The 115,343-nt window shown below is 51.6% G+C and carries 103 protein-coding genes (2 of these 103 cut by a window edge); 42 read left to right on the top strand and 61 right to left on the bottom strand.

Going from position 1 to position 115,343, the window contains the following annotated elements; translation table 11 throughout:
- Together ACJJID_RS18045 and ACJJID_RS18040 are read left to right on the top strand one after the other, a co-directional pair.
- A protein-coding gene (locus ACJJID_RS18045) for a CHRD domain-containing protein (RefSeq protein WP_444920658.1) crosses the window boundary here: on the top strand, nucleotides 1-567 show its 3' portion. 108 nt of this gene lie to the left of the window's left edge; 567 of the gene's 675 nt are visible here — the last part of the coding sequence; its start codon lies off the left edge, out of view; the stop codon is at nucleotides 565-567.
- A gap of 53 nt (nucleotides 568-620) precedes the next feature.
- Complete coding sequence (locus ACJJID_RS18040) at nucleotides 621-1,064, top strand: SRPBCC family protein (protein ID WP_444920657.1); 444 nt, start codon at nucleotides 621-623, stop codon at nucleotides 1,062-1,064.
- 629 nt (nucleotides 1,065-1,693) lie between these two features.
- Here the strand turns inward: ACJJID_RS18040 and ACJJID_RS18035 are convergent.
- The 5 genes from ACJJID_RS18035 to ACJJID_RS18015 form a co-directional block, all read right to left on the bottom strand.
- On the bottom strand, nucleotides 1,694-4,771 hold the full coding sequence (locus ACJJID_RS18035) for a S8 family serine peptidase (RefSeq protein WP_444920656.1): 3,078 nt from the start codon (nucleotides 4,769-4,771) through the stop codon (nucleotides 1,694-1,696).
- Between the two features lie 239 nt (nucleotides 4,772-5,010).
- Complete coding sequence (locus ACJJID_RS18030) at nucleotides 5,011-5,232, bottom strand: RNA 3'-terminal phosphate cyclase (RefSeq protein ID WP_444920655.1); 222 nt, start codon at nucleotides 5,230-5,232, stop codon at nucleotides 5,011-5,013.
- Nucleotides 5,233-5,783: 551 nt separating this feature from the next.
- Nucleotides 5,784-5,957: an RNA 3'-terminal phosphate cyclase gene (locus ACJJID_RS18025; protein ID WP_444922651.1), complete on the bottom strand. Its 174-nt coding sequence runs from the start codon at nucleotides 5,955-5,957 to the stop codon at nucleotides 5,784-5,786.
- Between the two features lie 115 nt (nucleotides 5,958-6,072).
- The gene (locus tag ACJJID_RS18020) at nucleotides 6,073-7,233 is read right to left on the bottom strand and encodes a slipin family protein (RefSeq protein WP_444920654.1); all 1,161 of its coding nucleotides are present in this window, start codon (nucleotides 7,231-7,233) and stop codon (nucleotides 6,073-6,075) included.
- A 624-nt stretch (nucleotides 7,234-7,857) separates the two neighbouring features.
- Nucleotides 7,858-9,087 carry an RtcB family protein gene (locus tag ACJJID_RS18015; protein WP_444920653.1) on the bottom strand — a complete coding sequence of 410 codons (1,230 nt, stop codon included), beginning with the start codon at nucleotides 9,085-9,087 and terminating at the stop codon, nucleotides 7,858-7,860.
- Between the two features lie 247 nt (nucleotides 9,088-9,334).
- Here ACJJID_RS18015 and rtcR point away from each other — a divergent pair, with 247 nt between their 5' ends.
- From rtcR to ACJJID_RS18000, 3 genes are all read left to right on the top strand, one after another.
- A complete protein-coding gene (gene rtcR, locus ACJJID_RS18010) occupies nucleotides 9,335-10,942 on the top strand; it encodes an RNA repair transcriptional activator RtcR (protein WP_444920652.1) in 1,608 nt (535 codons plus the stop codon).
- A 65-nt stretch (nucleotides 10,943-11,007) separates the two neighbouring features.
- Complete coding sequence (locus tag ACJJID_RS18005; protein WP_444920651.1) at nucleotides 11,008-12,495, top strand: C13 family peptidase; 1,488 nt, start codon at nucleotides 11,008-11,010, stop codon at nucleotides 12,493-12,495.
- Between the two features lie 58 nt (nucleotides 12,496-12,553).
- Complete coding sequence (locus tag ACJJID_RS18000; protein ID WP_444920650.1) at nucleotides 12,554-13,333, top strand: TSUP family transporter; 780 nt, start codon at nucleotides 12,554-12,556, stop codon at nucleotides 13,331-13,333.
- A gap of 105 nt (nucleotides 13,334-13,438) precedes the next feature.
- Here ACJJID_RS18000 and ACJJID_RS17995 read toward each other — a convergent pair whose 3' ends face one another.
- On the bottom strand, nucleotides 13,439-15,223 hold the full coding sequence (locus ACJJID_RS17995; protein WP_444920649.1) for a DUF885 domain-containing protein: 1,785 nt from the start codon (nucleotides 15,221-15,223) through the stop codon (nucleotides 13,439-13,441).
- A 241-nt stretch (nucleotides 15,224-15,464) separates the two neighbouring features.
- Nucleotides 15,465-16,202, bottom strand: coding sequence for a YopT-type cysteine protease domain-containing protein (locus ACJJID_RS17990; protein WP_152450469.1), 738 nt, complete (start codon nucleotides 16,200-16,202; stop codon nucleotides 15,465-15,467).
- Nucleotides 16,203-16,933: 731 nt separating this feature from the next.
- On the opposite strand from ACJJID_RS17990, the gene ACJJID_RS17985 reads away from it, so the two are divergent.
- Nucleotides 16,934-17,791 carry a carbon-nitrogen hydrolase family protein gene (locus tag ACJJID_RS17985; protein ID WP_444920648.1) on the top strand — a complete coding sequence of 286 codons (858 nt, stop codon included), beginning with the start codon at nucleotides 16,934-16,936 and terminating at the stop codon, nucleotides 17,789-17,791.
- Between the two features lie 105 nt (nucleotides 17,792-17,896).
- On the opposite strand, the gene ACJJID_RS17980 is transcribed toward ACJJID_RS17985, so the two are convergent.
- The 4 genes from ACJJID_RS17980 to ACJJID_RS17965 all read right to left on the bottom strand — a co-directional run bounded on the left by ACJJID_RS17980 (nucleotide 17,897) and on the right by ACJJID_RS17965 (nucleotide 21,063).
- On the bottom strand, nucleotides 17,897-18,904 hold the full coding sequence (locus ACJJID_RS17980; protein ID WP_444920647.1) for a fumarylacetoacetate hydrolase family protein: 1,008 nt from the start codon (nucleotides 18,902-18,904) through the stop codon (nucleotides 17,897-17,899).
- Nucleotides 18,901-19,461 (bottom strand): VOC family protein, encoded by a 561-nt coding sequence (locus ACJJID_RS17975; RefSeq protein ID WP_152450463.1) that lies wholly within the window; start codon nucleotides 19,459-19,461, stop codon nucleotides 18,901-18,903. The genes ACJJID_RS17980 and ACJJID_RS17975 overlap by 4 nt, the downstream gene beginning before the upstream one ends.
- A gap of 15 nt (nucleotides 19,462-19,476) precedes the next feature.
- On the bottom strand, nucleotides 19,477-20,556 hold the full coding sequence (gene hppD / locus ACJJID_RS17970; RefSeq protein WP_444920646.1) for a 4-hydroxyphenylpyruvate dioxygenase: 1,080 nt from the start codon (nucleotides 20,554-20,556) through the stop codon (nucleotides 19,477-19,479).
- 258 nt (nucleotides 20,557-20,814) lie between these two features.
- Nucleotides 20,815-21,063, bottom strand: a complete 249-nt coding sequence (locus ACJJID_RS17965; protein WP_152450458.1) for a hypothetical protein — start codon at nucleotides 21,061-21,063, stop codon at nucleotides 20,815-20,817.
- 348 nt (nucleotides 21,064-21,411) lie between these two features.
- Between ACJJID_RS17965 and ACJJID_RS17960 the strand changes: the two genes are divergently transcribed.
- Together ACJJID_RS17960 and ACJJID_RS17955 are read left to right on the top strand one after the other, a co-directional pair.
- The gene (locus tag ACJJID_RS17960) at nucleotides 21,412-22,392 is read left to right on the top strand and encodes a calcium/sodium antiporter (protein ID WP_444920645.1); all 981 of its coding nucleotides are present in this window, start codon (nucleotides 21,412-21,414) and stop codon (nucleotides 22,390-22,392) included.
- Between the two features lie 140 nt (nucleotides 22,393-22,532).
- The gene (locus tag ACJJID_RS17955) at nucleotides 22,533-23,528 is read left to right on the top strand and encodes a glycerophosphodiester phosphodiesterase family protein (protein ID WP_444920644.1); all 996 of its coding nucleotides are present in this window, start codon (nucleotides 22,533-22,535) and stop codon (nucleotides 23,526-23,528) included.
- On the opposite strand, the gene ACJJID_RS17950 is transcribed toward ACJJID_RS17955, so the two are convergent.
- The 8 genes from ACJJID_RS17950 to ACJJID_RS17915 form a co-directional block, all read right to left on the bottom strand.
- Entirely contained in the window at nucleotides 23,525-23,848 is a 324-nt protein-coding gene (locus ACJJID_RS17950; RefSeq protein ID WP_444920643.1) for a chaperone modulator CbpM, read from the bottom strand. The genes ACJJID_RS17955 and ACJJID_RS17950 overlap by 4 nt on opposite strands.
- 2 nt (nucleotides 23,849-23,850) lie before the next feature.
- Complete coding sequence (locus ACJJID_RS17945; protein WP_444920642.1) at nucleotides 23,851-24,804, bottom strand: DnaJ C-terminal domain-containing protein; 954 nt, start codon at nucleotides 24,802-24,804, stop codon at nucleotides 23,851-23,853.
- Between the two features lie 149 nt (nucleotides 24,805-24,953).
- A complete protein-coding gene (locus tag ACJJID_RS17940) occupies nucleotides 24,954-25,322 on the bottom strand; it encodes a hypothetical protein (protein ID WP_444920641.1) in 369 nt (122 codons plus the stop codon).
- A 478-nt stretch (nucleotides 25,323-25,800) separates the two neighbouring features.
- Entirely contained in the window at nucleotides 25,801-26,364 is a 564-nt protein-coding gene (locus tag ACJJID_RS17935; RefSeq protein ID WP_444920640.1) for a TFIIB-type zinc ribbon-containing protein, read from the bottom strand.
- Nucleotides 26,365-26,496: 132 nt separating this feature from the next.
- Nucleotides 26,497-28,206, bottom strand: coding sequence for a flotillin family protein (locus ACJJID_RS17930; protein WP_444920639.1), 1,710 nt, complete (start codon nucleotides 28,204-28,206; stop codon nucleotides 26,497-26,499).
- On the bottom strand, nucleotides 28,207-28,860 hold the full coding sequence (locus ACJJID_RS17925) for a YqiJ family protein (protein WP_444920638.1): 654 nt from the start codon (nucleotides 28,858-28,860) through the stop codon (nucleotides 28,207-28,209).
- Nucleotides 28,860-29,522: a PspA/IM30 family protein gene (locus tag ACJJID_RS17920; protein ID WP_444920637.1), complete on the bottom strand. Its 663-nt coding sequence runs from the start codon at nucleotides 29,520-29,522 to the stop codon at nucleotides 28,860-28,862. Before ACJJID_RS17920 ends, ACJJID_RS17925 begins: the two co-directional genes overlap by 1 nt.
- A gap of 166 nt (nucleotides 29,523-29,688) precedes the next feature.
- Nucleotides 29,689-30,144 (bottom strand): hypothetical protein, encoded by a 456-nt coding sequence (locus tag ACJJID_RS17915; RefSeq protein WP_226643685.1) that lies wholly within the window; start codon nucleotides 30,142-30,144, stop codon nucleotides 29,689-29,691.
- Nucleotides 30,145-30,442: 298 nt separating this feature from the next.
- Here ACJJID_RS17915 and ACJJID_RS17910 point away from each other — a divergent pair, with 298 nt between their 5' ends.
- From ACJJID_RS17910 to ACJJID_RS17865, 10 genes are all read left to right on the top strand, one after another.
- On the top strand, nucleotides 30,443-31,825 hold the full coding sequence (locus ACJJID_RS17910; RefSeq protein WP_444920636.1) for a nicotinate phosphoribosyltransferase: 1,383 nt from the start codon (nucleotides 30,443-30,445) through the stop codon (nucleotides 31,823-31,825).
- 208 nt (nucleotides 31,826-32,033) lie between these two features.
- Nucleotides 32,034-33,665, top strand: a complete 1,632-nt coding sequence (locus tag ACJJID_RS17905) for a TldD/PmbA family protein (protein WP_444920635.1) — start codon at nucleotides 32,034-32,036, stop codon at nucleotides 33,663-33,665.
- Nucleotides 33,666-33,700: 35 nt separating this feature from the next.
- Entirely contained in the window at nucleotides 33,701-35,032 is a 1,332-nt protein-coding gene (locus ACJJID_RS17900; RefSeq protein WP_444920634.1) for a TldD/PmbA family protein, read from the top strand.
- Between the two features lie 27 nt (nucleotides 35,033-35,059).
- Nucleotides 35,060-36,691, top strand: coding sequence for a TldD/PmbA family protein (locus tag ACJJID_RS17895; protein ID WP_444920633.1), 1,632 nt, complete (start codon nucleotides 35,060-35,062; stop codon nucleotides 36,689-36,691).
- 214 nt (nucleotides 36,692-36,905) lie between these two features.
- Nucleotides 36,906-37,631: a DUF4159 domain-containing protein gene (locus ACJJID_RS17890; protein WP_444899365.1), complete on the top strand. Its 726-nt coding sequence runs from the start codon at nucleotides 36,906-36,908 to the stop codon at nucleotides 37,629-37,631.
- Between the two features lie 2 nt (nucleotides 37,632-37,633).
- The gene (locus ACJJID_RS17885; RefSeq protein ID WP_444915071.1) at nucleotides 37,634-38,632 is read left to right on the top strand and encodes an AAA family ATPase; all 999 of its coding nucleotides are present in this window, start codon (nucleotides 37,634-37,636) and stop codon (nucleotides 38,630-38,632) included.
- A gap of 5 nt (nucleotides 38,633-38,637) precedes the next feature.
- Nucleotides 38,638-39,540: a DUF58 domain-containing protein gene (locus ACJJID_RS17880; protein WP_444920632.1), complete on the top strand. Its 903-nt coding sequence runs from the start codon at nucleotides 38,638-38,640 to the stop codon at nucleotides 39,538-39,540.
- A gap of 1 nt (nucleotide 39,541) precedes the next feature.
- A complete protein-coding gene (locus ACJJID_RS17875; RefSeq protein ID WP_444920631.1) occupies nucleotides 39,542-40,747 on the top strand; it encodes a BatA domain-containing protein in 1,206 nt (401 codons plus the stop codon).
- Nucleotides 40,740-42,968 carry a hypothetical protein gene (locus ACJJID_RS17870; protein WP_444920630.1) on the top strand — a complete coding sequence of 743 codons (2,229 nt, stop codon included), beginning with the start codon at nucleotides 40,740-40,742 and terminating at the stop codon, nucleotides 42,966-42,968. The genes ACJJID_RS17875 and ACJJID_RS17870 overlap by 8 nt, the downstream gene beginning before the upstream one ends.
- Nucleotides 42,965-44,656, top strand: coding sequence for a hypothetical protein (locus tag ACJJID_RS17865; RefSeq protein ID WP_444920629.1), 1,692 nt, complete (start codon nucleotides 42,965-42,967; stop codon nucleotides 44,654-44,656). The genes ACJJID_RS17870 and ACJJID_RS17865 overlap by 4 nt, the downstream gene beginning before the upstream one ends.
- Here the strand turns inward: ACJJID_RS17865 and ACJJID_RS17860 are convergent.
- Together ACJJID_RS17860 and ACJJID_RS17855 are read right to left on the bottom strand one after the other, a co-directional pair.
- A complete protein-coding gene (locus ACJJID_RS17860) occupies nucleotides 44,645-45,208 on the bottom strand; it encodes a lipocalin family protein (RefSeq protein WP_152450422.1) in 564 nt (187 codons plus the stop codon). The genes ACJJID_RS17865 and ACJJID_RS17860 overlap by 12 nt on opposite strands.
- Before the next feature lie 139 nt (nucleotides 45,209-45,347).
- On the bottom strand, nucleotides 45,348-46,124 hold the full coding sequence (locus ACJJID_RS17855) for a ferredoxin--NADP reductase (RefSeq protein ID WP_152450420.1): 777 nt from the start codon (nucleotides 46,122-46,124) through the stop codon (nucleotides 45,348-45,350).
- A gap of 124 nt (nucleotides 46,125-46,248) precedes the next feature.
- Between ACJJID_RS17855 and ACJJID_RS17850 the strand changes: the two genes are divergently transcribed.
- Nucleotides 46,249-47,127, top strand: coding sequence for a LysR family transcriptional regulator (locus tag ACJJID_RS17850; protein WP_444920628.1), 879 nt, complete (start codon nucleotides 46,249-46,251; stop codon nucleotides 47,125-47,127).
- 44 nt (nucleotides 47,128-47,171) lie between these two features.
- Here the strand turns inward: ACJJID_RS17850 and ACJJID_RS17845 are convergent, their stop codons facing one another.
- The 10 genes from ACJJID_RS17845 to ACJJID_RS17800 all read right to left on the bottom strand — a co-directional run bounded on the left by ACJJID_RS17845 (nucleotide 47,172) and on the right by ACJJID_RS17800 (nucleotide 55,908).
- Entirely contained in the window at nucleotides 47,172-47,666 is a 495-nt protein-coding gene (locus tag ACJJID_RS17845; RefSeq protein ID WP_444920627.1) for a hypothetical protein, read from the bottom strand.
- A gap of 139 nt (nucleotides 47,667-47,805) precedes the next feature.
- Nucleotides 47,806-49,428 (bottom strand): M28 family metallopeptidase, encoded by a 1,623-nt coding sequence (locus ACJJID_RS17840; RefSeq protein WP_444920626.1) that lies wholly within the window; start codon nucleotides 49,426-49,428, stop codon nucleotides 47,806-47,808.
- A 149-nt stretch (nucleotides 49,429-49,577) separates the two neighbouring features.
- Nucleotides 49,578-50,321, bottom strand: a complete 744-nt coding sequence (locus tag ACJJID_RS17835; protein ID WP_444920625.1) for a hypothetical protein — start codon at nucleotides 50,319-50,321, stop codon at nucleotides 49,578-49,580.
- Nucleotides 50,322-50,330: 9 nt separating this feature from the next.
- A complete protein-coding gene (locus ACJJID_RS17830; RefSeq protein ID WP_444920624.1) occupies nucleotides 50,331-50,741 on the bottom strand; it encodes an ACT domain-containing protein in 411 nt (136 codons plus the stop codon).
- A gap of 184 nt (nucleotides 50,742-50,925) precedes the next feature.
- Nucleotides 50,926-51,660, bottom strand: a complete 735-nt coding sequence (locus ACJJID_RS17825; protein WP_444920623.1) for a hypothetical protein — start codon at nucleotides 51,658-51,660, stop codon at nucleotides 50,926-50,928.
- A 79-nt stretch (nucleotides 51,661-51,739) separates the two neighbouring features.
- Entirely contained in the window at nucleotides 51,740-52,225 is a 486-nt protein-coding gene (locus ACJJID_RS17820) for a hypothetical protein (RefSeq protein ID WP_444920622.1), read from the bottom strand.
- 276 nt (nucleotides 52,226-52,501) lie between these two features.
- Nucleotides 52,502-52,966 carry an ecotin family protein gene (locus ACJJID_RS17815; protein ID WP_444920621.1) on the bottom strand — a complete coding sequence of 155 codons (465 nt, stop codon included), beginning with the start codon at nucleotides 52,964-52,966 and terminating at the stop codon, nucleotides 52,502-52,504.
- A gap of 45 nt (nucleotides 52,967-53,011) precedes the next feature.
- On the bottom strand, nucleotides 53,012-54,136 hold the full coding sequence (locus ACJJID_RS17810) for a c-type cytochrome (protein ID WP_444920620.1): 1,125 nt from the start codon (nucleotides 54,134-54,136) through the stop codon (nucleotides 53,012-53,014).
- Nucleotides 54,137-54,317: 181 nt separating this feature from the next.
- On the bottom strand, nucleotides 54,318-55,004 hold the full coding sequence (locus tag ACJJID_RS17805; protein ID WP_152450399.1) for a thiol:disulfide interchange protein DsbA/DsbL: 687 nt from the start codon (nucleotides 55,002-55,004) through the stop codon (nucleotides 54,318-54,320).
- 229 nt (nucleotides 55,005-55,233) lie between these two features.
- The gene (locus ACJJID_RS17800; RefSeq protein WP_444920619.1) at nucleotides 55,234-55,908 is read right to left on the bottom strand and encodes a c-type cytochrome; all 675 of its coding nucleotides are present in this window, start codon (nucleotides 55,906-55,908) and stop codon (nucleotides 55,234-55,236) included.
- A gap of 124 nt (nucleotides 55,909-56,032) precedes the next feature.
- Here ACJJID_RS17800 and yihA point away from each other — a divergent pair, with 124 nt between their 5' ends.
- On the top strand, nucleotides 56,033-56,701 hold the full coding sequence (gene yihA / locus ACJJID_RS17795; RefSeq protein WP_444920618.1) for a ribosome biogenesis GTP-binding protein YihA/YsxC: 669 nt from the start codon (nucleotides 56,033-56,035) through the stop codon (nucleotides 56,699-56,701).
- Nucleotides 56,702-57,034: 333 nt separating this feature from the next.
- Here the strand turns inward: yihA and ACJJID_RS17790 are convergent, their stop codons facing one another.
- The 4 genes from ACJJID_RS17790 to polA form a co-directional block, all read right to left on the bottom strand.
- Nucleotides 57,035-57,493, bottom strand: coding sequence for a hypothetical protein (locus ACJJID_RS17790; protein ID WP_444920617.1), 459 nt, complete (start codon nucleotides 57,491-57,493; stop codon nucleotides 57,035-57,037).
- 694 nt (nucleotides 57,494-58,187) lie between these two features.
- Nucleotides 58,188-59,156 (bottom strand): ribose-phosphate diphosphokinase, encoded by a 969-nt coding sequence (locus ACJJID_RS17785; protein WP_444920616.1) that lies wholly within the window; start codon nucleotides 59,154-59,156, stop codon nucleotides 58,188-58,190.
- Complete coding sequence (locus tag ACJJID_RS17780; RefSeq protein ID WP_444920615.1) at nucleotides 59,153-59,797, bottom strand: dienelactone hydrolase family protein; 645 nt, start codon at nucleotides 59,795-59,797, stop codon at nucleotides 59,153-59,155. The genes ACJJID_RS17785 and ACJJID_RS17780 overlap by 4 nt, the downstream gene beginning before the upstream one ends.
- Nucleotides 59,798-60,259: 462 nt before the next feature.
- Complete coding sequence (gene polA / locus ACJJID_RS17775) at nucleotides 60,260-62,998, bottom strand: DNA polymerase I (RefSeq protein WP_444920614.1); 2,739 nt, start codon at nucleotides 62,996-62,998, stop codon at nucleotides 60,260-60,262.
- Between the two features lie 339 nt (nucleotides 62,999-63,337).
- Between polA and ACJJID_RS17770 the strand changes: the two genes are divergently transcribed.
- On the top strand, nucleotides 63,338-63,634 hold the full coding sequence (locus ACJJID_RS17770; RefSeq protein WP_444920613.1) for a hypothetical protein: 297 nt from the start codon (nucleotides 63,338-63,340) through the stop codon (nucleotides 63,632-63,634).
- Between the two features lie 106 nt (nucleotides 63,635-63,740).
- Here ACJJID_RS17770 and ACJJID_RS17765 read toward each other — a convergent pair whose 3' ends face one another.
- Nucleotides 63,741-64,739 (bottom strand): metal ABC transporter solute-binding protein, Zn/Mn family, encoded by a 999-nt coding sequence (locus ACJJID_RS17765; RefSeq protein WP_444920612.1) that lies wholly within the window; start codon nucleotides 64,737-64,739, stop codon nucleotides 63,741-63,743.
- 33 nt (nucleotides 64,740-64,772) lie between these two features.
- Here ACJJID_RS17765 and znuC point away from each other — a divergent pair, with 33 nt between their 5' ends.
- From znuC to ACJJID_RS17750, 3 genes are all read left to right on the top strand, one after another.
- Nucleotides 64,773-65,564 (top strand): zinc ABC transporter ATP-binding protein ZnuC, encoded by a 792-nt coding sequence (gene znuC, locus ACJJID_RS17760; RefSeq protein WP_444922650.1) that lies wholly within the window; start codon nucleotides 64,773-64,775, stop codon nucleotides 65,562-65,564.
- Complete coding sequence (gene znuB / locus ACJJID_RS17755) at nucleotides 65,565-66,374, top strand: zinc ABC transporter permease subunit ZnuB (protein WP_444920611.1); 810 nt, start codon at nucleotides 65,565-65,567, stop codon at nucleotides 66,372-66,374.
- 232 nt (nucleotides 66,375-66,606) lie between these two features.
- Nucleotides 66,607-69,240, top strand: coding sequence for a TonB-dependent receptor (locus ACJJID_RS17750; RefSeq protein ID WP_444920610.1), 2,634 nt, complete (start codon nucleotides 66,607-66,609; stop codon nucleotides 69,238-69,240).
- A 658-nt stretch (nucleotides 69,241-69,898) separates the two neighbouring features.
- Here the strand turns inward: ACJJID_RS17750 and ACJJID_RS17745 are convergent.
- From ACJJID_RS17745 to ACJJID_RS17715, 7 genes are all read right to left on the bottom strand, one after another.
- Nucleotides 69,899-71,095, bottom strand: a complete 1,197-nt coding sequence (locus ACJJID_RS17745; RefSeq protein WP_444920609.1) for a dipeptidase — start codon at nucleotides 71,093-71,095, stop codon at nucleotides 69,899-69,901.
- A gap of 147 nt (nucleotides 71,096-71,242) precedes the next feature.
- On the bottom strand, nucleotides 71,243-72,022 hold the full coding sequence (locus ACJJID_RS17740; RefSeq protein WP_444920608.1) for a lysostaphin resistance A-like protein: 780 nt from the start codon (nucleotides 72,020-72,022) through the stop codon (nucleotides 71,243-71,245).
- A gap of 63 nt (nucleotides 72,023-72,085) precedes the next feature.
- Nucleotides 72,086-72,772 carry an SCO family protein gene (locus tag ACJJID_RS17735; RefSeq protein WP_444920607.1) on the bottom strand — a complete coding sequence of 229 codons (687 nt, stop codon included), beginning with the start codon at nucleotides 72,770-72,772 and terminating at the stop codon, nucleotides 72,086-72,088.
- 4 nt (nucleotides 72,773-72,776) lie between these two features.
- Nucleotides 72,777-73,670, bottom strand: coding sequence for a heme o synthase (cyoE, locus tag ACJJID_RS17730; RefSeq protein WP_444920606.1), 894 nt, complete (start codon nucleotides 73,668-73,670; stop codon nucleotides 72,777-72,779).
- 44 nt (nucleotides 73,671-73,714) lie between these two features.
- Complete coding sequence (locus ACJJID_RS17725) at nucleotides 73,715-74,821, bottom strand: COX15/CtaA family protein (RefSeq protein ID WP_444920605.1); 1,107 nt, start codon at nucleotides 74,819-74,821, stop codon at nucleotides 73,715-73,717.
- 11 nt (nucleotides 74,822-74,832) lie between these two features.
- On the bottom strand, nucleotides 74,833-75,474 hold the full coding sequence (locus tag ACJJID_RS17720; protein ID WP_444920604.1) for a hypothetical protein: 642 nt from the start codon (nucleotides 75,472-75,474) through the stop codon (nucleotides 74,833-74,835).
- Between the two features lie 10 nt (nucleotides 75,475-75,484).
- Nucleotides 75,485-76,231: an SURF1 family protein gene (locus tag ACJJID_RS17715; RefSeq protein WP_444920603.1), complete on the bottom strand. Its 747-nt coding sequence runs from the start codon at nucleotides 76,229-76,231 to the stop codon at nucleotides 75,485-75,487.
- Nucleotides 76,232-76,249: 18 nt separating this feature from the next.
- Between ACJJID_RS17715 and ACJJID_RS17710 the strand changes: the two genes are divergently transcribed.
- Nucleotides 76,250-76,489 carry a DUF2909 domain-containing protein gene (locus tag ACJJID_RS17710; RefSeq protein ID WP_444920602.1) on the top strand — a complete coding sequence of 80 codons (240 nt, stop codon included), beginning with the start codon at nucleotides 76,250-76,252 and terminating at the stop codon, nucleotides 76,487-76,489.
- A gap of 54 nt (nucleotides 76,490-76,543) precedes the next feature.
- Here ACJJID_RS17710 and ACJJID_RS17705 read toward each other — a convergent pair whose 3' ends face one another.
- Genes ACJJID_RS17705 through coxB form a run of 4 tightly spaced genes read right to left on the bottom strand, consistent with a single transcriptional unit; the run spans nucleotide 76,544 to nucleotide 80,746 of the window.
- Nucleotides 76,544-77,434 (bottom strand): cytochrome c oxidase subunit 3, encoded by an 891-nt coding sequence (locus ACJJID_RS17705; RefSeq protein ID WP_444920601.1) that lies wholly within the window; start codon nucleotides 77,432-77,434, stop codon nucleotides 76,544-76,546.
- 6 nt (nucleotides 77,435-77,440) lie between these two features.
- On the bottom strand, nucleotides 77,441-78,013 hold the full coding sequence (locus ACJJID_RS17700; RefSeq protein WP_444920600.1) for a cytochrome c oxidase assembly protein: 573 nt from the start codon (nucleotides 78,011-78,013) through the stop codon (nucleotides 77,441-77,443).
- A gap of 18 nt (nucleotides 78,014-78,031) precedes the next feature.
- Nucleotides 78,032-79,582: a cytochrome c oxidase subunit I gene (ctaD, locus tag ACJJID_RS17695; protein WP_444920599.1), complete on the bottom strand. Its 1,551-nt coding sequence runs from the start codon at nucleotides 79,580-79,582 to the stop codon at nucleotides 78,032-78,034.
- 18 nt (nucleotides 79,583-79,600) lie between these two features.
- Nucleotides 79,601-80,746, bottom strand: coding sequence for a cytochrome c oxidase subunit II (coxB, locus tag ACJJID_RS17690; RefSeq protein WP_152450356.1), 1,146 nt, complete (start codon nucleotides 80,744-80,746; stop codon nucleotides 79,601-79,603).
- A 787-nt stretch (nucleotides 80,747-81,533) separates the two neighbouring features.
- On the opposite strand from coxB, the gene ACJJID_RS17685 reads away from it, so the two are divergent.
- The gene (locus ACJJID_RS17685; protein ID WP_444920598.1) at nucleotides 81,534-82,874 is read left to right on the top strand and encodes an MATE family efflux transporter; all 1,341 of its coding nucleotides are present in this window, start codon (nucleotides 81,534-81,536) and stop codon (nucleotides 82,872-82,874) included.
- 337 nt (nucleotides 82,875-83,211) lie between these two features.
- Here the strand turns inward: ACJJID_RS17685 and ACJJID_RS17680 are convergent, their stop codons facing one another.
- From ACJJID_RS17680 to ACJJID_RS17670, 3 genes are read right to left on the bottom strand one after another with little or no spacing between them, the layout of a single operon-like run.
- Nucleotides 83,212-84,042, bottom strand: a complete 831-nt coding sequence (locus ACJJID_RS17680; RefSeq protein ID WP_444920597.1) for a hypothetical protein — start codon at nucleotides 84,040-84,042, stop codon at nucleotides 83,212-83,214.
- Nucleotides 84,042-84,317 (bottom strand): YheV family putative zinc ribbon protein, encoded by a 276-nt coding sequence (locus tag ACJJID_RS17675; protein ID WP_152450352.1) that lies wholly within the window; start codon nucleotides 84,315-84,317, stop codon nucleotides 84,042-84,044. The genes ACJJID_RS17680 and ACJJID_RS17675 overlap by 1 nt, the downstream gene beginning before the upstream one ends.
- A gap of 35 nt (nucleotides 84,318-84,352) precedes the next feature.
- The gene (locus tag ACJJID_RS17670) at nucleotides 84,353-86,401 is read right to left on the bottom strand and encodes a M3 family metallopeptidase (RefSeq protein ID WP_444920596.1); all 2,049 of its coding nucleotides are present in this window, start codon (nucleotides 86,399-86,401) and stop codon (nucleotides 84,353-84,355) included.
- A 65-nt stretch (nucleotides 86,402-86,466) separates the two neighbouring features.
- On the opposite strand from ACJJID_RS17670, the gene ACJJID_RS17665 reads away from it, so the two are divergent.
- The 3 genes from ACJJID_RS17665 to ACJJID_RS17655 all read left to right on the top strand — a co-directional run bounded on the left by ACJJID_RS17665 (nucleotide 86,467) and on the right by ACJJID_RS17655 (nucleotide 88,566).
- A complete protein-coding gene (locus ACJJID_RS17665) occupies nucleotides 86,467-87,021 on the top strand; it encodes a gamma carbonic anhydrase family protein (RefSeq protein ID WP_444920595.1) in 555 nt (184 codons plus the stop codon).
- Nucleotides 87,014-87,961, top strand: a complete 948-nt coding sequence (locus ACJJID_RS17660; RefSeq protein WP_444920594.1) for a LysR family transcriptional regulator — start codon at nucleotides 87,014-87,016, stop codon at nucleotides 87,959-87,961. The genes ACJJID_RS17665 and ACJJID_RS17660 overlap by 8 nt, the downstream gene beginning before the upstream one ends.
- Before the next feature lie 86 nt (nucleotides 87,962-88,047).
- Nucleotides 88,048-88,566 carry a hypothetical protein gene (locus ACJJID_RS17655; protein WP_444920593.1) on the top strand — a complete coding sequence of 173 codons (519 nt, stop codon included), beginning with the start codon at nucleotides 88,048-88,050 and terminating at the stop codon, nucleotides 88,564-88,566.
- 53 nt (nucleotides 88,567-88,619) lie between these two features.
- Here ACJJID_RS17655 and ACJJID_RS17650 read toward each other — a convergent pair whose 3' ends face one another.
- From ACJJID_RS17650 to ACJJID_RS17610, 9 genes are all read right to left on the bottom strand, one after another.
- Nucleotides 88,620-89,021 carry a hypothetical protein gene (locus ACJJID_RS17650; protein WP_444920592.1) on the bottom strand — a complete coding sequence of 134 codons (402 nt, stop codon included), beginning with the start codon at nucleotides 89,019-89,021 and terminating at the stop codon, nucleotides 88,620-88,622.
- Nucleotides 89,022-89,068: 47 nt separating this feature from the next.
- Nucleotides 89,069-89,890 (bottom strand): shikimate dehydrogenase, encoded by an 822-nt coding sequence (gene aroE / locus ACJJID_RS17645; RefSeq protein WP_444920591.1) that lies wholly within the window; start codon nucleotides 89,888-89,890, stop codon nucleotides 89,069-89,071.
- Complete coding sequence (locus ACJJID_RS17640; protein WP_444920590.1) at nucleotides 89,887-90,339, bottom strand: hypothetical protein; 453 nt, start codon at nucleotides 90,337-90,339, stop codon at nucleotides 89,887-89,889. Before ACJJID_RS17640 ends, aroE begins: the two co-directional genes overlap by 4 nt.
- Nucleotides 90,340-90,367: 28 nt before the next feature.
- Nucleotides 90,368-91,273 (bottom strand): oxygen-dependent coproporphyrinogen oxidase, encoded by a 906-nt coding sequence (gene hemF, locus ACJJID_RS17635; RefSeq protein ID WP_444920589.1) that lies wholly within the window; start codon nucleotides 91,271-91,273, stop codon nucleotides 90,368-90,370.
- Nucleotides 91,274-91,300: 27 nt separating this feature from the next.
- Nucleotides 91,301-91,867: an L-threonylcarbamoyladenylate synthase gene (locus ACJJID_RS17630; protein ID WP_444920588.1), complete on the bottom strand. Its 567-nt coding sequence runs from the start codon at nucleotides 91,865-91,867 to the stop codon at nucleotides 91,301-91,303.
- Between the two features lie 13 nt (nucleotides 91,868-91,880).
- A complete protein-coding gene (locus ACJJID_RS17625) occupies nucleotides 91,881-91,994 on the bottom strand; it encodes an AIR carboxylase family protein (protein WP_253868767.1) in 114 nt (37 codons plus the stop codon).
- Nucleotides 91,995-92,147: 153 nt separating this feature from the next.
- Complete coding sequence (locus tag ACJJID_RS17620; RefSeq protein ID WP_444920587.1) at nucleotides 92,148-93,581, bottom strand: catalase; 1,434 nt, start codon at nucleotides 93,579-93,581, stop codon at nucleotides 92,148-92,150.
- A gap of 88 nt (nucleotides 93,582-93,669) precedes the next feature.
- Nucleotides 93,670-94,827 carry a DNA-processing protein DprA gene (gene dprA, locus ACJJID_RS17615; RefSeq protein ID WP_444920586.1) on the bottom strand — a complete coding sequence of 386 codons (1,158 nt, stop codon included), beginning with the start codon at nucleotides 94,825-94,827 and terminating at the stop codon, nucleotides 93,670-93,672.
- Nucleotides 94,828-94,920: 93 nt separating this feature from the next.
- Complete coding sequence (locus ACJJID_RS17610; RefSeq protein WP_444920585.1) at nucleotides 94,921-95,991, bottom strand: LysM peptidoglycan-binding domain-containing protein; 1,071 nt, start codon at nucleotides 95,989-95,991, stop codon at nucleotides 94,921-94,923.
- 182 nt (nucleotides 95,992-96,173) lie between these two features.
- Between ACJJID_RS17610 and def the strand changes: the two genes are divergently transcribed.
- From def to ACJJID_RS17565, 9 genes are all read left to right on the top strand, one after another.
- Nucleotides 96,174-96,680 carry a peptide deformylase gene (gene def, locus ACJJID_RS17605; RefSeq protein WP_444920584.1) on the top strand — a complete coding sequence of 169 codons (507 nt, stop codon included), beginning with the start codon at nucleotides 96,174-96,176 and terminating at the stop codon, nucleotides 96,678-96,680.
- A 64-nt stretch (nucleotides 96,681-96,744) separates the two neighbouring features.
- The gene (gene fmt / locus ACJJID_RS17600; protein ID WP_444920583.1) at nucleotides 96,745-97,698 is read left to right on the top strand and encodes a methionyl-tRNA formyltransferase; all 954 of its coding nucleotides are present in this window, start codon (nucleotides 96,745-96,747) and stop codon (nucleotides 97,696-97,698) included.
- Complete coding sequence (gene rsmB / locus ACJJID_RS17595) at nucleotides 97,695-99,002, top strand: 16S rRNA (cytosine(967)-C(5))-methyltransferase RsmB (RefSeq protein WP_444920582.1); 1,308 nt, start codon at nucleotides 97,695-97,697, stop codon at nucleotides 99,000-99,002. Before fmt ends, rsmB begins: the two co-directional genes overlap by 4 nt.
- A gap of 30 nt (nucleotides 99,003-99,032) precedes the next feature.
- A complete protein-coding gene (trkA, locus tag ACJJID_RS17590) occupies nucleotides 99,033-100,418 on the top strand; it encodes a Trk system potassium transporter TrkA (RefSeq protein WP_152450320.1) in 1,386 nt (461 codons plus the stop codon).
- Nucleotides 100,419-100,503: 85 nt separating this feature from the next.
- On the top strand, nucleotides 100,504-101,955 hold the full coding sequence (locus ACJJID_RS17585) for a TrkH family potassium uptake protein (protein ID WP_152450318.1): 1,452 nt from the start codon (nucleotides 100,504-100,506) through the stop codon (nucleotides 101,953-101,955).
- A gap of 96 nt (nucleotides 101,956-102,051) precedes the next feature.
- Nucleotides 102,052-103,089, top strand: a complete 1,038-nt coding sequence (locus tag ACJJID_RS17580; protein ID WP_444920581.1) for an efflux RND transporter periplasmic adaptor subunit — start codon at nucleotides 102,052-102,054, stop codon at nucleotides 103,087-103,089.
- A 48-nt stretch (nucleotides 103,090-103,137) separates the two neighbouring features.
- Complete coding sequence (locus ACJJID_RS17575; protein WP_152450314.1) at nucleotides 103,138-103,833, top strand: ABC transporter ATP-binding protein; 696 nt, start codon at nucleotides 103,138-103,140, stop codon at nucleotides 103,831-103,833.
- Nucleotides 103,830-104,990 carry an ABC transporter permease gene (locus ACJJID_RS17570; protein WP_444920580.1) on the top strand — a complete coding sequence of 387 codons (1,161 nt, stop codon included), beginning with the start codon at nucleotides 103,830-103,832 and terminating at the stop codon, nucleotides 104,988-104,990. The genes ACJJID_RS17575 and ACJJID_RS17570 overlap by 4 nt, the downstream gene beginning before the upstream one ends.
- 67 nt (nucleotides 104,991-105,057) lie before the next feature.
- Nucleotides 105,058-106,245: an ABC transporter permease gene (locus tag ACJJID_RS17565; protein ID WP_444920579.1), complete on the top strand. Its 1,188-nt coding sequence runs from the start codon at nucleotides 105,058-105,060 to the stop codon at nucleotides 106,243-106,245.
- Between the two features lie 55 nt (nucleotides 106,246-106,300).
- Here the strand turns inward: ACJJID_RS17565 and ACJJID_RS17560 are convergent, their stop codons facing one another.
- Entirely contained in the window at nucleotides 106,301-107,188 is an 888-nt protein-coding gene (locus ACJJID_RS17560; RefSeq protein ID WP_444920578.1) for a lysophospholipid acyltransferase family protein, read from the bottom strand.
- A gap of 157 nt (nucleotides 107,189-107,345) precedes the next feature.
- Between ACJJID_RS17560 and glyQ the strand changes: the two genes are divergently transcribed.
- The 4 genes from glyQ (at nucleotide 107,346) to ACJJID_RS17540 (ending at nucleotide 114,327) form a co-directional block, all read left to right on the top strand.
- Nucleotides 107,346-108,302: a glycine--tRNA ligase subunit alpha gene (gene glyQ, locus ACJJID_RS17555; RefSeq protein WP_152450306.1), complete on the top strand. Its 957-nt coding sequence runs from the start codon at nucleotides 107,346-107,348 to the stop codon at nucleotides 108,300-108,302.
- A complete protein-coding gene (gene glyS, locus ACJJID_RS17550; RefSeq protein ID WP_444920577.1) occupies nucleotides 108,302-110,383 on the top strand; it encodes a glycine--tRNA ligase subunit beta in 2,082 nt (693 codons plus the stop codon). The genes glyQ and glyS overlap by 1 nt, the downstream gene beginning before the upstream one ends.
- A 54-nt stretch (nucleotides 110,384-110,437) precedes the next feature.
- Nucleotides 110,438-110,989, top strand: a complete 552-nt coding sequence (gmhB, locus tag ACJJID_RS17545; RefSeq protein ID WP_444920576.1) for a D-glycero-beta-D-manno-heptose 1,7-bisphosphate 7-phosphatase — start codon at nucleotides 110,438-110,440, stop codon at nucleotides 110,987-110,989.
- Between the two features lie 356 nt (nucleotides 110,990-111,345).
- Complete coding sequence (locus ACJJID_RS17540; protein WP_444920575.1) at nucleotides 111,346-114,327, top strand: S8 family serine peptidase; 2,982 nt, start codon at nucleotides 111,346-111,348, stop codon at nucleotides 114,325-114,327.
- A 77-nt stretch (nucleotides 114,328-114,404) separates the two neighbouring features.
- Here ACJJID_RS17540 and ACJJID_RS17535 read toward each other — a convergent pair whose 3' ends face one another.
- Nucleotides 114,405-115,343: the 3' portion of a serine hydrolase domain-containing protein gene (locus ACJJID_RS17535; RefSeq protein ID WP_444920574.1), read on the bottom strand. It continues 336 nt past the right edge of the window; only the last 939 of its 1,275 coding nucleotides appear in the window; its start codon lies beyond the right edge, outside the window; it ends in the stop codon at nucleotides 114,405-114,407.

The following is a 115,343-nucleotide window of genomic DNA, read 5'->3' as shown; positions in this document are numbered from 1 at the left end:
TCACCCACTGCCAAACATGGCTCTGGCGAGAAAGCCTGGTCAGATGCGGGAGATGACAAGCGATTTACTATTTTCAAGGCCGACCTGACTACCGCTAACGAAAATATGCTCGGCAAAAAGGTGAACCCACAAACCCCTAAAGATGCGGGTGGCTACTTTATTGGCGCCTACAATAACCAGACACACATGCTGAGTTTTATGGTTGGTTACAGCCATCTATCACCCGGTGGAGTAGCCATGTCGCATTTCCATATGCAGTGTGCCGGTGATGGCAAAGAGCCCCCTATTTGTGAACCAGGTAAAGCAAGCGGTCCGATTATCCAAACTATCTGTGGTATGCCAACAAACCCCGGCATGGTTGCCGACTGGCCCAAGACTAAAACCGATAAGGATAAACACGGATTGGAAAAGAAATGCTCCGAGGGCACCAGTGGATTTATTATGGGTAAATGGATGGTGGAAGAACCCTATCGAAAAGGACTAATGGATGGAAAGGTCTTCATCAACCTGCACAGTAAACTAGACCCCAAAGGCGAAATCTCTGGATTACTGATGAAAGGTAAATAGTATTCTTTGCATATCCTCCGGACCCAGTTCTGACAACCCTAGGGGAAGCGGTGATGTCCAACTACACTACATCATTTTTTAGTCCAAGTTCCCGGGAAGATGCTTACAAGGCGGTAGCCGAAAAAATGTCCCAGTGGTGGACACCGGTAAGCGCACCCTTCCTAAAGGTGGGTGACATCGCCAAAACCGGTTTTAAGGGGCAGTCTTACTGGGTCTTTCAAGCCAAAATATTGAAACCCGAGAAATTGATTGAGCTTGAATGTACTGAATCCAATATGGTTTCTGATAACGTAGATGATCCCGAGGAGTGGAAGGGCAGCACTCTGCGATTCGAATTTTCTGAAGAGAATAAGGGAACTCTAATTACATTTACTCATATTGGCCTATCCCCAGAAATGAAATGTTGGGACATGTGTAAAAGTGGCTGGGATTATTACCTTTTTGGTAGTCTTAAGGACTTTTTAAGTGGGAACGGAGGTCGCCCAAATACTTATTAGAGATAAACAACCTATATAACTTTTACTGCAAGAAATTACAGATAATTAATTACAGCCGTCAAAATAATTTTTGCTATTGAAACAACAATTTTACTTGCTTTTAATCTTACAAGAAACTGCTAAAGTGCAGGAAGTTTTCTGTTATCACATGAAATCTAAAAATTTATCCTTTTCAACTATAACTTTACAATAAAACAAACTCTTCAGCATTATGTTGAAGTCGGCTTAGGCATATTCTTATAATTACAATACCGTTAAAACAGCTTATTGATTATCCAGCACTCTACCTTTCAAAATAGCAAAAATTTTAAATTTGGTTGGAGTATTACTATGGACAAGAAAATAACTTTATACTATCACCAACCGCTTATGGTGAACTGCTGGTTATACTAAAAATTTCTCTATAGAAAATACTGTACATCTTAGTAGTCACAGCTGGTTAAGACAATATGCTTTTAGAGTCTACGCTAGGCTATCAGGCGGGTGGATTTTTGCTAAGAAAAAATATCTCAAAGGATTAGTGACAAAATAAAACTGAACTAATAGCAATTATTAACTTTAATTCAGACTGCATGACTACCCCCACCCAAAAGTTTGGGAGTAGTCAAAGCTTAATTTAGAGGCTTATATTACAGATTATCCAAGGGACTATCTAACGCCCTCAACTCCAAATTCATAACCTCCACATCCTCATGGAAATAACCGCTAATTATCGGTATCCAACCATCACCAGATTCTAAGCGGTGGCATAGTTCGTCGACTTCGCAGATAATCCCATCATTATCAACATCTGTACCAGCCATAACACCAAATCCATATTCCGAAGTTGCATCCAGCGGTGATGATTTGTAATGGTAAACACCCAGCTCCGGATCAAAAGTTGCTGTTACACGATCAATAGCTTCACCAGTCTCAAGATTTATAAATTCGACATAAATAGCACCAGCATAGTCACTGGAATCCACCTCTTTATCGATGATTTGTACGGATACTCGTAAATCAAACCTAGTTTCTGTGGAGGCAGTGAAGCTGAGGATACCTGAATAACGACCAACTGATAGGTTACTTGCGTCCACCGCGATTCGATAGCTTCCGAGCCCATTCGATTCCTCGCCCAAATAAGTAACACTCATCCAGGGCTCAGATGAAATAATCTCAGCCACTGAAACACCAGGCTGGTCTGCCAGCAGTTCTACCTCCAATTCTTTTTTGGTCCACAACTCACGTTGATGACCATTCTCTACAAACAGGCGTCCAGCTTGCAAAGTACCAGTCGCACGTGCTTTTGCCGAGGCCACAGCGAGCTCCGCATCAATCTGACCATAGCCATACAAATTGCTTGGCGTAACACCGTAGGAAACCCTAAAATCTGAGACTAACTCATCGAAATCATCAGGAGTCATGGATTTCCATGCCTCCTTCATCAGGGCAACAACACCGGCTACATGGGGAGTGGCCATGGATGTTCCTTGCATCCCCCCGTAGATGAATTCAATTTCTCCACTCCCAGTCTCATTCCCAATAGTGCTGATTACACCACCATCAGCAAAGGTCTCACCGCCAGGCGCGGTCAAGTCAACATTGAGACCATAATTAGTGTAGCCTGCCGGGTCACCGCCCTGCCGTGTGGCAGCCACCGTAATAACACCATCAAGGCTGGCCGGTGAATAATTGCTAGCGTCATCACTAGAGTTACCAGCTGCTACAACCACAATGACACCCGCTGCACGAGCCGCGCTCACCGCATCCTGCATGGCCTGGGAATGACCCGATCCTCCCAGGCTCATATTGATTACATCTGCTTTTCGCTCAGGAACTGTACCCGAGTCATTGGCAAGACCAGCTGCGAAATAGATTCCTTGCGCAATGTCGTAATCACTACCTCCCCCATAACCAAGCACTCGCACTGGCATAATCTTGGCATCATAGGCTACGCCAGCAATACCAATAGCATTGTTAGTAGCAGCAGCGATAGTGCCGGCCACATGTGTTCCATGCCAAGAGTCATGAGTGCCATCTGGTGCATCCCCAGGGTCTTCAGGATTGGGATCAATACCGTCACCATCCAACGCCATCCCAGTATCACTGATCATATCGTAACCAGCTACTAACTGATCCTGCATATCGGGATGTGCCGATAAAATCCCTGTATCTAATACCGCGACTATTGAGCCCGCACCAGTGGATGTACGCCATGCACCCGATAAGGAAATTTGCGGATAGTGCCACATATTCGGGTAGAGAGGATCATTGACCGATTGACGCTGACGAATGCGATTTAACTCTACATACTCAAACTTGCCACTTGCATGCAGTCGCTTTAAGGCATGAATAGTCTCCAATTTTCGTTGCTTATCAGCAGAAACCTGGACCCCGGCGCTTTTCAGATGTAAAACTGCTGCATCCGGTTTCGCCCCACCAAATCCGATTGCAGCCTGATTTGCATCTAGTAACAATGGCCGGTCAGCCCCAATGCTACGCTTGATTGCCCCTAGAGAAGCCAACATCTGCATATCAGAGGTTTTAGCTTCGGGCTTTAAACGAGCCAGAAGTTGGCCTGCTACAAAATTGTCGCTGGTCCTGATTGAATCACTGGATCTATTTATAGTAGGGGAAGAGAACACTCTCAATCGATATGCCGATGCTCCCGCATATGCATAGGCCGCCAAGTAGTACATGCCATCTTCAGGTACCCTCAGGGTCTCAGTATCTGAAGTGCCACTTGAATCTGCTATTAAATAACCTGATTCATTGATCAGATAAAGATCAATATCCGCACTGCCATTTTCCCACTCTTGCATATGAAGAAGAATTTCTTGGTCTTTCTTCAACGTGGCAACATAGAAGTCATATCTATCCAACTCAACACCCGAAGAATTCCTTTTCGGGGAAGATACAAGACCTGAAATCTCACTGATTTCAGAAATTACTTGCGCCTCCTTCATAGAATTATTGGGCACATCCTCAGTATTTGGATCACTAGTATCACTATCCGCAAAAACACCTTGAGCTAGGGATAACTGCCCAAAGGCACTAAACAGCCCATCACTAACTAATAGATTACTGGCATGCTTACTAGTATTTCCGGTCTGATCATCCACAACTAGGCTGACGGAGTAATTACCGTATTCTTGGTATTCATGTTCTGGCTGGATACCTTCACCTGTTGTACCATCACCGAAATCCCACTTATACAACAGGTCAGTACTTTCCGAATCAGTACTTTCCGATGCATCGAATAAGACCAACCTGGATTTAGGATCTGGCTGGTTGTATGTAAACTTTGCAACAGGCGGCAAATTTTTAAGTGCAGTAAACGTCATTTCAGAAGTGGCCGTAGCGCCATCATCATCCGTAACTGTCAGCTGAATCGTATACTCTTTATCAACCCCATCGTATGCATAAAAGGTATATTCAACGTCCTTTCCACTAGCATCACTACCTTCACCATCATCAAAATTCCACTCGTACTTAGTGATACTGCCATCCGTATCACTTGAAGCAGATGCATCAAATTTAACAACTGCAGGCGAAAGCCCAGAATGTGAAGATAAGGTAAAGCTTGCTACTGGTGCTTGGTTGGCTATTGAAACAGTCGTCCCATCACCTGCAGCCCCACTATCTCCATCACCCCCGCCACCGCCGCTGCATGCCGCAGCCATAAGGGCAGCTACGGAAACGGTTAATTTTAAAAGCTTAGACATCATTCAGATAAGTTCCTTTTACTTACATTCTCAACCAAGAGTAAGGCCTACTCTCGTATAGAAAGCTTTAAGTTATTACATCCCATGCGCTAGATGATTGGTTTCACCTCTTCCATCAGGCGGCAATATACTAAACTATTTTTTATTTATGCAAAGACACATAAATCAACCATAGCTAACGAACAACTCGTCCTTTACCTGAATTTTTCCTTCATTCTTGCTGTATCAATTGCTTTTACTTCCTAATTAGTTATAACAAGAACTTTCAAATGATCTTCACCAAGATTTTCCAGCCGAACATTCGTCCCAGTTAGTTTTTGAATCACTTGAATATTGGTTGGCAAGTGCAAACTAGGTTTTAATGCACTAAAACAGCCACCACTACCAAGTGCCATGGGTAGTATTAATTGGTCGGCCAAGTGCTCATCTACCGGCACACCGGATTTTAAGTACCGATGTATCATCCCAATCACTCCTAGGCAACGCGTTCAGTATTTGCGCCTTGCTTCCCCATGGAGTCAAAATTTTAGCTATCTGTTCAAACTGCAAACGTAACGACAGGAGATTACCTGGCCCTTGGGAGGACACTTGTATTCGCTATAAATGCTCATCCAGCCAACTACAAAGCTTACTAATTTGAGCCAATTCACGCTGGCCAACATGTGCCGGAATATTTACAAAACTCGCTAAGGCTTTACAGCGCAGTGATTCGCACCTCTCAGTCAGGTCCAGTTTCAACAGGGAGATAAGAGGCTGGATACGTGCGCGCCAAGAACCACCACCAGCAGGATGAAAGATAGAATAATGTAGCCCCAATTCCACTCCCGCACCCATTCGAGTTAACAGTGGTAAAAGACCAGTTTAATAAAGTCGAAACTAGGCGCCTTTTTATTATGGATACCCCCTCCAAACACAGTTCACTAATGCCATCTGCAAATAAAAGTGGCAAAAGAACTGCTTGCAATACCAAACTGGTGCCGCCGGTTGATCCAATCGGAAAATGATATTCACCAGATTACACCTTTCCCGGAATGAACATCACTTCTGCAGCACCCAGCTTCTCGCCTGTGACTTTGGCATTGCTAATCGTTTTTGCTGCTCGCATACAAGTTAAATGCTGGCGTAAAAGCCCAGGTTTTTTGCGGCCTGCGCGGATGTTTTTAATGCGAATCGGTATTCTCAGGCACAAGGACAAAGTAAGGGAATTCCGTAATATCTGTCCGCCACCCTCCCCCTGGGCGACGTCTATCTAAATCGCTAATCAATCCCTTCATTACCATTAAATAATTCTGTTATTTTTTTCATTAAGCAGTTGAAAGCAGTTTCACCAAGCTCTTTTGCACGCCATCAAGTCCACCATACACCGATATTTTATCGATGCGTGCACTGACTTTTTCTAAGGATTCCAATTCTTTTAGACGCAGTAATGTAGGATTGTTATCCATCATCTTGGCAGTGTTATGCAGGGAGCGCATAGCCTGGGTCTCTTCACGTCGCTTTATTAAATTCGCTTCAGACTCCTTCTGCGCTTCCACTACCTGATTGAGAATCATCTTCATATCGCCAGGCAAGATAATATCTTTCACTCCGACACTGACAATCTCAATACCGTAATGCACTAGTTTTTTATGGATAGCCGTTGCAATAACAATATTCAGCCGATCTTTATCTGCCAATAAACTATCCAGAGTCTGGGTACCCACCGCTTCACGCAGACTTAATTGTAATTCACGATAAATATGGTTTTTATAATCACTGAGTTTTAATGCCACCCGTTGTGGATCTGTAATCTTGAAGCTGCCACTTAGGTTAATGCGCAGGCTAACTCTATCTTTGGTTAGAATTTCCTGGCCACTTACTTCTACAGTTTGCAGGCGCATATCTATCAATTTCACTGCGATAGAGCGATTGTATTTCCAAAATCCATAGCGACCCGGCTGCAGCGCTTTCTCCAATTTACCATTGACAATTAAAAGGCCCACATGCTCATCGGGGACTTCGTTATAGCTTACCGCTTGAGCAGCAATGCGTATTTGGCTTGCGCAAGCACCACGACCGAGGAGCCCCAGTACATTGTCATCGATGGTATATTCCCTGGAAATATCCATAATACCTACACGAACCGCTTCCCCCCCTTTCCATACGGCACGGTAACTACCAGGGGGAAGGATATCCACCAGGTGACCATCCCGATAGAAAAGTCCAACTTGTTGATCAGACAGCTCGTAGGACTGTAAATATTCACCTAACAAATCGCCATAAGTATTCAGTAGGAACTTTGCCTTGATCGCATCAAAAACCACATCGGTAATATCATAGGTTTCCACCCGTACATCACCGGAAAGCAGCCAGATACGGTGGCGCCCTGGTGGCAGCACCCTTTCAAATCGACTGCGGCGAAACAGCAGTGCTCGCTCGTTATCAGCCACATTGACAATCTTCCATATTTTAAAGAGAGACTTCATTTCTCCGATCTCTTATCTTTTTATTCCTTTGGGTGGGGCCCACTCGATCACAGGGTAGCCCAACGCTTGTACACAATGGGAGCAAATTACAGCGGTTTTGCAAAATTCTTCATTCACCCATCCCGGGTAATGCAACCAAAATCCCTGGCTAAAATAGAATCAATGCAAATCCTATAATCCACTCGCACAACGCAAACCCACGCAAGGCGACACTGTCACCGGAGTGCCTTTGTGTTTGACCATTGATGCAAAATCCAACAGTCCATACCATAGACACAGTGAGCCCCAGATAGATTTCAACAAAGAGGGCTTCTTTGTGGGGACTCGAACCCCAGGCTCTCGCCTTCCCTTAAAGTCGCTTTCCAGGCGACGTGACTTTGACAGGAATCGAACCTGTAACAAACCGATTTAACGGTTGCTCTACCAATTGAGCTACAAAGTTAGCGTTTGAAGATTGCCCCAGTGGGTACACCTACCGCCAACGTCGGGGGTGCCAGGCCGGCATACAGAACCGGCTCCGCTGACTGGAACAAAACATTCAAACTTGTTTGCGGAGAGCCTGCCCTTTGGGCATAACTTCCGACATTCCTCACTACTAAAGGCCTTATTCGCGGCCAGCGCTGACTATCCTTTGACGCAGACTACCTGCTTGAGGGTGTAAACGATTTCCACCAGGTCTTGTTGTGCTGCCATAACCTTCTCAATAGGTTTGTAGGCCGATGGGGTTTCGTCGATCACACCTTCATCTTTACGGCATTCCACGTCGACAGTAGCTGCGCGATGCTCTTCCAGCGATACCAGTTTTTTCGCCTTGGTACGGGACATCACCCGCCCGGCACCATGGCTACAGCTGCAGAAGCTTTCTTCGTTTCCTAACCCCCGCACAATAAAAGACTTGGCCCCCATACTTCCGGGAATAATGCCCATTTCATCAACACGCGCCCTTACAGCGCCCTTGCGTGTTACCAGTACATCCTTGCCGTAGTGGTGCTCGCGGGAAACGTAATTGTGGTGGCAGTTGACCGCTTCCATACGCGCCTCAAAATCCATGCCCAGTGCCTGCTTCACCGCGCCGATAGTACGCGCCATCATGACTTCCCGATTGATACGAGCAAATTCCTGCGCCCATTCCACCGCCTGCACATAGTCATCGAAATGCTCGGTACCCTCAGGGAAATAGGCCAAGTCGCTATCCGGCAAATGAATATGCCAACGCTCCATATCCCGCTTGGCCTTCTCAATAAAGTAAGTGCCAATGCGGTTACCCACACCACGAGAACCGCTATGCAGCATCAGCCACACACTGCCGTGCTCATCGAGGCACATCTCAATAAAATGATTACCGGTGCCAAGCGTCCCCAAGTGATTGATATTGTTGGTATTTTTTAATACTGGGTGCTTCTCCTTCAGCAACTCAAACGGTGCTGCCAAAGGCGTCCAACCGGCTAGTGCATCATCTGGCGGATTCTCCCAGGCACCCTTATCCCGACCCCTGCCCCGGTGCCGACCAGTGCGGCCGTGGGGTACGGCGCGCTCAATGGCACTGCGTACACCCGCCAGGTTATCTGGCAGCTGTGCCGCCGTGAGGCTGGTGCGCACCGCCATCATGCCGCAGCCAATATCCACACCCACGGCTGCGGGGATTACCGCTCCCAGGGTGGGTACCACACTGCCAATGGTGGCGCCTTTGCCCAGGTGTACATCGGGCATTGCCGCCACCCACTTGTGGATAAAAGGCAACTGCGAAATATTTCTGAGTTGAGCCCTGGCTTCTTCTTCAAAGGGCACACCTAAGGTCCAGGACTTAATCGGTACCCCACCTGCCCGCATCACTTCATACGGCAATGGTTTCATCTCTCGCTCCTTTTAAATCTCATGAAACCGCTGAAATCTCGTGAAACCGCGTTATCACTTCATGGGTTTCTCTTGCCATTGATATAGCGAATTAGGTGCCAACTTTTAAAAAAACTTCTGAAAATCATGTAAGCCATTGTTTTTACTGGAAAAATAATTTCATGTGTAGATTTCTGAGGGAACCTTAGCTAAGTTGAAAACAATAGATATCTATCTTTTTAGATAGCTATTTATTATTTTAGATAGTATGAAAACAGTAGCTATCAGTATTCTCGGTACCACTAAGGATCGGCGCGGCAAAGGCGACAAGCGTTGGGACAAGTGGCGGCCCAATATCTCCATGTGTCAGCACGATGACCTGCTGATCGATCGGCTGGAACTCCTTTTCGACAACCATTCGAAGAACTTGGCAGACCAGGTCACCGAGGACATTGCACGTGTTTCCCCTGAAACAGAGGTGGTCCATCACCGGGTCAACTTCAATGACCCCTGGGATTTCGAGAGTGTGTACAGCAACCTGCTGGATTTCGCTCGCGATTACGCTTTTAAGCCAGACCGGGAGCAATACCTGGTACATATCACGACTGGCACCCACGTGGCCCAGATCTGCCTATACCTGCTCACAGAGGCCGGTTATTTCCCTGGGCGCCTGCTGCAAACTTCTCCTGCACATAAAAACAGTAACTTGCCGGGTCAGTACCAGATTATCGATTTGGATCTATCCAAGTACGACCAGATTGCCTCACGCTTCCAGCGAGAACACCAGGAGGGCACCACCTACCTGAAAGGCGGCATTGAGACGAATAATCTCGCCTTTAATCAGATGATCGAGCAGTTGGAGCAGGTCTCTATCCGCTCCGACGCGCCCATTCTGATTACAGGACCGACGGGAGCAGGAAAATCGCAGCTGGCCCAGCGTGTCTATGAGTTACGCAAGCAACGGGGAAAATTGGAAGGGGGCCTGGTCGCGGTAAACTGCGCCACCCTGCGCGGCGAGAATGCCATGTCCGCCCTATTCGGCCACCGCAAAGGTGCCTTTACCGGCGCCACCACTCACCGCCCTGGGCTATTAATGGAGGCGGACAAAGGCCTGCTATTTCTGGATGAAATCGGTGAGTTGGGACTGGACGAGCAGGCGATGCTACTACGAGCCATAGAGCACAAGCGCTTTATGCCCTTCGGCTCAGACAAAGAAGTGAGCAGTCACTTCCAGTTGATCGCCGGTACCAACCGGGATCTTGTACAGCTCAGCCGCGAGGGCAAGTTTCGCGCAGACCTGCTGGCTCGTATCGACTTATGGACCTACTGCCTACCTTCCCTGCGTGAGCGCATTGAAGACCTGGAACCCAATATCGACTTTGAGCTGGAGGCTTTTTCCAGAAAGTCCGGCTATTTGGTGAGCTTCAATAAAGCGGCACGGGAGAGGTACCTCAACTTTGGCCGTTCAGCAGAGGCCAGCTGGTCTGCTAACTTCCGCGATCTTAATGCCAGTATCCTGCGTATGGGCACTCTTGCCGATGGTGGGCGCATCACCACTGAAGTGGTGGAGGAGGAAATCCAGCGGCTGCGCTTCAAGTGGCAAACCCCAAATAATAATGGAGCATCGCTACCCTTTGCGCGTATCGAAGAGTTATTGGGCCCCGGCAGTATTGAACAAATGGATTACTACGAGCAGATCAAACTAGCTGGGCTAATCCGGGTATGTGAGGAATCCAATTCCATGGCAGAAGCCGGTCGCAAACTATTCCAAGTGAGTCGCGCCACCAAAAAATCCAATAACGATTCTCACCGGGTACGCCAGCTGTTGGATAAATATGGGCTCAAGTTCGAGCAACTACATCTAACAACTACATAAAGCCTAGAGCCCTGTTGGCGCCATTTTGTTAATCTCACTCCAGAGCACCAATGATGGATCACGGAATGAGATACGCTTACCTAACCCCGCTTCTTTTCCTTCTTAGCGCCTGCGAGCCAACACAGTTTGCAGGCGGCACCGCCCTGCCAGATGGTTCCGTATACAAAGGCGACTTACAAAACAGCTTTTTCCATGGCCGAGGCCAGTTGCAGTGGCCCAATGGCAATCATTATCGCGGGGAATTTCACAATGGCCTCATTAGTGGTCAAGGACTACTTACTGAAGCGGATGGCTGTACTTATGAAGGTGAATTCCTCAATGGTGAGCCACACGGCAAAGGTCGCTATACCTGTAGCGAAAATGAATGGTCGGGGCATTTCATTGAGGGAGAGCTGCAAAACGGCACAGTAAAATGGAATGACGGTGAAGTGTATAGCGGTGAGTTTCTGGATTATTACCCGCACGGCGAAGGTAAGTTAACCACTGAAAATGGCAGCCATTATCAGGGTACCTTTGAAAACGGTTATTTAATTAAAGGAAGCTACTCAGATAGTGATGGCTATAGTTATACCGGCGGCTTCGAGTACGGCTCTTACTCCGGCGAAGGTAAACTAACCCAGCCCGACGGCACTATTATCCATGCCACATTCCGCTATGGGAAAGCTGAGGGTGAAGGAGTACAAATTAGTACGGATGCCGAAGGAAACACTATCGAACAATCTGGCTATTTCTCCGAAAATATATATTACCCCAGCGAAGATGCTTGGCGCACGCAGGCGAATATTCCCAGCGCCCAGGCGGAAACCCGCTTATATAGTGACAGTGATCGCTTACAAAACGCTATTGGCTCACTGGCACCACAGAGGCCTGGCGTGCGAGATGTGTATACATTACTAGTTGGTGGTGATGGCACCTCTCAGGTTTTTGCCAGGGAATTGGACTGGGTAGCAGAGCGCATAGATGAGGCCTTTGGTGTTGAGAAACGCGTGTTGCGTCTCAGCAATGGAGGCGGCTACAGCTTTCCTCTCGCCACGCGCACCAGTATTCAGGAAAGTCTCAATGCCCTTGATCAATTACTGGACCCACAAGAAGATCTATTGTTTGTACACCTTGTTAGCCACGGTGCTCGCAACGGCGATTTAAAAATCGCTGAGGGTAAAATGCCACTAATGGACTTGTCAGTGGCCGACGGAAAAAAATGGCTGGATAACCTCAATGCACAATACCAGTGGATAGTGATTTCTGCCTGCTATTCCGGCCAATGGGTTGAACCTTTAAGCACTCCAAATCGTATCGTATTCACCTCCGCCGCCGATAATAGAACCTCTTTTGGTTGCAGCGACGATTCCCAGCGTACCTGGTTTAGTGCTGCGCTCTATGGCAATGCTCTACAGCATGGAACAAAAGACCCCAAAGCTTGGTTCAATACAGCCAACCAAAAAGTCACTGAAATGGAAAAAGAACAGGGGATTGAAGAAGATTCTCACTCCCTACCCCAGCACTCCATTGGGGAAAATTTTCTGACATGGTGGAAGAAAAACCAAGATGGCTGAAATGACAAGAAGGTTATTGAAAGATAAATCTTAGTTACAGGCGAAAGGAGTTACTCATTTGGAGTTCGCAAGCTATTCCCTGGAACTGTTATCTGTTTTATTTTTGGTTGCCGTTATTGCCGGTCTACTCGATACATTAGCGGGCGGTGGCGGTTTGATAACAGTTCCCGCCCTGATTCTAAGTGGTGTACCGCCACTGTCTGCCTTAGGTACTAATAAATTACAAGGCAGTATCGGTACAGCAACAGCCACCTATATGATGATTAGGAGTAATAAAATAAGCTGGGACGGGATTAAAAAATTAATGCTATCTGCCTTTATTGGAGCAGCGTTTGGAACAATAATTGTTCAGCTTATCAACACTGAAATTTTGTCTTTTGTTATTCCTGTAGTGCTGTTATTTATTGCTATTTATTTTCTGATTTCTCCGTCTATGAATCAGAATAATGATGAGCCCAAGTTATCTAACAGAAAATATCAATATGGGATAATTCCATTCATTGGATACTATGATGGTATGTTCGGGCCTGGGACTGGGTCATTTTTTACTTTATCTGGTATTGCTTGCCGTGGACAAGATTTATTGACCTCCACCGCCATGGCAAAGCCTCTTAACTTCGCCACCAATTTAGCCTCTTTATTGGTATTTTTACTTGCAGGGCAAGTGGTGTGGATTATAGGCATCCTAATGATGACTGGGCAATTCATAGGTGCATGGATAGGGTCACACTGCCTTTTTAAAATTAGCACTGCCTATTTAAGAGGGGTAGTCGTTTTTATGTGTAGCGGGATGCTAATAAAGTACGCCCACGCTATGGGGTGGATAGATTTTACTTGAAAACAAGCTGACTTTTCGCGTGAATAAATAGTTTGTTAGGGATGCGTCAGCTTCTACTTACAATCCCGCTCTAACAATTTAGAGCGGGATTGTAAAAACGATACTTTAAGAGCCTTTCTGCTCTGTAATAAACCGCTGCATCTGCTCTTCCAACATGGAAAGCGGAAGGGCTCCATTTTTTAACAGTGCATCGTGGAAGGCGCGCAGATCAAATTTCTCTCCCAGCTCCTTTTCCGCCTGTGCGCGCAGCTGGCGAATCTTAATTTCCCCCATTTTGTAGGAGAGTGCTTGGCCCGGCCAGGAAATATAACGATCCACTTCTGCGCGTACATTCGCGGGAGATAGGGAGGTATTGCTGGAGAGGAAATCAAGCGCCTGCTGGCGAGTCCAGCCCTGGGAGTGGATTCCAGTATCAATTACCAACCGCGCAGCGCGCCACATTTCATAGCTTAGGCGGCCAAAGTGCTCATAGGGTGTCGTGTATATGCCCATCTCCTTACCCAAGCGCTCGGAGTAGAGTGCCCAACCTTCACCAAATGCACTCAAATACAGATCACGGCGGAAGTCCGGCACATTCTCCAGCTCCTGGGACAAGGCGCCTTGCAGGTGGTGGCCGGGCACCGCCTCATGCAGGGTTAAGGCAGGAAGCTCATACAGTGGGCGCTGATCCAGGCCGTGTGTATTCAGCCAATAGGCCCCACCACGAGTGCCACCGATGGCGGCAGGGTTATAGGAAGCGGTGGTGTAGTTGGGTGCGATTTCGCTGGGTACCGGAACCACTCCATAGGGCGTGCGTGGCAGCAGATTAAAAAACTCCGGTAATACATAGTCGATTCGCTTAGAGATATAGGCAGTCTCTTTTAGCAATTCTTCCGGGGTTTTTGCATAGAACTGGGGATCTGTACGAAGAAAATGGGTAAATTCTTCAAAGCTGCCTTTAAAACCAGACTCTTTGATAAGCGCTTCCATTTCCGCGCGAATACGCTTCACTTCGGCAAGGCCTGTGCGGTGGATTTCCGTTGGATCCATATCCAAGGTGACGTAATAGCCGATGTTGTGGCGGTAGTAATCCTCACCACCAGGTATTTGCTCGGCCCCGAGGGTTTCGCTGGCGGCTTTTAGGTAATCCCCCTCCAGAAAATTGGCTACACGGTCAAAAGCCGGAATGGCTACCTGTTCAATGGCTTTTTTGCCGGCATTGCGCAGGCGCTGCTGCTCTTCAGTAGTCATTGCATCAGGCATCTCGGTAAAGGGCTTATACAAGCTGCTTTTGGTTGGGTCTTTATAAACCTGGGCTCGCACCGTAGGGGCTATGCCTTGCACCACTATTTGGGGCAAAACAAAACCTGTGCGAATACCCTCGCGCATATTGGCAATATTCTCATCAAAGAAGCGGCCAAACTCGCGGATACGGGCGATATAATCCTCGTAATCCGCGACACTGGTCATCGCCAGGCCACTGTGCGCATCCAGGGCTGTGCCGAAAAAACTGGAGAAGGTATTCAGCGGTATACGCTTCAAGAATAACTGATTGGCCTCGATAGAATTTTCCAGTACCCAGGTGAGCAACTCCCGATTAACCTTGTCCGAATCCGTTAACTCGCTAGCGTCTATCGTTTGCAAGCGCTGTAGCAATTCCTGTTCAGACTTCAACCGACGTGCTCTATCCTCAGTAGTCACCCCCGGCAACTGGCGGTTATAGTCCGACACCCCCATACGTCCCGAAGTAATTGGATCCTCGCGCAGACGATACTGCCAGTGATCTTCGATCACACCCTGCAGTTGCTCGGTTGCCGTTGCGGCCCAGGATATGGGAGCCAGTACCCAAGTGACCAAGATAAAGCCAGATGCCCGCTTGAGGTGTTTTGCCAAGGCCTTGCCGGATTTCACGCTACTCTCCATTAATTCTGTTCGCGAGTGCTCAGTTTTTTGCACTCAAAAGTTTATTCGTAATGATCGGTCAACCTTAACATGAGTGACACTCGGCGAGATTGCTATCTGTGACCCTGGAACCAGGAAGGTTTTATGGCTTGAGGGAGAGCAAATGGGAAATTGGGTGATAGTAGAAGCGGGAAGTGAAATACATTGCGGGAGCCACCATACCTGCGGCTCCCTCAATATCTGTGGCTAGTTAGCCCCTGCGTGCATAAGACCGAATAGCATAGCTACCACTCAGGCCCGCAGAATACATGGACTGATACCAGAAGGACTGGGTGAACCAATTAAAGAATGAGGCGCGGGACTCAAACCAAAACTCACCGAAGTTTGGATCGAAGAATGCGATATCCTGCGCTACCCAAGCAGACATAGTGTGGCCAGAGAAGGTGCCATCCAGGCTGATTTTCTTATAGCAACCTGCACCGCCAGTCTGATCCAGAATGATTTCCCGAGCCAAGGCATTGGGGGAAAACACACCACTTTGCCCATTGGCTCTACGCGGATTATTGATACCGCGAATCGTATTGCCTCCACGCCCATTGGGGAAAGCACCCCCAAACACATTTTGGCTGACTGGATACAGGTTATGCACCCCTAGCCAGGCTTCGGTAACCCTATCCTGGTCATCGTGCATACCCGCCTGCTGTAGGGTCATCACGTGAAAAAGATGGCGCTCATCAAAGGTGTTATTGGGATATAACCAGTTCCACAGGCTACCGCCTTCGGAGTGATACTTCATCCAGAAAGCCGAGAGCGATTCGCAAACGCCGCCAGAGGTATCCTCGTGAACCGTAATCAACCCCTTTACCGGATCGAAGCACTGACTGAAATCCTTAACAACGTGTCCATTGTAGTTGGGCACCGCTTGCTGCACTGGCCGTACACGTGTGCCGGTCACGTTCAGAATTGTTTTATCGACCCAAATAGGCATTTTTATTCTCTCACTTCTGCTTGGCAAGAAAAGCGCTTTTAAAATCCCTTTTAAATTTTCGTGGAATTTTTCTACGCCACTTATCGAATTGGGCCGGCATTGAAGCAGAAAAGTTTCAGCGCCAACAGGAAATACGAAAGCTTTTTAAATCGACTCTGGCACTATTTTTCCAGGCCGCATAAAGACTTATTTAGGAGGGAGAGAATGAGAATTATTAACCAATTTTTATCGGCTAATACGATGCTTTTTTAAGCAAACTGCTGGGCAATTGAGAAAAAATCATTTTCAGGACAATACGCAAGATTTTAGTCACTCAGTGAACACAGAGGAATTACCATTTCCGCTAAGAGCATATACAAAACCATCCAGTTTTTTAATTGGTCAAAAAATGTGAGTGAAAAATCGAGGAGGGACGACTAGAAAATTTCTAGGCATTTCTAACCGGTTGGTCTTTGCTTAGAAGATTTTGACTGCTCTGAGAACGTATCACTAACCTACAGGCAATTCACATTCCCTATCCAACGCTCAAAGATCAATAGAGCTTACACCGTCGTTAATGCCATTAACTTTACATTGTCGGCTTACCCTAGCCGCAACAGGCTGGGCTATTCGTTTCATTGTATTTTCTAATCTGTGAATAGTTTGCACAGCTAAGCACACTTGAGATTTATACTGTCAGACACTAGCTTTTCCCTGCCCCTCGAGGCCAGTGGAAAATCAGGAGAGTCTTTGTGAAAACCCTTTGTGTCGCAGCAGTGCAGATGATCAGCGGTGAGAGTGTCGAGGACAATCTCACACAAGCCTACAAACTGCTGAAGGAAGCCGCCGGACGCGGTGCCCAACTAATACTGCTACCGGAAAATTTTGCACACTTTTCAGATAAGGGCAGTTTCTCCGCGGCCGAACCCTTCTGTGCGAACCATAAAGCCAATGCAGACAGACAACCCATTCAACACGCGCTACAGAGTTGGGCAGCGGAGCTGGGTATCTGGCTGGTAGCCGGCGCGGTACCCTTGCTGGAACGGCCCGATGGCACTGCGACCGAGGGCAGGCGCAGTCGCTCTGCTTGCCTGCTGTTCGATGATCGCGGTGTTTTGCAAGCCCGCTACGACAAAATGCACTTGTTTGATGTGGATGTTGAAGACTCAGCCGGAAGTTACCGTGAATCCGCCAGTATTGAACCCGGTGACGAGCCCTGTGTGGCGACATTACCCTGGGGTGTGCTGGGGCTCAGCATCTGTTTCGATCTGCGCTTTCCCGAACTCTACCGACAACTGGCAATGAACGGCGCTGAGATTTTTGTGGTACCAGCGGCTTTTACCCATACCACCGGGAAAGCGCACTGGATGACCCTGTTGCGAGCACGCGCGATAGAGAATGGCTGCTTTGTGATTGCGGCCAATCAGGGCGGCATCCACTCGGAGAAAAGACGCACCTGGGGTCATTCAGCGATTATCGATCCCTGGGGTGAGATCCTGGCCGAAGCCGGTGAGGGTGAAGCCATCATCACTGCCACACTAGATGCTGGGAGATTAGCTAAGGTGAGGCAACAAATGCCATTACTTTCCATGCGCCGACTAGGAATCTAAATAGTCTAAATAGAAAGTATCTAAATAATAATGAGTATCTAAAAAAAAAGGGGCACCGTCAGGTGCCCCTTTTTTTACAGCGTAAGCCGTGGCGAAAAGACGGTGTTACACCTTCTCCACCGTCTGGTCGATACGGCCAAAAATCGACTGGCCTTCGCCATCGAACATCTCGATAGCGATCGTGTTGCCGAAATCCATAAATGGTGTACTGGGCGAACCATTCTGGATGGTTTCGATCATGCGAATCTCAGCGATGCAGCTGTAGCCAACTCCACCCTCTGCCACCGGCTTACCCGGGCCGCCATCCATCTTATTGGACACGGTACCAGAACCGATAATAGTGCCGGCACAGAGTGGACGGGTCCTGGCCGCATGGGCAATCAACTGGCCAAAGTGGAAGGTCATATCCACCCCGGCATTGGGCTCACCGAACTTCTCGCCGTTCAGGTGGGAAACCAGAGGCAGGTGCAATTTGCCCTCACGCCAGTTGTCTCCTAGTTGCTCGGGAGTGACGCACACCGGTGAGAAAGCACTGGAGGGCTTGGACTGATAGAAACCAAAGCCCTTGGCCAGCTCCGCAGGAATCAAACCGCGCAGGGAAACGTCGTTTACCAGCATCACCAGTTTGATATGGGAGAGCGCATCCTCGGCGGAGACTCCCATGGGCACATCGTCGGTGATCACGGCAATTTCCGCTTCAAAGTCGATGCCGAAGCCCTCACTTTGCGGCATGGTCACCGGCTCGCGTGGGGCCAGGAAGGTATCGGAGCCCCCCTGGTACATCAGCGGATCGCTGTAAAAGCTCTCCGGCACCTCGGCACCGCGAGCCTTGCGCACCAACTCAACATGGTTCACATAGGCACTGCCATCGGCCCAGTGATAGGCGCGCGGTAGAGGCGATGCACACAGGCTCTGCTCGAATGGCTCTCCGGCAATCTCGCCGTTGTGCAAACGCTCGTGCAGCTTCTCCAGCTCGCCACTGACTGCTGCCCAGTTGTCCAATGCACTCTGCATGGTGGGAGCGATATCGCCGGCCGGCACCATACGGGTGAGATCGTCGCTAACGACAACCAGTTGGCCATCACGGCCGGATTTAAGGCTGGCTAACTTCACTGTGCCTCCCCTTCAACTTTTTCCACAAACTCTTCTTCCCCATGCATCCAGGCGGCGTGCCTTGGGGCTTTTTTAGTGCGCGACCACTCTTCCAGCATATCTTCCGCAACACGCTTCAGCTCTTTGTGCATACCGGGCTTAGCGGTGTTAGCAGCCAGCTCGATGCGGTGGCCGTTGGGATCAAAGAAGTAGATCGACTGGAAAATGGTGTGATCGGTAGGGCCGAGTACATCGACTCCCGCCGCTTCCAGCTTCTCTTTGGTCGCGAGCATTTCTTCCATGGACTCCACTTCGAAAGCGATATGCTGCACCCACTTGGGGGTATTTTCATCGCGCCCCATCTCCGGAGAGTTGGGGATTTCGAAGAAGGCAAGCACATTCCCCATACCCGCATCCATAAAGACATGCATGTAGGGGTCCGGCTCACCGGTTGAGGGTACCTCGTTTTCGGCAATGGCCAGCTGGAAGTCCATGCCGAGAAGATCGCGATAAAATTCCACGGTCTCCTTGGCGTCCCTGCAGCGATACGCCACGTGGTGAATGCGCTTAATGCCCATTGAAGCCTCCGATTGTTATTCCTTTTCTTTAATGACGCCGCGCTTGAGCTGGTCGCGCTCAATGGATTCAAACAGGGCTTTGAAGTTGCCCTCGCCGAATCCTTCGTCTTCCTTGCGCTGGATAAACTCAAAGAATACCGGGCCGAGCATATTGGCAGAGAAAATCTGCAGCAGCAGGCGTGGTTGACCGCCCTCGGTAGTGCCATCGAGCAGGATGCCGCGGCTCTGGAATTCGTCGGTGGGCTCACCGTGGCCCGGCAAGCGCTCTTCCAGCATTTCGTAGTAGGTGTCCGGCGGCGGGGTCATAAACTCCATGCCGCGCTCTTTCAGACGATCCCAGCAGGCCACCAGATCGTCACAGGCGAAGGCAATATGTTGGATACCCTCGCCGTTGTACTTCATCAGGAATTCTTCGATCTGGCCGCCGCCACCGGCCGCTTCTTCGTTCAGAGGGATGCGGATCTTGCCATCCGGCGCAGTCATCGCCTTGGACAGCAGACCGGTGTATTCGCCCTTGATATCGAAATAGCGAATCTCGCGGAAATTAAACAGATCCTCGTAGTACTTGGCCCAGTAATCCATGCGGCCGCGATAGACGTTGTGGGTAAGGTGATCGAGAGTGTGAAAGCCACAACCTTCGGGGCGACGGTCTACATCCTCTTCCCAGATAAAGTCGATATCGTAGATGGACTCGCCTTCTTTGTAGCGGTCGATCAGGTACAGGGTCGCACCACCAATGCCTTTGATGGCCGGCAGTTTCAGTTCCATCGGGCCAGTTTGTACGTTTACTGGCTGAGCGCCCTTGCGCAGAGCCTCCTCGTAGGCAAACTTGGCATCTTTCACACGGAAGGCCAGACCACAGGCGGAGGGACCATGCTCCTGGGCATAGTAATAGGCGTGGCTGCTAGGCTCGTAGTTGGTGACAAAGTTGATATCACCCTGGCGCCACAACTCCACCGCTTTAGAGCGGTGGCGGGCCACCTTAGTAAAGCCCATGGCGGTAAACACCGTTTCGAGAATGCCTTTTTCCGGCGCAGTGAATTCTACAAATTCGAAGCCATCCAAACCCATCGGGTTCTCAAATAAGTCGGCCATGCAGTCCTCCGTCTCTTATCTTCGCGGCGCCATTTATCGGGGCTGCGCGCTGGTTAATTTCAAGCGCAAACGAAGTTAGTTGCAGATGTAACTAATGTCAAGGGTGCCTGAAAGGCATACCAAAGGGCCGTCTTTGGTCACTTGAGATGGGTGGTTTTCGCAGATATGCGAGCAGTCAGAAGGGGGGCTTAGCAGAATTGAACAATGTGAGAAAAGTGGGTGCAGCACTGGCTTGTGCCGCACCCTCAGCAACTAGCGCTATTTGCGGGCGCACTTGCCGGTATCCGTTCGGCACATATGATCCTTATGAAACTTACCGCTCATCTGGTCACACTGAGACTTGGACACATCTCCAGCGCAGGCACTTTCCGCATGCTGGCAGCATCCGGTTTCAGCGGTGCCCATGCCGCTTTTGTCCATCGATTCTTCCTTTTTCCTCTGTTCACAGGCGGATAGGGTCAGCACCAGGGCAGCCGCCAGTATTCCGATTGAAGCTTTGAGTTGCATATAGGCCTCCTAACTAGCCGGCGAGTGGCCGGTGACATGGATATCGCGGAATCCGCCGCCCATGGCTCTGTGCGACCCGCGTAAACATACCCGACATCTCCACCAACTGAGCGGGCTTCGCACCGGGGCACAGAGCCTCTCAGCCATCCCGTAGATTTACCGGGCCATGCATTGACTGTAGCCCACACTGGCAGCAGAACCATCTGACTGACGGGACACTTTCGATTTTTTACAGATATCGCGCCTGTCTCTTGGCAAGCCACTGATTGTGACGCCGAGAGCCGGTACAATCGCTCCCCGTTTGTCGGGCTATGCCCCAATTTCGCCTGTAACTTTAAAGGACTGCCTATGCTTCTCGCCGCTCTCGCCATCATCGCCGGCTTTATTGTGCTGGTCTGGAGTGCTGACCGCTTCGTGGAGGGCGCCGCAGCCACGGCCAAGCACGCCGGCATGCCCACACTGTTGATCGGCATGGTGATTGTTGGCTTCGGTACCTCGGCACCGGAAATGGTGGTCTCCGCCATCGCCGCACTGGATGGCAGTCCCGGCCTGGCCCTGGGTAACGCCTACGGCTCCAATATCGCCAATACCGGCCTGATTCTGGGCCTTAGCGCCCTGATTATTCCCTTGAGCGTACATTCGAAAATCGTGCGCAAAGAGTTGCCACTGTTAATGGCGATCACCCTGCTGAGTGGCGCCTTCCTATGGAATGACAAGCTGGAGCGCTGGGAATCGGTAATTCTGTTAATGGGTTTCTTCGGTTTGATCGGCTGGAGCGTATTCTCTGCCCTGCGTGGCAAAGGCGATAAGCTGGAAGGCGAGGTGGCTGAGGAGCTGGAAGAACACGCTATGCCCCTGGGCCGAGCTCTATTCTGGGTAGTTGCCGGCTTATTACTTCTGATTGTCAGCTCAAGATTGCTGGTTTGGGGAGCGGTCACCATTGCCGAGTCGCTGGGTGTTAGTGATCTAATTATCGGCCTCACCATCGTCGCTCTCGGTACTTCTCTACCAGAACTGGCAGCCACCATAGTGGCCGCGCGAAAAGGCGAACACGATATCGCCATCGGCAACGTGGTGGGTTCGAATATGTTCAATCTGCTGGCCGTGGTGGGGATTGCCGGCACTATCGCCCCCATGTCCAGTGTGCCACCGGAAGTACTCACCAGAGACTGGCCCATGGTGATCGGCCTGACCCTCGCCCTATTTGTCTTCGCCTATGGCTTTCGCGGCCAGGGACGTATCAACCGCTGGGAAGGGGGCGCCCTGCTGACCGCCTACCTCGTTTATACCGGCTACCTGATCACCACGATTACCAAAGCCGCTCTTTAAACATACTTGGGGTGGCTTCACACCACCCCAAGTTTGCCACCTGAATTCGCCATAATTTGCCCCCAAAAAGCCCGTTCTTCTGTAGCAGTGCCAGCTAGTATTGGCAGCAGCTCAAGGGAAATAATGGCGGAGATGCTTTTATGAAGCCGGGCATTTTTGCCAAAGTTGGCATGTTGGGTTCTTTATTTGGTTTTGGAGCTATTTACCTATTAAATGCTTCCTGGCTGGCGCCAACGCCCCAGGGGGAGCCCATTCTTATCTCCCATCGTGGTGTCTACCAAACCTATAATCGCGATAATCTAGGGCGTGACGATTGCACGGCTATTCGCATATTCAATCCAGAACACCGCTATCTGGAAAACACCATTCCCTCCATGGAGGCAGCATTTGCGCATGGCGCGGATATTGTCGAACTCGATATCCATCCCACAACCGATGGTGAGTTTGCCGTCTTTCATGACTGGACTTTGGATTGCCGCACAAACGGAAGTGGCGTCACTCGGGAGCATGCCATCACCGACCTAAAGAAGCTCGATGTTGGCTATGGCTACACCTTCGATGGCGGTACAACCTTTCCCTTTCGAGGCCAGGGCATAGGATTGATACCCACATTGAAAGAAGTTTTTCAACACTTCCCCAATCGACAATTTCTGATCAATATAAAAAGTAATGATCCCAATGAAGCAGACCGACTGAATAACTATTTACGCCAACACCAGCTACTCTCTAATTCCCGCTTAATGGTCTACGGCGGCACCCGCCCCATCGCAAGAATACGGGAGTTAAGGCCCAAAGCTTTGGCCTTTAGTAAGAACAGCGCAAAAAGTTGTGTACTGGGGTATTTGCTGGTTGGGTGGAGTGGCTATATTCCCAAATCCTGTCATAACAGCATTGTGATCGCTCCCAATACTTGGCAGTGGGCCCTTTGGGGTTGGCCCAATCGCTTTGCTGTGCGAATGAGGCAGGCCGGCAGCCTGGTAATGGCAGTAGATCATCAAAAGGGCCAGAGTGGATTAGCCGGTGTGCACAGCCCCGAGGAGCTAAATCATCTACCCCAAGGTTACAGCGGCGCTATTTGGGTTGAAAAAATCGAGATCATTGGCCCTTTCTTACGTGCCGGCAGCCAAGAAAATTAAGGTTTACGCCGCTGCTCTAATCGCGCCAGCTGTGCCTGTAACCGCTCTATCTCTTCGAGTAACTCCAGCGCCAACGCCGCACCGGCTAGGTTGACCCCCAGATCCCGCTCCAGCGTATAGACACGGCGAACCCTGCGCACGCAAATACCACTAAAGCGCCAACGGGGTTTACGAGAGCGGGGTTCGATAATGCCCTCCTCCACCAGCGCTAAGATGTGTTCCGCCGGAAGCTCACAGGCGCGGCACAACTCGCTCAGACTCAGTTCACTCTCTTCATCCAGGAGCACACCGGTCACCTGCTCGGTCCTTCTGATCTTCATAATCAGCTCCCCATGGATTGGCGCGGGTTGAAATCAAATGCCTCACTGAACTGGCGATAGGCGTCGCGCTGGGCATCAGTAGTCGCAGTAGGTGTAACCGTCTGCAGCACAATATACATGTCTCCAGGCTGCTTGGCGGGTATCCCCCGACCCTTGAGGCGCAGTTTCTTACCGTTTTCACTATTGGCGGGGATAGTAACTTTTAGGGAGCCGCTCGGTGTGGGGACCTGTACCTTCGCACCCAGAGCTATCTCCCAGGGAGCCAGGGGTAGCTCCAGGTAAACCGTTGTGCCCTCGGTATGGTAAAGGCGGTGGGGATTGAATGTAATTTCCAGATAGAGATCGCCGGCCTTACCCCCACCAATGCCCGCTTCCCCCTGCCCGGCCAGGCGGATTTGTTGGCCTTCGGTAATCCCTTTGGGAATCTTGACGTTTAGAGTGCGTTCCTCCAGCTGGGGGCGCCCATCTGCACCCAACACGGTGTGCTTGAGGGTAATCTGCCGGCTACTGCCGCGATAACTATCTTCCAGGTCTATGGCGATTCGCGCGTAGGTGTTTTCCCCCTGAGCGCTGTACTGGCGCCGCTGCCTGCCGCCATAACTCTGACTAAATCCACCCCGCCCAAACAAGCTCTCAAAGAAATCGCTGAAAGCCTCACTATCGGCATCGGTATAACCACCGCCATGGAACTCAAAACCCTGATCCCAATTAGGTGGTGGGCGGAAGTCCTGACCAGACTGAAAGCCACTTCCCAACTGGTCATAAGCTGCGCGCTTCTCCGGGTCCTTGAGCACTTCGTAGGCCTCATTCACCTCTTTAAAGCGTTCCTCCGCATCCTTTTCATTACTCACATCGGGGTGGTATTTACGCGCCAACTTTCGATAGGCACGTTTTATCTCCGCCTGATCAGCGTTCCGCTCCAGACCGAGAATCTTGTAATAGTCCTTGTATTCCATGGCTTTAATAAAAGCCGATGATGAGAGGGTTCGCCACGTATTTAAAGTGAGAAAATCGACGCGAGTATTATCTGATCAAGCCGATGTCCACTGATAAATAGAAGCGCCGATAGAACAATCGGCGCCAAATTACTTATTTAATTACCACCTTAATGTCCAGTTTCGTAAAACATAGAGCCTTCCAAGTATTCGATACTTCCATCAACATAATGTATATAAACTTCAGCTTGGTTAGCTGAATATGCCCTTACTGTCACAGAACAGTATAATCCTGAGCTGCAACCTTTAACCCAGTTAATACGATCGATAGACTTGGTAATATTAGTAATTTCCCAGCTTCCCGAGGTTGAGTTTCCAAAACTGAAATCGAGGCCACCACAGCGGTTAGTACCATTACCAAATACACTTCCTCCAGCTTTCACATTAAGGTTACACACCAGATCTGCTGAAAATGCAGGGAGAGCAGTGAAAGAAGAAACAATTAACGAAATTACTAATAATAATTTTTTGATAGTCATATTCCTAACCCGATTGTTTTTATATCTCAATTAGTTATCGCCACCTACTAAATTAGCGAACACAATGAGATTATCATTAAGATCTCACCCTTCATAGGCACCTCATAAATCATATCGAGAAAAATTGAGAACAATCTGGCAATTTTATGCAATGAATTTTGGCTTCGTAAAAATTAGGAAGGAGAATTAAGACATGGATGATTTGTGTGACAGCTACACTTATCAAGATTTAGTTGAAAAATAACTTCTAACCCAAGAAGATTACCGACCACTATAAAGATAGTGTGAAATAAATATAGAGATAAAATCAGAAATTAATTCTGACATCCCTACATCGGGCAAAAGTACTTTAAAATAGTCTTCGAGGATACAGAAAAAAGTCAGCTTACGAGGCTCTTGAATAGCCATTGTTATGTCTCTGAGAGAAATAGAAATGTGTCATGATTCCTCTCAGAGCAAAAAATTTAAGAATTAGCAATTAGCGCTCAGCAGAATAAGGATCTTCTGCAACTAAATAGGCTGTAATATCAGCCTTGTTCTCTTGGTTTTGTAGCCACTCACGAAACTCCTTTACCTTTCCATAGGTCTCCTCTCCAAAGCGTTTCCGATAAACTTCAGAGAAAGTCTCTCTAGCATTACTGTCTCTTAGTTTCTTTTGCCATTCATTGGTAACCAAAAAGTTCAAGGAATCCGCAAGCCCTTCAGCCTTAAGCAGCTCCCATTCGCCCTTATCCAGCCAAATACCACCAACGGCTGGACTATAATCCAAACGGTGCTCATTGCCTGCAGTAATTTTGAATTTCTGCATAATTACGCCAGATACCGGGCATAAAATAGCTTTCTTGGTATCTCCAGCCACCTCTTCATTCAGGACATCTAGGTTATCTGAAAACTGGTAATCGGCATTTTTTCTTTTCCAAGTCAGATAGTCCTCAACCAGAATCCAGTTTCCCCCACAGTTGGAGCAGGTATGTGCACGAAATAACTCTTCCAAAAAACCTGCCTTAAGCACACCATTTTTACAACTTGTGCAGCGTTTCATAATTTGCCTTCCCTTTAAATAAATAACCCAGGCCTATTTTAAAGGCCTGGGTTGAGAGATTGATTTTTTTATCAGTTGAGAAACTAGGAAATAAAGCTCTAATAATGCTTCTTTACCTTGTCCGAAACCGCACTAAACTTCTGTCTCAACGGGTTTGCTCAAGTTACCAACCCCCGCCTCTTTTAGCAGGGAATCCACTAAGGGTGCCATAGCACGGTGCTTCAGAGCACTGCCGACTAAAGCTTCTGGTAGGCTTTGGCCTTTAGCTTCTGATTCTCCATCCAGAATTCCACTGGACGCACGACCATCTACGCCATTTAAACCTTCGACAGAGATAATCTTCATACCTTCGATACTCTCAAGAGGCTTAACACTCTCACGGATAATATTGGGCAGATTCTCGTGCAGACTCAGCACTTTCTTCAATGCAATCTGAGCTTCGTTGAGGCTATTATATGCCTCGTTCATCAAGCGTTGACCTTCGGCATCCACCGCGTATTTTTCGCGATCTGCTTCGACCTTGATGCGAATTGCTTCTGCTTCTGCAGAAGCCTGCAGGCGTAGCGCTTCGGCCTTATCTTCTGCAGCTGATTTCTCCGCTTCGGCCATTACCTTAATGCCGGTAGCCTGACGCTCAGCCACTTTCTGGGCTTCGATAATCTCGATGCGCTTGTCACGCTCAGCAATTTCCACGTCCTTCGCGGTACGCACCTGCTCTTCCGCTTTTACCGCTTCCGCCAAGGCAACATTAGCCTGTTGGTCTGCCTGAGACTGCTCTTTAGATTTTTCTGCGACGGCAATTGCACGTTCCTGCTCGGCAATCTCTACCGACTTTTCTTTGGAGATACGCTGCTCATCGAGCATTCGCTCACGTTCAATTTCCTGCTCTTTTAAGCGACGCTCCTTTTCAATCTCCAGCAGTTTAGTCGCCTGCTCTGCGGCAATTTGAGATTGGCTCACTTCACGCTGGGCTTCAATTTCCGCCTGACGCGCGGCTCGCTCTTGTGCAGCCAGTTCACGAGCAATATCAGCTTTTTGCGCGGCTTCGCGATTTTCCAACTCGCGTTGTTGCTCCAAATGTGCGTAGCGTTTTTCCTTATCGATTTCCAGCTTCTGGCGCTCGGCTTCAAGGTTTTTCTTCTCGATCTGTACCATGGTTTCCTGTTCGACGTCGTTCACTTCCTTACGACGCGCTTCGATGGAGCGAGTCATGCTGGCAAGGCCTTCGGCATCGAACACATTGTCCTGATTAAAGAACTCTTTATGGGTCTGATCCAGACCGGTCAGTGAGACTGACTCCAGTTCCAATCCGTTTTTAAGCAGATCCTCAGAGACTACCTGCTGCACTTTTTGTACAAACTGGCTGCGTTGCTCATGCAACTCTGCCATTTCCATTTCGGCAGCTACAGAGCGTAGCGCGTCGACAAATTTACCCTCAATCATTTCCTTTAAAGCTTCGGGGTCCAGGGTGCGCAAACCCAAAGTCTGTGCGGCATTGGCAATCGCTTCGGCATCGGGTTTCACGCGCAGATAGAACTCAGCGAGTACATCCACACGCATGCGATCCTTGGTAATTAGTGCCTGATGCTCTTTACGGGAAACCGCAAGGCGCAGGGTATTCATATTCACCGGGATAATTTCATGTAATACCGGTAACACCAGCGCGCCGCCATTCATAATGACTTTTTGCCCACCCATACCGGTACGCACAAAAGAACGCTCTTTAGAGGCACGGGTATAAAGCCGCGCAAAAATAGTACCTATTACAATCAGGCCGACCAGTACTGCACCGGCGATAAATACGACTACGGGTAGGTTTCCTATCACTGCTAGATTCTCCATTTAATTATTTTCCATCAGATGTTGGCTGGTGGGACGAGTCACGCGGAAATGCACACCCAACTCCTCTACCAGTAACACCTTCTCCCCCTGGTTAAAAATTTCACTCTCATCCGGCTCCACCATCACATAATGGGTAGTGCCATATTCATCTTTAAAACGCGCTTCTGCGGGCGATCCAGCCTCGGCTTTACCGATGGTAATTATCGCCACCCGGCCGATAAAGGAATTTCTTCCCACCGCTTGCGTTTCATCACCAACAGCAAAACGCCGCAGTAAATTTCCGACAAAGCGCACCTGTGGCAGCGCCAGGAAAAAAACTACCAGCGCCAATAAGCCGCCAGGTAATAACAGACCCAAAGTAGACTCAACAAACATCTGGATCAGCAAACCGGTAACGCCGAAGCCGACCAAGAATGCCACTAAAAGGATCAGTGCTGGCACCTCGCCGAAGCGCAGCCAGCCCAAAACTTTAGTCAATCCACCTGATGCACCACCATCCGGGCCATCGATATCAATATCTTGCAGCAAGTTATCGAGCAGATCCGAAATACCGACACCGATTAATGTCATCACGCCTTCGAGCACCGCGATCATTAACATCAATACCAGCGCACCGGTGAAGATCAGATTCTGGTCTTGTAAGAGAAAAGCCATCAGGCCTCCGACTTGAGTTTGGCCAGTCGCTCTTTAATACGATTGTTGCGCGCCAACTCCTCGAGTTCAGCCAGCTTGCTTGCGTCAACACTGGATTTTGAGGTGTGAACACCTGCTCGCTCCAATACCCGGTCAAAGGCGTCGCTTGCCTGCTCCACCTGTGTCTCTGTTTTACGGCTAGTGCCGCGGCCAGAGTCACTCACACCATTGGCGACATGCTCGCTAGCCTTGATAAACTCTTTGAGCTGCTCACGCATTTCCCGCTTTTTGCCCTGCAGTGCGCTGATATAAGCATTGAGTTCCTGCATTTCCGTATCGCTCTCGGCAATAGCCTTTTCCAGTACCGGCAACTGCGCTTCGATATCCATCTGTTTGGCAATGGCCGCTTCAGCCAGGTCATCCCGGCCTTCTTTTACCGCGATATCAATTTGCTCAGTGAGAGCACTGTGACGATTATTTTCCTCATTGAGCGCCTTGCTATTGAGGTATTTGGCCGCCTCCACCTTACCAAGCTGTTCGCGCACATCGGCAGTAGCATCGTCTATTTCGCGAATAGCCTGCTCCATGACCAGTTGTGGCGTTGCACTTTCTACCGAGTCCACCACCGCATTGGCAGATGCCGAAATCAGTCGTGAGATGCGCTTAATTAATCCTTCTCTCATAATTTTCTTTCCTTTTACTGTTTCAATTTCCACCAAAGCCAGACCAAATCCCTCACGATCCGACAAACCCAATTCATTTCTTTCACAACAATCCGCTGAATTGCCACTTTTATGCCAGCAGCAGTGGTTCCGCTTGTTTATCCCTAAAACTTAATTGCGCGAATGTTTATTCCGCAGTTTCACTTTCTAAGCGTTCACGAATTTTCACGGCTGAATCACGATGAATGCTACGTGGACTGCTCTGTTGAGACAGCAGCAACATTTTTTCCAGGAAAGCCTCGACGCTCGGCAACAAGTCTTTTTCCAATTCCGGCGCCATTGGCTCATTGCCAGCCCCATTTTGAATAATGGCGGCACTTTCTGTGAGCAACTCCATTACCGCTTCTATCAATAAGCTTCGCTGGTTTTCTTCTAAATAACGGGCCTTTAACGGCAACATGGCCTCTGCTGAGGAGAGATAGCTGCGAGAAAGGCTGTCCCCGCCAACTGACTCTCTCGCCATTGCAATAATTTCGCGTACTTTCTCACTTTGGGTGATCGCCCCATTGCGATCGATCGACATTAAATACGCATAATCTTCCGCCGATAGGCGCGCCGAAATGGATTGTGTTTTATTGAGCATAATGATCCCTTGCTTGCCATGTATACAAAAGTACACACGACTATGCGTGGGGTCAATAAAAACTCGCATGGCTTATTAGTACGGCAGAACCAGCCGGTGTAGAAAAATATTCTGCTAGTAACTGTGCTATCTATAATTCAGGGTATTTTTGTAAAAAACTGTTTTTAGTTCCGCCAGACGTTTTAAATTACACACGCTTACAGGGATAAATTTCCGCCAAAAATACTTTTATATACCGCCCACCAGAACAGGCTTTTGGTGACAAGCTCAACAATCCCATCGCCAATTGACGAACTTAATGTCGATAGAAAACCTGATTCTCAACGTCGATAGCTATAAAGCCAGCCACTACCAGCAATATCCACCAGGCGCGGAATTTATTAGCAGCTATATCGAGTGCCGCGGCGGGGAATTCTCTGAGACCGTATTTTTTGGTTTGCAGGCTTTTATAAAGCAGTACCTACAAAGCCCTATCACAACAGCCAATATCGAGGAGGCAGAAAAGCTACTCAAAGTCCACGGTTTACCCTTTTATCGCGCAGGCTGGGAGCATATTGTTCAACAACACCGAGGGTTCCTGCCTTTAGAGATTTCCGCTATCGAGGAAGGCTCGGTCATTCCTTTACACAATATCACGGCGCAAATCGTTAATACCTGCCCATCCTGTTTCTGGTTGACCAGTTATCTGGAGACTGCATTAGTGCGCGCTCTCTGGTACCCGTGTACTGTCGCTACACAGAGCCGAGAAATTAAAAAAATTATTGCGCATTTTTTACAGCAAACGGCCGACAGCCAAAATACCTTACCCTTTCAACTGCACGATTTTGGCGCTCGTGGAGCCAGTAGCTTGGAAAGTGCCATGTTGGGTGGCATGGCTCATCTGGTGAATTTTCAAGGAACCGATACGCTGTCCGGAATATTAGGTGCGAGAAATTTTTACCATGCCGATATGCCAGGATTTTCTATTCCGGCTGCGGAACACAGCACCATCACCGCCTGGGGCCGTGATGGGGAGGCATTGGCCTATCAAAATATTCTGCAGCGTTTCTCTGGGGAAAATAAAACCGTTGCAGTGGTCAGTGATAGCTATGATTTATGGCATGCGGTGGAGAACATTTGGGGCGGCCAATTAAAAAACACGATTCAAAACAGTGGCGGGACCTTGATTATCCGCCCAGACTCCGGCAATCCTGTGCAGATCGTTGTCGAATGTATAGAGCGATTAATGCGTATTTTTGGCGCCCACACCAATAGCAAAGGCTATCGTGTTTTGCCGGATTATATTCGTGTTATCCAGGGAGATAGTATTTCTCGTATCACTATTCCCCAAATACTGCAGGCAATGCAGAAGCATAAACAGAGCGCTGAGAATATCGCTTTCGGAATGGGAGGCGGACTGCTGCAAAAAGTGGATAGGGACCTCATGAGCTTTGCCATGAAGGCCAGTGCCATTCGCATCAATGGTCTCTGGCGGGATATCTACAAGGACCCACGCACGGGACCAGAGAAGAAATCCAAGCGCGGTCGTCTGGCCCTGATTCAAAGTGAGAGTGGTGACTTCAAGACCATTCGTCTGGAGGATCTAAATCAACACAAGAATTTACTGAGACCAGTGTTTCGTAACGGTGAGCTGCTTTTAGAAACGACTTTTTCTGAAGTACGCCAGCGCGCAACGATCTAACAACGCGGCGCTTCCCCTTCTTCTCCCCGCAACCATTTGCCCCCAACAAACCTCACTTCACCGAGCCAACACTTTACAAAGGCAATCATGGCCTGTTACCTGTATAGGTTTGCTGTCTGAACAAGGCGCCCGGCCGGGCCTCTTTATGTATCGGGCACAATAACAATAAGCACACCCCCAACCCCTATTGGGGGGATAAAGGTAGCCAATGGAAAGAAGAAAATTCCTCAAGATCGCCGGCGTCGGCTCCAGTGGTATTTTGTTACCGCTGCAGGGTATTCAGGTCAGCGCCGAGCAACTGCTCAATGAGGGCATGCACAGCTCGCACAAACGACACCTGGCCGATGTCGCCCTAAACACGGCGCGCAAAGCCGGAGCCAGTTACACCGATGTACGCATCGGTCGCTATCTCAACCAGTACGTAATGACCCGTGAAACCAACGTGGAGAATATCGTCAATACGGAATCCCTCGGCGCCGGTATCCGCGTGATCGCCAATGGCACCTGGGGTTTCGCCGCCACCAACGATCTGACCGCCGATGGCGTCGCCCGCGCCGCACGCCAGGCGGTTGCCGTTGCCAAGGCCAATGCTAAATACCAGACCGAGCCTGTGCGCTTGGCTGCCGTGAAAGGCGCAGGCGAAGTTTCCTGGCAGACACCGATCAAAAAGAATGCCCTGCAAGTGCCCATCAGTGAGAAAGTCGATTTCCTGATGGAAGTGAACAATGGCGCACTCAAAGCCGGAGCCAGCTATATCCAGTCTTCCCTGTATTTAGTGAATGAGCAGAAATACTTCGCGTCCAGCGATGGCTCCTATATCGACCAGGATGTCCACCGCCTGTGGGCGCCCATGCAGGTGACCGCGGTGGATAAGAAAAGCGGGGCTTTCAAAACGCGCAATGGCCTCAGCGACCCAGTGGGTAGAGGCTATGAATACCTGGCTGGCCACGACAAAGACAAGATTCGGGGACAGAACACGCTCTACAAAGCCTCCTACGATATGGCCGAGGATGCAGTACTGGCGGCCGAGCAGGCCAAGGCCAAGCTTTCCGCCAAATCCATCGATCCGGGCAAGTACGACTTGGTACTGGAACCCTCGCACCTATGCCTGACCATCCATGAATCTGTGGGCCACCCATTGGAGCTGGACCGCGTGCTGGGTTACGAGGCCAACTATGCGGGAACGTCCTTCGCCACCCTGGATAAGTGGCGCAGCGGCAAATTCCAGTACGGCAGCGACAAAGTCACCCTGTTTGCCGACAAGGTACAACCGGGCTCCCTCGGTGCCGTCGCCTATGACGACGAAGGGGTTAAAACCAAGCGTTGGGATCTGGTGAAAGATGGCATCCTGGTGAACTACCAGGCCACGCGCGATCAGGTACATATGATCGACCAAAAAGAATCCCACGGTTGTAGCTATGGCGATAGCTGGTCCAGCGTGCAGTTCCAGCGCATGCCCAATGTCTCCCTGGCTCCGGGCGAGAAGAAGTACTCTTCCAAAGACATGATCCGCGATGTGGAAAAAGGCATTTACATCGTCGGACGCGGCTCCTACTCCATTGATCAGCAGCGCTACAACTTCCAGTTCGGCGGACAGCTGTTCTACGAGATCAAAAACGGTGAGATCGTCGGCCAGGTTGAGGACGTCGCCTACCAGTCCAACACCCAGGAATTCTGGAATTCCTGCTCGGCGATATGCGACAGCAGTGATTATCGCCTGGGCGGCACCTTCTTCGATGGCAAGGGCCAGCCCAGCCAGGTGAGTGCCGTATCCCACGGCTGTTCCACCACCCGTTTCGACAAAATTAATGTAATCAATACCAAGCGCAAGATTTCCTGAAGAGCGCACAAGAATAAGTAATTGGAGAAAAGGCAATGGCAATTCTGAGTAGAAGTGAAGCGAAGCGTATTCTCGATAAGGTTTTAAAATACAGCCGCGCCGATGAAGCCAGCGCGCAGCTGGCCGGCAGCGAAACCGGCAACATTCGCTATGCGCGCAACAGTGTTTCCACCAGCGGCATCGTCAACGATATCGAGCTGGCGGTAGAGGCCCGTTTCGGCAAGAAATCTGGCGTAGCCACCATTAACGAATTCAGCGATGCCTCCCTGGAAAAAGTGATGCGTCGAGCTGAAGAGCTGGCCAAGCTATCCCCGGAAAATCCGGAAGCCATGCCGATGCTGGGCCCACAGAAATATGTCAGCGTAGACGGCTTTGCCAAGTCCACCGCAGATATCACCCCAGACCAGCGCGCCAAGGCCGCGGCAGATTCCATTATTGCGGCCAAGGAAAAGAAAGTGGTTGCCGCGGGTTACCTGGAAGACGAGCGCTCTTTTGCCGCAGTCGCCACCAGTAAAGGCCTGTTCGGCTACCACGCCTCCACTTCCGCCAACTTCACCGTAACCATGCGCACCGAGAATGGCCTGGGTTCCGGATGGGCTGAAAGTGATGTTACCGATTTCGGTGCAATGAATACCGGCAGCACTTCCTCTGTCGCCATCGACAAGGCGGTCCTGTCCCAGGAAGCCCGCGCCCTGGAGCCAGGCAAGTACACCGTGATTCTGGAGCCCAATGCGGTATCCGGCCTGGTGGGTTACATGATGAGCGGCTTTGATGCGCGCAGTGCCGACGAAGGCCGCAGCTTTATGAGCAAAAAGGGCGGCGGCAACCGCACTGGCGAGAAGATGTTCGACAAGCGCGTAACCTTCTACTCCGATCCCACCAGTCTCGATGTGCCGGCTCAACCCTGGACCGACGGTGATTTCATGCAGCTGGGGCGCACCGAATGGGTGAAAGACGGCGTAGTGAAAAACCTGGCCCGCAGCCGCTACTGGGCGGAGCAAAGTAAAGGCGAGGTGGTCCCTGAGCCCAACAACCTGATTATGATCGGCGGCGATAAATCCACCGAAGAACTGATCAAAAATACCCGCCGAGGCATTTTGGTATCCCGCACCTGGTATATCCGTATGGTCGATCCGCAGTCCATGCTGCTCACCGGCCTCACCCGTGACGGCACCTTCTATATCGAAAACGGCAAGATCAAATACCCGGTGAAGAACTTCCGCTTCAATGAGAGCCCGGTAATCATGCTCAACAATATCGAGGATATGGGTGTACCCCAGCGAGTGGGTATGTGGGGCATGTCCGCCATGATTCCCGCACTGAAAGTGCGCGACTTTACCTTCAGCAGCCTTTCTGACGCCGTTTAACCGCCAGCACCACTTGAGGATAACGAAATGGATAGAAGAAAATTTCTCCAGCTCAGCGGTGCCGGCCTGGGTGTTTCCATGTTGCCGCTGTCCGGCAATCTGGTGGCCGAGAGCAAACTGACGCAAAGCGGTATCGATCTCTCGGTAAAAAAAGAATTTGCCGATGTGGCCCTGAATACCGCCACCAAACTCGGCGCCACTTATGCCGATGTGCGCATTGGCCGTTACCTGAACCAATACGTGGTCACCCGCGAGATGAAAGTGCAAGACGTGGTGAACACGGAATCTATTGGTATGGGAATTCGTGTTATCGCCAATGGTACCTGGGGCTTTGCTGCCACCAATGACCTGACCGCCGATGGCGTCGCCCGCGCCACCCGCCAGGCAGTAGCTACCGCCAAAGCCAACTCCAAGTACCAGCAGGAGCCAGTACAACTGGCCCCGGTAAAAGGTCATGGCGAAGTCAGCTGGCAGACACCCATCCAGAAAAACGCTATGCAGATCCCACTGGCCGACAAGGTGGATCTGTTGATGGATGTGAACAAGTCCGCCCTGGATGCCGGCGCCAGCTATATCAACTCCATGCTGTACCTGGTGAACGAGCAAAAGTATTTTGCCTCTACCGACGGCTCCTATATCGACCAAGATGTTCACCGTTTGTGGGCGCCCTTCTCGGTCACCGCAGTGGACAAGAAAACCGGCGGCTTCCGCACCCGCCAGGGCCTCAGCCAGCCGGTAGGACGCGGCTTTGAATACCTCGATGGCCGCGCCGAAGACAAGATCCAAGCGCAGACGGTGCTCTATCGCGATTCCTACGATATGGCCGAAGATGCACGCCTGGCGGCACAACAAGCCAAGGAAAAGCTCACTGCTAAATCGGTCAAACCGGGCAAGTACGACCTGGTGCTGGACCCAAGCCACCTCTGGCTCACCATCCATGAATCCGTCGGCCACCCGCTGGAACTAGACCGCGTGCTCGGCTACGAAGCCAACTTTGCCGGCACCTCTTTCGCCACTATCGATAAATGGCGCAGCGGCAAATTCCAATACGGCAGCGACAAGGTCAACCTGTTTGCCGATAAGGTTCAGCCCGGCTCACTCGGTGCCGTCGGCTACGACGATGAAGGCGTGAAGACCCGCAACTGGGATCTGGTAAAAGACGGCGTACTGGTGAACTACCAGGCCACCCGCGACCAGGTACATATGCTGGGGCAAAAGAAATCCCACGGCTGCTGCTACGCCGACAGTTGGTCCAGCGTGCAATTCCAGCGTATGTCCAATGTTTCGCTGTTGCCTGGCAAGGAAGAGCTGAGCGTCGACGATATGATCAAGGATGTGGAGAAAGGCATTTATATTGTGGGTGCCGGTTCCTTCTCCATCGACCAGCAGCGCTACAACTTCCAGTTCGGTGGACAGCTGTTCTACGAGATTGAAGACGGCAAAATTACCGGCATGGTGGAAGACGTCGCCTACCAGTCCAACACTCAGGAATTCTGGAATGCCTGCTCGCAGGTTTGCGACAAGCGCGACTACCGCCTGGGGGGTTCCTTCTTTGACGGCAAGGGCCAGCCGATGCAAACCAGTGCCGTGTCCCACGGTAGTTCCACTGCACGCTTCGACGGTATCAATGTGATTAACACCAAGCGCAAGCTGGGCTAGCCATTGATCCAGGCGGGAGCTGGCTAGCACACCAGTCAGCTCCCAGCATTGAAAATAAATGGGTAGAAGGAAAGAAGGTGCTCCGTTCGAGACCGTATGAGGCATGGATGCCGATTACGATCGTACAGGGATGTATTTACAGCGTGTCTCGAACGGAGCACCTTCTTTCCTTTGCTCTCAACAATAAAAACCAACGCAGTAACAGAGTTATCCCGTGTCCCTCACCCGCAAGGCTTTTCTCCAGCGCCTGATCCTGGGTAGCTGCGCCGCAGCGCTGCCGCTGGGTACACGCGCACAAAATACCGCACCGGGTAGTGCGCAGGAGCACTACGATTTTTATTTCACCCGCTTGATGTACGAGTCCGGTGACTGGGATGTGGATCAGCGCATGCCCTCCAACCTGCTCAATTCACTGGTGGAGTACACCAATCTCAGGGTTGATCCTAAAGAGCACATAGTGCCGCTGGCCGATAAGAAAATGCTGCTGGCGCCTTTCTGCTACCTGGCCGGACACAAGCTGGTTCAGTTCACCACGGAAGAGGCAAAGAATTTTCGCGATTACGTCAATCGCGGCGGCTTTGTATTTGTCGACGACTGCAACCACGATATCGACGGTCTCTTTGCCAAATCTTTCGAAGCGCAAATGGCCGAGCTGTTTGGCGAAGACTGCCTGCAAAAACTCCCGGACGATCACGACCTCTACCGCTGTTTCTTTCAATTCGATGAATTGCCGGTAACCAGCTTTGAATTAAATGGCTGGGGTGATGATCTGGTGCACGACTACCTGAAAGCCATTGTTGTAAACGGCCGTATCGCCGTGCTCTACAGCAATAAGGATTTCGGCTGCGAATGGGACTACGACTACCGCAACAAACGCTGGCTCGCCATCGATAACACAAAATTTGCGGTGAACATTGTTATTTACGCACTGACGAGCTGATTATGCTGACCACCCTGGAAAATAGTATCGAAGAACAACTGCACAGCCTCGACAATCTGCAACAGGAGATTGCGCGGGTGATTGTCGGCCAGAAACCTGTGGTGGAGCAGATGCTGATCTGCCTGTTGGCCGGCGGCCACGCCCTGCTCGAAGGGGTGCCGGGGCTGGGTAAAACCCTGCTGGTAAAAACCCTCGCCGATGCCAGTGCGCTGGATTTTAAGCGGGTGCAGTTCACCCCGGATTTAATGCCCGGAGATATTCTTGGCAGTGAGATCCTCGAGGAGGATCACAGCACCGGCAAGCGCTTTTTTAAATTCCAGCAGGGCCCGGTTTTCACCAATATCCTGCTCGCCGATGAAATTAACCGCACACCGCCGAAAACCCAGGCAGCCCTATTGGAGTCCATGCAGGAAGGCTCAGTAACCGTGGGCGGTAAAACACTGAAATTGCCCGATCCCTATTTCGTACTGGCCACACAAAACCCCATCGAACAAGCCGGCACCTATCCGCTGCCGGAAGCTCAGCTGGACCGCTTCCTGTTAAATATTCATATCGACTATCCCGATGAGCGGGATGAAGTTGAAATCCTGCGCTCCACCACCGGTGCCAGCAGGGTCAAACCCAGCCCCAGCCTGGATGCGGAGCAATTGCGCGAAATGCAGCAACTGGTACGGGAAATTCATGTCAGCGACGATCTGTACCGCTACGTGGCGGCACTAGTGCGCGCTACCCGTATGGAAACCAGCGGCAGCGATACCCTGCAGCAGTGGATCAAGTGGGGCGCCGGCCCCCGCGCAGGGCAGGCTCTAATTCTCGCCGCCAAGGCGCGGGCCCTATTGCAGCGACGCCTCGCCGTCACCCGCGAGGATATCCGCAGCCTGTTACTGCCAGTGCTGCGCCACCGGGTGCTGCTCAGCTTCCAGGCCCAGGCCGATGGCGTGCAGATGCCACAGCTGATTGAAGAATTACTGGCAGCGGTGCCGGAACCGGGCCGGGACTGATCAGCGTGGAATACCTGTCCCCCAAAACCCTGGCCAGTTGTCGCGATCTGGTGTGGCTGTCGCGGCATGTCGCCGAGGGCGTGATGCTCGGTGTGCAACACAGCCAGCGCCGTGGCACCGGTCTGGAGTTTCACCAATACCGAGGCTATCAAGCGGGTGATTCCATTCGCCATATCGACTGGAAACTATTCGCCCGCAGCGATCGCTACTATGTGCGCGAGACCGAGCAGGAGAGCCGCATGCACGTGTGCTTTGTGCTCGATACCAGCGCTTCCCTGGGCCAGGCAAGCTTTGTCGAGTCCAGCCTGAATAAACTGCATTACGCCAAGTGTTGGATTGCCAGCCTGTGCTGGCTGCTCAACGCCCAGGGAGACAGCTACTCCCTATTGGCGTTTAACAGCAGTCGGACGGTTTATGTGCCCGAAGGCCAGGGTGAGAGCCACCAGCGCCAAATTGCCCTTCAGCTACAACAACTCGACGCCAGCGACCACTGGCCAGATCGCGCTCAACTGGCGCCGCTGTGGCAATACTTTGAACGCCCCTGTCAGGTGGTGTTGCTGAGTGATTTTTTTCAACAGGGCAATGAGATCGGCGATTTTGCCGCACGCTTGCATGCCGCCGGCCGCCCCTGCCTGCCACTGCAGTTGTTAGTTGAAGCCGAGCAGACTTTTCCTTTTGTCGGAGAGCTAAAGCTGCTCAATCCAGAAGTAAGCGCCAGTACTCCCGCAACTTTAGAAGTGGACGCCGAGCGGCAACGCCAGTCTTACCTGGATGCTTTTGCTCATGCACAGAGCGAGTTAAAAGCACGCTTTGCCACACAGGAGTGTTCACTGCAGACCGACCTTATCGAGCAGCCTGTGGAAAAGTCACTGCGGCAATTTATTCAACTGCACGGCAGGTTGTGCTGAGATGTTGTGGATAAATAACTTATTTCAATCCCCACAGTGGCTATGGCTATTCACAGCCCTGATTATCCCTATCACCATTCATTTGCTGCGCCAAAGTAATCCACAGCAGATCTCCTTTGCTGCGCTGCAATGGGTACAAAGATATTCACAGAGTCGCGCGCGCCGCCCTATTGTGGATAACAAGTGGTTGCTGCTATTGCGCCTGCTAATCGTCGCCCTACTGGCAAGTTTATTAGCACAGCCGCTGATTAAACGGGAAATTTATCCCCAAGAGGGCGTGATACTGGTAGACCCCAGAATTGGGACGGGCGAAGCGAATACATTTATCCACAATTCACTGCCGCAGATTGTGGGGGAAGGTTATGAAGTGCTGTGGTTATCCCCAGAAACATCTTCCGTAACCTCACCCCCACCACAAAATGTGGACCTGTGGAAAACTCTATCGGCACTATCACGCCGGGTGGATTTGCGCAGGGCTCATATCCTGTTGATAAACAACGAAGTTCCAACGTCCCACCAGGCACTAAAAGTCAGCCCCCACTGGCAGTGGCACGGCCTCGACAAACCATCCACAGCTCCGGGCCCGGTATTACCAAGTATCGCTTTAATGGGCAAAGCGCCCAGTTGGTGGGCGCCAGTGCTGGAAGACTGGCAAAGTAAAATGCCAGGACTATCGGTGCATATTCAGGAACAAGAAAAGGCGCCCAGCGTCGAGCAAATAGATTGGCTTATCTATACAGGCCCCGCTCCCTTGCCACAAACCGTGCTGGAGTTTGTTACAGGAGGCGGCCTGTTAATCACCGACAACAGCATCCCCCCTGCCGATAAGCTCAACTTCGTTGCTGTGGATAACAGCCAATCGGCTCAAGCGGCCTCAGTGGGACGGGGAAGTTGGCTGCGCTACGAAAGTGACTGGTATAGCGAGGCCTTTTATCGCCGCGCAGATTTACCTGAACGTTTATGGCAGCACTGGTCTGGGCAAGACTGGGCCCTACAACACCAAAATCGTGGCCACTGGCCTGGCCATAGAGAGTTGGCAGGCCTTCCTGTAGAAAACAGCGAGGTGGAAAACCGTCGTATTGAACAACTGCAACCCTGGTTAATAGCCGTCTTACTGTTACTTCTCGCTTTTGAACGCCTAATTGCCCTATCCCGACCTCGATCCATCATGGCAACTGATAGTAATCGGGAGGCCAATCATGGATAAGGGCCAGTTAACACTTAACGCTGTGCGCAGGCGCTGGCAACTGGCAGCCCTGCGGCCCTATCTCTGGCTTGCCACTGGCCTCAGCCTGCTGGCTGGCTTGGGTATTTTTGTATTCGGCTGGCCACAGTGGCTATTGCTCGCCTGGCTCGGAATTATTGTTGTCGCAATTCTATTGGATCGCAGCTGGCGCCTAAGCCCTGAAAGCCTATGTCGACAGTTGGATGGACAATATCCACAGCTGCAAGACAGCAGCCAGTTGCTTAGCCAACAGAAAACCAACCTAAGTCCATTGCAGCAATTACAGCGCACGCGTATCGAAACAGAGCTGCAACAACTGCTGGAAAGTGGCGACCGGTCGCCTTTCGGTCCAAAAAAACTCCGCAGTACCCTGACAAATGCCTTCGGTGCCTGCCTGGGACTATTGTTATTTGTACTGAGCGATTCTCACTTCACCGGGGATAAAACTGAGACCACGCAACAAAATACAGCTATTCCCGTTGCCGAAAAACTCGCCATAACCCGCGCAGCAACCCATATCCAGCCGCCCGCCTACACTGGGCTCGCAGCCGACAGCCAATCCCTACAAGTCGATGTGCCGGAGCAGTCCAAGGTCGAGTGGCAACTTGAATTCAATCAACCGGTGCAAGGGCTGGAAATGCTGGCCGAAACTGAGCGCTTCGCCTTTTCTCCACTAGGTGCTCTACCCAGTAAAAAATGGCAATTACAACGCACTATCCCTAAGGCAGACTTTTACCAGCTCTCAGTGCAACTCACGGAGAGCCAAATGCTGTTGCCGGAAATCCATAATATTCGGGTGCAAAAAGACAGTGCCCCGGAGTTTACCTTTGAGGCACCTAGCCTGCGCGTCGATACGATTCAAGGCAGCGCTAAAAGTATTCCCGTGAAAGTAATCATTAATGATGATTACCAGGTGAGTTCTGCGGATTTATTGGTCACCCTCGCCAGCGGCACCGGGGAAAATTTACGCTTTCGCGAAGAGCGTATTCCTCTCACCAGTTTGCAATCCACTGCTTTATCAACAAACCCCTCGGAAGATAAGAAAGCAGTTCGCTACGATTTCCTGCTGCCCATCCACCAGTTTTCCATGGAAGCGGGAGATGAACTCTACTGGTATCTGGAGGCCAGGGATAACCGCGAGCCCAGCGCCAACGTTGCCAAGAGCCAACACTTTATCTTGCGCTGGCCGCAAGAAGAGATTTTCGGGCTGAGTGACAGCGAGGGGATGGCGATTAAGATATTACCGGAGTACTTCCGCAGCCAACGCCAGCTGATTATTGATACCGAGGCCCTGCTAGCCGAGCGAGAGCAGCTACAACCGCAGGCCTTTCGCAAACGCTCCGAGGGTTTAGCCTATGAACAGAATTTGCTGCGCATGCGCTACGGCCGCTTTCTCGGCGAAGAGGATTCGGAAGCGGAGCATTCTGGCGCAGAGAGCGAGAAGCACGATGATAAAGAGGAGTCCGAACACGGCCATAGCCACGATCATACAGAACAAGGTGAGCACCAGTCACATGGCGAAGAAAATGCCACTCCCTTCGCCCAGTATGACTCCCGCTTCAAACAGGCGGCACGAATAGTTGCTTCTGCCGGGCATCAGCATGACAGCTCTGAACATGCCACCCTGTTTGACCCACAAACAAAGGAGCTACTGCGCAATGCGCTGAATGCCATGTGGAGTTCCTGGCGCGACCTGTCGGTTATAGAGCCTCAGGCCTCACTGCCCCACCAGCACCGGGCTCTGCGCTTTATCAAGGAAGTACAACAGGCTTCGCGTATTTACTTACAAAGAGTCGGGTTCGAGGCGCCCCCCATAGACGAAAGCCGCCGGCTTAGCGGTGAACGGGAAGACGTAGCGCCAGAAACTGTCGACAGTGCCTTTGAACAAAAACAAAGAGCACAGGTGCTCGCCCTAATGGCCCAGGTAGACTCTGGCGCCAAACTCGATACCGATCTGCTGGTGCAGATAAATGAGCTAGCCACAGAGCAATCATTAGATCTCGGCCTGGAACTGTCCAAACAGCTGCGTTTATACCAGCAGCGCCACCAACAACCGAATTGCATTGATTGCACAAACTCCCTAAATCAGCTGCTCTATCAGCTACTGCCAGCACCGGAATCTGCACCTTCACTGCCTTTGCAAACTGAGGCCGACGGCCATTTCAGCCATTGGCTACACCAGCAAGGGGAGAAATCATTGTGATTGATTTCTTGATACCCGGCCTGTGCCTGTTGGCCTGCTTAGCATTACTCGTACTATTGCGCCGCCGAGGTGCCAAGCCGTTCGACTATGGCCTGCAACTGGCGATTTGGTTGAGTGCCTGGATGCTCTGGCAGCCGCCGGCAATCATTCCCGCCGAGCGCAATATCTCTATCGACAGCAAACAACTGGCGAGCTCACATCCAATAAATCTCAATGGTGTGGAAAATATCTCTCTCAATGGGGAGCCACTCGGCCGCGACAAACTTCGGGACCTGGCACCGGTGCGTCTAGAGTTATCGAAGATCCTGGAATCTGATGTCCGCTGGGAATTGGACTGGCAGCGGCGAATTACCTTGGGTGATTCTTTAAAGTTAAAGGTTCACAACAGCCAGCCACTGACTGAAAACGTAAAAATTAGTCTGCTCAATCCCTACGGCCATATTGAAGACAGTCTTGAGCTAAAAGTGGGAGAAACAATTCAGGCACAACTCACTGCCACTCCAAAACTCGCTGGCCCCCAGCTATACCGAGTACGGACGGAAAGCGAAGCCGGCGAAACCCATACAGATCCCTTACCCATCCTGGTGCGAGAACCGCTTCAGCCCAAGTTATTACTGTGGCTCGCACGCCCCTCTTTTGAGACAGCCGCCCTGTCCCGCTGGCTGCATCAATCCGGCGTAGCAGCACAAGTGATGACTCAGCTGGCACCTGAAATTAGTAGAAAAGAAACTCTCAACGGCCTTCCCCTTACCGAGTCTGCGGATCTACTCACAAAGGAAAGTCCCTTCGATTTAGTCATTCTCGATAGTAGTTTGTGGCCACAGCTCTCCTCTCAACAAAAACGTCAGCTCAACGAGCTGGCCACTACAAAGTCACTGTTATGGTTAGTCAGTGACGATAGCTCTGAAGAGTTTCTCCAATACGCTGCTGGCCATTCCATGCCTCTGCAAAGGGGAGAAGCACCCCATTTACATTCCGGCTTTGGCTACCAAAAAGCGGACAATCTGGAGATTCCCCCACTGCGCAATCGAGGCCTTACAGCCGTGCAGCCCGGCCCCAACGACTTATTACTGGGTGAAAGAGAAACTCCGCTTTTCTGGGGACGGTCAACCCAGACGCAGCACCTGGGTTTTATCCTATTTAGCGACAGCCACCGCTGGCTAACCAGTGGCTTTGCTACAGAATTCGCCAGCCTGTGGAAATCCATTATCGATTACCAACTCAAGCATTTGGGACGTCAGCAGCCAGTAACGCTCTCCAATGAGTTACCGCGTACACAGGAACGCACCACCCTATGCAGCCCACTTTTTTCTAATCAGAGACCAGTATTATTAAGCTCCCAAGAAAACTCCCAACCCATCAGTGGAGTCGCCGTAAGTAGTAATTCCCAGGGCCAGTGCTACAGCTTCTGGCCACAGAGTTCTGGCTGGCATCAGCTTAAGACGGATTTAAAGGCCGAAGCGGCATTGGATTTCTATATCTTTGCCAAGGAGGACTGGCCCCAGTGGCAGCAGTCTGTAAATGCCAGGGAGACCCGACAAATGGCTAGTGCACGCCTGGGCCCAATAGGTAATAGCCAAGCAAGCAAAGTACCGCTTGAGCGTCAGTGGCCGGCCCTGATTTTGCTGTTACTGGTGTGCATAAGCTGGTGGCGGGAACGCAGGCTATTGGACAGGTCACTCTCTTGAAGACTGCGCCGAAGGTTTATTGCCCGGTTGCGCCTCCTGCTTGGGGAATATCAGCTGATCGACGGGATAACCCAGGGCTTTGGCTTTTTGTATAAACTGCTCCAGTACATCCTTGGGCATAGTCGGGGTGCGGGACAAAATCCACAGATAGGATTTATCGTAGCCGGATACCATCGCGTATTGATAATCGTCTGTCAGATCAATAACGATATAAGACGAATAAAAAGGGCCGAGAAAAGAAACCTTCAGGTGGGCTATATCACTCGGGCCGACAAATTCAGCCCGCCCCTCTGCCAGCTGCCAGGCATCGCGGGCCTTCGAGTAACCGGTATTGACCACTGCAACAGAGCCATCGGGGTTGAGGGTATAGTCGGCGGTTACCAAAGTCAGGCCCCGCTCGAAAGAGTGGTCCAAGCGAGCAATCTCATACCAGTGGCCCAAATAGCGCTGCAGCTGGAAATTCTGTACTGGCTCAACTCCCTCCGGCACCCGTGTACAGGCACTTAGCCATAGTAGGGAAAACAGTATGACACCCAGCGAAAACAGCTTCATCTAGCCACTCCCAGCAATCTCACTTTCGAATCAGGATAAAAGGCAAGTGTTTCACATGGTCAGGATAGTTTCCACGATGGGTATTTCACCCATAAAAAAACCACCGCGCGGGTGGTTTTTCATCGCTGGACTGGCCAACTTATTTTTCTACGAAAGCGCGCTCAATCACATATTCGTGCGGCACGCCTGCACGGGTCTCCTTGAATCCCCAGTCATCAAGGATATTGGTGAGGTCCTTCAACATTGCCGGGCTGCCGCACAACATAAAGCGGTCTTCCTCAACATTTGGCTTGGGCACATCCAGATCAGTAAATAACTTACCGGACAGCATCAAGTCAGTCAGACGACCGGTATTACGGTAGGGCTCACGGGTTACAGTGGGGTAGTAAAGCAGCTGCTCACGCACCATCTCACCAAAATACTCATGCTCAGGTAGCTCCTTCTCGATCTGCTCCTGATAGGCCAGTTCAGAGACATAGCGCACACCGTGGGTAAGAATCACCTGGTCGAAACGTTCGTAGACCGTGGGGTCTTTAATAATGCTCATGAAAGGTGCCAAACCAGTACCCGTAGAGAGCAACCACAAGCGCTTGCCAGGTAGCAGGTGATCCGCAACCAAAGTACCGGTGGGCTTCTGGCTCACGTAGATCTCGTCGCCCGGCACAATCTTCTGCAGGCGGGAAGTCAACGGGCCATCGGGTACCTTGATACTGAAGAACTCCAGCTCATCTTCGTAATTGGCACTGGCAATGGAGTAGGCACGCAGCAGTGGACGACCGTTGTCCTGTTGCAGACCGATCATCGTGAAATGTCCGTTCTCAAAGCGAAAACCCGAATCTCGGGTGGTCTTAAAGCTAAACAGCGTGTCGTTCCAATGATGGACTTCCAACACCTTCTCTATATTCAATTTGGACATAAACTTAAAACCGGTTATTCCACGAGTCTCTTGATAGTTGAATTTTAGCCCTGGAAGATCTATTGGCAAAGTGGGATATTTCGATATTCCTTATCTATTTTAACGATCAAGTGGAGATTTCTCTTTGCGCTATACCTTGCGCCAACTGGAAGTGTTCCTGGCCTGTGCCCACCACGAGAATGTGAGCCGTGCAGCGGAGAGCCTGAGCATGTCACAGTCCGCCGCCTCCACCGCCCTGAAAGAGTTCGAACAGCAGTTTGAGCTGCGCCTGTTTGAGCGCACCGGCAAGCGCCTGCGCCTGAATGAGCTGGGTAGACAACTATGGCCCAAAGCGGAAGAGCTGCTGGAACGGGCACAGGAACTGGAACAAAGCCTGGCCAGTCATCGAGATCTGGGACGCCTAAAAATAGGGGCAACCCTAACCATCGGCAATTACCTGGCAGCGAACGTAATGGCGCGCTACATGGAGGAGCAACCCGGCACACGCGTGGAGCTGGAGGTCGCCAATACCTCGGCAATTACAGAGCGGGTGCTCAACTTTGAGCTCGACCTTGGGCTTATCGAGGGCGAATTTAATCACCCGGATCTGGAAATGATTCCCTGGCGCAGTGATGAATTAGTCGTCTTTTGCGCCCCCTCTCACCCCCTCGCCAAGCGCAAGCGCCTAACAGACAAAGATCTACTCAAAGCCACCTGGATTACCCGGGAGCCCGGTTCCGGCACACGTCAGACTTTTGAACGAGCAATGGTCGGATTACTTCCAAACCTTCATATATTGTTGGAGCTGCAGCATACAGAGGCAATTAAGCGAGCCGTGGAAGCTGGACTCGGTATCAGTTGCCTATCTAGGGTCTCTTTAGCAGACGCCCTGAAGCGGGGCTCATTGGTCGAATTGCCGGTATCACAGAGAAATTTTCACAGAGAATTTTATTTCGCTCTGCATCGGCAAAAATATAGGAGTTCGGGGATTGAGAGATGGTTAGAATTGTGTCGAAGCGTATAAGTAAAGAACCACCCAATAGGGTGGTTCTTTTTCCAAGCAAGTGCTTATTTTACACGCACCAGCTGAGATTTCATTTCTTCAGGAACTTCATCAATAGAAGCTATTGACAGGCCGCCCATAGGAGCAGCTGCAGTGTTTGGCTGCAGAGTAACATGTGCGGATTCTGGAAGTTTCCACATTGCACCAGTTGCAGGGTCAACAATCAACCAGCCGATTAGACCACCAACAAGGATATTACCAACGTACCAACCGTCCATACCCGCTTTAATCAAAAAACTCTGCTCGTTGTAACCAGCCATCTGGTATTTAACCGTATAGCTCGCAGAAGAGAAGAATCCATCAGATGCTGGCAGGGTAACAGTATCAGGGGTTACACCACTGTGAACGTCGAAACCCGCTTCATTGATAATGGTAAAATTTGCACCGCCTGGAGTGCTATTGATTGATACCGGATAGGAACTATCACTTACGATACTTGCACAACCCGTTGCCATTACTAATCCAGTAATCGCAGCCCCCAAAGCTAATTTTTTAAACATTTTTTATGTCCTAATACGGATAATATATTTTATTCATCGGTAACTAGCCGATAGGCTGCGCAATTTACCACAAACCAATAATTATCTTGTAAGAATTTATTCACAAACTATTTACAATCGGAGTAATAGTCTGTGTAACCTAATTAGTACCAAACAAGTCCCCAAAGAAATCCCCTTCATACCATGAAGGCTTATCCTCGGCATCTGCCACTTCACGGGCAATCAGATAGTTAACTTCGGTAAATTGCCTGGCCGCTGCGTAGTTCACCCCAGCATCGGGCGCATCTCCGGGTTTGTGATAGCTCTCTTTCAGGAAGGACACTTGCATAGCAGTGCCATCGATATTCGGGTCCTGTGCTTCGCGCCCAGTAATGAGGTAAATAGAAGGCACACCGCGGCGTACAAAATTGTAGTGATCGCTGCGTACGAAGATCACTTCTTCCGGCATGGGATCAGGGCTCAGTTTTAGGCCGCTACGGATTGCGGCGTTTTCGGCAACCTGGCCCAGGGAAGAGTGCTCGGCACCGAAGGCAATAATGTCGCGGAATGGGTAGAGCAGCATAGGCATATCCAGATTGATATTGGCCACGATGGACTGCAGGGGTACGGTAGGATATTCGGCAAAATAGTCCGAGCCGAGCAGCCCTTTCTCTTCTCCAGTCACTGCTACAAATAAGAGAGAGCGTCGCGGAGCCTGGCCGGATTCCGCAAACAGCCGTGCGGTTTCCAGCATGACGGCGATTCCTGCGGCATTATCCTGTGCGCCATAATAAATCTGGCCATCCTCTTTTTTGCCGATATGGTCCAGGTGGGCAGAGAAGACTACATATTCATTTCTAAGTACCGGATCACTGCCCGGTAATACGGCCACAACATTGGGGCTGAAAATTTCTTGGTGTTTAGAACTTGTGCTCAGCGCCGCGCGGTAAGGAAGCGCAAAACCCTTGGGGTTCTGACCTTTTTCCATATCGCTGAAGATAGCTTCCAGGCTCTGCTGGGTACCGCTGAAGAGTTTGCTCGCTGCATCAATGTTGAGCATCACACCGGGGTATAAGCCGGGGGTGGCACTGCCCGGCTCGCCCTTGCGGTTTACCCAGTCGAAAGTCTCATCGTGGCGATGCTCCGCAGAGCGCGCAAAGGGGCGACGCTTTTCACGTTCGGGTGTATAAAGGGTGATATAACCAACCGCGCCATGACGAGCGGCGGTTTCGCGCTTGTTGTAACTAGAAGCGTAGTGAGCCCCCACTTCACTGGGCAGGCTCTTGGGCCGACCACTCAGTATTACCGCGATCTTCCCTTTCACATCCAGCCCGGCGTAATCGTTCAGGCCATAGTCCGGCGCTTCAATTCCGTAACCGACAAATACCAGCTCGGCTTCCAGGCTAGCCTTCTCATTCACTGCAGAAGGTGAGGCGATGAAATCCTCACCAAAAGTAAAAGTGACCTCACTGCTCTTCCCTTTCACGACAAGACTGGGCTCGGCGCCATTCCAGCTGGCACTGCGGAAAGGCACATTTTGAAAGTACCCCTGCTCCCCTGCTGGGTCGAGGCCCATCGACTGAAACTGATCGGCCACATATTGCGCCGCCTTGAGGTAGCCCTCACTGCCCGTATTTCTTCCCGCCAGCTCTGCAGATGCCAGGTAATTCACATCCCAACTGATATTGTCGATATTCGCGCTGGGCGCTGTGTCAGTGGTCACTGCGGTGCAGGCCGCCAGCAGCATTGCCAGTAGGCCGCTGAGCAGGATTTTGCTTTTCATGGAAACTCTACTTCTCGAATAAATCATCGCGGTCAGCCAGATTGCACCAGCGCCGCGCCAAAAAGGTGCACAATCTTAACACGATCCGGCTCAATACAGGGACGCACAAAGTGAGCGATTACTCACCCTGAAGGGCTAATATTTAGGAACTAGGCCGCCTTGTAGAGACCAGGGAAAGCACGGTTCAATGCTGCGGTAACCTCCTCATGAGCCCGATCAGCACAAAACTCTCCATGGGCGGCCAAATAATGTAGGAATGGCAACTGCAGCAGGCGCTGAAAGTCCTCTTGCAGCCAACAGCGCTGGTCCCGGCCCTCGGGGGTCATTCGCGTTCGCCAGGCGGGCGGTACCTGCATACCGGCGCGTATGCCGGAAAGGCGCATCAGATTGCGGCCGCACCAGCTACAGCCGCTCCACTTTCCCCAATACTGCAAGGCATCACAGCCCAGTAATAAGCCGCCATTAAAGGGCAACCACCAAAAGGCCTCTGGATAACGGCTATAACGCAGTTCCAGAAACTGACTTCCCTGTATTGGAGAACTGCCCCCATCTTTCACCAGTCTGTCCGCACTGGGAGGATAAAAGTTTGAGCCGGACTGCCGCCAAAAAGTCAGGTCGAAGTGATCTCGGTAGTAGAGGTCATCCTGACCGTGGTGATAACCCAGTCGTACCGCATGGGAAATTCGGCCTAGATCCTGCAGCTTCTCCTCCTGGGCTGGACGCAGGCGAATCGGGTTCACCAGTACCAGCTCCTCCTGCCAGCGCACTATGGCCATATTCCGATTGATAGTGACCGCCGGAGCCAGTTTGACAGTTCCCGGCACATAGAAGAGGTCAGGTAGTAGTTGGCGAATTTCGCCGTGGGGCTGAGGCTGGGGATAGTTGATACTCACAGCGAAAGCTCAGGTGTAGTACACCCGATTACTAAGCCCGCGCAAAAGCTGTAGGGCCTGTTGCGCGCTCTCTTCCGGGACAAAGACGTGATCGTGACGCAGGGCGTTTACCATATTGGCCACTATGCCCGCATCGGCGAGTTCTCTCGTGACGGTTGCGGTAAGGCCCACCGCACTGAGACCGGAAAAGACCTGCAGGGTGATTTGTCGAAAGGGCCCGCTGGAGGCAATTCCATACTGTTGCGCCAAGCACTTGGGTAAAATTGCGCTCATGCCCTCACCTTCACGGAAAATACACAGGCTTTGCGTCAAGACTTCTTCGAGCCGGGCATCTGACACTTGGCAAAAAACGTAAGTTTCCTCTTGTAATTTAGGGCACATATTTCTCAGAATATTTGTAAGAGAAACTTCTTCAGTCATACCCGATTTGCCATTGAAAAACCTGCTTTATAACCACACAGTAAGCGGGTGCCCGGCAGAGACCATATCATTCTCTTCTCCACAGGAATCGAATCCCACGGAAATACGACATGGCCATAAGATCTGGATGATCAGTACTCTCTGTCAGTGACTCACACCACTACTGTCTCAATGGTTTTTTATTTTAATTTCGCTTACGCCTATTCACGTTTTTTTTTGTCGGTTTTTTTAATTCTTCACCTTCCAGCTCAGGTTCACCCGGTGCTGGGGAGGTATTCACTTCTAAATCGGGGGAGTCTTTTTTCTCCCAACTCTGCAAGACTCGATCAATCGCTTTTTCTAAGCGCACATGGGGGAATTCCGGGCAGGGCGCACCCTTACCCGGGTCGTGCCAGGCGGACAGTGGTGCAACAAATACCACCAGGGATTTGTGCAGGCGATCGCGTCCAATACTCACCTCGGTCCAAGTGGTTTGCCAGGCAAATTTTCCTCGCACTGAATAATCGCTCTCATAGGACTTCAAGGTGAGGAAATAGGGATAGATTTTCCCTCTACGACAAATGATTCTACGGCCGGTCTTTATATTGGCCATCTGTGTAAAAGGGTCAAAATACCAGTGAATATCGTAACCAAAGATAAATTGCAGTTTTCCATCTTGGGGGAGAAAAGCGTAGGATCGGCCAGTACCATCAGATTTCAAGCTCCATACATGCCGCGCCTCCCCATCCCGGGAAATGAGCCAGGCACCAACCCATTGACTGGCATTTAAGCGGGATTGAGCTTGCCAACCGGCATTCCGCTGCTGCGTCTTTTTCTCCTGTTCGCTCTGTTTCTCCTTTTTTTTCTGCTCATCCTTAGCAAAAGCGGAAACAGCTGTGAGCAAAAATACCAGAGCCATCACCAGGGTTCTTTGCATCACAGCTTTACTCCAGTATTCGACGCTCTCCTCCCTGAGTGGAAAATTCCTATTTTATTTTTAATGAGTGCTAATCAAAAAATCAGCTGGCAATGTTGGGACAGTTGCTCCCGGCCTTAGGAGTGTTCCAGCCACTCAGGCGGCGCTGGAAACTTAGCAAGCCGCCGCCCGCCTGTAGCCAGTGCCGCCCATCAATCACCGCAAATAACAGGGTGGAACGACTCCAGCCGCGAAACGCTACCGAAACTACGCCGCCTTTACAGCTAACGGATGCACCGGTACGCACCCGCACACGATCGCCATCCAGTTGCCAATTAATGGCGAAGCCATGGGTCAGCCTGCCTCCGGAATTAAAGCCATAGGCATAACCGGAGCCATCAGCATTAAGTTGCCACACTAATTGGTCGTCTCCCTCACTCACCACCAACCAGTTGCCCGCCCATTTTTGTTGAGCTGATTCCGCTGTTGCCGCCAGCGGCAATAGCAAAAAAAGCATCAGGGCAATGGCACAACTTTGTAGCGGGGATACACAAACAGGATTTAAAGGGGGATTACGCAAATACTTCATGCGCTGCTCTACCGTAGGTGCTCCACGGCAAAAACCGCGGAGTAGGGTTACTGTGAACGGCGGCTGGCGTCACCGCCAATATTCCTGTCCGGTTAAGGCCACAGGCCAAAAAAACCGGCGTGAAAAATCGCACAGGCGTTATTTTTCACATCCCTTGCTTAGTAAGGCTAGACGCAAAATCCCACAGTGGCATTAGAAGCATTAAAAATATTTATTGAGGCGCCACTGTGAGGGAGTGGAATTAGGCAGGCAGGTGGAGTGGGTTTAAGGAATACCTTACTTAGACTGTGCGTCCGACAGATTTTTATCCGCCCGCCACACACGGTATTTCAGCTGTACACCCTCTGGCAGATACACCACCAGAGGCTGGCTACTGGTATAGGGCAGTATCAGTCCCTTGCCGCGCACGCGGATAAAGCGGCGGGATTCAGAGTCGGGTCCACACACCTTACTGGTACCCTGCGCGGGCTTCAGGTCCGCCAGCACATAATAGGGATAACCCCAACCCGGCAATACCTGGCGCTGTAAAGGTGCGTTGAAACTGCGAAGGTTACAGTCGGCCAGTGCATTTTTACCCGGCACCAGCTCAACCATAAAGCGGCTCTCATCGACCACCTTGGGCAGCTCTATCACATGGCGATATTTCCCTTCTACTTCTGACGGGAAAGCATCCAGAGGCTCGGCCGCCTGAAGCGGCAGTGCATAATAGAGGATAAGGGCGGGCAATAGGGATCTTGCCATGGTGACTTCCTCACGGCTGGACAACTGACCTGGCGCACAAGCATCTTAAAGTCTAGACCGCTTTCTCCAACGCAATCCCCACCAAAGAGAGAGCCCAAGCGCTAGCGCCAATACAAACAGCAGCGTCGCCCACAGATAACTGATGCTGCTGCCCGGCATCGGTTCGAGCCGTGCTCTGGCCCTAGCCAGCAAAGTGCGTAAATTTTGTATAGAAGCAATCACATCCGTGTTGGGTGCGGCAGAGATCACTTCCCGCCGCAATTTTTTCCATTGCGCTTGAAGCTGTCTGTACAAAACCCTGTCTCGTAACTCAATGGACTGCTGCAGGGGCTGGTAGCCCTCGCGATAGGCGAGCATCAGCTTGTGGTAAGCGCCGGCGTTATCTCCTCCCCGGTAATCGGTTTCCGCCAAGAGCAGTAGCCCCTCGGCACGGGCCAGAGGATGTTCGAGGGAGCGCACCAAGTGGGGATGCCCCCTCCACCACATCAGGGCATTCCTGGCATCAGTGGGCAACTCGACCGGGCGGGTGACCGCCATACCCGGCAGTCCGACCAGGGCCGGGTAGCGCTCGGCAAGATCAGCGGAAGGTGGCAGTTGGTTCTTCACAGCAAGGGCGGCAGCGGTTACTGCCAGCGCCCAGCGTTGCCGGCTATCCAAGTCGCCATCGACCCGATTGCTATGTACCGTATCCACGGTGGGATCGAGGGTATTGTAGAGGTCGTAGAGACTGAAACTCGCCATACGCGTAGCGTCGCGCAGGTCTGGAACCGCGCCACCCCCCTGCCCCCAGCTACCGTGGCACCTGGCACAACGCTGTTGGAAAAGGGGTGCCGCTAGGTTGGCCGCGGGCAAAGACTGCGTGGGGGAGCGCTGCATCTGATAGAGAGCCGCCAATCGATCGGCGATCTCATTGGCCCTCCTGCGCACAGCATCAGCGTCATCGCGACGGCCTATCGCCTCCTGCAAGGCTCCAATACTGCTCTCCAAAGCGGAACGGCCAGGTTTGTCTGGTAGTTGCCGTACCAGCTCCAACGCCTGAGTAGCATGGTGTTGTTGCAATCGATAGAGGTCTGTATCGAGGATTCGGTCATCATCGACAGAGTCCCCATAATCCACAGCGATATAGGAAAGCAGATTGCTCGCGCGCGCGGCCAGTCTGTCATTCTCCATTGTCTGCTGTGCCCATAGGGACGGAAAGGAGAGAATCAGCAAGCACAAACAGATCCATAGATATCGCAAAGGTGACTTCCTGTTCCAGGCTGCTGCGGTAGAAAATGGGCTTACTCAAGTGTGGCAAACGTGCAGATACAAAAAACCCCGCACTGGGCGGGGTTTGTTTTTGGCTGGGCTATCAGCCTCGGTCGGCGCGTTCTTTAGCAATCAGGTAGTCCGCTACCTGCAGCATCAATTCCTGTCCGTTGCTCTTGCCCTTGTAACCCGGCAGAGAGGAGCTGATACGGTATTTGCCGGCCACAACCACTTCCGGAGTGCCAGTCATCTTATAGGCGCGCTGGTTGGCCACACCCTGCTTAACCTTGCTGTTGATGGCGAAGGAGTTCATCAGTTTGGCGGCCTTGGCACCATCGGCACCGTGCTTATTGAACAGGGCTTCGATAGCGGCCAGGTCGGGCTTAAAGTCACGGCCTTCGCGAATCGCCAGCATTTGACGCTGGTTGTAAATGGTATTGAACAGAGGGGTGTGCATTTTATCCAGAACGCCCATGGCATCCGCCACATAGAACAAACGGGCATGAACATCCATCACCGGCTGCCAAATTGCCGGCAGCTTCACCAAAGCGACATCACTGGGCATTTTTTCTTGCCAGCGATCCAGAGTCGACTCGAAGTGGTAGCAGTGGGCACAGCCATACCAGAACATCTCGGTCACTTCGATCTTGTTGGCATTTTTCTGCGCTACCGCCTGTGGCAGCACCTGGTAATGTTGGCCGGCCTTAAACTCTCCGCTTTCCTTGGCGCAGGCAACAAGGCTGAACAATACAGCGAAAACCATTGTTATAGGGGCGAGCACTGCTCTCATAAGTCTTCTCCAGCTTCTATATTCGTGGTTCGAGCGCCTGATCTGGCGACATACTGTCGGGCCACTGAGGACACAATAGACAGCGCTGATTATTTAAGTTCCCCGCGCCGGGCGCAAGGCGAGGTCGCAAATGTGGCAATACTTTACCCAATTCCCACCCCCATGCGGGAGCGTCGGACACAAAAAAGGCCGGTGTGTGACCGGCCTCTCGTTGCTGTGGCTAACCGATTTAGTCGGTCAGACCAGCGATGTAGTTGGCAACCGCCTTGATCTCGGCATCGGAAAGCTGTTTGGCCACGGTGCGCATGGTGCGGACTTCACCATCATTGGCACGAGTGCCCGCACGGAAGGCTTTCAACTGCGCTTCAATGTACTCCGGATACTGACCGGAAAGACGCGGATAACCTGCAGGGGCATTGCCCTGGCCGGTGGGAGAGTGGCAACCCATGCACGCCGGCACGCCAGTTTCCTTGTTGCCGGCGCGGTAGAGCTTGCGGCCCAGGATCAGGCTATCGACACTGTCACCGCTATTAAGCATCACCGGGAAGGCGGTAGAGCCAGTCAACTGCATTGGCTGGGAGGCGAAGTAGGCGGCGATATCCTGCAGGTCCTGGTCGTCGAAGTTATCCAGCTGACCGATCATCTGCGGTATGTCGCGGGCCTTCTCACCATTAGGAGTACCTTTGATGTCCTGAAGCTGCTTGTACAGGTATTTTTCACCGAGGCCGGCGATTTTTGGGAAAGCCGGCGACAGGCTGTTGCCATCAGCGCCGTGGCAGGCGGCGCACTGGGCGGCCTTAGCCTTGCCCGCAGCAGCATCGCCCGAGGCCATTGCAAAAGGTACGGCCCCCAAGCCGAAAACCAAACCGAGTGCCAGAGCAGTGTTCTTGATAATGCTGTTCATACGTCGTCCCGTTGCGCGCTGAGATATGGCGTTTCGTGTCGCCCCCGATAGTCCTGCGACGCGAAAACCGCGGCATTATATACTTGCGCGCCAAGCGAGTGTACTGAATCAGCAGACTTAAACGATGCCAATTAACAAATTTGAAGCCCAGCCACAAAAACTGAACTATCGTGCCATACGATTTCTCACCAGCGCCCCTACTCTGGCCGAGTGTCCGGAGGACATTGGAGCAGAGGTCGCCTTTGCCGGTCGATCCAATGCCGGTAAGTCCAGCGCCATCAATGCCCTCACCGGCAACAACAAGCTGGCGCGCACCTCCAAGACCCCCGGACGCACGCAGCTGATCAACTTTTTCAGCCTGTCAGAGGACCAGCGCCTGGTAGACCTACCGGGTTATGGTTACGCCAAGGTCGCCCGCAGCATGAAAGACGAGTGGCAGCGCCACCTGGCCGAGTATTTGGAACAACGCACCTGCCTGCGCGGCCTGGTACTGTTGATGGATATACGCCAACCCCTCAAGGAGTTCGACCTGCATATGCTCACCTGGGCGGTAGAGGCGGGCCTGCCAGTACATATCCTGCTCACCAAGGCGGATAAGATGAAAAATGGCCCGGCCAACAACGCCCTCTTCGCCGTCGAGAAAGCCCTCAAGGAACAGGAGCTCAGCCGCGGCGTCACCCTGCAGACCTTCTCTTCGCTGAAAAAAACCGGGCTCGACAAGCTGGAGCGCAAACTGAACACCTGGCTGGCGCCTCAACCAGAGTCACCCGAACCGACTGAGGCAGAGCCCTGAGGCGAGCGCCCGGAAGGGACTAATTCCGGGCACGCTCCTTCGGCCTGCTCTGATTGTTGGGCAATAAGCCCAAAACTCTCAATATGGCGGCAGTCGAGAAGGTCGGGGACTCCAAGACCACCGTATCAGTTCGGCTCCTCCGAGGTGCTGTCCCCTGTCGGCGTCAGCGAGCGCAGCAACAGCTGACGCAGGCGCCGGCGCGCCTGGGGCGTAGCGCAGTGCAGCGCCTCCGCGCAGAGGGCTCGCTGTGCGAGCAGATCCAGGAGGGCATCCTCGCGAATAGAAACGGTCAGCAGGCGCGGGGACTCTTTTGGTGCCGCTGCCGGCTCTGCCTCAGTGCAGCTGCAGGCTTGCCCCACCGTGGGATACGGGTTTTCCCCCGGCAAGAAGGAATTCCGGCTTGCCATCTCCATCCGAATAGAGCGCGCTGATACAGTCAGCGGCAAGCTGCTGTTTATCGCGATCTCCCAGCTGGCGGGCGAGGACAGAACTGGCTCCCACAAGGAGGTAATGGTGGTGTTTTTCATCTCCCTGATTCCGGTAGGCCGCCATCAGTTGGGCGGCACTGTCACTAAAACGCGTCGCAGAGACGGCATAGCTGGGCCACTCGCGTGTGAGTAACATCCCAGCCACATCAAATGCGCAACCCAGATAGGGAATCGCCTCACTATGGTTCCCCTCTTCGCAAAGCATCCTGCCGCGCTCCATCCAATCCAACCACGCCTGTTCCGCACGATCAGTGTTATCGATCAACCATTGGCGGTGGTTTGCACATAGGTAACGTAAATTCACGGTAACCCCCCTGTTAGATTTAAACCAAAGATAATGAGAAACATTATCATTTGCAAGCGCATTTGTATTTAAACAGTATGCTTTGAGATAGTCGGGGGGTGCCAAAATCCAGGTATAAAAAAAGCCGGCAGATGGGGGCTGCCGGCTAGGGGTCAGTGCCCTTGGGGTGGGGCACTTGCCAGACGCACCCAGGGGGACGGGTACGCCTGAGGGTTCCTCTAGTATGCAAACACTTTGCATATTGAAAGGTTAGGCTGGCTCAGATTTGTTTCCCAGCCAGAAAACACCACGATCAGAGGTCTGCGAATACTATGCCCTTTCTCTGCCTATTTCCGGAAATAGATTCCAAAGCCAGCAACAAATCAGTGGCCGTGGAAATAGTTCGCCAGTAAAACTTTTAAAAATCCTCTTTCGCCCAGACAAAAAAAACCCCGGTTTTGGGGAATTCCGGGGTTAAAAAGCTGAACGCTTAGGGGTTAGGGAGCAACAATGATCTGTATTCTTCGATAGGGCATTTGCCCTGTTGGTTCCCATTTCTTAAGTAAATAAATGTAAACGCAGCTCAAGTGCGGGAACGATAATGCGTGATATTCGTGGGTCGGATGCTCAAAAAATGATTGATGCGCCAAAAGCAGGCAAAACCACAAAAAGTCGACGACTGCTTTGTCGATAAGAGGCCTTTATCGGTAAAAAGTTAAAGAGTGAGCTCGCTTACCGGGCCGCAATCGTGCAGGCGCCGAATCGCTTCCGCCATCAAGGGCGCACAGTCGAGCAAGTGAAAGTTCTGCGGCAAATGTAACTGGGGCAGAGAGTTGGTCACTGCCACAGCCTCCAGGGGCAGTTGCGACAAGTCCGCAAAAGCATCTCCACTAAATTGGCCGTGGCTGGCCAGCGCCAGGATACGCTGGGCTCCGGCCCGCTGCGCGGCTTCAACTGCTCGAGAGAGTGTTGCGCCACTGGCGATAAGATCATCCACGATCAACACGACCGCCCCGCGCACCTCTCCCACCAGGGTGCCACCACTGATCTTCTCACCCTGACGGTACTTCTCCACGAAGGCACTACTTACCGGACGCCCCAGACGTTCACTCAGTGTCTCGCGCAATTTCTCTGCGCGTTTGATCCCCCCCTCATCTGGGGACAAAACCACCAGGGGCCGCGGCTCCGTCTTCAGTCGGCCCAGCGCAAACTCCAATAACAAAGGCTCCGACAGTAAATGCAGAGTGCGGCAACGAAAGGCATTCTCATAGGCAGACAGGTTGTGGGCATCGAGTGTCACTACCACCTGGGTACCCACGGCCTCCAGTAGGCTGGCCAAATAGCGGGTCGGAAGCGGATCGTGTAACTTGGTGCGTCGATCTTTGCGCCCATAACAGAGATAGGGCATTACCGCGGTAATACGCGCAGCACCGGCATCGCGTAAAGCGCCGATAAAAAACAAACAGCGCAGCAGTTTTTCATCAACACTGCTGTATTGCTCCCTGTGCAGGGATTGCACCAGGAAGACATCCGCTCCCTCGACATCATCCAGGGGGCGCACCTTGTGCTCACCATCGGCAAAGCAGCGCTCCTCATGCCGGGCCAGAGGTTCACCCAGGGCCGCAGCCACGCGACCGGCAAAGTCGGCGCCGGCATCCAAACTGAATAGCTTCAATCTACTCATAGCAGGCTCGCGCGAAACCAACGCACGGTCATACGCACCACTTCATCCATGGCTCCAGGCTCCTCAAATAAATGGCCGGCGTGGGGTATCAGATGTAAACGGGGCTCGTTGACCATATGCTGGAGGGCTTCTTTATTCAACTCCAATACCTGCTTGTCATCGCCGCCCACCAGCAGCAGTGTGGGCGCCTTGACCAGAGGCAGGTCCGACCCGGCCAAGTCCGGTCTGCCGCCCCGTGAAACCACCGCGCCTACCAAAGATGGTCGCTCGGCGGCGGCGATTAGCGCTGCCGCAGCCCCGGTGCTGGCTCCGAACAAGCCGATAAGCAGAGCCCGGGTAGTTTCCCCCTGCGCCGCCCAATCGATCACTTCCACCAGACGCCGGGCACTCAGGTCGATATCGAAGCGATATTCACTGGTGGCTTCGTCCGCGCGGCTCTCTTCCTCGCTGAGCAGGTCGAATAGCAGTGTGGCAAACCCGGCATCGTTCAGACGTTTGGCCACGGCAATATTGCGCGGACTAGCGCGGTTACTGCCGCTGCCATGGGCAAAGATCACCAGTGCACGCGACTCTTGAGGCAGCGTGAGAGACGCTTGCAGGGTTTTATGCTCCGCTGCCAACGCAATAGTTTTGCTCTGCATCAATGGTCCTCAAGACTGACAGGCGCTGGTGGCGATTGATAAGCCTAGCCGCCAAGACGATATGTCATACGAATGGATTCTCTGTAGTGCTCAGACTAGACCAGATGAGCGCCAAGGGGTCTGCGTGAGTAGCTTGTGTCACTTAAACCATGAAAAACGTGCGCTGTGGAAGGAGAGTGAGCGAAAGACAAAAAAAATGCCCCGGACTTGGGGGAGTTCCGGGGCAAACATCTGACTTCCTTGGGGGATGATGACGCATTCCAACGATCTTGCCTTTTTAGAGGGGCTGTCGCCGGAACAGTTCCACGGTTTTCCGCAAAGAATGTAAAAACGCCGACTAAAACACGCTTATTGGCGCTTATTTCATTAAATAGGCGCCCATTAAGCCTTCTTGTACCGGTGTCTCTATCTCAGATCCCCCTGAACATTAATGAGTGCGCCAAAGGCGCTGCACGAAAAAACTCAATGCGCCTCATCCCAGTTCTTGCCACGCCCCAGGTCGACAATCAAAGGAACATGCAGCTTGGCCGCGCCCTGCATAATTTCCTGTACGCCGGAGGCCACCGTCTCGACTTCATCCTTGGGCACCTCGAGCACCAGCTCATCGTGTACCTGCATAATCAGTTTCGTCGACAGCTGCTGTTCTTTAAGCCAGGCATCCACAGCAATCATGGCGCGCTTGATAATATCTGCGGCGGTGCCCTGCATAGGCGCATTGATGGCGGTGCGCTCGGCCGCTTGGCGCTGCATGCCGTTGCGCGAGTTGATCTCAGGCAGATACAGGCGGCGACCAAACAAGGTCTCTACGTAGCCCTTTTCCGCCGCCTGCTTGCGGGTATCTTCCATATAGCGCAACACACCGGGATAGCGCTCAAAGTAGCGGTCGATATAGGTCTGGGCGTCAGCGCGTGGGATATCCAATTGCTTGGCCAAGCCAAACGCTGACATACCGTAAATCAGGCCAAAGTTGATGGCTTTGGCGCGACGGCGCTGTTCATCACTGACTTCATCCAGCGCCACTTCAAAGACCTCTGCAGCAGTGGCGCGGTGAATGTCGGCGCCGTGGGCGAAGGCATCCACTAAACCCTTGTCCCCAGACAGGTGCGCCATGATGCGCAGCTCAATTTGTGAATAGTCCGCCGCGATAATTTCACTGCCGCCATTAATGCGCGGATCCGCGGTAAAGGCACGGCGGATGCGGCGGCCCTCCTCAGTGCGGATGGGAATGTTTTGCAGGTTGGGATCACTGGAAGACAAGCGTCCGGTAGCGGCCACCGCCTGGTGATAAGAGGTATGCACTCGTCCGCTGCCGGGGTCGATCATTTTCGGCAGCTTATCGGTGTAGGTATTCTTCAATTTGGCCAGGCCGCGATACTGCATGATCAGCGCCGGTAGCTCGTGGTTGTGGGCCAGTTCCTGCAGCACCGCTTCGGCGGTGGATGGCGCCCCCTTGGGGGTTTTCTTGATCACCGGAATCTGCAGTTTCTCAAACAGAATGACTCCCAGCTGCTTGGTGGAACCCAGGTTGAATTCCTCACCGGCCACCTCGTAGGCCTTTTGCTCCAGATCGCGCATCTTCTGCTCGAGTTCGGCACTCTGCTCAGAGAGCATTTTCGCATCGATGTAGGCGCCGTTGCGCTCCATGCGCGCGAGCACCGGCAGCAACGGCATCTCGATTTCATCCAGCACCTCCTGCAAGCTTGGCTCCCGTTGCAAGCGCGCGCTCAACTCATTGTGCAGACGCAGTGTGATATCCGCATCTTCAGCGGCGTAGGGGCCAGCTTTATCCAGCTCAATCTGGTTGAAGGTAAGCTGCTTGGCGCCTTTACCGGCGATATCCTCGAAATGTACCGTGTGTTCGCCCAGGTATTTAAGTGCCAGGCTGTCCATATCATGGCGACTGCCGGTGCTGTCTAATACGTAGGATTCCAGCATGGTGTCCCGCGCGATACCGCGCAGCGCAATGCCGTAGTTCGCCAGGATATGGCTGTCGTACTTGAGGTTTTGCCCAACTTTCTTCTGCTTGTCGTCTTCCAGCAGAGGTTTCAGCTTGGCGAGAACCTCATCGAAGGGCAGCTGCTCGGGTGCGCCCATATAATCGTGAGCCAAGGGCACATAGGCGGCGCGGTAGGGCTCTACCGCGAAAGACACCCCCACCAGTTTTGCCTGCATATAGTTGAGGCTGGTGGTTTCAGTATCGAAAGCAAAGATCTCTGATGCCTTGAGTTGTTCAAGCCAAGTGTCGAATTCTGCCATCTCGGTGACGATGATGTAGTCCCGCTCAACGGCCTCGGCCATCGCCTCTTCAGACTCTTCACTGGTCAGTTCTTCCAACCAGCCGCGGAATTCATTCTGGGTGAACAGTTCTATCAATGCCTCGGTATTGGGCTCCGCGTTATGCAGGCCCTGCGGGTGATAGGTCATCTCCACATCCGTCTTGATGGTGGCCAATTTATAGGAGAGTTCCGCCGCCTCGCGGTGTTCGGCCATCTTCTTTCCGAGGGTCTTGGCACCGCGGAATCCCAGCGGCGCAATGGCATCCAAGTCTGCGTAGATATTCTCGAGACTGCCCAGATTTTGCAGCAACGCCAGAGCAGTCTTCTCGCCTACTCCCGGGACACCGGGAATATTGTCGGACTTATCCCCCATCAAGGCGAGGAAGTCGATGATCAACTCCGGTCCCACGCCGAACTTTTTCACCACTCCCTCACTGTCCATCTCGGTATTGGACATGGTGTTGACCAGGGTGACGCCGGGGCGCACCAGCTGTGCCATGTCTTTATCACCGGTAGAGATAATCACTTCCTGCCCCTGACGCTGGGCTTCCAGGGCCAGGGTGCCGATCACATCGTCCGCTTCGACTCCATCCACCACCAGACGCGGCAACCCCATGGCATCAATAATGTCGTGGATCGGCTGAATTTGTTCGCGCAGGTCATCGGGCATCGGCGGGCGATGGGACTTGTACTCGGCAAACATTTCATCGCGGAAGGTTTTGCCCTTGGCATCAAACACCACTACCACCGGGCTGTGCGGATGCTCCTTCAAATGGCGGCGCAGCATGCTGATGACACCGCGCACCGCGCCGGTAGGTTTGCCCTGGCTGGTAGTCAGCGGTGGCAGAGCGTGAAAAGCGCGATACAGGTAGGAGGAGCCATCCACCAAAATCAGCGGGGCGGCAGGGGGGCTTTGTTTAGTCATAAATCTCGGGATTCTGTTGTTGGTCCTGTCGGGCGCTCGCGGCGCTGGATTGGCCGATAGGATACCCCCCTTTACACAGTTTTTCCGCTCGCTGCCGCGAGACAAACTATTTACCGCCGCCACATATCCTTGCGGCAAAGCCAACTCACCTCGACGCTGAGTCGACAACAATCGACGCAGTAACCTCACCAAATGCTCAGGCTTGTCTAGTCTTGCCGGTAGCGACTTTTACTAATCGCCAACTCCCCGGAAACAAATGCCATTGGCCACCCACAGGTGGCACAGGGTCTTTTGTTTCCGCAAAAAGTTACCCACGAGTGTTAAGGAAGGATTCTTATTATGAGAGGAGTGATGTACGCCGCCCTGCTATTTGCCGCCCCCGTTTTGGCATCGCCGGTAGCCGCGGTCTCCGCCTGTCAGACGGAAAAGACTCAGGAAACTGCCTCCACTACAGCAGGACATGCGCAGGCGCCAGGTCACGAGCTGATGTTGGAGGAGGCTACCAGGGAGCAGAGCGAAGTCTTGTTTCAACGCCAGATGCGCCACCTGGAAAAAATGCGGCGCAAGGCCGAGCGTGATTCAGTGCGAGCGGAAAAACTTCAGCAGTTAAAGAATAAATCCGGTACTGCCGGTTAATTGCTTTACCTATGATTCTGGCCCGATCTCCCTGCCATCGGGCCATCTTTCAATTCCTTTTCAAGTTCGGGTTCAGGTCGAATCACACTCCCGGGGGATTATGAATTCACTGCTCACTTTGATCGGCTTGATCAGATATCTCATTGAGACAACCGCGCGCCTGTGCCAATAAGGACTCAATCAAATCGCGATAGCGGGCATCGGGCCCCAGTTGTTCGCCTAGAGGGTCCAACGCGGCATATTTCAGCCCCAGGTGTTCCGCCAGCTGTCGGTCGCGGGTATTTTCAGGGACTTCTCCAAACAGACAACCCTGCCCCACCCCACTGAGGTCCAACATGGCGCGAGCGCCGTGACCGCCACCGCTACTGTTCCCTAAAGCGCGGGTTTCCACCCCTGCGGAACCAAAGAAATGCCCGTAGGCATCATGGGTCACCACTATGGGGACATCTCGGTATGCCCACAGAGCCCGGTCCAATACTTTCTGCAGACTGGCCATTGATTGAGAAAAATCTCGTGCGCGGCTGCGGTACAGCTCCGCCTGCTGCGGCTGTAACTGCGCCAGGCGCTCGGCGATCAGAGCCCCCGCTAATGCCGCGTTGCGCGGGCGCAACCATAAGTGGGGATCAGCTGCGTTGGCCCCCTGGTACTCATACTCGGTTGCGCCCAATAACTGCAGCTGCCTCTCTTCGGATAAAGAATTCACCTGCCCGGCCAACAGCCCCTCCATCTGCGGCCCCAACCAAATCATTAGTAGGGACCGTTCCAGACGTGCCCGATCAGAAACACTGGGGGCGTAATGATGGGGATCAGCCCCCTGGATAAGCACATGCACCGGCAGATTATCACCGGCAATTTCCCGAGCAATCAGCGCCAGCGGACGCACGCTCACCACTAGCTCCGTACGCTCGACGGGCTGCGGTTTGCCACAGGCCAACAGGCTAAGGCAGAGCAACAACAGGGCAAAAAAGGAGAAAACACGCGAAGAGGGGGACATGGGAGACATTTGGCGACGTAAAACTGCGATATAATCACAACCGGCTTCGCGCCGCCAGTCCGACTGGCTGCAGGCTCTCTCGTCGAGCCCTCGCAAGGAAGCTACATACATACGGATTTTCACGCCCGCCCTGGAGATTTTGCCCTGAGCCCTTCCCCGCCGCTAATTACCGCCGACTGCGTCGCGCTGCAACTCGCCGGCCGGCAACTGCTTCGGGACATCTCCGTGGAGTTGACCCAGGGTGAGATCGTTACCCTAATCGGCCCCAATGGCGCCGGTAAGACCACCCTACTACGACTGTTATTGGGCTTGAGCAAACCTACGAGCGGCACTGTCTGGCGCCAACCGGGCTTGCGAATAGGCTATATGCCGCAGCGTCTGCATATCGACAACTCCATGCCGATGTCTGTGCAGCGCTTCCTGCAACTGGGGCAACCGGGAGTAAAGGCTGCCCAAGCCCAGGCCGCACTGGATAGAGTGGGTGCCGGGCAGTTGTTACAGGCCAGCCTGGCAAATCTCTCCGGCGGAGAGATGCAAAGAGTTCTGCTCGCCCGAGCCGCCTCCCGCAAACCGCAATTACTCGTGCTGGATGAGCCCACTCAGGGTGTCGATGTGGGCGGACAAAGCGAGCTGTACCAGTTGATTGCCACCCTGCGCGATAAGTTGGGCTGCGGGGTGTTGCTGGTGTCTCACGATTTACATCTGGTAATGGCTGCCACCGATAAGGTGCTGTGCCTCAACCAGCATATCTGCTGTCACGGCCACCCCGAACAGGTGAGCAGAGATCCCGCCTACCTGGCGCTCTTTGGCGACAAAGTGGCACCCTATACCCACCAGCACAACCACCAGCACAAACTGAGTGGCGACATCGCCAGCGAGTGCAACCACAATCACTCGGATACAGAGCCGAGTGGCAAAAATAGAGAGCAACAATAAGTGGTCGAGTTCGGCGAATTACTGCACAGCCAATTTCTCTGGTATGCCCTGGGCGCCGGTCTGCTAGTCGCTCTGGTTAGCGGTCCACTAGGCTGTTTTGCCGTCTGGCGGCGCATGGCCTACTTCGGTGACACACTGGCACACTCAGCCCTGCTCGGCGTCACTCTCGGCTTTGTACTGCATATCATGCCCACCCTCGCCGTTGGTGCAACCTGCTGTTTGCTGGCGATTCTACTGGTGTACCTGCAGCGCAGGCAGAAATTAGCCGTGGATACCTTATTGGGGATTCTCTCCCACTCGATGCTGGCTCTCGGTATTGTGACGGTCAGCCTGTTCGAAATTAAGGTGGATCTACTCTCCCTGTTGCTCGGCGACTTGCTCGCCGTCGGCAGCCAAGACCTGGTGCTGATGTCTATTACCGCAGTGGGCATCCTAGCTCTGCTCTATTGGCTGTGGGAAAAACTATTGGCCTTCACCCTGCACGAGGAGTTGGCCTCGGTAGAGGGCGTGCCGGTAGAGAGAATTCGTATGGCGCTCATGCTGATGTTGGCCCTGCTAATTGCCATCGCCATGAAAGTGGTTGGTGTGTTGCTGATCACCGCCCTGCTGATAATTCCCGCTGCCGCCGCGCGCAGGCTCTCGCACACCCCGGAACAAATGGCGCTATTGGCATCCCTGATCGGCTGCCTCGCCGTAGTATTCGGCTTGCTCGCCTCTATTTTATGGGACACCCCTGCGGGCCCATCTATTGTCCTCGCAGCCGCGGTGTTTTTTCTCTGTAGCCAGCTGCGTCCACTACAGAATGACTAGCTTACTTTTAAGCAGTATTTGATCCCTGCTTACCATTTCCAAAGCACCGCCATTAACTGGCTTGGCGTTTAGTTCATTAAAAAAAAGCGACCCACTTCACCCATTCATCGTCAGGGCCAGTGGCCAGCTCTGAGCTAATTGTTTCAGTTTTCAGCCATTGCTAGTGTTGCTCGACGACCAGCCAATTTGGGCCAGTCACGGACTATGACAATAAAAAAGTTGAGCAAGAAACATGGAAAAATTCACTCTCCGTCGCAATGTGTTGGCCTCTGCCATTTTGGCTGCGGCCGCAGCAACAACCCCACAAGCCCTCTTCGCCGCCGAGGAAGGTGCTATTGAAGAGGTCACCGTTGTGGGCTCCCGAATCAGCCGCAACTCTGAATTTGAAAACGCTACCCCGATACAGGTAATGGACCGCGAAAGCATCGAGAAATCCGGTTATACCAATCTACAGCAGCTGTTTGAGAAAAATCCCGCCGCCGGTAACGGCACCTTCTCCACCCGCGGCAACAACCAGGATTCCACCGCCAACGGTGCTGCTGCGGTGAGTTTGCGAGGTATGGGGGCTGATGCCACGCTAGTACTGGTTAATGGTAAGCGTGTCGCTATCAGCGCCTTTGCTGAGGGAATTACCACTAACTTCGTCGATATCAATAGCATTCCATTGGCTGCAGTTGAGCGTGTAGAAGTTCTAAAAGATGGTGCCTCCGCCATTTACGGCTCTGATGCGGTAGCCGGTGTGGTTAATCTGGTGCTACGCAAGGATTTCGAAGGCACTGAAGTATCGATGGACTACGGCAGTGCAGATGGCTATGACGAGCAATCATTCTCGGCTGTTTGGGGCATAAATGGGGAAAACTCCAATTTCACCGTTATTTTTGACCACCATAAAAACAGTCGCCTTTCCAGTACAGAGCGCAGCGGTCTGGATACCGCCAACCAAACCAGCCGAGGTGGTGAAAACTTCCGCTCAGCTCGCGGCTTCCCTGGAACTTTCATCTTACCAATGGCAACCAAAACGACGCCAGATTCCAGTTGCCCTGAAGACCGTATAGCAGTCCTCAGTGTTGGTCCTGTGTGTAGCTATGATTATGGCCCCTGGACCCTGATCACACCCGAAGCGGAACGCACTGGATTATTAATGCTGGGTCATAAACAATTAACTGAAAACGTTGAATTCTTTAGTGAAGTTGCCATTCAACACAACACCTCTGTAGCTCAAGGTGCGCCTACGCCTCTAGATACAGAAGCGGGCCTCTATGTGCCAGCAGACCACCCAAATAACCCTTATGGCGAAGAGGTTAATATCGCCTTTTACCGCACAGTAGATGCAGGAGCGCGTCAATGGAGCATAGAAACCGATAACCTGCGTGGTGTTTTCGGCTTGCGAGGTTCTATCGCCAATTGGGGCTGGGAAGCATCTGTACAGCGCTCACGCAGCGAGTCTAAACAGACAGGAAGTAAGTCCCAAGGTTGGGTACGCACCGACCTGCTCCAAGAGCAGATTAATGCCGGTAATTACAATCCCTTTGGCGGCGTACAAAATCCGGACTCAGTGATTGATGCCATCACCACCAATCTAGTCCGCCAGGGCAAGTCTGAACTGACTAGCTACGATTTCTCAGTCAATGGAGATTTGATCGATACTCCTTATGGCACCATTGCTATGGCTACTGGTTTGGAGTATCGCGAGGAAAAAGCTTCCGATTCTCCAGATGACCAATTCCAGCGCGGGCTAATATTTGGCACTGAGTCTGTGTCCGCCAGCGCCAGCCGTGATATCTCCTCGGCTTATGTCGAAGTAGCCATCCCCCTTCCCGCTAGGTTCGACCTCACATTGGCCGCTCGCTACGACGATTACAGTGACTTTGGCAGTACCACTAATCCCATGGCCAAACTGCTGTGGAGCGCCACTGATCAATTATCTCTGCGTGCATCCTGGGGCACCGGCTTCCGTGCACCTTCTCTTGCACAGATAGGTCTAGGTGACTCACAAGAATCCGTATTCTTTGCAGATACTTATGGCTGTGAAGCTAATGGCATTGAAGATTGTGGCAAGCTTGATTACACAATTATCTACTCAGAAAACCCAAACCTCGATGCAGAAGAGTCCGAGTCCTACAATATAGGTGCCATTTACGAACCTATTGAGGGCCTACAACTGTCTTTGGACTATTGGAATATCACTCAGGAAGGCAAAATTGATGACGTTCCATATGGCTATGTCTACAACCTTCATTGTAACGATCAGAACAGCAGTATCTGCCTTCGTGATACACCACTTCAAGGTCAATCTTTAGGATCACTACAGTCTATACGGAACGGTTTTACCAATATAGGCGAACAAGAAGTATCCGGAGTAGATCTAACTATTCTTTACGATGGCTTAGAGCTGGCCAGTGGTGAGATTGGCTTACGTCTGGATTATTCTTACCTGGCAGAATTTGAGCGTGTTGAACTGGATTCCACTGGTGAAAAATTTATTACCCGTGACCAAGCTGGAGAATACGAGTATCCACAACACCGCTGGAACGCTACTGCAGATTGGACCTTTGACACCTTCAGCTTTAGTGCAGGACTCAGCTATATCGGAGAATTCGAAGATACACCGGATATAGACTTCGATGGTAATCTCGACTATGAAAGCCACAGCACTCGCACTGTTGACTCTTTCTTGACCATGAATATGCAAGCACGCTATACCGGTTTCGAAAATATGGTTTTAAGTCTCGGCGCGGATAATGTCTTCGATGAAGAACCACCCTTTGCAATTGGTGATGGCGATACGGATCTTTATGGCTATGTAGAATCACAGCACGACCCACGCGGTCGTTTTATCTACGGAAAAATGACCTATAACTTCTAGGCAAGCAGCCTTCAACCAAAAAGGGAAGCCACTGGCTTCCCTTTTTCATTTAGAGATCTAAAAATTACCTTACCGATTTATTTCTTTTGGACCGATTTCTAACTGGTTCATAGCCCGCTTTATGGAACTCATAAACCGTCAATACTACCCCCACAACCAGACAGATAAACACACCAATCCCTATCATCAAAATCAAAGAATCAGACATAATAATTATCTTCTTGCTAGCAAGGCAGAAACTTTAAAATAGATACCAATTGATAGAATACTGGGAACCCACAGAGCTGTAAAAACACCTTGCTCCTTGTATCCGTTAAACCACAAGTATCCAGATAAGCAAAAAGAGATCAAAGCGGCCAATAAAATAAAGAAGTCGGAAGCCTTTAACATTGAATTAACCATCAATTTTAGTCGAAATTAAAAATTCAACTCATCTATCACTAAGCTTATTTATGCAATTAAAGAAATAAATAACACCAACATTCAACAATATTGAATATTAGAGGTGTCGTTGTTCAGAAACCCTGTCAATGGAATATCATCCACTCTTGGGTTAAAAACTCAAAAACCCTATCTAGGGTGCCAATCTAAAGTTTCATTACGACTAGATAAAGGACTGCTGACAGCATAGCTTAGGAGAATAAAATACAAGTGGGAATTAGCGCCCATGAAAAGCCGCATAAGTTTCATTCTCGTGCCATACCCTAAGTAAGTTTCCGCCAAGGATCTTTTTAATGTCTTCTTCACTATAACCTCGTTCCAGAAGACCGAAAACTAGATTTGGATATTCTGAAACATCTTTCAGACCAATAGGAAGGCTATCACCTACACCATCAAAATCTGAGCCTATTCCTATATGGTCAACACCGACCAGGTTGCGAATATGATCAAAGTGATCAAGAACGTCGTCTAAGTCAGCATAGACAAACTTATCTTTATATAAAGACCTAGTGTATTCTTCGATTATTGGGCTTTCTTTGCTCAGATTACTTTCCCTCATGTAGCTTTCAACCAAAGCAGCTATTGAGGCCTGGGAAGAGCGCGATTTAGCACTGATAAAGGTAGATCCAAAATTCACCATAATCAGTCCACCTTGCTCTGCAAGAGCAATAATCATTGCATCGCTCATATTACGCTCAAAACCCGGGGTGAAATGCCTGGCCGAAGAATGCGAGGCTATTACTGGGGCTGAAGAAATTTCCATAACCTGCCAAAAAGCCTCATCGGAAACATGAGAGACATCAATCATAATACCCAGAGCATTCATTTCACCGACCAATTTCTTGCCAAATTCACTCAGTCCTTTCCAGGGACGGGAACCATCATAAGAGGAGTCAGAAATATGATTGCTCTTTGAATGGGTCAGGGTTATATAGCGAACTCCCCGGTTATAGAAATACTCCAAATTTTCTAAGCTCCCTTCAATAGCGGCGCCATTTTCCATCCCTAGAGGAAGAGAGATTTTACCTTGCTCAACCTGATTTCTTAATTCATCTAAGGATTTAGGGATAGCAAACTTATTGGGATAAGTAGTAACCAAGTCCTCGACGCTACTTATCAACTGGTCGGCATAATCCTTTGCGGTGCCATTAGTCTCTTTCTCAGCGGGAATATATATCGACATGAAAGGCGCATTTAAGCCTCCGCTCTTAGCTCTGGGAAAATCAAAATCTCCACCTTCGGTACTTATTCCAACATCTGAGTTTTCTTGCGAAATTCTATAGGGTACATCGATATGACCATCAACTAAAATGTTCTCCTGAGTCAGCTTCTTCGCAAGAGCGCGGCGGTCATCGTGAATTGATTTATCACAAGCCACTAAAAGTAAAATTATTATAAATATATTCTTTCTCATTGAGTATCTCCTAACGGTTAACCCTTTATCCCAGGATACCTTGTGGAAGGTTATCGTAATAATCTATAAAAGTATGATAATTTTATTAAATATAAAAAGTATATTTCTTATACTAACTTGCTTTCGGATAAAAAGTTTTTCTCAGAATTAACCAGGAAGAGGGTAAGGTAGAATCATCATATGAAGAACATTTACTCCCCAATGAGCCAACACACAAAGCCAAAAATTTCTGCGTAAATACCAGAGAATCGAGTAACAAAATGAAGCTAAGCTAAGCAATATAATCGATGCCGGTTCTGCCAACCAACCAATATGGAGTGAAACAAATATCGCAGTAACAATTGGCACAGAAACCCATCGCCAGCTGGCAAGGGTCTCCTCTAAACCCCTTTGTAATATCCAACGAAAAAAGCCTTCTTCACTGATGCTTACTATTAAGAGATTTATAAGAGCAGCAATTACTATCGTCAATGATAATTTTATAGATGGTCCATATAATGCTAAACCAACAGTAACCGGTATAATGATAGCTAAACATAGATAAGCTAAATCTATACGCCTTAAGGTTTGTTTTTGACCCAACATGAAAGCAAGTAAAGCAATAGCAATTACTGCTTTACCGGTACTAAAACTTGCGTATACCAGATTTCCTGAACTATCGGAATATGGGTCTAGAATTTGAATCCGCTCACTACCAGGAATAATATTAAATCCCGATACCAGCATCAGAATTATGCAAGTAATAAATAAAACGGCGCGCTTCCAGCCATAGCTCATTTCAAGTGCGGTTAAAGAAACCCAGATAATAGGAGCTAGTAATCCGGCCCAGCCAAAAGGAATAATGCATAAAGATAAAAGAAGAGGTGCGCCCCAAAGTATTCTAGAACTATTTGGAAAATTTACCCTATTAACTATTTTTGGCAGCACTTTACTTCCTTACTTCAGGATAAATATCTGTTTTTTTGATTGAAAAGTAAAACAACCAAATAATTAACCTTCAAAAGTAGCTCGAATAGAGCGATAAGTCAGCTTCATCTTTGCAGGGTCAAGTGGAGCTCTGAAGAAAGCATGGTAATGTCCAAGTGGATTTATCAATACCACTTGAGATCCATGGTCAACAGTATATTCACCATTATCTAAATTCACCTTATTAAAAGGAACATTTAATTGACTTGCAAAGCGTTTTATTTCTATAAAATCTCCCGTAATTCCGCGAAAATCTTTATTAAAATAGCGAACATAATCATGCAGTATCTTTGGTTTATCTCTAGCTGGATCAACTGTTACTAGAATAATATTCGTATCTGTGCGAATATCTTCATCCAGCATTTGATAAAAACTATTTAGACTAGAAAGTGTTGTAGGACAAACATCAGGACAATGACTAAAGCCAAAGAATACTAATGTCCACTGACCTTTCAAGCTGCTTGTTTCGAATCGGTCACCACTATCTTTTATCAGCTTAAAATTATCTAAAATTCTAGCCCTCTGTAATTTTACAGCGCCGTTCAATCTTAGTTCTGAATCACTGATTATTCTTGGCTGACTTAGCTTATGAACAAAACCGACCAATATTGCCACAATAAACATCAATAAAACGGCAATCGTTATACGAACACCGCGTTTTTGTTGTTGATCCAATACTGGCTCCACTTCTTTATAATTTTTATTTCTCATTGTCTTACACCGCTACAAAGTAGTGATCTAGCAACATAATACAAAAAAGAGCCATCAAATAAATAATGGAATACTTAAATGTTTCCATTCCCGCCTTTGGGTCTCGGCCACGAAGCATTACCAAGCTCCAATATATAAAACCTAAACCAAGGACAACAGCTCCAAGAAGATATAGCCAACCTAGCATAGCTGTGGCAAAAGGGAGCAAACTTACCGCAAATAAAATAAATGTATAAAGTAAGATGTGTAGGTTTGTGTATGCTACGCCATGAGTAACTGGGAGCATGGGCACTTTTGCCCTGGCATAGTCTTCCTTTCTATGCACAGCTAATGCCCAGAAATGTGGGGGCGTCCAGGCAAATATGATCAATACCAACAACAAAGCATGTGGGTGAATTTCATTGGTAACCGCTGTCCACCCCAGCAGAGGTGGTGCAGCACCTGCAAGACCGCCGATTACAATATTCTGAGGTGTAGCATGTTTTAAGAACATGGTATAAATAACAGCATAACCAATCAACGATATTAGTGTTAACCAAGCAGTTAATATATTCACAAATATCATTAATACTGCCATGCCAAGAATGCCTAATGATAAAGAAAATATAATTGCTTTACGGGGTTCAACTCTTCCTTTTGCAACTGGGCGATTACTCGTACGCGACATTTTTGTGTCTATGTAACGATCCACCAAGTGATTAACCGCTGCCGCACTACCGGCACAAAGGGCGATACCTAAGTTTCCCCAAATTAAAATATTAAAAGGCACCATTCCTGGGACAGCTAACAACATACCAATCAGTGAGGTAAGAATCATTAGCATCACAACTCTTGGCTTTGTGAGCTCATAATAGTCACGCCAGCTATTTGAATTTAATTCGGCAGTTTGTATGGCCATAATATTATTATTTCCTAATTCTTCCACAATAAGAAGTTTGACTATTACATATTGCCAGTCAGCTTCGGTTTGTTTAGTTCATAATTTGCTTTATATAAATTCTCACTGATCTCTGAGGGTTTTGAAGAGTAAATACGATAACAGAAAGTTAAAATTCCTAATAAAAGAAGTGCAGCACCAGCATTGTGAGCAACCGCAATTGGTAGTGGAAGAAACATTACAACGTTTGCAATACCCAAGCTTACCTGTAACGCTATTAAAGCAATCAATACTATCGCCCAAGAGCGTGAGCCCGCTCTCCAGGTAAGATATGCCAGAGTAAGAACCATTAAAGTTACCAGCAGTGCACCAATACGATGGCTTAAGTGAATAGCGGTACGTGCATCACTCTCCAAAGCTCCACCCAAATAATTAGGGCCAATTTGCTGAAAGATATTAAATCCTGCTCGAAAATCAGCTTGAGGTAACCATTGCCCATGACAGGTAGGGAAATCAGGACAAGCAAGCGCAGCATAGTTAGAACTCGTCCAGCCACCCAGAGCAATCTGTACTGTTATTACTAGTGTAGTCAATATTGCAAGAGGCAATAATTTATGAAGAGTATGATATTTCTTATTTAGAGAAGAATTCTCTCCATGTCTCATTCTCTCAACAAGTAGCCACAGCATGGAAAGAGTTGCCATCCCCCCCAAAAGATGGGCTGTAACTACCTGGGGCCATAACTTCAAGGTTACAGTCCACATACCAAAAGCCGCCTGTAAAATAATTAGGCCCATCAGGTAATGTGTATGTTTAAAGGTTCGCTGTTTTGGTCTGCGCCATGATAAATAAAGAAGTGATGCTACTAATAGCAATAATGTACCAGCAAAATATCTATGTACCATTTCTGGCCAAGTTTTACTGTTATCTACTGGTGTATTAGGAAAGGCAGCGTTAGCCGCCTGGATCTCATGGGTTTCATCTGGCCAAGTAAGGTGGCCATAACAACCAGGCCAGTCAGGACACCCCAATCCTGCATCAGCTAATCTAGTAAACGCACCCAAAATGACCACAACTAGGGCAAGCGCACAACCTCCCAAGGCTAACTTATAACGCCAGCTATAGTATGAATCCATTACTTGATTACTATCTCGATACATTGATGACTCCATGTCACTCTCCATTATTTCTCATAGGAGTACTTCAATAAGCGTTTGATATCTTTCAGTAGCTGATTTCCGCTATGTTGATTGTCATAAACCATCATGGCAAAGCCATCCTGATCTATAAGTATTGCTCTGGTTTCATCGATATTTTGATGGGCCGTTAACGCTTGTAGAGTATTCATGCTACTTTCATTCAAGCGCAAAACTTTAAGTCTAGGATGATCTATTTGTAGTTTTTTTTGTTTCTCATGGGTCATAGACTCATCAGTGATCAAAAATCTCTCTACCCTATTCGCTTTTTCACCTAAACGGATATGTACTTGCCGACTGGTATATAAGAGTTTTTCACACGCTTCGTTACAATCTGAACCATCTAGAATCAGATATCGCCATTTTTGAGAATCATTCCCGAGCAAAGGAACCTGACTACCAAACGAAGATACTTTTAATTCTTTAATGTTAATCGGCGGTTGTAGTAATTCACCTTGATTAACTGTTCCTGATGGCACTCCCAATCCTGTATAAAAAACTATATAGGCTGCAACCATTGGCAGCAATACAGAGGCAATAATGGATATTCCCTGTATCTTTTTTGAGGAAAAAAAACTTTTTTTCTCCCTAGAATCCCCTAGGCCTGATGAAATTTCTCTATTTTCCATTACCAATCCCCTAAGTATTATTATTTTTTCTATTTCTACATAATCTTGTAAAATTGGTTGCAGTAAGTAACCAAAGAATAAATAACGCTACTGCCATAGCAAACCATTGCACTGCATAGGCTATGTGTCGATCGGAATTACTATTAATTAATTTCCAATCAGTTACTAAAGATGATTCTGAATCTGCGCTGAGCCGTATAGTCCAGGCTTTGTAACTTAAATCCAAACTATCCGTAAATTTCCTATTTACAGCCTGTATTCTTTGATGAAATCGTTTTTCATTTGAAGACAGATTTTCTGAATATTCAACTGGATATATAAATCCTAGAATTGTTGTTACACCATCGGGATAGCTAACTTCTGGAGTGATAGCCCTACTCTCTGGGAGAGGTATCCAACCTCGATTTACCAACCAGCGTTGATTATCAGAGATAAATATTTGCAAAACTTCGTAGCCTGCCTGCCCTTGGCGGGTGCGATTATCCAATAAGAAATAATTGCTGGAATATTTTCCAGTTAATTTAACGGGCAGGAAACGCTTTAATTCAATTCCGTTTTTTGGATTTACTGGCTGAGCTGACATTCTCGCATCTATTTCTAAGCTTATTATTTGCTTAGTTTCAGCACGATTAAGCTGCCAAACACCCAGTAACACAAAAACTGGCATTAGCCCTATTGAAAACAAGGTTATAGGCCAGTTACGAATCAGTGATACACTGGTATTTTCTGCAGAAACTGATGGTATCTCTACTGTCATGCGCTACTACGTAAAATAATGGAAAATAATTATATGTGGCTCAAAATTGTTATAGTGATCCTATTTCTCGCGGTACTGGTAAGTCTTTCCAGTGCTTTATTTTTTCTATTGCGAGATATGGGCGCTCCTCAGTCAAAACGTACCCTCTATGCTCTAGGTATTAGGATTTCACTTGCAGCACTTCTTTTACTAGCAATTTGGTACGGATTTGAAAGTGGTATTTTGGTCAACAGCGCTCCGTGGACGGATAAATATTAATTACACACGCCCCAAAGTGACTGCATCTTGGGGCGTTTTTGATCTGGTTACAGATTAGGCGCCTAGGACATATACAAAAATAAATAACCCAACCCAGACAACATCTACGAAGTGCCAGTACCAACTTGCAGCCTCGAAACCAAAATGATCGTTTGGCTTAAAATGATGTGCGATTACAGAACGTAACAACATAATGAGTAGCATTATCGTTCCAAGGGTTACATGCGCCCCATGAAAACCAGTCAACATAAAAAATGTTGTACCATAAATACCTGACTCTAAGGTGAGACCAAGGTGTTGGTAGGCTTCGTAGTATTCTTGCGCCTGGAGATATAGGAATATGAAACCTAGAAGAACGGTTCCTCCCAGCCACAGATTGAACTTCCCACGTTCACCTTTTTTCAGGAAAACATGGGCAAAATGCACGGTTACGCTGGAAGATAATAGAATAATCGTATTCCACAGGGGCAAGTGCCATGGATCAATAACATCTTTTGGACCAATAAATTTGGCCGTATCCCCATGTGCTGCCGCATCTGGTGTTACATAGAGAGGCCAAGTATTCTCGAATCCCTCCCATAGCATATTGGATATTCCCCTTTCACCTTCGCCTGCCAACCAAGGTACGGAGAAATTCCTTATGTAATAGAGGGCTCCAAAAAATGCGGCAAAAAACATAACTTCTGAGAAAATAAACCACCCCATTCCCCAGACATATGAACGCTTCAACTGTTCACTATTTAGTCCTGCCATATTTTCCCTAATCACCGCAGCAAACCAAAACCATAAAACGGCTGCCAAGGCCAGAGCCCCGGTAAAGAAAATATAGGAACTTCCGCCATTAATCCAATTTGCCGCCCCAAAGGCAATTAAAAACAAACCGATGGTGGCAAATATCGGCAGCTTAGATTGCTCTGGAACATAATAACTGCTTTCACTAGCCATAATTTTTTATCCCTCTCGCGCAGATACGGCTTTATTCTTATCGGTATTTTTAGAAATTCTTTCCGTAACATCGAACAGCGTGTAGGAAAGGGTTATGGTATTTACATTGCTTGGTATCTCTGGATCAACAATAAATCGCAATGGCAACTCTGCCTTTTCTCCCGCTTTTAAGATTTGTTGATTGAAGCAAAAACACTCTGTTTTATGAAAATATTCAGCAGCCTTGAAGGGAACCAAACTTGGAATCGCCTGGCCAACCATATCTCTTGCTGTAGGATTAAATGCAAGAAATACGGTATCCATGACCTCACCAGGATGGACTTCAACTGACATTACACTGGGAGAAAACCTCCAGGGCATATTGTCATTATTACTCGCAACAAACTGAACGGTTATCGATCTGCTGGTATCAATAGCAGCAGGGACAGCTTCATAACGTCCACCAGTTTTACCGTTGAGACCGGTAATTTCACAAAAAGCATCGTAGAGTGGTGGCATTACAAATATAGCGAATACCAACATGCTGGCGGCGAGCGCCAGCAATTTTGCAGAAACTTTTGTGTTTTCGCTTAATTTCATCAGTATTTCAACCAGAAATTAACGAACAACCGGAGGCGTACTAAAGGTGTGGTATGGAGCCGGTGATGGGACTGTCCACTCCAATCCCTGTGGATTATCCCATACCTGCTCAGTTGCCTTCCTGCCCCCCATCACCGTACGCACCACATTGAAGAGGAATACTACTTGGGCGGCGCCGAACAAAAACGCCCCCATACTTGCCATCTGATTGAAGTCGGCAAACTGTAAAGCGTAATCAGGAATTCTTCTCGGCATGCCAGCCAGTCCAACAAAATGCATGGGGAAGAAAGTTAAATTCAGACCGATAAAAGCCAGCCAAAAGTGCACTTTCCCCATGGTTTCGTTGTACATATTCCCTGTCCATTTGGGTAACCAGTAATAAACCGCCGCAGTAATGGAGAAAATTGCCCCAGGAACCAACACATAATGGAAATGCGCAACCACAAAGTAAGTATCATGATATTGGAAATCCGCCGGAGCAATGGCCAACATCAATCCTGAAAAGCCGCCAATAGCGAAGAGAATGATAAAAGCTATTGCGAACAGCATGGGAGTTTCAAATGTCATTGAGCCACGAAACATTGTGGAAACCCAATTGAAAATTTTTACTCCGGTAGGTACAGAAATCAGCATGGTGGCATACATAAAGAACAGCTCACCGGCAATCGGCATTCCCACGGTAAACATATGGTGGGCCCACACGATCAAGCTTAGGAACGCAATAGCGGCCGTTGCATAGACCATAGAGCTATAACCAAATAATGGCTTACGTGCAAAGGTGGGAATAATTGCCGAAATAATACCGAATGCCGGCAAAATCATGATGTAAACCTCAGGATGCCCAAAGAACCAGAAAACATGCTGGAACAGTACTGGATCACCCCCGCCCGCAGCACTAAAAAAGCTGGTACCAAAATGAATATCCATCAACATCATGGTTACCACGCCGGCTAGTACTGGCATCACCGCAATCAGAAGGTAGGCTGTTATCAACCAGGTCCACACAAAAAGTGGCATCTTCATTAATGTCATGCCTGGAACGCGCATGTTCAGAATGGTGGCGATGATATTAATCGCTCCCATAATTGAAGATGCTCCCAAGATGTGAATGGAAAATATAAAAAAAGTAACACTCGGAGGGGCATATTCAGTCGACAATGGGGCGTAAAATGTCCAGCCAAAGTTTGGAGCTCCACCTTCCATAAAGAGGGTCGATGCCAACATCGCAAAGCCAAAAGGTAATATCCAAAAACTCCAGTTATTCATTCTTGGTAGTGCCATATCTGGTGCACCGATCATCATCGGTATCATCCAGTTGGCCAGCCCCACGAATGCTGGCATTACTGCGCCAAAGACCATGATTAACCCATGCATGGTCGTCATTTGATTAAAGAATTCTGGCTGTACTATCTGTAATCCTGGTTCAAAGAGTTCGGCACGAATAATGAGTGCCATGCATCCGCCCAGGAAGAACATTGCAAAACTAAACCACAGGTATAGGGTACCGATGTCCTTGTGATTTGTTGTATACAGCCAGCGTTTTAGGCCAGATTGAGGTCCGTGTGCCATGTTAAAATCCCCTAGCAGTTACTGCTTATTCTTGAAGTTAAGGATATCAACGGGCTGAACCGTATCGCCCATTTCATTACCGAAGGCATTGCGTTGATAGGTGATCACCGCGGCAATATCCACCTCAGATAACTGTTCACCGAATGCCTGCATGGCGGGATTTACCTGAGATCCATCAATGACTATGTCGAGATGGCTATTCAGTGGACCTGTCGCAATTTTTGAGCCAGCAATTGCCGGAAACACACCAGGGACACCCTTCCCATTTGGTTGATGGCAAGCCGCACACATGCTGTTATAAACTTTTTCGCCCTGTGCAAAAAGTTCATCGAAAGTAAAAGTCTTTCCTGTGAGCTCACGCATTTTTATAGCTGTGGCCACACGTCCATCGAGCCATGCGTTGTATTCCTCTTGAGGAACTGCCTTTACCACAATCGGCATAAAACCGTGATCCTTACCACAGAGTTCAGCACACTGCCCCCGATAGATTCCCGGCTCCTCAATGCGAGTCCAGGATTCATTAATAAAACCTGGGATGGCATCTTTTTTTACTGCGAGATCAGGCACCCACCATGCATGAATAACATCATTTGCGGTAATTAAGAAACGGATTTTTTTCTTGATAGGAACAACCAAGGGCTCATCCACTTCCAATAGGTAGTTAGGATTTTTGGGTTGTTCGTTATTTATTTGTGAACGCGGGGTGGAGAGGTTTGAAAAAAAAGTAACATCAGATCCGATATAGTCATATTTCCACTTCCACTGATACCCAGTAATCATGATATCCAGATCTGCTTTATCAGTATCATAAATATCATAAAGGGTTTTACTTGCAGGAATAGCCATGAGGATCAAGATAACGGTGGGAATTATTGTCCACACTAATTCCACAGCTGTGCTTTCATGAAACTGGGCAGCTTTGTAGCCCTTGCTTTTACGATGGCGCCACATACTGTAAAACATGACACCAAATACAAGGACACCAATGGCTACACAGATCCAAAAAATCAGCATGTGCAATTCATAGGTGGTTTGGGCAACTTCCGTCACCCCTTTGGGCATATTGACCCCCCAGCGCTCAACAGCCTGCTCTTCCGCCAGTACGGACTGGACGGATAGCGAAGCGGCTAGCAAGGCGAACAGCCGATCAAAGCCTCTCAACATCGCCTACAGATCTCCGTGGTTGCGGGTTTCCATGGGAATCCCGAATTTTATTTTGGCCGCCGGCCTTCACGGATAACTGAAATTGCCCTGCGTGCTTACTGTTTCAGGGTTAATTCCACTCGAAATTTGTGGACATACTGTAGTATCACAAGACTACATACACTGGGCGAGGAGGTATCCCCGCAATACTGCCGTCAGTGCAACTCGTTATTTTTAGTAAAAAAATTTTTACTTCAGATGTCGACGCCCGGAAGGTACAACCAACAACCTGTGTTTCTTTATTTGTCGCAACTACTGCAGGTACAACAGGAACATACTGACGATAAAAAGTCAATCATGCTATATAGCGATAAATTATGCTCAGCTAGGCTTAGCTCATAGGAAATTTCAAATATATTTAACCAATATTGAATGATGTTTCTCCTAGCCTGGTGTTACTGCAGGTTTTTTGTCGCGATACGATTAAATTATGTAAAGGAGATTAATAGTGCAGTGTCTCAATGAGGCTTTTCACCCCTGAAAATTTTCTTATCCCTAATTGGATCCAATCGAACCCAGCTAGCGCATCAGCCTCTTCATCAATCAGGTAATTGAACAATAAGGTATAATCGACAGCTTAGTGACAAATGAAGTTTACGCCAAAAGATGCATAACCTATTAGCTTATCGGATTTAACAATCGGGTTCGTCACTCGATGTTCGGCTTTTTACTTTACCTGACAATAGAAATAGCAATACACCTCAACCCACCTGAAGTCTCTTCGCGATTAAACCTATTAAGTAACCCTATGAATTACCTACATGTCGAGCAAAAAAACCTGGGAAGAGTCTGGAACCTTGCTTGGCCTATGATCCTCAGCAATATTTCAGTGCCATTGCTGGGGGCTGTTGATACGGCCATTCTCGGTCATCTCTCTTCAGCCGAATATCTCTCTGGAGTCGCCATTGGCGCAAGCGTAATGTCGATGCTCCTCTGGGCCTTTGGTTTTCTACGTATGGGCACTACGGGAATTGTGGCCCGCAGTCAGGATGGTGGTGTTGAATGGTTATTACGTGCTTTGACATTGGCATTAGCCCTAGGAGTCCTGCTCCAACTGATGGCCTATCCCATCATAGGTCACATTGTCAACTGGATGAATGCCAGTAGCGATGCCAGCCCTCATGCAACAGCTTATTTACAAATTCGCCTAATCAGTGCTCCAGTAGCTTTGGTGAATTTTGCCTTACTTGGCTTTTTTATTGGCCGGCAGGATAGTCGAGCTCCCTTATATATTTTGCTTGTAGCCAACCTGTTAAATATTGGTTTGGATTTTCTCTTTATTCTAGGTTTTGGACTTGGAGCGAAAGGCGCAGCGATAGCCACGGTCTGTGCAGATTTCTTTGCACTCGTGATGGGTTTATCCCTACTAACTCGCGTGAATAACACGATTTGGCAAGACATTGTCACTCACATACGCGCACCACAATTTCAGCCATGGGTGGATTGGAAGCCATGGCTAGAGTTGCTTCATATCAATACTGATTTATTTATTCGCACTTGCTTACTGCTATTGACCCTAACGTTCTTTACTGCCCAGGGGGCCGCACAAGGGGACTCTGTGCTAGCCGCAAATGCCATATTATTGCAACTGCTGATGATGACCTCTTATGCATTGGATGGCTTTGCCCATGCCACCGAAGCATTAGTGGGTGAATCTATAGGGAAAAAATCTAACAAACTATTTCAAGAAATAGTTTATGCAGCCGGAATCTGGGCATTGGGGAGCGCAGCTCTTCTTACCTTATTGTTGATAACAGGCAAGCCTATCATTATCAAACTGTTTACTGATCTTCCTAAGGTTATCTTAGAGATCAATAAAATCTACTGGTGGTTATGCGCCCTGCCACTATTAGCTGTATGGAGTTACCAACTCGATGGTGTATTTATTGGGGCAGGGAAAAGCCGACAAATGCGCGATACTATGTTTATTGCCACGATACTTATATTTTTTCCCAGTTGGTGGTTGACCCAAGACTGGGGCAACCATGGCATATGGTTCAGCCTATTTTTGTGGATTACTGCACGATCCTTGGGGCTTATTTTTTATTATCGGTACTACACTATAAACGATTTCTGGATAACCAAATGATTTATCGCTCACTGTGCAAGAAACTTAGGGAGAACCAAAATTTGTACCCGTACCTGTAAGCCTATAAAAGATAGTATCCAGAGACTTTATTGCTGTACTGAGACTTATTAAAAGATATCCAGCTTGGCCTACTATAGGGGAAACACTTCTCATAAACAAACAAAAAAACCTAGATAAAGTCACTATTATTTTAATTTAGGGCTAGTTATTTCTAAGAGAGTTTTTTAGCGTGTTCTCAATAAATCGAAATGATAAATTCCGAAAGATAAAAATAATAATCTCAGGATGGTTGATACTGAGCGGGCATAACAATGTATTAATACCCGCTCACCATTTTTCAGAGGCCCGGACTTGATATCTGCTTTCTAACTAAAATCTGTGTATAGTTGGCAAAAAAAGCATTTTCTCCCTGCAAAATCACTCTATTCAACCCTTCAACCTTACCCCTCAATTCAGGATTATAAAAATAGAGACTTCCACTACGAACCGTGTAGGCCTTAGGATTTTCAGCCATTAACTTATAAAATGAGGAGAGCCTTTCCAGGTAAACATTCACAGAATTTAGGGAAAAATTACCCTGCTGATAATAGTCCAGAACTTCTGTATTTATTTGCTTTTGAATGAACGCTTTTTCCTCAGCAGAGAAACCATAAGTTTGCACCTGAGTATTGATATCGCTACGTAAATCTTTCAAGTATCTATCTGCAGCCTGTGCAGACTCTCTTAAAGCGCCAATAGTTTTCTTACGTTTTCTAAGTGATTTACGGTTTTTAAAAGTTGTAGCATCTGACATCTCAAATGAAGCGAGATCAGCAAGAGGCCTGAATATTGTGATATGTTGTAAATTACTATTTCTTGTCAACTTGTCACAAATATCAACAGCATATTTCCACTCTTTGAAAAGTTTTCCATCTAAGATTTTCTGTGGCAATGCCTCAACAGCCTCATTCAGTGCACGCTGTTGTTGTAAATAAAATTCTGGGTTTTGCTTCCAATCATTTGCCTGTAGTCGAAAGAGACTGAGAACTCCCTGGTTAACACAGCTAGCCAGAAGGTGCGAGGTCATCTCCAGCTGTTGTTTTTGAGTTTTTCGATAGTTATTCAAGCCGTACAAGCCAACAACAATTGCGATGACGAGCACGGCTATAACTGCAAGTACCTTTTTCACTATTTATTTTTTTTTATTGGTTGAATAAATTTCACCGGCTCTTCACTGGCCTCTTTTCTCTGCCCGGTACTCACTCGGGTTAAAAGTTCAGAGGGTGAGGATTGCAGGCGAATTTCATCTTTAAACCCGCAAGAAACACACTCGCGGTAATTTTTTCCATCTTCCTGATAATTGATTATTCGATCCATCTCACTGCAGCGCGGACAAACCGCGCCAGCAATAAAACGTTTTTTGGGCTTTTTCTGCTGCCCGTCAGAATTTTCCTGATCGACCATGATTACTGCTCAATATGCATGACTTATTGGCCTTTTTAGGCCGGGCTAATATTTAACTCTAGCTGTTCAATACCAGAATGACGCAACAACGCATCAATATCGGGTTCTCTACCGCGAAATTCTACAAACAGCTCAAGAGCATCTCGGCTGCCGCCCTGTTCAAGAATGGAGTGCATAAAGCTTTCCCCGGTGACACTATCGAATATTCCCTTTTCTTCAAATAGGGAGAAGGCGTCAGCCGAGAGTACTTCTGCCCATTTGTAGCTGTAATATCCCGCCGCATAGCCACCAGCAAAAATATGGCTGAAACCATGCTGGAAACGATTTTCCTCTGCTACAGGAACTACCGCTACTTCAGAGCGCACCTCCTTCATCAGCTGCTGGATTTTCTTCGCATCCATTGCTTCTTCACTGCTGTGTAAGCGGAAATCAAATATCGCAAATTCCAGCTGCCGTACAGTGAACATCGCTGACTGGAAATTCTTGGCCGCGAGCATTTTTTCCAATAATTCTGCCGGCAACGCTTCTCCAGTTTGGAAGTGTGCGGAGATCATGGCGATCGCCTGCGGCTCCCAGCACCAATTTTCCAGGAATTGACTGGGCATTTCCACCGCATCCCAGGCCACACCATTGATGCCAGAAACCGCCGCTACATCAATGTGGGTCAACATATGATGCAGGCCATGGCCAAACTCATGGAACAATGTGGTGACTTCATAATGCGTCAGCAGTGAAGGCATGTCCCCCGCTGCGGGGCTAAAATTACACACCAGATAGGCGACGGGCAGCTGCAAGCCTTCTTCGCTTTGACGGCGTGTGGTAACGGTATCCATCCAGGCCCCACCGCGCTTCTTCTCCCGCGCAAAAGCATCTAGGTAGAAACCCGCAATGCGCTCACCATCCCTGTATAACCAGAAGAACTGAACATCTTTATGCCAGGTTTCCACGGTAGTATCTTCCCGCACGGTAACTCCAAAGAGTTTTTCCACTACCGTAAATAGACCTTCGACAACCTTGGCGTAAGGGAAGTATGGACGCAGCTCCTCCTGACTAATCGCGTAACGCTGCTGCTTGAGTTTTTCCGCAACCCAGGCGATATCCCAGGGCTGTAGTTCTTCGAGTTGATATTCCTCGCTGGCAAATTTGCGCAACTCTGCCATTTCGCGTTCAGCGGCAGGTTTAGCTTTCTTCGCCAAGTCATTGAGGAATTCCAATACGCGTTCGCAGCTTGGAGCCATTTTACTGGCTAGCGATAACTCAGCGTAATTGTTCATTCCCAGCAGCCGGGCCTGCTCTGCGCGCAGAGCCAGAATGGACTCCATCACTTCTGAGTTGTCGAACTCACCAGCATTGGGTCCAACCTCAGAGGCACGGCTGACAAATGCGGTATGCACCAGCTGACGCAACTCACGGTTCTCCGCATGAGTCATTACCGCCAGATAGCTCGGTCCCTCCAAGGTGATCACCCAGCCGTTTTTGCCTTTGGCCTTTGCCGCACCTTGCGCAGCCGCTAGAGCCGTTTCCGGCAAACCACTTAAGTCTGCCTTATCCTCGGTATGCCAGCTCCAGGCATTGGTAGCATCCAATACATTATTGGCGAACTGGCTGGTGAGCTCCGACAGGCGCTTGCTGTTCGCGGCAAATTGCTCCCGCGCCTTCCCCTCCAGGCCAACCCCACTCAATTCGAAATCCCGTAAGCCGAGCTCAATAGATTTCTTTCGCGGCTGTGGCCAATTCGCAAATTCAGGCGATGCCGCCAGTTGTTCATATACCTCATACAGCTCGCGGTTTTGCCCCTGCTCGGTCCAATAGGCAGTAACCTGAGCCAGCGCCGCCTCATAGGGCGCTCGCCACTCACCACTCAACACACTGTTGAGGTGGCTGATCGGTGAAAAAGCACGATTGAGCTGATCCTGAACCTGCTCTAGTGGCTTCAGGGTACTCTCCCAATCGGGGTTCTCTAAGCCACTCTGCAACTGCTTGTGACAGTCCTCAATGAGCTTTGCAATGGCGGGCTCCACCTGTTCGGGCTGCAGCTGGTTGAACGGCGGGAGAAGAGGGATATTCAACAGTGGATTGGACATACGGGACCCTGTGCTGGAAAAAGGATACAGCTATGATAGAGGATTCATTGTACAGGAGCTTCTTTATGTCCCCACTGCGCAGCCACAACGATTCTGTGAGCGAGAAAACCCCGCAACTCGGCCAACGCGTTTTTGTTGACCCGCAGTCGGTTGTGATCGGTGATGTCACTCTGGGTGATGATTGCTCCATATGGCCCATGGCGGTGATTCGCGGGGACATGCATCGTATTCAGATTGGTGCACGCACCAGTGTCCAGGATGGAGCGGTATTGCATATCACCCATGCCGGCCCGTTTAACCCGGAGGGTTGGCCGCTGACAATTGGCGAAGACGTCACGATCGGTCACAAGGCCTGCCTGCATGGCTGCACCATCGGCAACCGGATTTTGATCGGCATAGGCGCCATTGTACTCGATGGTGCGGTGATAGAAGACGAAGTGGTGTTGGCCGCAGGCGCGCTGGTACCTCCAGGCAAAACCCTGGAGAGCGGCTACCTCTATGTGGGCTCTCCCTGCCGCAAGGCACGCCCGCTATCTGACAAGGAGAAGGCGTTTTTTAATTATTCTGCGCAAAACTATGTGAACCTGAAGGATCAATATCTGCGTCAAGATAGTGAATAACGCATCACCGGCCGATTCGGTCCCCATGCTCAATCTGAATACCGATCAATTGCATACCTTTGTGCGCGCCTGCGAGCTGGACTCTTTCTCCGCTGTTGCCCGGGAACAGGGGCGCGCCCAGTCCTCGGTGAGTGCCTGTATCCAAAATCTTGAGTTGGACCTGGGGCTTGACCTTTTCGATCGCAGCGGAAAATTTCCGCGGCCCACGGCCGCAGCTACGGCCCTGTTGCCGCTGGCCCGCCAGGCCCTGGGGCAGCTGCAGCGTTTTCAGCAGGCCGCGGATTCCTATCAAAGCGGCGAAGAAGCCGTACTGCGTATCCTGTTTGAAGAGCTGGTGATGCCCGACCGCCTCAACGATGTGTTGGCAAGCTTCAGCCAGCGTTTCCCCCACACCCAACTGCAGTTGCGCAGTGCCAGTCATCAACAAGCGGTGCAAAGCATCAACAACGGAGAGGCCGATTTTGCGTTTGTGGCAAGCGGGGGCAGCTATCCCGGCGCACTGGAATTCAACACGCTCGGACGCCAACAAATTCTCTGCCTCGCCACACCAGACCATCCATTGGCACGCCAGCAACCCACCTCCCTCCATGAGGCCGCACGCCACCGGCAAATCATCACGGCCATGGTGGAGGACCAGCAGCGCTGGCAGCTTTCAGCACAGGTATGGACCTGCGATTCCCTGCTGCAGGCCCTGGATCTGGCTTGTAAAGGCATCGGTTGGGTCAACGCGCCCTATGAGCTGGCTCGCCCTTTCCTGAAGAGTGGCAAACTGGTGGAGTTGAAACTCACCAGCGCACTGAGTGCCTGGAGCCTGGATGTCGACCTGCTCTGGTCAGCCAAAACTGCCCAGGGAAAAGCCGGTCTTTGGTTTGCTCGGGAAGCTCGGCGCCTGTATGGCAACTATTACAGCCCACCTATCGAGCAAACCGATAGTATCTAATTTTTATCTAACAAATTTCCCGATAAAACTTGGCAGCTGGACCGATGAGGTCCGAATTTCTATCACCGGCAATAGGAGCCATCGAGATGACAGAACAACAGCAGCTGCAAGAAATGGATGCCTTCTCCAAGAAATATCGCTACGACATGGAGTATCTGAAAGAGTTTTTACGCTCATCTCCCGAGGGCTTTGAGAAATTCGCACAGTTCCAGCCCCTGTCAATGCACCGGGAGTTCTTATCTTTGGAGGTCTTTTGGGTGAGCAAGCTGGCCGCCATGCAGGTAGCGGACTGCGGTGCATGCCTGCAACTCAATGTGCGTATGGCACTGGAGGCCGATGTCTCAGCGCAACTAGTGAAGGCCTGTATTCAGGGCGGCAGTAATTTACCGGAACACCTCAAGGATATTTTTGACTTTGCCACCGCACTGGCCAGTTACAAAAATATAGATCCACAGTTGGACCAGCGTATCTCTGAGCAGCTGGATAAAAAACAGCGTATCGAGCTGGGCGTCAGTGTCGCTACCGCCTCTGTATATCCCACCATCAAGAGAGCCATGGGCCACACCCAGAGCTGCAGCCTTATCGAAATAGAGTTTGAGGCCTGATTGGAGGTACCGCCGCAATCACTCGCGGCGGTATTTATTTACCTTGGTGTACTTTACTTGCCCTGTAGCCGCAGCAGTGCCGATGCGGCGATACCGCCGATAGCGCAAGCGAGCACAATCACTAGCGGAGTCATGGTTCCCAACACAAAAGCGCCATAGTCGTAGCCACGCTGGGGCAAAAGGTAGAACAGCAGGAAGGCGGCAGGTAACAGTGACAATAGGGCACCGCGCAACAGCCAAGCATTACGCCAGGGGAGTAAGAACAACAGACCACAGAGCCCGCCCCAGACGATGCGCTGGTAGAGATAAGCGTTACTGAGGTGCGGTGCCAAATCCACCCCCAACCAGCGAGTAAACCCGTAGCTGCCCATAGCCCACAGGCCCAAGGCATAACAGAGACCGCCGAAACAACCCACCGCAAAACACATAGAGAGATTACGCAACCATTCGCGCACAGCCAGTACCCCGTTAATTTTTGTTGTTATGACTTCAGCCAGATAAATCAGGCTGTCAGTGTTCGCCGCAGCTGTGCCAACACCGGCTCTAAACGGGGCTTCACCCCGCGCCACAAATAGAAGGCCTCCGCCGCCTGTCCCACCAGCATACCGAGACCATCGGCAGCCTCAGCCCCCTGTTCACGGGCCCAGTGTACAAAAGGCGTCGGCTTTGCACCGTAGACCATGTCATAAGCCCGGCCAGTACCTGTGAAAAGGTGTTCAGGCAGGGGCAGCAATTGATTGTCCAGGCTCGCTGAACTGGCATTGATTACCAGGTCGAACCCCCCGCAAAGCTCTTCCAATCCACTTGCCGTCATAGCGCCATAGTGGGAAAACTCATCTGCCAGCTGGCAGGCCTTGGCGGCAGTGCGGTTGGCAATATGCAGCTGTGCGGGGCGCTCGGCCAGTAGTGGCAATAGTGCTCCACGAGCGGCGCCACCGGCGCCCAGAAGTAATACCCGCTTGTCCTCAATTAACCAGCCCAGGTTGTCGCGGATATCCGCCACCAAGCCGGCGCCATCGGTATTGTCACCCAGCAGGTTTCCACTCTCGTCGGACACCAGGGTATTCACCGCACCGGCGGCGGCCGCGCGCTCGGTAAGTTCATCCGCCAGCTCGCAAGCTTCAAGCTTAAACGGCACCGTTACATTGAGACCGCGACCACCCTCAGTAAAAAAGGCCTGCACGGTGTCGGCAAAACCCTCGAGAGGGGCGAGCAGTTTTTCATACACCAGATCTTCCCCGGTCTGAGCGGCAAAGGCGGTGTGGATTTGTGGGGAGAGGGAGTGGTCGATGGGATTGCCTACCACTCCATAGCGGTCGCTCACGACTGGGCCCTCTTACGCGCCCTGACGGCTTCGCGAATCTTGGCACTTTCATCGACGATCACCAAAGCGTCGACTCTAAGGCCCTGTTCAGTATCCGTCAGCAGGTAACGGGTGTGGGAGCTGTAAAGCTCGATTGCCTTGTCGCTTTCCTCGCAGCGATGTAGCAGGGTCCAACGCACACTGGCGAGGCTACTGTAATCGTTCAACTCGATAATCTCGGTCACCGTACCGAGAATCTGGCACACCTCAAGGCGCCTGTAGGCGTTGAGCAACTTTTCGACCTGCTGCACGAATGCGCCGCGATCCACCGTCAATTTGTTGCCATCCTCACGGTAATAATGCAGAGGGAAGCGGTAATAATCGGCTATCTGCTGCGCATCACCCGTTTCGAAGTGGCGCCTGTAATCCAGGAATAGTGAGTTGATAGCTTCCAATCGCGTCTGTTGCACAGCAAACCTCCGTAGTGCCTGATCCGGGTTATACCCAGTCCCTATGCGGTAGAAAATCCGTGTAGAGCTTTTCCTCAGCGGAACCCGGTTCCGGCTGCCAGTCGTACTTCCAACTCACTAGCGAGGGCAATGACATAAGGATAGATTCGGTACGCCCACCGCTCTGCAGGCCAAATAAAGTGCCTCGATCGAACACCAGGTTGAACTCCACATAACGGCCGCGGCGGTACAGCTGGAAATCCCGCTCGCGTTCACCGTAAGGCGTATCCTTGCGCTTTTGAATAATGGGCAGGTAAGCCTCCAGATAACTGTCGCCCACTGCGCGAGTGAGGGCGAAGGCATTCTCGAAACCGCCCTCATTAAAGTCATCAAAGAAAAGACCACCCACTCCACGGGCCTCATCGCGGTGCTTGAGGTAAAAATACTTGTCACACCACTGTTTGAAGCGTGGGTATATCTCTTCCCCAAAAGGGGCGCAGGCATTTTTGGCGGTACTGTGCCAATGCACCACATCCTCTTCGAAACCGTAGTAAGGAGTGAGGTCGTAGCCACCTCCAAACCACCAAATCGGCTCCGCGCCTGGCTTTTTGGCAACGAACAGACGCACGTTGGCATGGCTGGTGGGCACATAGGGATTGCGCGGGTGGATCACCAGAGAGACGCCCATCGCCTCAAAGGAGCAGCCGGCCAACTCGGGGCGACTGGCGGTGGCAGAGGGCGGCAGGCCGTCACCATAGACGTGAGAGAAATTAACCCCGCCTTTCTCAACCAGGTTCCCCTCTTCCAGCACACGGGTTCGACCACCACCGCCACCGGGCCTCTCCCAGGCGTCCTCGTGAAACTCCCGGCCGTCCTCACTACCCAGTGCGCGGCAAATACGATCTTGTAGATCCAGCAGGTAGCCCTTTACTTCCTTGGTATCAATATCACTCATGGGGAATCACTAACTCATTTATAGAAATCAACCACCCGCGCGCAACAGCTCTCCGCTGAGTAGGTCGCGAATCTCACTGGGGGAGTTGCGGCCACCAGTGTCACCGCCACCCACATAGTCGAGGGCATCGCCAAAATAGCGGAGTACCTGGTACTTATGCCTTGCGGGTTGGCACCCCGCCGGATTGGCAGAGGTGGATACGATAGCACCGCCAAAAGCTCGTGTTAACGCAGCGGTAAAAGAGTGGTCGGTGTGGCGCAGAGCCACCGCGGGATGAGCGCCACAGACCCAGTAGGGTACGCGGCCTTTATGGGGTACCAGCCAGGTCACTGGGCCGGGCCAGGTTTCCCGCATCTGTTGGCGCTGTTCGGCGCTGAGAGAGTCGAGCAACGGGCTAAAACTTTCCTCCTCACCGGAAACCAGGATCAAACCTTTCTCCAGTGGGCGGTTTTTCAGGCGCAATAGGCGCCTAACGGCCTGCAAGTTATTTGGATCGCAGGCGAGGCCCCACACAGACTCGGTGGGGTGCGCGATAACACCACCCGCCGCAAGGGCGCGGGCAGCCTTTTGTACAGCAAGGGGAGAGTACCTCATGACAGTATCGTTGCTAGTTGGCGTTGCAATGTTGAATATGGCATTTATCCAGCACAGCGAAGGTGGTTTCCACCACTGGCAAATCGAAACCGGACCCCATCAGGATCGCTACAAAAGGCTTGCTCATTTCAACTCTCTCAACTGTCAAAGTGGGGACAAGCGCCAAAATCTAGCGGATTGCGCAACCGCGCACAAGGTGTTGCCGAACGTCTCCCCCGGGGGAATCGTTTATCCACTGCCCCCCTGTATCAAGTCATCAGCGCTGAAACTTTAGTCAGACTCACAATTCGGCCTTAACGCCTGCAGCGTAATCCGGGTCCACCTTGTGAAACTCAGCCAACTGCCGCTGCACTATCTCATCCGGAACCCCGGCCATGGCTCTGGCAATATTGCCAAAGAGCCGCTGCTTTTCGCCGTCATCGAAAAGATTAAAGAGGGCGCGGACCTGGCTGTAGTCATCGTTACCCTCGCGGTGATCGTAGCGATCAGCGGTGCCAGAAAGTGCCATCGGAGGTTCCTTGGCGCTGGGGTCTTCCTGGGGACCATTGAAACTGTTGGGTTCGTAATAGGCGTCGGGATTGCCGGTGCGAATTCCCGTGGTATTCATCTCGCCATCGCGATAGTAGTTATGTACCGGGCACTGTGGTGCATTGACCGGTAGATTCTCATAGTGGGTGCCGAGGCGATGGCGGTGGGCATCGGCATAGGAAAAAATTCGCGCCTGCAGCATTTTGTCCGGGGAGAAACTAATGCCCGGCACAATGTTTGAGGGAGAGAAAGCGGCCTGCTCCAACTCGGCAAAGTAATCATCGGGATTGCGATTTAACTCCATCTCGCCAACTTCGATCATCGGGTAATCCCCATGGGGCCACACTTTAGTCAGATCGAAGGGGTTGTAAGGTGTCTTGGCCGCTTCGGCCTCCGGCATGATTTGTACCTGCAGGCTCCACTTGGGGTAGTCACCCTTCTCAATCGAGCCAAACAACGCCTCCTGATAGCTCTCACGGGTGCGACCAACCACCTCCTCCGCTTCGGCATCGGTAAGAAACTTGTGCCCCTGGCGGGTCTTGAAATGAAACTTCACCCAGAAGCGTTCGCCAGCACTGTTCCACAGAGAGTAGGTATGGGAACCGTAACCGTTCATATGCATGGGTGAAATCGGCAGGCCGCGGTCGGAGAAGAGGATCGTAACCTGGTGCAGACTTTCCGGAGACAGCGACCAGAAATCCCACATGGCGGTGGGGGAGCGCAGGTGGCTGCGGGGGTGACGTTTTTGCGTGTGGATAAAGTCGGGAAACTTGTAGGGGTCGCGTACGAAAAAGACCGGGGTGTTGTTACCCACCAGGTCCCAGTTGCCCTCCTCGGTATAGAATTTCAGGGCAAAGCCGCGCACATCGCGCTCGGCATCCGCCGCCCCCAACTCCCCGGCCACCGTAGAGAAACGGCCAATCATGGGTGTTTCTGCGCCTTTCTGCAGCACCTTGGCACAGGTGTACTTGCCGATATCCCCAGTGATACGCAGTGTGCCGTAAGCCCCCCAACCCTTAGCATGTACAGTGCGTTCGGGAATCCGCTCGCGATTCTGATGACCGAGCTTCTCCAGCAGCTGGTAATCCTGAATTAATAGCGGCCCTCGCGGACCCGCGGTCAGACTATTTTGATTGTCCGGAATGGGTGCGCCGGCATCGGTGGTGAGTTTGGGTTTGTCCGCCATGACCTGCCTCCTGTTTTAGAATCCACTGAGTATTAACGCTGGGCTAACAGTTCGCGAACCATCCGGCGGCTGCAGCCTCAAAGATGATTTAGGTGGTTACGCCCTCTCTCTGACGACAGCAACCTGCGCCCCGAGCTGTCAGCTGGTAACCACCTGGCAACTGCTCCAACAATCCCTCCAATTCCAATTGCAGCAACAGCGCCATCAAATCACCGGCGGACTCCCCGGTATCCAGCGCCAGCTGTTCAATACTGCGGGGACCGCCCTGCAGGGCTAACAGTAATTGCTGCTGGTGATCGTCCAGCGCTACTTCTAGCACTACTTCGGTTGCGATTTCACTCTTTACCGGCGCGGACAACAGGCCACCCAGCTGCCCTGCGATATCTGCGCTGGTTTCCACCAGTGTCGCCCCTTCCCTGATCAAGTGATGGCAGCCTCTGGCCATCGGGTTGTGAATAGAGCCGGGTATGGCGAAGACCTCGCGATTTTGCTCCAGCGCCAGGCGCGCGGTAATCAGGGAACCGGATCGCACAGCGGCCTCTACCAGCAGTACTCCCATAGAGAGTCCGCTGATTATCCGATTGCGACGCGGGAAGTTTTTCGCCTCGGCACCACTGCCGAGCGGCAACTCACTGACAATGGCGCCGCCAGCGACAAGAATTTCTTCGGCCAGGGCGCAGTTTTGGCGGGGATAGACGGAGTCGACGCCGCTGCCCAGCACCGCAATCGTGGCCCCCTCTCCTCGCAATGCGCCCTGGTGCGCTGCCGCATCCACTCCCAGTGCCAGCCCTGAGGTGATAGCAAAACCGGCGCCGGCCAGCTCCATGGCAAAGCTGCGGGCATTATCCAACCCGGCGGTGGTGGCACGGCGCGCACCGACAATAGCGATCTGGGGTAAAGAGAGAGCGGCGCGGGCACCGCGCAAATACAGTAATGGTGGGGGTCGGGAGATTTCCGCGAGCAAAGCCGGGTAGTCCGCATCACCGTGGTGCACCAGATGCACTCCGGTTTGCGCACAGCGGGCTCGCTCGGCTGCCACCCACTCCAACAATTCGCTCTGGGCGCCAAGACGGCAACACTCACGCCATTGGGTTTGCGCCCGTGGCGGCAGTTTACTTAATAGGATTGGGGGAAATTCTAGTAGGGCCCGATCGGGGCTACCGAAATGCTCTAGAAGCTGCCAGTAACGTGCAGGACCCAGTCCCTCAAGGCGCAGTAAAGCCATACTGGCGGTCAACGCATCCATGCAGCTCACCGTATTGTCTGTTTTGCAGGAAAGTGGTTATTCAGTGGTGCGGCACTCCAAACAGCAAGAGTCACCGCACTCTCTATGGACTGGTTATGGATTGCGCACCGAGTCCATTACCGCCAGGGGGCGGTCCGCTTCAAGTATCAGCGCCAGGCTCATCTTCTCAAAGGTGCGGAAAACCATCATCTCGCCAGCGCGCTCATCCGGAAGCTTTACGCTGTCCCCGGCAATACGATCACGAACCATAGAGCCGCGCTTATACACCGCCATCACATTGCCAGGCACTATGCCATCGCGCTCACCCAGGTTGAGGATGACTACGTCAAACTTACCGATCTGGGTCACGCCCTCATCGACACCCACAATCAAGCCATTCACCGTCACGGCGGGAGCGCTGGGGTGAAAGAGTGCATCGATGGAACGCTCTTCCACCGGCATCAAATGGTCCTCAAGGCGGATCTCGCGGGCGGTGCTGGCTACGCCCAGAGTAGCGACGGAGAATCCAGGGCGGTTATCCGGGTCCAGCTGCAGCAAATCCACTTCACCAATGCCCAACGCCTGGCGTCCCAGAGTCTCATTGCTGACGGGGTCTACGTAAACAGGCCCCGGACGGTAAAGACCGTAGGAAGCAAGGGGCACTTCGAAATCACCGCGCGCATAAATGGTATCGCCCGCGCCCATAAGAATATGGTTATCGGAGCCGGAAACGATATAAGGCGTGCCCTCAAAGGCATCCGGCTCGACGATACGGGTGCGCGACAGGAAGGCATTGATGGCATCCAGGGGAATCGCCCGGATCGCATCCTCTACCGCCTCGCGGCGGATCTGCGGGGTCAGGCGATTGCCATTTGCACCCGGAGATAGTTGATAGGCGCGCGGTCCACGCTGTAGCTGCAGTTGCGGCTGGCCATCTACATATACCAGGCGCAGGCTGTCGCCGGGGAAGATCAAATGGGGGTTCTCAACCTGCGGGTTTACTTGCCAGATCTCCGGCCAGTACCAGGGCTGTACCAGAAATTCACTGGAGATATCCCAGAGGGTATCGCCCTTTTGCACGACATAGGCATCCGGGTGGCTGGGGTTCAGGCGCACCTGATCCTGCGCTTGGGTGCCAAGGGCGACCGCCAACATCGAGACAGCGGCCAGGATTATTTTTTTCATGGAAGCATTCCTATGCTCTTTATCGCTATAATTCTCAGCGCCGGGCCACCCTTCACAGGAAATGTGGCCGGCCCCGGGCGCGCAGCGCCAGCGAAAATCGGGGTCCACTCGGTAAATATTGAGCGCGATCATAATGTTATCAGCGCACGTTCAACGAATACTAGAAGTTTGTCACAGGTGTTATGGCTAAACTCGAGATACTGGAATTTCCCGATCCGCGCCTGCGTGAGATCGCCAAACCCGTCGCAAAAGTCACCGACGAGCACCGCCAGCTGCTAGAAGACATGTTCGAAACCATGTACGCGGCACCTGGCATTGGCCTCGCTGCGACTCAGGTCAATGTCCATGAGCGTATCGTGGTGGTGGATATCTCTGAGGACAGCAACGAGCCGCTGGCCTTTATCAACCCGGAAATCGAGGTGTTAGAGGAAGAGATCCACCAATACGATGAGGGCTGCCTGTCGGTACCCGGTTTCTACGAGACGGTGGAGCGCCCGCGCAGGGTGCGCGTCAAGGCGCTGGACCGCAACGGCGAACCTTTTGCCATAGAGGCTGAGGGGCTGCTGGCAGTGTGCATCCAGCACGAAGTCGATCACCTGGATGGCAAGCTGTTCGTGGATTACATCTCCCCACTCAAGCGCAACCGCATTCGCTCCAAGCTGGAAAAGTCCCAGCGCCGACGCGCCTGATATATAAGAACTGGCCGCCGGCTGGACCGGCGCCATCTCCACCCCTCGATCTGAGAATCCGCCAGTGAACATCATCTTTGCCGGCACGCCGGACTTTGCCGCCGTGCACCTGCAGGCGCTGCTCGACAGCGACCACCATGTCATCGCCGTTTACACCCAACCGGACAGGCCGGCGGGGCGGGGCAAGAAACTGCTGGCCAGCCCGGTCAAGCAACTGGCGCTCTCCCACGATATCCCCGTATACCAGCCACTGAGCCTGCGCGACCAGGCTGCTCAGGAAGAGCTGGCGGCACTTGGCGCCGATATTATGGTGGTGGTGGCCTACGGCCTGATCCTGCCGCAGGCGGTACTGGACACCCCGCGACTGGGTTGCGTCAACGTACACGCCTCCCTGCTGCCGCGCTGGCGCGGTGCCGCTCCCATTCAGCGCGCCGTCGAAGCGGGTGACAGCCAGAGCGGTGTGGCGATTATGCAAATGGAAGCCGGACTGGATACGGGCCCGGTGCTGGTGGAGCGCCGCTGCGATATCACTGCGAAAGATACCGGCGGCAGCCTGCACGACAAGCTCGCCGAACTCGGTGGGCCGGCCCTGACCGAAGCACTGTCGCAGCTGGCCTCAGGCACTGCCAAGCCAGAAGCCCAGGATGATACAAAGGCCAACTACGCCAATAAAATCACTAAAGAGGAAGCGCGCATCGACTGGCAGCGCCCGGCGCAGGAACTTCAGCGCCAGATCCGCGCCTTCAATCCCTTCCCGGTATGCTGGACCGCCTTTAACGACAGCAAAGGCGAGCAGCGCCTGCGCATTTACAGCGCCAGCCTGGAGCGAGGCTGCCACAGCGATACACCCGGCACCATTTTGGCCTGCGACGATGAAGGCATCCTGGTGGCCTGTGGTCGCGAAGCCCTGCGCCTGCAAGTAATACAGTTGCCCGGTAAAAAAGCGCTGCCGGCCGCGGAAATTTTGAAAGGCCACCGGGCGCTCTTTGCCCCTGGCACACAATTGGGATCATTATGAGTAGAGATGTACGCGCCGAAGCAGCCCGGGTAGTGGCCGCGCTGCTGGAATCGCAAGGTTCACTGGCACGCCTGTTACCTAAAGCCGAGGACAAGGTTGAGGAGCGCGACCGCGCCCTGCTGCGTGAACTCTGTTACGGCTGTGCCCGCACCGCCCCGCGCCTGCAACTGATCGCTGCGAAGCTGCTGCGCAAGACCCCCAGTGATAGCCTGGTGAGCGCACTGATCCTGCTAGGGCTCTATCAGCTGGAATATACCCGCATCCCCGATCACGCAGCCATCTCTGCCACAGTCAATGCCGCCCGCAGTCTCAAACTGGATCGCGCCACCGGCCTGATCAATGGCGTGCTGCGCAACGCCCTGCGCGAACGCGAGCGTCTGCAGAGAAAATTGTCTGGCAACCCACAGTTCAGCTCGGTACACCCGGCCTGGCTACAACAGGCGATCAAAGCTGCCTGGCCAACCCAGGCGTCTGAAATTTTCCGCGCCAACAATACCAATCCGCCCATGACCCTGAGGGTCAATAGCGCGCGTATCTCCCGCGAGGATTACCTGCAGCAGCTCGACGAAACGGGGCTGTCCGCCGAGGCCTGTGCCCTCTCACCCGTGGGCATCACCCTGCTCGAAGCGGTGCCAGTGGGGATTCTGCCCGGTTTTGCCGAGGGCCTGGTGAGCGTGCAGGATGAATCCGCCCAGCTGGCGGCACAGCTGCTGGCACCCGGTGAAGGCGAGCGGGTGCTGGATGCCTGCGCCGCGCCTGGCGGTAAGAGTTGCCATCTGCTGGAGCAGCAGCCCGCGATTGAATTGAGCGCCCTCGATATCGAGGAGGAGCGCCTCGACCGGGTACAGGAAAACCTCGAGCGCTGCGGCCTGTCCGCACAATTAATCTGCGCCGATGCGGCCGCGGCAGATTCCTGGTGGGACGGACAACAATACGACCGTATCCTGCTCGACGCGCCCTGCTCCGCCACTGGAGTCATCCGTCGCAACCCAGATATCAAACTGTTGCGCCGCGCGGAGGATATCGCCGAGCTGGCCAAGCTGCAGGCAGAAATTTTGCGCGCCACCTGGGCACTGCTCAAACCCGGCGGCAGTCTGCTTTACGCCACCTGCTCGGTGCTGCCGGCCGAAAATAGCGAAGTTGTCGCCGCCTTCATTGCGGAGACCGAGGATGCGAGCGACAATACTCCGGAACTGCTGCACGGTAAGTCCTGGGGTGAAAAGCAGGTTGCGGGAATGCAACTGTTACCCCAAAACGGTGGCGGCGACGGTTTCTACTACGCTCTGCTCAGCAAAGCCGAATAACAGCAGCGCTAGCCGCGGGTCTCTTCCGATATGAAAATTGTCATTCTCGGCGCCGGCCAGGTGGGCGGCTCACTGGCGGAGGCCCTGGCCTCGGAGCGCAATGATATTGTGCTGGTGGACAGCGACGAAAAAACCCTGCGCGAGTTGCGCGACCGCATCGATATCGGCGTGGTCAACGGCCACGCCTCCCACCCCGATGTGCTGATGGATGCCGGCATCGAGGATGCCGATATTCTGGTGGCGGTGACCAATAATGATGAAACCAATATGGCGGCCTGCCAGATTGCCCACTCATTGTTCCGTGTGCCCACCAAGATCGCGCGTGTGCGCGCCTCCTCCTATCTGCAGTATCCCCAGTTATTCGACAACCAAGCCATTCCCATCGATGTGCTGATCAGCCCCGAGCAGTTGGTCTCCGAATATATTGCACGCCTGATGGAGCATCCCGGTGCACTACAGGTATTGGATTTCGCCAGTGGCCGCGTGCAGTTGGTAACTGTTCTAGCCGTTCAGGGCGGCCCTTTGGTGGGACACCAGCTGCGTTATCTGCGCGAACACATGCCCAAGGTAGATACCCGCGTGGCGGCCATTTACCGACGCAATCGGCCGATTATTCCCCAGGGGGATACGGTGATTGAGGCCGGCGATGAAGTATTTTTTATCGCCGCACGCGCAGATATCCGCGCGGTAATGAGCGAGCTGCGCCGCCTGGAGCACGGTTATAAACGTGTAGTCATTGCTGGAGGCGGCAATATCGGCCTGCGTCTCGCGACCAAATTAGAGAACCGCTACTCGGTCAAGATTATTGAGCGCAGCCACGAGCGCTGTGTATTTTTATCCGAGGAGCTGTCCCACACCATTATCCTGCACGGCAGCGCCTCAGATCAGGAGCTGTTGCTGGAGGAAAATATCGAAGACACCGATGTTTTCCTCGCCCTCACCAACGATGACGAAGCTAACATCATGTCATCGCTGCTGGCCAAGCGCCTGGGCGCGCGCAAGGTGATGACCCTGATCAACAACCGCGCTTACGTGGACCTGGTGCAGGGCGGGGAAATCGATATTGCCATTTCACCCCAGCAAAATACCATCGGCAGCCTGCTTACCCACGTGCGCCGTGGTGATATGGTCAATGTGCATTCCCTGCGCCGCGGCGCTGCCGAGGCAATCGAGGTGGTCGCCCATGGCGATGAACGCACCTCCAAGGTGGTGGGAAAGAAAATCGAGGATATCGATTTACCCGAGGGTGCCTCCATCGGCGCCATAGTGCGCGAAACCGTCAACGGCAGCGAAGTGTTGATGGCGCACGACGATGTGATTGTACAGAGTGACGATCACGTGATTGTATTCCTGGTGGATCGCCGCCAGACGCGCCATGTGGAACAGTTGTTCCAGGTTGGTTTCGGCTTTTTCTAGCCCGCTTTTTTTATTGAGAAGTCCGGCGATCACAAACTCCGCCGTCCATATAAAGTAACAACAGATAACAGGCTGACAGGCGCCAATGCGAATTGCGGTAATTGCGCGAGTTTTCGGAATTCTCCTTACGGTGTTCAGCTTAACCCTGCTGCCACCCATCGTCGTGTCCCTGTGGTATGAAGACCATACCCACAACGCCTTTATTATCGCCTTTGTCATTACCCTGGTGACTGGCCTGTTTATGTGGTTGCCGGTACACGACCTGCGCCAGGATTTGCGCACTCGCGACGGATTTGTGGTGACCTCACTCTTCTGGTTGATCCTCGGCAGCTTCGGCTCACTGCCGTTTATTATCAGCCCGCAGCCCGATCTGAGTATTACCGATTCCATTTTTGAGTCTATTTCCGGGCTAACGACCACCGGTGCCACCGTGATCACCGGCCTCGACTCCCTGCCCCCGGCGATTCTCTATTACCGCCAGCAATTGCAGTGGTTTGGCGGTATCGGCGTAATTGTGATCGCGCTGGCGATCCTGCCCATGCTCGGCATCGGCGGTATGCAGTTGTACAAGGCGGAAATACCCGGCCCGGTGAAAGACACCAAGCTGACGCCGCGTATCGCGGAGACGGCGCGGGCGTTGATCGTGATTTATGTGATCCTAACGATTTTGTGCGGCATCGGTTACTGGTGGGCGGGCATGACTGTATTCGATGCCGTGGGCCACGCCTTCTCCACCGTCGCCAACGGCGGCTTTTCCACCCATGATGCCAGTATGGGCTTCTACGCCCACAACCGGGCCATTATGGTGATCTGCATCATTTTCATGTTCACCGCGGCGATTAACTTCGGTTTGCACTTTTATGCTTTCCGCAACAAAACCCTCAAACACTACTGGCGCGACTCCGAATTTCGCTTCTATGTCATGCTGATATTGGGCGCCGGTCTACTGATCAGCTGTTATCTGTGGATTCTGAATATTTTCTCTCCGGGCAACAGCCTGTTGCACGGCTTCTTCCAGGTAGTTTCCATCAGCACCACCGCCGGCTTTGCCTCGGAGAATTTTTCCGCCTGGCCGGTATTTTTACCCTATGCCCTATTGCTACTGGGAATTCTCGGCGCCTGCGCCGGCTCCACCTCGGGGGGCATCAAGGCGGTGCGCGGTATGCTGATTATGAAATCCGGTATGCGCGAATTAAATCGCCTGGTGCACGCCAATGCGGTGATTCCCATCAAACTCAATCGCAAGATTGTACCGGACCGGGTCACCGATGCCGTGTGGGGCTTTTTTGCGGTCTATGTTCTGTCGTTTTTCATTCTCGCCATTATCGTGATTGCCACTGGCGAAGACTTCGTCACTTCTGTCACAACAGTGGCCTCCTGCCTGAGTAATATCGGCCCCGCCCTGGGTGAGGCGTCATCCCACTATGGTTCAGTCAACGAGGTCGCCAAGTGGTTTCTGATCCTCGCCATGCTGATGGGACGCCTGGAAATTTTCACCCTGCTGGTGCTGTTAACCCCCGCCTTCTGGCGCCATTAATTAAGCGCCAGAAGGCGGGCGAGATCGAATAGCAATATTTTTTAGTTTCTGCCACAGTTGTTCTTTACAGGAAGTAATGAATAAGAACAGGGTTGTATGAGCAGAAACACCAGTGAGCTGCTTGGTCAACTGAAAATTGACCGGGATACAGCGCCCGATGATTTATCTTCATCGTCCCGAAAAACCCTGTTGGCGGCTTCCAGCGGCGCAGTCGCCGGCCTGCTGGTTGGTTTTTTTGGCGCCTCCCTCTTGGCCGAAGATCCACCCGCAGGCCCCAGCCCAATCCCAGCCTCTGCCAGCACACACACTACCGCATCTGTACCTACCAGCAGCGCGCGCCTGGAAACGGTATTGAATGCTTCCGGATATATCACCGCACGACGCATGGCCACGGTGTCTGCGGAAGTGATGGGGCTGATCAGCAGTGTGGATGTCGAGGAGGGTATGCAGGTACAGGAAGGCCAGGTGCTAGCTCGTCTCGACGACGTCAAAGCGCGCGTCAGCCTGGCATTTGCCCGCGCGCAGATTCAGGTACTGCAGGCCCAGGAAGCCAGTATTCTCGCCAAATTAAAAGAGGCCGAGCGCCAATATCGGCGTTTCGCCGGATTGCGCGAAAAAAATTATTCCAGCAAGGCGCAATTGACCCAGAGTGAGGCCACAGTAGAAGGTTTGAGGGCGGACTTAAACAGCGCCCGGGCAAATATCGAGGTGGCCAAGCTGGAAGCCGAGCGGCAGCGTGAACGCCTGGAAGATCACACCATACGCGCCCCCTTTGCCGGGATCGTCACGCAAAAAAATGCCCAGCCCGGAGAAATTGTCGCCCCCAGCTCCGCCGGTGGCGGTTTCACCCGCACCGGTATCTGTACCATCGTAGACATGGATTCCCTGGAGATTGAGGTGGATGTTAACGAGGCCTTTATCGGCCGCATCTCCACCGGGCAAAAGGTCAATGCGAACTTAGACGCCTATCCCGAGTGGGATATTCCCGCCACGGTAGTGGCGATTATTCCTACCGCCGATCGCGCCAAGGCGACAGTGCGCGTGCGTATCGGCATCGATCAAAAGGACTCCCGTATCCTGCCGGATATGGGGGTGAAGGTTGGCTTTCTTGCCGCGGAGGAAGTGGCGCTTTAACGGCACAGACTACGGCTCTAATTATTCATTTAAAAAAGGAAATTGCAGATGTCTGAAGATGTGTTGTTTCAGTTAAATAGTGTCGGTAAGAGTTTTGTCAAAGGTAAAGAGAAAATCTCTATTTTTGACGACCTCAATATGAGTATTGAGCGCGGAGATTTTGTCGCCATTATGGGACCATCCGGCTCCGGTAAAACCACCCTGTTGAATATGCTCGGTGGAGTCGATCAGCCCACCAGCGGGGAAATTTGGTTTGATGGCACCCGTATAGATTCCCTCAGTGAGAGTGCCCTGACCCGCTGGCGCGCACAGAATATCGGATTTATTTTTCAGTTCTACAATTTGATGCCGATGCTCAACGCACAGCGCAATGTAGAGCTCCCGCTTCTGCTAACCAAACTCTCCAAGACGCAACGCCGAAAAAATGTGGAAACCGCCCTCGCCCTGGTGGGCCTGAGCGATCGCGCCAAACATATGTCCAGTGAAATGTCCGGTGGCCAGCAGCAGCGGGTGGCCATCGCCCGCGCGATTGTTTCCGATCCAAAACTCATTCTGTGTGATGAGCCTACCGGTGACCTGGATCGCGCCACGGCCGATGAAATCCTGGAGATGCTGCAACTACTCAACCGCGATCACGGCAAGACCATCGTCATGGTCACCCATGATCCGGCCGCGGCCAAATACGCCAAGCGCACCCTGCATCTCGATAAGGGACAATTTGTGCAGAGGGAAATTGTGGCATGAACGATCTCTATTTAATTTATAAAAACATGACGAGGAAACCTCTGCGGTTATTCCTCACTTGTTTTGCTATTTTTATCGCCTTTTTAATTTTTGGCGCTGTTACCAGTTTAAAAACCGCGCTCAATTCCAGTGTGGAATTATCTGCTGATAACCGTTTGGTGGTTTTTAACCGGATCAATTTCACCCAATCGCTTCCCATCTCTTATTTCCAAAAAGTCGCTGCGGTGGAGGGGGTAAAAGACGTCACCCACCTGAACTGGTTTGGGGGTTATTTCCAGGAGCAGAGCCGGCAAATTGTATCGCTGGCGGTGGACCCAGAATCCTATCTGCGCGTTTACGAAGAAATAGTGATTCCGGAAGAACAAAAACAGGCTTGGTTTAACAATCGCCAAGGCGCGCTGGTGGGCGAAAAACTCGCGCAGATTTATGGATGGAAAGTGGGGGACAGAATTCCCATTTCCTCAAATATTTTTACTCACAAAGACGGTGGTTACACCTGGGAGTTTGTGGTTTCAGGTATTTTTAAAGGGGACACCGAGCAGTACGATACCCGCCAGATGTTATTCCATTATAAATACTTTATGGAAACCCAGACATTTGGCAATGACTGGATCGGCTGGATGGCACTCACCACAGACGATCCCTCTCTCAATGAAAAAGTGGCAAAAACTATCGATGACAGTTTTGCCAATTCGCAAAGTGAAACCGATACCAGCACGGAAAAATCCTTCAATAAAGCCTTTATCGAGCAAATCGGCAATATCGGCCTGATTATTTTCTCGGTGGTTTTTACCGCGTTTTTCACCATTCTGATTGTGGTCGGCAACACCATGGCCCTGGCGATTCGCGAGCGTACCGGAGAGATCGCGGTGCTCAAAACGTTAGGATTTTCCAGCGCGCGTATTTTTCGCATGGTGCTTTCGGAATCCCTGTTGATCGCCTTTATCGGCGGTCTCTCTGGACTCGCCGCGGCCTGGCTTTTAGTTGAAGGGGTCAAAACCTTCCTCGCCCGTTTCCTGCCCAACTTGATTCTCGATGGAGATATCGCCCTGCAGGCACTGTTTTTTATGTTGTTGCTGGGAATTATCACCGGTCTGCTACCGGCCTTTAACGCGCTGCGACTGAATATTGTCTCGGCATTTAATCGTCAGCCTTAAATACATTGTATCGAGCCTCTCACTACAGAAAGCGCCCGATTGATAAAGCCCAACCGGAGGAAAGCCAATGGGCTCTCTAATTGCACAAATAATTTCAGTGACCTTAATGAACTTGGGCAGCCTGCGCCGGCGCCTGTGGATGTCCCTGGCGATGGTACTGGCCTCGGCGGTGGTGGTGGCGATTCTGCTGGCTTTTCTCGCCATGGCCAAAGGCTTCGAGGAAACCATGCGCGGTGCCGGCTCCAGCCAGATAGCCATCCTGATGCGCGAGGGTTCCTCCACCGAACTCAACTCAGTGATCCTGCAGGACCAAGTCAACTTGGTTAGCGAGTCCGCGGGAGTCGCCCGCGATGCCAATGGCCCACTGGTTTCGCCGGAACTGTATGTCATTGTGGATGGCATCAAAAGGTCCAGCGGCACCGAGGCCAATATCCCCCTGCGCGGCCTCAACGAAACCGGCATGGCCATGCGCACCAATATGCGCTTAACGGAAGGCCGTATGTTTGTCCCAGGAACCAATGAAATGATTGTCGGTGAGGGGGTTCTGCGAGAGTTCAGTGGCTTTGATATTGGCAGCGAGGTGCGCTTTGGCAAAAACCTGTGGAAAGTGGTCGGGGTTTTTTCCACAGGGGGCAATATTTTCGAGAGTGAGCTGTGGGCAGATATCAAAACCATCCAGAGCCATTACAATCGCGGTAGCAGTTACCAGTCGATTCGCCTGCAACTGGATAATGATGGCGGCCTGGCATCAGTTAAGGAAACCATTGCGCGGGAACCGCGCCTGAATCTCGACGCCCAGACCGAGCGGGAGTATTTCGCCAGCCAGGGCAAACAACTGCAATATATCGCCACCTTTGGCTGGGTCATCAGTGCGGTGATGGCTCTCGGTGCCCTGGCCGGTGCGCTCAATACCATGTACACCTCAGTGGCGGACCGCGCCAAGGAAATTGCCACCCTGCGCGCCCTCGGCTTTAGCAATTTCTCCGCCTTCTGCGGCACTATCGCCGAGGCCATGGTGCTGGCTGTGGCCGGTGGCCTTTTGGGTTCCCTGGCTGCCTACCTGTTCTTCGACGGCCTGAATACTTCGACACTGGGCGGTAGTTTTACCCAGGTGGTATTTAGTTTTGAGATGTCCCCGGACCTTTTCCTGCAGGGCGCCATATTGGCGCTAGTGATCGGCTTTGTCAGTGGCTTTTTCCCCGCCTGGCGCGCCGCGCGCATGCCGGTAATCGTGGCATTTCGCCACGCGGCATAAAGCTCGCCTCGTTGCCTATTCTTGTTACCGATAGAGAAAGGGGCCCTTCAGGCCCCTATTTTTTTTTGCGGTAGATTTTGCTCTTGCCCTCCGGCTGGCGGCGGAAGCGCTTGTACTCCCATTGATACTGCTCCGGCGCCTGGGCAATACAGGCCTCCACACCGCGGTTCATCGCCGCCAGGGATACTTTTTGCTCTTCGCTGTAAATCGCTTTTTCCGCGGGGACAAAAACCAGCTCGAAGCCGCCCTCTACACGCTTACCAAATCCAAAAACCACATGGCAGTTGGTGCGCTGTATCAGGTTGTGCACCAGGGTCATAGTCAGTGCCGGGCGTCCAAAAAACGGGGCGAAGTCACCGCCCATATCCGGTTCCTGGTCGGGCAGAATCAGGGCTAAATTACCGGCCTTCAGAGATTTGAGCAGCGACCGCACGCCGTGCACATTGGTGGGCACCATCTTGCCGCCGGTTACTTCACGTCCGCTGCGAATCACCGGGTCCAGGGCTTCGATTTTGGGTGGCTGGTAAAGCACAGCACAGGGGGCCAAAGTGCCGACATACAGTCCAAATATTTCCCAGTTGCCGGTATGTGGCATCAACACGATGGTGCCGCGCCCTTCCGCCTCGCCGGCATTGAGCAACTGCTGGTTGCGCACCCGGACAATGGCATTTTCATTTTTGGCCCAGGGCGTATTCCACAGTGAGGCCATCTCAAAACCGGCCATGGCCGTGTTGATCACACTCTCTCTCGCTAGCTTTTCGCGCTGCTTGGGGTCCATCGCCGGATAGCAAAGCTTGAGATTGATTCGGCTCAGACGCAGGCCCTCGGAACGCGTCCACACTGCCATTTTGCCGGCAAACCAACCCACTCGCCGCGACCAGTGCAGCGGCAATTTACCGATCATTTTCAGTGCCCCAACAGCAAGGCGCCCCTTAATATCCACTCACTACTTCCTATACAAAAGCCACTTTAAAGTGGCCGTGTTGCCCAAGTATGGCCATTGAAACCTCTTGACGCGGCTATAGCGCTTTAAGCACAGGAGCCGCTGCCGCTATAATTGCGTCCCTTTGCCCACAGCAGATACTGATCCGGAGATAGCGGTGTCCAAGCAATACGATCTCAGTACCTTCCAGGGACTTATTTTTGCCCTGCAAGATTATTGGGCGCGCCAAGGGTGCGTCATTCTACAGCCTCTGGATATGGAAGTGGGCGCCGGCACCTTTCATCCAGCCACCTTCCTGCGCGCCATAGGCCCGGAAAACTGGAACGCGGCCTATGTGCAGCCCTGCCGCCGCCCCACCGATGGCCGCTACGGCGAAAACCCCAACCGCCTGCAGCACTACTACCAATACCAAGTAGTGATGAAGCCGTCCCCGGACAATATCCAGGAATTGTACCTCGACAGCCTGCGCGCCATGGGCGTAGACCCGGCCATCCACGATATCCGCTTCGTAGAAGACAACTGGGAATCCCCAACCCTGGGCGCCTGGGGCCTCGGCTGGGAAGTTTGGCTGAACGGTATGGAAGTCACCCAATTTACCTATTTCCAGCAGGTGGGCGGCCTCGAGTGCTACCCGGTTACCGGCGAGATCACCTATGGTCTCGAGCGTATCGCGATGTACCTGCAAGGGGTTGAGTCCATCTACGACCTGGTGTGGACCCGCAACCCGGACGGCAGCCCCGTTACCTACGGCGACGTTTTCCACCAGAACGAAGTGGAAATGTCCCACTACAACTTTGAACACGCCGATGTGGAATTCCTATTCGCCACCTTCGATCACTGTGAGCGCGAGAGCACGCGCCTGATCGAACTGGGCCTACCGCTACCCGCTTACGAGCAGGTCATGAAAGCCTCCCACGCCTTCAACCTGTTAGACGCGCGCCACGCCATCTCGGTGACCGAGCGCCAGCGCTATATCCTGCGTGTGCGCACCCTGGCCCGTGCCGTGGCACAGGCCTACTACGATGCGCGCCGCGCTTTAGGTTTCCCCCTGGCCGATGAGGCACTGCGAGCGGATATTCTGGCGGAAAACATCGAGCAAGAGGAGAAGCAGTAATGGCTCAGGATTTTCTGGTAGAGCTGGGTACCGAAGAGCTGCCACCCAAGGCGTTGCACAAATTAATGAACGCCTTCTCCGATGGCATTACCCAAGGCCTCAAGGGCGCTGAGTTATCTTTTGGCGAAGTGAAATCCTACGCCGCCCCACGCCGCCTAGCAGTCGCGGTGTTCGGCTTGGCCGACAAGCAGCAGGACAAACAAATTGAAAAACTGGGCCCGGCCGTTAAAGCCGCCTTCGACAAAGAGGGCAAGCCCAGTAAAGCCGCGGAAGGTTTCGCCCGCAGCAACGGTGTAACCGTTGAAGAATTGGGGCGCAAGGAAACCGACAAAGGCGAGCGCCTGGCTTTTATCAGCGAACAAAAAGGCGCTGAAACCGAATCCCTGTTGGCAGACATTGTCGAGAAAGCCCTAGCTCAGCTACCTATCCCCAAGCGCATGCGCTGGGGGGCGCGCCGTGAAGAATTCGTGCGCCCTGTGCATTGGTTGGTCATGCTGTTCGGCAACAAGGTGGTGGATGGTGAAGTACTCGGCCTAAAAGCCGGTAACACCAGCCGTGGTCACCGCTTCCACTGCAATCGCGAACTGGAAATCCACTCCGCCCACGACTATGCACAGGTTCTGCGCGAACCCGGCTACGTCATGGCAGACTTTGCCGAGCGCCGCGAAGCCATTCGCGCCCAGGTGATCGCCGAGGCCAATAACGTCAATGGTGAAGCGGTCATCGACGACGACCTGCTCGACGAAGTGACTGCACTGGTGGAGTGGCCTGTCGCCCTTACAGGCCGCTTCGAAGAGCGCTTCCTGGAAGTGCCCGCTGAGGCCCTGATCTCCTCCATGAAGGAGCACCAGAAATATTTCCACGTCGTCGATGAAGATGGCCAGCTATTGCCGTTCTTTATCACCGTATCCAATATCGAGAGCCAGGATGCCGCCCAGGTTATCCACGGCAACGAGCGCGTAATCCGTCCACGCCTGGCGGATGCCGCCTTCTTCTTTGAGACCGACAAGAAGACCAGCCTGGAATCGCGCCGCGAGAAGCTGCGCCAAATCGTTTTCCAACAGCACCTGGGCAGTGTCTATGACAAGACCGAGCGGGTAGCTGCCCTGGCGCGCACCATTGCCGAGAAAACTGGCAGTAACGGCGACTGGGCCGAGCGCGCCGGCCGCCTGTGCAAGTCGGACCTGGTTACCGAGATGGTGTTCGAGTTTGCCGATATGCAGGGCATCGCCGGCTACTACTACGCCGAAAACGACGGTGAGCCGCTGGACGTGGCCAAGGCCATGTACGAGCAGTACATGCCCAAGTTTGCCGGTGACGAACTGCCTGCCAGCGATACGGGTACCACTATCGCCCTGGCAGACCGCCTGGATACTTTGGTGGGTATCTTCGGTATCGGCCAGCCCCCCAGCGGCTCCCGCGACCCCTTCGCCCTGCGCCGTGCCAGCCTGGGCATCATCCGCATTCTGGTAGAGAAGCGTCTCGACCTAGACCTGCGCGAATTGCTGGAACTGGCCCGTGACAACTACCCGCGCACCGCCCTGGGCGAATACGACAAGGTGGTAGAGCAAACTCTGCAATACGTACTGGACCGCTTCCGCGCTCGCTACGAGGACCAGGGTATCGCCACCGAAGTATTTATGTCGGTTGCCGCGCGCAAGCTATCGCGCCCGCTGGATATCGATAATCGCGTACACGCGGTGAACGCCTTTAGCCAGCTGCCGGAGTCCGGTGCCCTGGCAGCAGCGAATAAGCGCGTTTCCAATATCCTCGCCAAGCTCGATGGCGCGGTGCACAGCAGTGTCGATGAAGCGCTTCTGCAGGAAGAAGCGGAGAAAGCACTGTTCGCCGCTGTTCAGGTTGCCCGCACAGAAGTGGAACCGCTGTATAGCGATGCGCTCTTCGCCGAAGGCCTCGCCGGTCTGGCGGGACTGCGCGAAACCGTGGATAACTTCTTCGACCATGTGATGGTGATGAGCGACGACGAGCAACTGCGCAACAACCGCCTGGCCCTACTGGCCCAGCTGCGCGCACTGTTCCTCGAAGTGGCCGACATCTCCCTGTTGGTTCCCGCCAAGTAATGGCTACTTGAACCGGGGCTCTGCGCCCCGGTTCAGCGACACAGGCGAATCCACATGGCAATAATTCTTCTCGGCCGCGATGGGGTCATCAACCAAAACCCCGACCAGTTCGTGAAATCCGCAGAGGAGTGGCAGCCCCTGCCCGGCAGCATCGAGGCACTGGCTGCGCTCAGTCAGGCCGGCCACCAACTGGTGATAGCCACCAACCAGAGCGGCCTGGCCCTGGGCCAGTTTGACCTGGATGACTTGGAGGCGATACACGCCAAGATGCGTTCCCTGGTAGAGGATGCGGGCGGTGAAATTGCTGCGATTTTCTATTGCCCCCATGGGCCCGAGGACAACTGCCGCTGCCGCAAGCCCCAGGCGGGCCTGCTCGATGCCATCGAGGCAGAATTCGACACCAGCCTGCACGGCTGTTATCTGCTTGGCGATAAACTGGCCGATCTACAGCTGGCGTTGGTGAAAGGGTGCAAGCCGGTACTGGTTAAAACCGGTGCGGGCACTGAGACTCTGCAGCAGCTGGTCGAGAGCCCCGATCCGCGTCTGGCGGAAACCGCTGTGTTTGAAGACTTAGCTGGTTTCAGCCAATTTCTAGTGGGCCACTGAGCCCACTGATCCTTCCCTTTACAGCCTTCTAGATTTAACAGGTTTTTTCCAAGGGCCTGTGAAAAACATCATCAGGAACCCTCTCCGCTACAGCACCACCCCGCATTTGTGACTTACGTTTTTTTCTTTCTCGCCAGTTAGCAAAAATAGTACAAAAAAATGACTATCGCGCCAGTTCATTGAGTCCTGCGACACATTACTTTAAAAGCGAGTGACAGGTCGGACGGCTTTATTCCAGTGAGAGCGTGTTCTGCCAAACCAAGGATGGCTTGTTGGGTGTCAGTGACAATGGATAAACGGCGCACTTTCTCTCCCACTTCTACCCACCTGTAAAAATAAAAAAATGGGACAACTCAATGAAACGAAAAATAATTGCCTCGCTTATTGCGGGCCTGCTGTGCTCAAGCAGTAGTTTCGCAGCCACAGTGGCAGACACTCTCACCCCCGAAATCCAAAAGAATAAAAAGGTCTATATCGTACAGCTCGATGGCAAACCACTTTCCGCCTACAGCGGCACAGTCGCGGGCCTCTCCAGCACTAAATCCAATGTACGCCGTAAAGCTGACCCCCGCAGCAGCAGCTATCGCCACTACTCCAATTTCCTCAAAACACGTCGCCAGCAGGTGCTCTCTGCCGTGCCCGGCGCACGCAAAGTGCACGAATATAAAGCGGCCTTTAATGGCTTTGCCGCGGTTATGAGTGAAAAGGAAGCCGAAGCACTGCGCAGCCATAAAGATGTGAAAGGCGTCTGGGAAGACCGCCTGCTGAAGATGCACACCGATTCCACTGCAGATTTCCTCGGCCTGACGAATACACCCAGTCCCTGGCTCTGGGGTATCACCGGGGAGGATGTGGTGGTGGGTGTCATCGACTCGGGTATCCACCCGGAACACCCGAGCCTGATGGATATACCAACGCCGCGGCAGGGTAATCGTGGAGCCAATATTTCCTATGGTCCGGTGCCTGAATCCTTTATCGGTGAGGGCTGCGAGTTCGGCAACACAGACTTTAACCCCGGTGACGCCGCCTTTACCTGTAACAACAAGCTGATCAAGGCCAAGTCTTTCTCTGACGCCTTCCTCTCCAACAAGACTCTAGCGGATTACGAGTTTCTTTCCGCACGGGATGCGGATGGACACGGCACCCACACCGCCACCACTGCCGCAGGCAACTACGGTGTAGTAACCCCGGACGGGAAAACCCTGACCGGTATGGCGCCTCGCGCCCGTATCGCGGCCTATAAGGTGTGCTGGGATGCCCCAGACCCGGACGATAGCGGCTGCTCCTCAGCGGACTCCATGGCGGCCATTGATGAAGCCGTGGCCGACGGTGTGGATGTCATCAACTTCTCGGTGGGCGGCTCCAGTACTGTTTTCACCGGTGCCGATGAAATCGCCTTCCTGTTTGCCGCCGATGCCGGCGTTTTTGTTGCCACCTCCGCCGGCAACAATGGCCCAGGCCCACAGACAATGGGCACGCCTTCCGGTGTCCCCTGGATTACCGCGGTGGCGGCCGCCGAGGACGACCAGAGCTTCGGCACGGCCCTGCAGGTGGATGCCCCTGAAGCGGTTGTGGGCACCTACGATGCCCGTGAAGGCAACGGCCCGGTAACGATGGAAGATGCGGGTCTGCTATCGGCACCAGTTGTTGTGGGTGCCCCCCTGGAAGCCTGCTCCGCACTGACTAATGCTGAGGCGGTAGAAGGCAAAATCGCCCTGGTGAAGCGTGGAGGTTGCTCCTTTAGTACTAAATACAACAATGCCGCAGACGCCGGCGCAGTGGCCATTGTCGTATACAACGACGGCACCGCCGTGGACCGTATGGACCCGATCGTAATGTCGGCCCCCAACACCACCATCCCCGGTGTGATGATTCGCCATACCGATGGTGCCATGCTGGTTGAGAATTCAGGGGTCACGGGCACCCTGGATCCTGAGCTGAAGATTTCCCGCGAAGACCGCATCGCCAGCTTCTCTTCCCGCGGCCACAACGTGGGCGCGCCGGATATTATCAAGCCGGATGTGGCGGCACCGGGCGTAGGTATTCTCGCCGGTACCTCGCCAGTGTTGAGTGGCGGCAACCTGTTCGCTGCCAAAAATGGCACCTCCATGGCGAGCCCCCATGTCGCCGGTATTATGGCTCTGTTAAAACAGGCTCATCCGGACTGGAGCCCGGCAATGGCCAAATCTGCGCTGATGAGTACGGCACGCACCGACCTGCAAAAGTCCTTCGGACCCGAAGCCGCTGACCCCTTCGATATTGGCGCAGGCGCCATAGTACCCGCTGCTGCTTTCGATCCCGGACTGGTCTATGACGCCGGTCTCAACGACTACCTGGCCTTCCTCTGTGGTGCGGAAAATCAGCCCCAGATTCTGGAAACTTCCACCTGTGAGGGACTGGTTTCCGCTGGCTATTCCCTGGATTCCAGCGATCTCAACCTGCCATCAATCGGCGTCGGGGAATTGGTGGGCACGCAAACCATCAAGCGCCGAGTCACCAGCGTCGGCCGTGGCCAGAGATGGTATTGGGCTTCTGTAGAGGCACCCGAAGGGGTCGAGGTCAGTGTTAACCCCAGAACCCTGCGCCTTAGAGAGGGAGATAGTGCCGAGTTTGAGGTCACCTTTACGGTGACCGAGGAAGCGGCCATGAACGAGTGGGTATTTGGCGAGCTGAGCTGGAAATCCGTTGGTTTACGCCAGGAAGTACGCAGTCCCATCGCCGTACGCCCGGTTCCGCTATCCACGGTTCAGAAGGTCAGCGCGGATGGCAGCGATGGCACCGTAAACCTGCCCGTGCAGTTTGGTTATAACGGCAACTATCAGGTGGATATCAACGGCTTGGCGGAAGGCGTACCTTTCCCCGGTAGCGTTGAGGATGGAGAAAACCAGCTGATTTTCTTCGATATTCCGGAGGGTACAGAGCTTGCCCGCGTAGCCCTGTTTGATGCGGATGTGGGCGATGGTAGTGGCAGCGACGACCTGGATTTGCAAGTCTATGGCCCCGGCCCCGACTTTCCAGAAGTGGGCACCAGCGGCTCACCAACTTCCGCCGAGTCTGTTGATCTACTCAATCCCGCTGCCGGCCAATACGCTGTGTATGTGGTGGATTACGCCTCTGCAGAGGGCCCCACCCCATTCACTCTGTTTAACTTCAACCTGAGCGGGAACAGCGGCAATACACAGCTCACCGCTCCGTCTCAGGCGCATATAAACAGCAGTGGCACTATCGACCTGGAGTGGATGGGCCTCACTCCCGGTACCCGTGCCCTGGGGATTCTCAGTCACGGTGACGGTGAGGCTGTATTTAGCGAAACCGAGATTATGGTAAATACCCAGTAGAGAGCCATTCCCTCCACCGATTGGCAGACGGGGGGAGTTTTTTGGAACCGGCCGAGACATTAGTCTCGGCCGGTTTTTTATTTACAACCGAATTTATCCTGCTGTCGAATAAAAGCTTCAGCAATATCCATAGAGATACGACCAAAGTCCCAAAAGGTTTTTGTTTTACGATTGATATTTAGGGCCACTGACAAGTTGTGATCCGGTATTACCATCAACCAACTTTGACTGCCGCGGCTGACGCCACCATGATTAGCATGGCGCACTATTCCCAAGGACGGAATTTCTTGTTCACGATACCGCCAACCCAACGCATAGTGCTGCTCGTTCACTTCTCCATTGGCAAGCTTTTGCGGTGTCCAAAAAGCTTCTCGGGTTTCAGCAGCTAAAAAATTGTCGTCGAGATAGTGTGCACCCAGCTTTGCCAGGTCCGTAGGTGTGGAAATAAAACCACCACCCGGCAGACGATGACTTAAATCCACCGGTCGCCATTCACGTAGGCGAAGTTCGTCGCCGCTTAACCCATTACTCTTATAGAAACGGGCAATATTTCTTTCCATATTGCCATTTAATGGAGAGACCTCAGTATTTTTCATTCCGGCAGGAATAAAGACCTCGTCTTCCATCACGTCCAAATAACTTTTTTGCTCTGCACCAGCCACAACCGCCCCTAGAAGAACGGTTCCCAAGGTGCTGTAATAAAAATTTGTTCCTGGTTGGAACAACAATTCACTACTGTCAAAAATTTCCAGAGCCTGATACATACTGTCGTAATGACGGTCCAGGGCCAGTGTTTTATACAAACCCAGCCAATCAGAATTCTTCTTATAATGTGGTAAGCCCGACATATGTGAGGCCAACTGGCGCGGGGTGATCGCTGTCCACTCTTGATTGGGTAATGCTTCCAAATAGTTGGTTATTGATTTATCAAGATCAATACTCCCCTTCTGTACCAAACGCGCGAGAGCTGTTCCAGTCAGAGCCTTGGAAGTACTACCAATACGAAAACGTGTTTC

It is taken from the genome of Microbulbifer sp. CnH-101-G (genome assembly GCF_052466775.1).
This window is presented reverse-complemented; position numbering and strand designations above follow the sequence as displayed.

Excerpts from the sequence above, each read along its gene's own strand:
- ACJJID_RS18040 (WP_444920657.1), top strand. The coding sequence starts at position 621 with ATGTCCAACTACACTACATCATTTTTTAGTCCAAGTTCCCGGGAAGAT.
- ACJJID_RS18035 (WP_444920656.1), bottom strand. The coding sequence starts at position 4,771 with ATGATGTCTAAGCTTTTAAAATTAACCGTTTCCGTAGCTGCCCTTATG.
- ACJJID_RS18030 (WP_444920655.1), bottom strand. The coding sequence starts at position 5,232 with ATGATACATCGGTACTTAAAATCCGGTGTGCCGGTAGATGAGCACTTG.
- ACJJID_RS18020 (WP_444920654.1), bottom strand. The coding sequence starts at position 7,233 with ATGAAGTCTCTCTTTAAAATATGGAAGATTGTCAATGTGGCTGATAAC.
- ACJJID_RS18015 (WP_444920653.1), bottom strand. The coding sequence starts at position 9,087 with ATGAAACCATTGCCGTATGAAGTGATGCGGGCAGGTGGGGTACCGATT.
- rtcR (WP_444920652.1), top strand. The coding sequence starts at position 9,335 with ATGAAAACAGTAGCTATCAGTATTCTCGGTACCACTAAGGATCGGCGC.
- ACJJID_RS18005 (WP_444920651.1), top strand. The coding sequence starts at position 11,008 with ATGAGATACGCTTACCTAACCCCGCTTCTTTTCCTTCTTAGCGCCTGC.
- ACJJID_RS17990 (WP_152450469.1), bottom strand. The coding sequence starts at position 16,202 with ATGCCTATTTGGGTCGATAAAACAATTCTGAACGTGACCGGCACACGT.
- ACJJID_RS17975 (WP_152450463.1), bottom strand. The coding sequence starts at position 19,461 with ATGGGCATTAAGCGCATTCACCACGTGGCGTATCGCTGCAGGGACGCC.
- hppD (WP_444920646.1), bottom strand. The coding sequence starts at position 20,556 with ATGGCCGACTTATTTGAGAACCCGATGGGTTTGGATGGCTTCGAATTT.
- ACJJID_RS17965 (WP_152450458.1), bottom strand. The coding sequence starts at position 21,063 with ATGCAACTCAAAGCTTCAATCGGAATACTGGCGGCTGCCCTGGTGCTG.
- ACJJID_RS17960 (WP_444920645.1), top strand. The coding sequence starts at position 21,412 with ATGCTTCTCGCCGCTCTCGCCATCATCGCCGGCTTTATTGTGCTGGTC.
- ACJJID_RS17955 (WP_444920644.1), top strand. The coding sequence starts at position 22,533 with ATGAAGCCGGGCATTTTTGCCAAAGTTGGCATGTTGGGTTCTTTATTT.
- ACJJID_RS17950 (WP_444920643.1), bottom strand. The coding sequence starts at position 23,848 with ATGAAGATCAGAAGGACCGAGCAGGTGACCGGTGTGCTCCTGGATGAA.
- ACJJID_RS17945 (WP_444920642.1), bottom strand. The coding sequence starts at position 24,804 with ATGGAATACAAGGACTATTACAAGATTCTCGGTCTGGAGCGGAACGCT.
- ACJJID_RS17940 (WP_444920641.1), bottom strand. The coding sequence starts at position 25,322 with ATGACTATCAAAAAATTATTATTAGTAATTTCGTTAATTGTTTCTTCT.
- ACJJID_RS17935 (WP_444920640.1), bottom strand. The coding sequence starts at position 26,364 with ATGAAACGCTGCACAAGTTGTAAAAATGGTGTGCTTAAGGCAGGTTTT.
- ACJJID_RS17930 (WP_444920639.1), bottom strand. The coding sequence starts at position 28,206 with ATGGAGAATCTAGCAGTGATAGGAAACCTACCCGTAGTCGTATTTATC.
- ACJJID_RS17925 (WP_444920638.1), bottom strand. The coding sequence starts at position 28,860 with ATGGCTTTTCTCTTACAAGACCAGAATCTGATCTTCACCGGTGCGCTG.
- ACJJID_RS17920 (WP_444920637.1), bottom strand. The coding sequence starts at position 29,522 with ATGAGAGAAGGATTAATTAAGCGCATCTCACGACTGATTTCGGCATCT.
- ACJJID_RS17915 (WP_226643685.1), bottom strand. The coding sequence starts at position 30,144 with ATGCTCAATAAAACACAATCCATTTCGGCGCGCCTATCGGCGGAAGAT.
- ACJJID_RS17910 (WP_444920636.1), top strand. The coding sequence starts at position 30,443 with ATGTCGATAGAAAACCTGATTCTCAACGTCGATAGCTATAAAGCCAGC.
- ACJJID_RS17905 (WP_444920635.1), top strand. The coding sequence starts at position 32,034 with ATGGAAAGAAGAAAATTCCTCAAGATCGCCGGCGTCGGCTCCAGTGGT.
- ACJJID_RS17900 (WP_444920634.1), top strand. The coding sequence starts at position 33,701 with ATGGCAATTCTGAGTAGAAGTGAAGCGAAGCGTATTCTCGATAAGGTT.
- ACJJID_RS17895 (WP_444920633.1), top strand. The coding sequence starts at position 35,060 with ATGGATAGAAGAAAATTTCTCCAGCTCAGCGGTGCCGGCCTGGGTGTT.
- ACJJID_RS17885 (WP_444915071.1), top strand. The coding sequence starts at position 37,634 with ATGCTGACCACCCTGGAAAATAGTATCGAAGAACAACTGCACAGCCTC.
- ACJJID_RS17875 (WP_444920631.1), top strand. The coding sequence starts at position 39,542 with ATGTTGTGGATAAATAACTTATTTCAATCCCCACAGTGGCTATGGCTA.
- ACJJID_RS17870 (WP_444920630.1), top strand. The coding sequence starts at position 40,740 with ATGGATAAGGGCCAGTTAACACTTAACGCTGTGCGCAGGCGCTGGCAA.
- ACJJID_RS17860 (WP_152450422.1), bottom strand. The coding sequence starts at position 45,208 with ATGAAGCTGTTTTCGCTGGGTGTCATACTGTTTTCCCTACTATGGCTA.
- ACJJID_RS17855 (WP_152450420.1), bottom strand. The coding sequence starts at position 46,124 with ATGTCCAAATTGAATATAGAGAAGGTGTTGGAAGTCCATCATTGGAAC.
- ACJJID_RS17845 (WP_444920627.1), bottom strand. The coding sequence starts at position 47,666 with ATGTTTAAAAAATTAGCTTTGGGGGCTGCGATTACTGGATTAGTAATG.
- ACJJID_RS17840 (WP_444920626.1), bottom strand. The coding sequence starts at position 49,428 with ATGAAAAGCAAAATCCTGCTCAGCGGCCTACTGGCAATGCTGCTGGCG.
- ACJJID_RS17830 (WP_444920624.1), bottom strand. The coding sequence starts at position 50,741 with ATGACTGAAGAAGTTTCTCTTACAAATATTCTGAGAAATATGTGCCCT.
- ACJJID_RS17820 (WP_444920622.1), bottom strand. The coding sequence starts at position 52,225 with ATGAAGTATTTGCGTAATCCCCCTTTAAATCCTGTTTGTGTATCCCCG.
- ACJJID_RS17815 (WP_444920621.1), bottom strand. The coding sequence starts at position 52,966 with ATGGCAAGATCCCTATTGCCCGCCCTTATCCTCTATTATGCACTGCCG.
- ACJJID_RS17810 (WP_444920620.1), bottom strand. The coding sequence starts at position 54,136 with ATGGAGAATGACAGACTGGCCGCGCGCGCGAGCAATCTGCTTTCCTAT.
- ACJJID_RS17805 (WP_152450399.1), bottom strand. The coding sequence starts at position 55,004 with ATGAGAGCAGTGCTCGCCCCTATAACAATGGTTTTCGCTGTATTGTTC.
- ACJJID_RS17800 (WP_444920619.1), bottom strand. The coding sequence starts at position 55,908 with ATGAACAGCATTATCAAGAACACTGCTCTGGCACTCGGTTTGGTTTTC.
- yihA (WP_444920618.1), top strand. The coding sequence starts at position 56,033 with ATGCCAATTAACAAATTTGAAGCCCAGCCACAAAAACTGAACTATCGT.
- ACJJID_RS17785 (WP_444920616.1), bottom strand. The coding sequence starts at position 59,156 with ATGAGTAGATTGAAGCTATTCAGTTTGGATGCCGGCGCCGACTTTGCC.
- ACJJID_RS17780 (WP_444920615.1), bottom strand. The coding sequence starts at position 59,797 with ATGCAGAGCAAAACTATTGCGTTGGCAGCGGAGCATAAAACCCTGCAA.
- polA (WP_444920614.1), bottom strand. The coding sequence starts at position 62,998 with ATGACTAAACAAAGCCCCCCTGCCGCCCCGCTGATTTTGGTGGATGGC.
- ACJJID_RS17770 (WP_444920613.1), top strand. The coding sequence starts at position 63,338 with ATGAGAGGAGTGATGTACGCCGCCCTGCTATTTGCCGCCCCCGTTTTG.
- ACJJID_RS17765 (WP_444920612.1), bottom strand. The coding sequence starts at position 64,739 with ATGTATGTAGCTTCCTTGCGAGGGCTCGACGAGAGAGCCTGCAGCCAG.
- ACJJID_RS17750 (WP_444920610.1), top strand. The coding sequence starts at position 66,607 with ATGGAAAAATTCACTCTCCGTCGCAATGTGTTGGCCTCTGCCATTTTG.
- ACJJID_RS17745 (WP_444920609.1), bottom strand. The coding sequence starts at position 71,095 with ATGAGAAAGAATATATTTATAATAATTTTACTTTTAGTGGCTTGTGAT.
- ACJJID_RS17735 (WP_444920607.1), bottom strand. The coding sequence starts at position 72,772 with ATGAGAAATAAAAATTATAAAGAAGTGGAGCCAGTATTGGATCAACAA.
- cyoE (WP_444920606.1), bottom strand. The coding sequence starts at position 73,670 with ATGGCCATACAAACTGCCGAATTAAATTCAAATAGCTGGCGTGACTAT.
- ACJJID_RS17725 (WP_444920605.1), bottom strand. The coding sequence starts at position 74,821 with ATGGAGTCATCAATGTATCGAGATAGTAATCAAGTAATGGATTCATAC.
- ACJJID_RS17720 (WP_444920604.1), bottom strand. The coding sequence starts at position 75,474 with ATGGAAAATAGAGAAATTTCATCAGGCCTAGGGGATTCTAGGGAGAAA.
- ACJJID_RS17715 (WP_444920603.1), bottom strand. The coding sequence starts at position 76,231 with ATGACAGTAGAGATACCATCAGTTTCTGCAGAAAATACCAGTGTATCA.
- ACJJID_RS17710 (WP_444920602.1), top strand. The coding sequence starts at position 76,250 with ATGGAAAATAATTATATGTGGCTCAAAATTGTTATAGTGATCCTATTT.
- ACJJID_RS17705 (WP_444920601.1), bottom strand. The coding sequence starts at position 77,434 with ATGGCTAGTGAAAGCAGTTATTATGTTCCAGAGCAATCTAAGCTGCCG.
- ACJJID_RS17700 (WP_444920600.1), bottom strand. The coding sequence starts at position 78,013 with ATGAAATTAAGCGAAAACACAAAAGTTTCTGCAAAATTGCTGGCGCTC.
- ctaD (WP_444920599.1), bottom strand. The coding sequence starts at position 79,582 with ATGGCACACGGACCTCAATCTGGCCTAAAACGCTGGCTGTATACAACA.
- coxB (WP_152450356.1), bottom strand. The coding sequence starts at position 80,746 with ATGTTGAGAGGCTTTGATCGGCTGTTCGCCTTGCTAGCCGCTTCGCTA.
- ACJJID_RS17685 (WP_444920598.1), top strand. The coding sequence starts at position 81,534 with ATGAATTACCTACATGTCGAGCAAAAAAACCTGGGAAGAGTCTGGAAC.
- ACJJID_RS17675 (WP_152450352.1), bottom strand. The coding sequence starts at position 84,317 with ATGGTCGATCAGGAAAATTCTGACGGGCAGCAGAAAAAGCCCAAAAAA.
- ACJJID_RS17670 (WP_444920596.1), bottom strand. The coding sequence starts at position 86,401 with ATGTCCAATCCACTGTTGAATATCCCTCTTCTCCCGCCGTTCAACCAG.
- ACJJID_RS17665 (WP_444920595.1), top strand. The coding sequence starts at position 86,467 with ATGTCCCCACTGCGCAGCCACAACGATTCTGTGAGCGAGAAAACCCCG.
- ACJJID_RS17655 (WP_444920593.1), top strand. The coding sequence starts at position 88,048 with ATGACAGAACAACAGCAGCTGCAAGAAATGGATGCCTTCTCCAAGAAA.
- hemF (WP_444920589.1), bottom strand. The coding sequence starts at position 91,273 with ATGAGTGATATTGATACCAAGGAAGTAAAGGGCTACCTGCTGGATCTA.
- ACJJID_RS17630 (WP_444920588.1), bottom strand. The coding sequence starts at position 91,867 with ATGAGGTACTCTCCCCTTGCTGTACAAAAGGCTGCCCGCGCCCTTGCG.
- ACJJID_RS17625 (WP_253868767.1), bottom strand. The coding sequence starts at position 91,994 with ATGAGCAAGCCTTTTGTAGCGATCCTGATGGGGTCCGGTTTCGATTTG.
- ACJJID_RS17620 (WP_444920587.1), bottom strand. The coding sequence starts at position 93,581 with ATGGCGGACAAACCCAAACTCACCACCGATGCCGGCGCACCCATTCCG.
- dprA (WP_444920586.1), bottom strand. The coding sequence starts at position 94,827 with ATGGATGCGTTGACCGCCAGTATGGCTTTACTGCGCCTTGAGGGACTG.
- ACJJID_RS17610 (WP_444920585.1), bottom strand. The coding sequence starts at position 95,991 with ATGAAAAAAATAATCCTGGCCGCTGTCTCGATGTTGGCGGTCGCCCTT.
- def (WP_444920584.1), top strand. The coding sequence starts at position 96,174 with ATGGCTAAACTCGAGATACTGGAATTTCCCGATCCGCGCCTGCGTGAG.
- rsmB (WP_444920582.1), top strand. The coding sequence starts at position 97,695 with ATGAGTAGAGATGTACGCGCCGAAGCAGCCCGGGTAGTGGCCGCGCTG.
- trkA (WP_152450320.1), top strand. The coding sequence starts at position 99,033 with ATGAAAATTGTCATTCTCGGCGCCGGCCAGGTGGGCGGCTCACTGGCG.
- ACJJID_RS17585 (WP_152450318.1), top strand. The coding sequence starts at position 100,504 with ATGCGAATTGCGGTAATTGCGCGAGTTTTCGGAATTCTCCTTACGGTG.
- ACJJID_RS17580 (WP_444920581.1), top strand. The coding sequence starts at position 102,052 with ATGAGCAGAAACACCAGTGAGCTGCTTGGTCAACTGAAAATTGACCGG.
- ACJJID_RS17575 (WP_152450314.1), top strand. The coding sequence starts at position 103,138 with ATGTCTGAAGATGTGTTGTTTCAGTTAAATAGTGTCGGTAAGAGTTTT.
- ACJJID_RS17570 (WP_444920580.1), top strand. The coding sequence starts at position 103,830 with ATGAACGATCTCTATTTAATTTATAAAAACATGACGAGGAAACCTCTG.
- ACJJID_RS17565 (WP_444920579.1), top strand. The coding sequence starts at position 105,058 with ATGGGCTCTCTAATTGCACAAATAATTTCAGTGACCTTAATGAACTTG.
- glyS (WP_444920577.1), top strand. The coding sequence starts at position 108,302 with ATGGCTCAGGATTTTCTGGTAGAGCTGGGTACCGAAGAGCTGCCACCC.
- gmhB (WP_444920576.1), top strand. The coding sequence starts at position 110,438 with ATGGCAATAATTCTTCTCGGCCGCGATGGGGTCATCAACCAAAACCCC.
- ACJJID_RS17540 (WP_444920575.1), top strand. The coding sequence starts at position 111,346 with ATGAAACGAAAAATAATTGCCTCGCTTATTGCGGGCCTGCTGTGCTCA.